The sequence below is a fragment of the Aquimarina macrocephali JAMB N27 genome (assembly GCF_000520995.1).
Taxonomy (GTDB): Bacteria; Bacteroidota; Bacteroidia; order Flavobacteriales; family Flavobacteriaceae; genus Aquimarina; species Aquimarina macrocephali.
This window is the reverse complement of the sequence record NZ_JACA01000007.1, coordinates 57,672-171,062: the sequence shown is the minus strand read 5'-3', so window position 1 is coordinate 171,062 and position 113,391 is coordinate 57,672. Positions and strand designations below refer to the sequence as shown.

At 31.8% G+C, this 113,391-nt stretch carries 113 protein-coding genes and 2 pseudogenes (1 of these 115 cut by a window edge); 79 read left to right on the top strand and 36 right to left on the bottom strand.

The window, feature by feature from the left end:
• Positions 1-1,721 (bottom strand): tetratricopeptide repeat protein (locus Z054_RS0107905; RefSeq protein ID WP_161635255.1); only part of this gene is annotated, 1,721 nt, incomplete at its 3' end.
• 278 nt (positions 1,722-1,999) lie between these two features.
• Here Z054_RS0107905 and bcp point away from each other — a divergent pair.
• Positions 2,000-2,449, top strand: coding sequence for a thioredoxin-dependent thiol peroxidase (gene bcp / locus Z054_RS0107900; protein ID WP_024769541.1), 450 nt, complete (start codon positions 2,000-2,002; stop codon positions 2,447-2,449).
• A 78-nt stretch (positions 2,450-2,527) separates the two neighbouring features.
• Here bcp and Z054_RS0107895 read toward each other — a convergent pair whose 3' ends face one another.
• The gene (locus Z054_RS0107895; protein ID WP_024769540.1) at positions 2,528-3,976 is read right to left on the bottom strand and encodes a TonB-dependent receptor; all 1,449 of its coding nucleotides are present in this window, start codon (positions 3,974-3,976) and stop codon (positions 2,528-2,530) included.
• Between the two features lie 167 nt (positions 3,977-4,143).
• Here Z054_RS0107895 and Z054_RS0107890 point away from each other — a divergent pair, with 167 nt between their 5' ends.
• Entirely contained in the window at positions 4,144-4,905 is a 762-nt protein-coding gene (locus tag Z054_RS0107890) for an MBL fold metallo-hydrolase (RefSeq protein ID WP_024769539.1), read from the top strand.
• Between the two features lie 3 nt (positions 4,906-4,908).
• A complete protein-coding gene (locus Z054_RS0107885; RefSeq protein ID WP_024769538.1) occupies positions 4,909-5,406 on the top strand; it encodes a hypothetical protein in 498 nt (165 codons plus the stop codon).
• Between the two features lie 60 nt (positions 5,407-5,466).
• On the opposite strand, the gene Z054_RS0107880 is transcribed toward Z054_RS0107885, so the two are convergent.
• The 3 genes from Z054_RS0107880 to Z054_RS28085 form a co-directional block, all read right to left on the bottom strand.
• Positions 5,467-6,309, bottom strand: coding sequence for a DUF4249 family protein (locus Z054_RS0107880; RefSeq protein ID WP_024769537.1), 843 nt, complete (start codon positions 6,307-6,309; stop codon positions 5,467-5,469).
• A 14-nt stretch (positions 6,310-6,323) separates the two neighbouring features.
• Positions 6,324-8,684 (bottom strand): TonB-dependent receptor, encoded by a 2,361-nt coding sequence (locus Z054_RS0107875; RefSeq protein WP_035091000.1) that lies wholly within the window; start codon positions 8,682-8,684, stop codon positions 6,324-6,326.
• Between the two features lie 320 nt (positions 8,685-9,004).
• Complete coding sequence (locus Z054_RS28085) at positions 9,005-11,809, bottom strand: esterase-like activity of phytase family protein (RefSeq protein WP_024769535.1); 2,805 nt, start codon at positions 11,807-11,809, stop codon at positions 9,005-9,007.
• A gap of 464 nt (positions 11,810-12,273) precedes the next feature.
• Here Z054_RS28085 and Z054_RS0107865 point away from each other — a divergent pair, with 464 nt between their 5' ends.
• From Z054_RS0107865 to Z054_RS0107680, 39 genes and pseudogenes are all read left to right on the top strand, one after another.
• Positions 12,274-14,691: a glycoside hydrolase family 31 protein gene (locus tag Z054_RS0107865; protein WP_024769534.1), complete on the top strand. Its 2,418-nt coding sequence runs from the start codon at positions 12,274-12,276 to the stop codon at positions 14,689-14,691.
• A 134-nt stretch (positions 14,692-14,825) separates the two neighbouring features.
• Positions 14,826-15,221: a hypothetical protein gene (locus Z054_RS0107860; RefSeq protein WP_152538496.1), complete on the top strand. Its 396-nt coding sequence runs from the start codon at positions 14,826-14,828 to the stop codon at positions 15,219-15,221.
• 24 nt (positions 15,222-15,245) lie between these two features.
• A complete protein-coding gene (locus Z054_RS0107855) occupies positions 15,246-15,791 on the top strand; it encodes an MOSC domain-containing protein (protein WP_024769532.1) in 546 nt (181 codons plus the stop codon).
• 265 nt (positions 15,792-16,056) lie between these two features.
• Positions 16,057-16,647, top strand: coding sequence for a YdeI/OmpD-associated family protein (locus Z054_RS0107850; protein ID WP_024769531.1), 591 nt, complete (start codon positions 16,057-16,059; stop codon positions 16,645-16,647).
• Positions 16,648-16,718: 71 nt separating this feature from the next.
• Positions 16,719-16,976 (top strand): hypothetical protein, encoded by a 258-nt coding sequence (locus tag Z054_RS32110; RefSeq protein ID WP_051473701.1) that lies wholly within the window; start codon positions 16,719-16,721, stop codon positions 16,974-16,976.
• Positions 16,973-17,833 carry an SH3 domain-containing protein gene (locus Z054_RS30005; protein WP_024769529.1) on the top strand — a complete coding sequence of 287 codons (861 nt, stop codon included), beginning with the start codon at positions 16,973-16,975 and terminating at the stop codon, positions 17,831-17,833. Before Z054_RS32110 ends, Z054_RS30005 begins: the two co-directional genes overlap by 4 nt.
• 91 nt (positions 17,834-17,924) lie before the next feature.
• Positions 17,925-19,115 carry a TlpA family protein disulfide reductase gene (locus Z054_RS0107835; RefSeq protein WP_161635254.1) on the top strand — a complete coding sequence of 397 codons (1,191 nt, stop codon included), beginning with the start codon at positions 17,925-17,927 and terminating at the stop codon, positions 19,113-19,115.
• Positions 19,116-19,202: 87 nt separating this feature from the next.
• Positions 19,203-19,736 carry a hypothetical protein gene (locus tag Z054_RS0107830; protein ID WP_024769527.1) on the top strand — a complete coding sequence of 178 codons (534 nt, stop codon included), beginning with the start codon at positions 19,203-19,205 and terminating at the stop codon, positions 19,734-19,736.
• Between the two features lie 202 nt (positions 19,737-19,938).
• A complete protein-coding gene (locus tag Z054_RS0107825; protein ID WP_024769526.1) occupies positions 19,939-20,178 on the top strand; it encodes a hypothetical protein in 240 nt (79 codons plus the stop codon).
• Complete coding sequence (locus tag Z054_RS0107820; RefSeq protein WP_024769525.1) at positions 20,168-20,752, top strand: hypothetical protein; 585 nt, start codon at positions 20,168-20,170, stop codon at positions 20,750-20,752. The genes Z054_RS0107825 and Z054_RS0107820 overlap by 11 nt, the downstream gene beginning before the upstream one ends.
• Positions 20,753-20,912: 160 nt before the next feature.
• Positions 20,913-21,710, top strand: coding sequence for a hypothetical protein (locus Z054_RS30000; protein ID WP_024769524.1), 798 nt, complete (start codon positions 20,913-20,915; stop codon positions 21,708-21,710).
• 245 nt (positions 21,711-21,955) lie between these two features.
• Positions 21,956-23,170, top strand: coding sequence for a serine hydrolase domain-containing protein (locus Z054_RS0107810; RefSeq protein WP_024769523.1), 1,215 nt, complete (start codon positions 21,956-21,958; stop codon positions 23,168-23,170).
• Positions 23,171-23,426: 256 nt separating this feature from the next.
• Positions 23,427-24,404 (top strand): hypothetical protein, encoded by a 978-nt coding sequence (locus Z054_RS0107805; RefSeq protein ID WP_024769522.1) that lies wholly within the window; start codon positions 23,427-23,429, stop codon positions 24,402-24,404.
• Positions 24,405-24,567: 163 nt separating this feature from the next.
• Entirely contained in the window at positions 24,568-25,134 is a 567-nt protein-coding gene (locus Z054_RS0107800; protein WP_024769521.1) for a Crp/Fnr family transcriptional regulator, read from the top strand.
• Between the two features lie 87 nt (positions 25,135-25,221).
• Positions 25,222-25,572, top strand: coding sequence for a DoxX family protein (locus tag Z054_RS0107795; RefSeq protein WP_024769520.1), 351 nt, complete (start codon positions 25,222-25,224; stop codon positions 25,570-25,572).
• A 145-nt stretch (positions 25,573-25,717) separates the two neighbouring features.
• On the top strand, positions 25,718-25,975 hold the full coding sequence (locus Z054_RS32675; RefSeq protein ID WP_084050175.1) for a nuclear transport factor 2 family protein: 258 nt from the start codon (positions 25,718-25,720) through the stop codon (positions 25,973-25,975).
• The gene (locus tag Z054_RS32105) at positions 25,906-26,154 is read left to right on the top strand and encodes a nuclear transport factor 2 family protein (RefSeq protein WP_024769519.1); all 249 of its coding nucleotides are present in this window, start codon (positions 25,906-25,908) and stop codon (positions 26,152-26,154) included. Before Z054_RS32675 ends, Z054_RS32105 begins: the two co-directional genes overlap by 70 nt.
• 101 nt (positions 26,155-26,255) lie before the next feature.
• On the top strand, positions 26,256-26,987 hold the full coding sequence (locus Z054_RS0107785; protein ID WP_024769518.1) for a DUF3108 domain-containing protein: 732 nt from the start codon (positions 26,256-26,258) through the stop codon (positions 26,985-26,987).
• A gap of 612 nt (positions 26,988-27,599) precedes the next feature.
• Positions 27,600-27,830 (top strand): hypothetical protein, encoded by a 231-nt coding sequence (locus Z054_RS29995; RefSeq protein ID WP_051473699.1) that lies wholly within the window; start codon positions 27,600-27,602, stop codon positions 27,828-27,830.
• Positions 27,831-28,619 (top strand): annotated as a pseudogene (locus Z054_RS29990) (FAD:protein FMN transferase).
• Between the two features lie 169 nt (positions 28,620-28,788).
• The gene (locus tag Z054_RS0107770; RefSeq protein WP_024769516.1) at positions 28,789-30,042 is read left to right on the top strand and encodes a glycosyltransferase; all 1,254 of its coding nucleotides are present in this window, start codon (positions 28,789-28,791) and stop codon (positions 30,040-30,042) included.
• Positions 30,043-30,199: 157 nt separating this feature from the next.
• Positions 30,200-30,691: a flavodoxin family protein gene (locus Z054_RS0107765; protein ID WP_024769515.1), complete on the top strand. Its 492-nt coding sequence runs from the start codon at positions 30,200-30,202 to the stop codon at positions 30,689-30,691.
• A 341-nt stretch (positions 30,692-31,032) separates the two neighbouring features.
• Positions 31,033-31,284, top strand: a complete 252-nt coding sequence (locus Z054_RS30900) for a hypothetical protein (RefSeq protein ID WP_084050170.1) — start codon at positions 31,033-31,035, stop codon at positions 31,282-31,284.
• Between the two features lie 232 nt (positions 31,285-31,516).
• Positions 31,517-31,969: a carboxymuconolactone decarboxylase family protein gene (locus tag Z054_RS0107755; protein WP_035090995.1), complete on the top strand. Its 453-nt coding sequence runs from the start codon at positions 31,517-31,519 to the stop codon at positions 31,967-31,969.
• Positions 31,970-32,112: 143 nt separating this feature from the next.
• On the top strand, positions 32,113-32,574 hold the full coding sequence (locus tag Z054_RS0107750) for a hypothetical protein (protein ID WP_024769512.1): 462 nt from the start codon (positions 32,113-32,115) through the stop codon (positions 32,572-32,574).
• 141 nt (positions 32,575-32,715) lie between these two features.
• Positions 32,716-33,207 (top strand): hypothetical protein, encoded by a 492-nt coding sequence (locus Z054_RS0107745; RefSeq protein WP_051473697.1) that lies wholly within the window; start codon positions 32,716-32,718, stop codon positions 33,205-33,207.
• A 181-nt stretch (positions 33,208-33,388) separates the two neighbouring features.
• Complete coding sequence (locus Z054_RS0107740) at positions 33,389-33,973, top strand: Crp/Fnr family transcriptional regulator (RefSeq protein WP_024769510.1); 585 nt, start codon at positions 33,389-33,391, stop codon at positions 33,971-33,973.
• A gap of 75 nt (positions 33,974-34,048) precedes the next feature.
• Positions 34,049-34,849 carry a type 1 glutamine amidotransferase domain-containing protein gene (locus tag Z054_RS0107735; RefSeq protein WP_084050167.1) on the top strand — a complete coding sequence of 267 codons (801 nt, stop codon included), beginning with the start codon at positions 34,049-34,051 and terminating at the stop codon, positions 34,847-34,849.
• Between the two features lie 178 nt (positions 34,850-35,027).
• Positions 35,028-35,930 (top strand): class A beta-lactamase, subclass A2, encoded by a 903-nt coding sequence (gene bla / locus Z054_RS0107730; protein ID WP_024769508.1) that lies wholly within the window; start codon positions 35,028-35,030, stop codon positions 35,928-35,930.
• A gap of 221 nt (positions 35,931-36,151) precedes the next feature.
• Positions 36,152-36,913, top strand: coding sequence for a DUF4241 domain-containing protein (locus Z054_RS0107725; protein ID WP_024769507.1), 762 nt, complete (start codon positions 36,152-36,154; stop codon positions 36,911-36,913).
• 304 nt (positions 36,914-37,217) lie between these two features.
• Positions 37,218-38,132: a C1 family peptidase gene (locus tag Z054_RS0107720; RefSeq protein ID WP_024769506.1), complete on the top strand. Its 915-nt coding sequence runs from the start codon at positions 37,218-37,220 to the stop codon at positions 38,130-38,132.
• A gap of 163 nt (positions 38,133-38,295) precedes the next feature.
• Complete coding sequence (locus Z054_RS0107715) at positions 38,296-38,889, top strand: hypothetical protein (protein ID WP_024769505.1); 594 nt, start codon at positions 38,296-38,298, stop codon at positions 38,887-38,889.
• A gap of 102 nt (positions 38,890-38,991) precedes the next feature.
• Positions 38,992-39,306 carry a hypothetical protein gene (locus tag Z054_RS0107710; RefSeq protein WP_024769504.1) on the top strand — a complete coding sequence of 105 codons (315 nt, stop codon included), beginning with the start codon at positions 38,992-38,994 and terminating at the stop codon, positions 39,304-39,306.
• A 157-nt stretch (positions 39,307-39,463) separates the two neighbouring features.
• A complete protein-coding gene (locus Z054_RS0107705) occupies positions 39,464-39,976 on the top strand; it encodes a DUF4348 domain-containing protein (protein ID WP_024769503.1) in 513 nt (170 codons plus the stop codon).
• 239 nt (positions 39,977-40,215) lie between these two features.
• Positions 40,216-40,584, top strand: a complete 369-nt coding sequence (locus Z054_RS0107700; protein ID WP_035091036.1) for a hypothetical protein — start codon at positions 40,216-40,218, stop codon at positions 40,582-40,584.
• Positions 40,585-40,693: 109 nt separating this feature from the next.
• On the top strand, positions 40,694-41,500 hold the full coding sequence (locus tag Z054_RS0107695; RefSeq protein ID WP_024769501.1) for a class I SAM-dependent methyltransferase: 807 nt from the start codon (positions 40,694-40,696) through the stop codon (positions 41,498-41,500).
• Between the two features lie 211 nt (positions 41,501-41,711).
• Positions 41,712-42,203: a hypothetical protein gene (locus Z054_RS0107690; RefSeq protein WP_024769500.1), complete on the top strand. Its 492-nt coding sequence runs from the start codon at positions 41,712-41,714 to the stop codon at positions 42,201-42,203.
• A gap of 88 nt (positions 42,204-42,291) precedes the next feature.
• The gene (locus Z054_RS0107685) at positions 42,292-43,026 is read left to right on the top strand and encodes a LytTR family DNA-binding domain-containing protein (RefSeq protein WP_024769499.1); all 735 of its coding nucleotides are present in this window, start codon (positions 42,292-42,294) and stop codon (positions 43,024-43,026) included.
• 123 nt (positions 43,027-43,149) lie between these two features.
• On the top strand, positions 43,150-44,361 hold the full coding sequence (locus Z054_RS0107680) for an alpha/beta hydrolase-fold protein (protein ID WP_024769498.1): 1,212 nt from the start codon (positions 43,150-43,152) through the stop codon (positions 44,359-44,361).
• A 70-nt stretch (positions 44,362-44,431) separates the two neighbouring features.
• On the opposite strand, the gene Z054_RS0107675 is transcribed toward Z054_RS0107680, so the two are convergent.
• On the bottom strand, positions 44,432-45,022 hold the full coding sequence (locus Z054_RS0107675; protein ID WP_024769497.1) for a hypothetical protein: 591 nt from the start codon (positions 45,020-45,022) through the stop codon (positions 44,432-44,434).
• Entirely contained in the window at positions 45,019-45,525 is a 507-nt protein-coding gene (locus Z054_RS0107670) for an RNA polymerase sigma factor (protein ID WP_024769496.1), read from the bottom strand. The genes Z054_RS0107675 and Z054_RS0107670 overlap by 4 nt, the downstream gene beginning before the upstream one ends.
• A 543-nt stretch (positions 45,526-46,068) precedes the next feature.
• Here Z054_RS0107670 and Z054_RS0107660 point away from each other — a divergent pair.
• From Z054_RS0107660 to Z054_RS28050, 14 genes and pseudogenes are all read left to right on the top strand, one after another.
• Positions 46,069-47,547 (top strand): nitrilase-related carbon-nitrogen hydrolase, encoded by a 1,479-nt coding sequence (locus Z054_RS0107660; RefSeq protein WP_152538492.1) that lies wholly within the window; start codon positions 46,069-46,071, stop codon positions 47,545-47,547.
• A 284-nt stretch (positions 47,548-47,831) separates the two neighbouring features.
• Positions 47,832-48,227, top strand: a complete 396-nt coding sequence (locus Z054_RS0107655; RefSeq protein WP_024769493.1) for a lysozyme inhibitor LprI family protein — start codon at positions 47,832-47,834, stop codon at positions 48,225-48,227.
• 156 nt (positions 48,228-48,383) lie between these two features.
• Positions 48,384-49,205, top strand: a complete 822-nt coding sequence (locus Z054_RS0107650; protein WP_024769492.1) for a LytR/AlgR family response regulator transcription factor — start codon at positions 48,384-48,386, stop codon at positions 49,203-49,205.
• A gap of 95 nt (positions 49,206-49,300) precedes the next feature.
• Positions 49,301-49,960 (top strand): dioxygenase family protein, encoded by a 660-nt coding sequence (locus tag Z054_RS28060; RefSeq protein WP_024769491.1) that lies wholly within the window; start codon positions 49,301-49,303, stop codon positions 49,958-49,960.
• 3 nt (positions 49,961-49,963) lie between these two features.
• A complete protein-coding gene (locus Z054_RS0107640) occupies positions 49,964-50,431 on the top strand; it encodes a DoxX family protein (RefSeq protein ID WP_035090990.1) in 468 nt (155 codons plus the stop codon).
• 130 nt (positions 50,432-50,561) lie between these two features.
• On the top strand, positions 50,562-50,762 hold the full coding sequence (locus tag Z054_RS31295; RefSeq protein ID WP_152538491.1) for a hypothetical protein: 201 nt from the start codon (positions 50,562-50,564) through the stop codon (positions 50,760-50,762).
• 234 nt (positions 50,763-50,996) lie between these two features.
• Positions 50,997-51,524 carry a GNAT family N-acetyltransferase gene (locus tag Z054_RS0107635; protein ID WP_024769489.1) on the top strand — a complete coding sequence of 176 codons (528 nt, stop codon included), beginning with the start codon at positions 50,997-50,999 and terminating at the stop codon, positions 51,522-51,524.
• Between the two features lie 43 nt (positions 51,525-51,567).
• Positions 51,568-52,326 (top strand): helix-turn-helix domain-containing protein, encoded by a 759-nt coding sequence (locus Z054_RS0107630; protein WP_024769488.1) that lies wholly within the window; start codon positions 51,568-51,570, stop codon positions 52,324-52,326.
• A 22-nt stretch (positions 52,327-52,348) separates the two neighbouring features.
• Positions 52,349-53,107 carry a hypothetical protein gene (locus tag Z054_RS0107625; RefSeq protein WP_024769487.1) on the top strand — a complete coding sequence of 253 codons (759 nt, stop codon included), beginning with the start codon at positions 52,349-52,351 and terminating at the stop codon, positions 53,105-53,107.
• An 18-nt stretch (positions 53,108-53,125) separates the two neighbouring features.
• Complete coding sequence (locus Z054_RS0107620) at positions 53,126-54,427, top strand: ferredoxin reductase family protein (RefSeq protein ID WP_161635252.1); 1,302 nt, start codon at positions 53,126-53,128, stop codon at positions 54,425-54,427.
• 21 nt (positions 54,428-54,448) lie between these two features.
• Positions 54,449-54,895: a DUF1772 domain-containing protein gene (locus Z054_RS0107615; protein ID WP_024769485.1), complete on the top strand. Its 447-nt coding sequence runs from the start codon at positions 54,449-54,451 to the stop codon at positions 54,893-54,895.
• 25 nt (positions 54,896-54,920) lie between these two features.
• A pseudogene (locus Z054_RS28055) lies at positions 54,921-55,242 on the top strand (DUF2200 domain-containing protein).
• A gap of 99 nt (positions 55,243-55,341) precedes the next feature.
• Positions 55,342-55,845, top strand: a complete 504-nt coding sequence (locus tag Z054_RS0107605; protein WP_024769484.1) for a hypothetical protein — start codon at positions 55,342-55,344, stop codon at positions 55,843-55,845.
• Between the two features lie 126 nt (positions 55,846-55,971).
• Positions 55,972-56,841, top strand: a complete 870-nt coding sequence (locus Z054_RS28050) for a hypothetical protein (protein ID WP_206538792.1) — start codon at positions 55,972-55,974, stop codon at positions 56,839-56,841.
• Between the two features lie 190 nt (positions 56,842-57,031).
• Here the strand turns inward: Z054_RS28050 and Z054_RS0107595 are convergent, their stop codons facing one another.
• From Z054_RS0107595 to Z054_RS0107580, 4 genes are all read right to left on the bottom strand, one after another.
• Positions 57,032-57,712 carry an HAD family hydrolase gene (locus Z054_RS0107595; protein ID WP_024769483.1) on the bottom strand — a complete coding sequence of 227 codons (681 nt, stop codon included), beginning with the start codon at positions 57,710-57,712 and terminating at the stop codon, positions 57,032-57,034.
• A 77-nt stretch (positions 57,713-57,789) separates the two neighbouring features.
• The gene (locus Z054_RS0107590) at positions 57,790-59,574 is read right to left on the bottom strand and encodes an NAD(P)/FAD-dependent oxidoreductase (protein WP_024769482.1); all 1,785 of its coding nucleotides are present in this window, start codon (positions 59,572-59,574) and stop codon (positions 57,790-57,792) included.
• Positions 59,575-59,595: 21 nt separating this feature from the next.
• On the bottom strand, positions 59,596-60,411 hold the full coding sequence (locus Z054_RS0107585) for a TauD/TfdA family dioxygenase (protein WP_024769481.1): 816 nt from the start codon (positions 60,409-60,411) through the stop codon (positions 59,596-59,598).
• Positions 60,412-60,446: 35 nt separating this feature from the next.
• Entirely contained in the window at positions 60,447-61,421 is a 975-nt protein-coding gene (locus tag Z054_RS0107580) for an isocyanide synthase family protein (RefSeq protein ID WP_024769480.1), read from the bottom strand.
• Positions 61,422-62,163: 742 nt separating this feature from the next.
• On the opposite strand from Z054_RS0107580, the gene Z054_RS31600 reads away from it, so the two are divergent.
• Positions 62,164-62,313 (top strand): sensor histidine kinase, encoded by a 150-nt coding sequence (locus tag Z054_RS31600; protein WP_161635251.1) that lies wholly within the window; start codon positions 62,164-62,166, stop codon positions 62,311-62,313.
• 166 nt (positions 62,314-62,479) lie between these two features.
• On the opposite strand, the gene Z054_RS0107570 is transcribed toward Z054_RS31600, so the two are convergent.
• The 5 genes from Z054_RS0107570 to Z054_RS0107550 all read right to left on the bottom strand — a co-directional run bounded on the left by Z054_RS0107570 (position 62,480) and on the right by Z054_RS0107550 (position 67,551).
• Entirely contained in the window at positions 62,480-63,139 is a 660-nt protein-coding gene (locus Z054_RS0107570) for an alpha/beta hydrolase (protein WP_024769479.1), read from the bottom strand.
• A gap of 4 nt (positions 63,140-63,143) precedes the next feature.
• On the bottom strand, positions 63,144-63,953 hold the full coding sequence (locus Z054_RS0107565) for a hypothetical protein (RefSeq protein WP_024769478.1): 810 nt from the start codon (positions 63,951-63,953) through the stop codon (positions 63,144-63,146).
• A gap of 21 nt (positions 63,954-63,974) precedes the next feature.
• On the bottom strand, positions 63,975-64,304 hold the full coding sequence (locus Z054_RS0107560; RefSeq protein WP_024769477.1) for a membrane protein: 330 nt from the start codon (positions 64,302-64,304) through the stop codon (positions 63,975-63,977).
• 68 nt (positions 64,305-64,372) lie between these two features.
• On the bottom strand, positions 64,373-65,626 hold the full coding sequence (locus Z054_RS0107555) for a dihydroorotase (RefSeq protein WP_024769476.1): 1,254 nt from the start codon (positions 65,624-65,626) through the stop codon (positions 64,373-64,375).
• On the bottom strand, positions 65,623-67,551 hold the full coding sequence (locus Z054_RS0107550; RefSeq protein WP_024769475.1) for a vWA domain-containing protein: 1,929 nt from the start codon (positions 67,549-67,551) through the stop codon (positions 65,623-65,625). The genes Z054_RS0107555 and Z054_RS0107550 overlap by 4 nt, the downstream gene beginning before the upstream one ends.
• 253 nt (positions 67,552-67,804) lie before the next feature.
• Here Z054_RS0107550 and Z054_RS0107545 point away from each other — a divergent pair, with 253 nt between their 5' ends.
• Complete coding sequence (locus tag Z054_RS0107545; RefSeq protein WP_024769474.1) at positions 67,805-69,037, top strand: DEAD/DEAH box helicase; 1,233 nt, start codon at positions 67,805-67,807, stop codon at positions 69,035-69,037.
• 82 nt (positions 69,038-69,119) lie between these two features.
• Here Z054_RS0107545 and Z054_RS0107540 read toward each other — a convergent pair whose 3' ends face one another.
• Positions 69,120-69,662, bottom strand: a complete 543-nt coding sequence (locus Z054_RS0107540) for a porin family protein (RefSeq protein ID WP_024769473.1) — start codon at positions 69,660-69,662, stop codon at positions 69,120-69,122.
• Between the two features lie 172 nt (positions 69,663-69,834).
• On the opposite strand from Z054_RS0107540, the gene Z054_RS0107535 reads away from it, so the two are divergent.
• Positions 69,835-71,400: an NAD(P)/FAD-dependent oxidoreductase gene (locus tag Z054_RS0107535; protein WP_024769472.1), complete on the top strand. Its 1,566-nt coding sequence runs from the start codon at positions 69,835-69,837 to the stop codon at positions 71,398-71,400.
• On the opposite strand, the gene Z054_RS0107530 is transcribed toward Z054_RS0107535, so the two are convergent.
• From Z054_RS0107530 to Z054_RS0107515, 4 genes are all read right to left on the bottom strand, one after another.
• Entirely contained in the window at positions 71,397-72,605 is a 1,209-nt protein-coding gene (locus tag Z054_RS0107530) for a sensor histidine kinase (RefSeq protein ID WP_024769471.1), read from the bottom strand. The genes Z054_RS0107535 and Z054_RS0107530 overlap by 4 nt on opposite strands.
• A 186-nt stretch (positions 72,606-72,791) precedes the next feature.
• Positions 72,792-74,585: a cytochrome-c peroxidase gene (locus tag Z054_RS0107525; RefSeq protein ID WP_024769470.1), complete on the bottom strand. Its 1,794-nt coding sequence runs from the start codon at positions 74,583-74,585 to the stop codon at positions 72,792-72,794.
• 4 nt (positions 74,586-74,589) lie between these two features.
• Positions 74,590-76,059, bottom strand: a complete 1,470-nt coding sequence (locus tag Z054_RS0107520) for a PhoX family protein (protein WP_024769469.1) — start codon at positions 76,057-76,059, stop codon at positions 74,590-74,592.
• Positions 76,060-76,203: 144 nt separating this feature from the next.
• Complete coding sequence (locus tag Z054_RS0107515; RefSeq protein WP_024769468.1) at positions 76,204-76,977, bottom strand: TIGR02757 family protein; 774 nt, start codon at positions 76,975-76,977, stop codon at positions 76,204-76,206.
• 256 nt (positions 76,978-77,233) lie between these two features.
• Between Z054_RS0107515 and Z054_RS0107510 the strand changes: the two genes are divergently transcribed.
• From Z054_RS0107510 to Z054_RS0107500, 3 genes are all read left to right on the top strand, one after another.
• Complete coding sequence (locus Z054_RS0107510) at positions 77,234-78,292, top strand: helix-turn-helix domain-containing protein (RefSeq protein WP_024769467.1); 1,059 nt, start codon at positions 77,234-77,236, stop codon at positions 78,290-78,292.
• A gap of 554 nt (positions 78,293-78,846) precedes the next feature.
• The gene (locus Z054_RS0107505; protein WP_024769466.1) at positions 78,847-79,689 is read left to right on the top strand and encodes a M57 family metalloprotease; all 843 of its coding nucleotides are present in this window, start codon (positions 78,847-78,849) and stop codon (positions 79,687-79,689) included.
• Between the two features lie 690 nt (positions 79,690-80,379).
• Positions 80,380-81,216 (top strand): M57 family metalloprotease, encoded by an 837-nt coding sequence (locus Z054_RS0107500; protein WP_024769465.1) that lies wholly within the window; start codon positions 80,380-80,382, stop codon positions 81,214-81,216.
• Between the two features lie 130 nt (positions 81,217-81,346).
• Here the strand turns inward: Z054_RS0107500 and Z054_RS0107495 are convergent, their stop codons facing one another.
• Both Z054_RS0107495 and Z054_RS0107490 read right to left on the bottom strand, forming a co-directional pair.
• Positions 81,347-82,213 (bottom strand): ABC transporter ATP-binding protein, encoded by an 867-nt coding sequence (locus tag Z054_RS0107495; protein ID WP_024769464.1) that lies wholly within the window; start codon positions 82,211-82,213, stop codon positions 81,347-81,349.
• A 55-nt stretch (positions 82,214-82,268) separates the two neighbouring features.
• Complete coding sequence (locus Z054_RS0107490) at positions 82,269-84,704, bottom strand: DUF5916 domain-containing protein (RefSeq protein ID WP_024769463.1); 2,436 nt, start codon at positions 84,702-84,704, stop codon at positions 82,269-82,271.
• A 142-nt stretch (positions 84,705-84,846) separates the two neighbouring features.
• On the opposite strand from Z054_RS0107490, the gene msrA reads away from it, so the two are divergent.
• The 3 genes from msrA (at position 84,847) to Z054_RS0107475 (ending at position 86,369) form a co-directional block, all read left to right on the top strand.
• Entirely contained in the window at positions 84,847-85,404 is a 558-nt protein-coding gene (gene msrA / locus Z054_RS0107485) for a peptide-methionine (S)-S-oxide reductase MsrA (RefSeq protein WP_024769462.1), read from the top strand.
• 5 nt (positions 85,405-85,409) lie between these two features.
• On the top strand, positions 85,410-86,006 hold the full coding sequence (gene folE, locus Z054_RS0107480) for a GTP cyclohydrolase I FolE (protein ID WP_024769461.1): 597 nt from the start codon (positions 85,410-85,412) through the stop codon (positions 86,004-86,006).
• A gap of 63 nt (positions 86,007-86,069) precedes the next feature.
• Complete coding sequence (locus tag Z054_RS0107475; protein WP_024769460.1) at positions 86,070-86,369, top strand: hypothetical protein; 300 nt, start codon at positions 86,070-86,072, stop codon at positions 86,367-86,369.
• On the opposite strand, the gene Z054_RS0107470 is transcribed toward Z054_RS0107475, so the two are convergent.
• From Z054_RS0107470 to Z054_RS0107435, 8 genes are all read right to left on the bottom strand, one after another.
• Positions 86,366-86,887: a DUF6787 family protein gene (locus tag Z054_RS0107470; RefSeq protein WP_024769459.1), complete on the bottom strand. Its 522-nt coding sequence runs from the start codon at positions 86,885-86,887 to the stop codon at positions 86,366-86,368. The genes Z054_RS0107475 and Z054_RS0107470 overlap by 4 nt on opposite strands.
• Before the next feature lie 34 nt (positions 86,888-86,921).
• Entirely contained in the window at positions 86,922-87,350 is a 429-nt protein-coding gene (locus Z054_RS0107465) for a DUF6146 family protein (RefSeq protein WP_024769458.1), read from the bottom strand.
• A 47-nt stretch (positions 87,351-87,397) separates the two neighbouring features.
• Positions 87,398-88,210 carry an arabinofuranosidase catalytic domain-containing protein gene (locus Z054_RS0107460; protein ID WP_024769457.1) on the bottom strand — a complete coding sequence of 271 codons (813 nt, stop codon included), beginning with the start codon at positions 88,208-88,210 and terminating at the stop codon, positions 87,398-87,400.
• An 88-nt stretch (positions 88,211-88,298) separates the two neighbouring features.
• A complete protein-coding gene (locus Z054_RS0107455; protein ID WP_024769456.1) occupies positions 88,299-88,811 on the bottom strand; it encodes a hypothetical protein in 513 nt (170 codons plus the stop codon).
• Positions 88,812-88,928: 117 nt separating this feature from the next.
• On the bottom strand, positions 88,929-89,561 hold the full coding sequence (locus tag Z054_RS0107450; protein ID WP_024769455.1) for a DUF937 domain-containing protein: 633 nt from the start codon (positions 89,559-89,561) through the stop codon (positions 88,929-88,931).
• A gap of 177 nt (positions 89,562-89,738) precedes the next feature.
• Positions 89,739-90,689, bottom strand: coding sequence for a D-2-hydroxyacid dehydrogenase (locus Z054_RS0107445; protein ID WP_024769454.1), 951 nt, complete (start codon positions 90,687-90,689; stop codon positions 89,739-89,741).
• A gap of 68 nt (positions 90,690-90,757) precedes the next feature.
• The gene (gene serC, locus Z054_RS0107440; RefSeq protein ID WP_024769453.1) at positions 90,758-91,822 is read right to left on the bottom strand and encodes a 3-phosphoserine/phosphohydroxythreonine transaminase; all 1,065 of its coding nucleotides are present in this window, start codon (positions 91,820-91,822) and stop codon (positions 90,758-90,760) included.
• Positions 91,823-92,054: 232 nt separating this feature from the next.
• The gene (locus Z054_RS0107435) at positions 92,055-93,116 is read right to left on the bottom strand and encodes an acyl-CoA reductase (RefSeq protein ID WP_024769452.1); all 1,062 of its coding nucleotides are present in this window, start codon (positions 93,114-93,116) and stop codon (positions 92,055-92,057) included.
• Between the two features lie 66 nt (positions 93,117-93,182).
• Between Z054_RS0107435 and Z054_RS0107430 the strand changes: the two genes are divergently transcribed.
• The 4 genes from Z054_RS0107430 to Z054_RS0107415 all read left to right on the top strand — a co-directional run bounded on the left by Z054_RS0107430 (position 93,183) and on the right by Z054_RS0107415 (position 96,007).
• The gene (locus Z054_RS0107430) at positions 93,183-93,530 is read left to right on the top strand and encodes a 4Fe-4S dicluster domain-containing protein (protein ID WP_024769451.1); all 348 of its coding nucleotides are present in this window, start codon (positions 93,183-93,185) and stop codon (positions 93,528-93,530) included.
• 118 nt (positions 93,531-93,648) lie between these two features.
• A complete protein-coding gene (locus Z054_RS0107425; protein ID WP_024769450.1) occupies positions 93,649-94,239 on the top strand; it encodes a porin family protein in 591 nt (196 codons plus the stop codon).
• Between the two features lie 102 nt (positions 94,240-94,341).
• Positions 94,342-95,217 carry an alpha/beta hydrolase gene (locus Z054_RS0107420; protein ID WP_024769449.1) on the top strand — a complete coding sequence of 292 codons (876 nt, stop codon included), beginning with the start codon at positions 94,342-94,344 and terminating at the stop codon, positions 95,215-95,217.
• Positions 95,204-96,007, top strand: a complete 804-nt coding sequence (locus Z054_RS0107415) for an alpha/beta hydrolase (RefSeq protein WP_024769448.1) — start codon at positions 95,204-95,206, stop codon at positions 96,005-96,007. Before Z054_RS0107420 ends, Z054_RS0107415 begins: the two co-directional genes overlap by 14 nt.
• A 108-nt stretch (positions 96,008-96,115) precedes the next feature.
• Here the strand turns inward: Z054_RS0107415 and Z054_RS0107410 are convergent, their stop codons facing one another.
• The 3 genes from Z054_RS0107410 to Z054_RS0107405 form a co-directional block, all read right to left on the bottom strand.
• Positions 96,116-96,481, bottom strand: coding sequence for a hypothetical protein (locus Z054_RS0107410; RefSeq protein WP_024769447.1), 366 nt, complete (start codon positions 96,479-96,481; stop codon positions 96,116-96,118).
• A 123-nt stretch (positions 96,482-96,604) separates the two neighbouring features.
• Positions 96,605-96,745, bottom strand: a complete 141-nt coding sequence (locus tag Z054_RS31595) for a hypothetical protein (RefSeq protein WP_161635250.1) — start codon at positions 96,743-96,745, stop codon at positions 96,605-96,607.
• A 298-nt stretch (positions 96,746-97,043) separates the two neighbouring features.
• Complete coding sequence (locus tag Z054_RS0107405) at positions 97,044-98,750, bottom strand: alpha-amylase family glycosyl hydrolase (RefSeq protein WP_035090981.1); 1,707 nt, start codon at positions 98,748-98,750, stop codon at positions 97,044-97,046.
• 196 nt (positions 98,751-98,946) lie between these two features.
• Here Z054_RS0107405 and menA point away from each other — a divergent pair, with 196 nt between their 5' ends.
• From menA to Z054_RS0107370, 7 genes are all read left to right on the top strand, one after another.
• Positions 98,947-99,846 (top strand): 1,4-dihydroxy-2-naphthoate octaprenyltransferase, encoded by a 900-nt coding sequence (gene menA / locus Z054_RS0107400; RefSeq protein ID WP_024769445.1) that lies wholly within the window; start codon positions 98,947-98,949, stop codon positions 99,844-99,846.
• Positions 99,847-99,950: 104 nt separating this feature from the next.
• On the top strand, positions 99,951-100,631 hold the full coding sequence (locus Z054_RS0107395; RefSeq protein WP_024769444.1) for a metal-dependent hydrolase: 681 nt from the start codon (positions 99,951-99,953) through the stop codon (positions 100,629-100,631).
• Positions 100,631-101,671, top strand: coding sequence for an o-succinylbenzoate synthase (locus Z054_RS0107390; RefSeq protein WP_024769443.1), 1,041 nt, complete (start codon positions 100,631-100,633; stop codon positions 101,669-101,671). The genes Z054_RS0107395 and Z054_RS0107390 overlap by 1 nt, the downstream gene beginning before the upstream one ends.
• Before the next feature lie 6 nt (positions 101,672-101,677).
• The gene (locus Z054_RS0107385) at positions 101,678-102,616 is read left to right on the top strand and encodes a CPBP family intramembrane glutamic endopeptidase (RefSeq protein ID WP_024769442.1); all 939 of its coding nucleotides are present in this window, start codon (positions 101,678-101,680) and stop codon (positions 102,614-102,616) included.
• 70 nt (positions 102,617-102,686) lie between these two features.
• Positions 102,687-103,802 (top strand): AMP-binding protein, encoded by a 1,116-nt coding sequence (locus Z054_RS0107380; RefSeq protein ID WP_024769441.1) that lies wholly within the window; start codon positions 102,687-102,689, stop codon positions 103,800-103,802.
• 191 nt (positions 103,803-103,993) lie between these two features.
• The gene (locus Z054_RS0107375; protein ID WP_024769440.1) at positions 103,994-106,078 is read left to right on the top strand and encodes a vWA domain-containing protein; all 2,085 of its coding nucleotides are present in this window, start codon (positions 103,994-103,996) and stop codon (positions 106,076-106,078) included.
• A gap of 118 nt (positions 106,079-106,196) precedes the next feature.
• Positions 106,197-107,519 (top strand): M24 family metallopeptidase, encoded by a 1,323-nt coding sequence (locus Z054_RS0107370; RefSeq protein ID WP_024769439.1) that lies wholly within the window; start codon positions 106,197-106,199, stop codon positions 107,517-107,519.
• A 25-nt stretch (positions 107,520-107,544) separates the two neighbouring features.
• Here Z054_RS0107370 and Z054_RS0107365 read toward each other — a convergent pair whose 3' ends face one another.
• Both Z054_RS0107365 and Z054_RS0107360 read right to left on the bottom strand, forming a co-directional pair.
• Entirely contained in the window at positions 107,545-108,780 is a 1,236-nt protein-coding gene (locus Z054_RS0107365; protein WP_024769438.1) for a M14 family metallopeptidase, read from the bottom strand.
• A 145-nt stretch (positions 108,781-108,925) separates the two neighbouring features.
• Positions 108,926-110,554 carry an acyl-CoA carboxylase subunit beta gene (locus Z054_RS0107360; RefSeq protein WP_024769437.1) on the bottom strand — a complete coding sequence of 543 codons (1,629 nt, stop codon included), beginning with the start codon at positions 110,552-110,554 and terminating at the stop codon, positions 108,926-108,928.
• Between the two features lie 505 nt (positions 110,555-111,059).
• Here Z054_RS0107360 and Z054_RS28045 point away from each other — a divergent pair.
• The 3 genes in view from Z054_RS28045 to Z054_RS0107345 are tightly spaced (at most 40 nt apart) and all read left to right on the top strand, a layout consistent with a single transcriptional unit that may run on beyond the window.
• Positions 111,060-111,242: a CAL67264 family membrane protein gene (locus Z054_RS28045; protein ID WP_034238511.1), complete on the top strand. Its 183-nt coding sequence runs from the start codon at positions 111,060-111,062 to the stop codon at positions 111,240-111,242.
• A gap of 40 nt (positions 111,243-111,282) precedes the next feature.
• Positions 111,283-112,974 (top strand): energy-dependent translational throttle protein EttA, encoded by a 1,692-nt coding sequence (gene ettA / locus Z054_RS0107350; RefSeq protein ID WP_024769436.1) that lies wholly within the window; start codon positions 111,283-111,285, stop codon positions 112,972-112,974.
• A 1-nt stretch (position 112,975) separates the two neighbouring features.
• A protein-coding gene (locus Z054_RS0107345) for an HAD family hydrolase (RefSeq protein ID WP_024769435.1) crosses the window boundary here: on the top strand, positions 112,976-113,391 show its 5' portion. The gene runs 277 nt beyond the window's last position; only the first 416 of its 693 coding nucleotides appear in the window; it begins with the start codon at positions 112,976-112,978; its stop codon lies off the right edge, out of view.

The window sequence follows — 113,391 nt, the reverse complement described above, 5'->3', positions numbered from 1 at the left end:
TGATCCAGGCTAATAAACTCACTTCTTGAGTTATCTAACACTTGTCTGATCAGTTTTGAGAACTTTACCAGATATAAACTTGCTTTTTTTGCATCTCCCTGATTCATATAATCCTGTATAGAAGTCATGGCATTAAAAATAAAGTGCGGATTCATTTGTACACGCAGTAGGTTTTGTTCTATGTCCTGTGCTCTTTGTTTTAGTGCTAATCTTTTTTGTCGGTTTACTAAATAGAGCACCAATCCGACAAGTAGCAAAATAACACTAATAACCCCAAAAATAGTTTTATTAAAATTAGCTTGTTTTAATTCTAAAGACTGGATAGAGGCTTGTTGAGCCAAACTCTTGATTTCCTGCTCTTTTTTCTCAGTTTCATACTGTACTTGTAATTGTGATAATTGTTTTGATTTCTCTTTTCCTAAGATTGAGTCATAAATGGCATGATATCGTTCATAAGATTCGAGAGCAGCTTTATGATTACCCAATGCTTTCTCTACTTTTACTAAGCCATATAAAGCACTTTTTACAGAGGTAGAAAAACCAATCTCCTGACCAATAGTAATACTTTTGATAAGGTATTCTTTGGCCTGCTGATAATTTTTTAATTCGAATTCAATTTCACCTATGGTATTCATTACGATAGTAGATGAAGATTGCTCTCCAATTTCTTGACTTAATGACAATCCATTTTTTAAGTACTTCAGCGCTTCTTTATATTTTTTTTGATTGAGATATATTTCACCTATTAAGCAATAATTAGATATCATGATGCCTTTAATATTTAGATTTTTGGAAATTTTCAAGGATTTAAAAGAATATGCTATAGCTTTGGTATTGTCTCCTTGTTCAAAATAAATATTTCCAATATTTAAATAATCTACAGGTATACTTGATTGATTTTTAGTGCTTTCGCTAATTTTCAAGGATTTAAAATAATATTCTAACGCTAAGTCGTAATCTCCTAAAGTTTCATAAATAAACCCAATATTGCTAAGAGAAACAATAGTTTTTCTTTTACTGCCTATTTCATCATTGATTTTAGAAGCTTTTATAAAATATTCTAATGCAGAGGAATAATTACTTTGATACACATTGATTATTCCCATATTGTTGTATCCGGTAAAGAGCCCATTCTTGTTATTTAGTTCTTTAAATAACTCTAATGCTTTAAAATTATAATCTAATGCTTTGGTGTAATTTCCCAATCTGGCATGTGCTTGTCCAATATTGCTATAACAGAAAGCTATGTCTTTTTTATTCCCTAGAGAATCTTCTATTTTTAATACTTTTGTAAAGTGCTCTATTGCCATAGCATACTCACCTTTCTTTTTATATGTAAGTGCTAGATCATTATACGCTTTGGCTCTGCCATTTGCATATTTTGTTTTTTGATATATATTAAATTCTTTATCCGAGTGTTCTAATTTTATAATAGCCTGATTTATATTATAATGCGCATCAGAAATTCCTTCAATATAATTTAATTGTTTAGAAAGATTAATCGCTTGATTTGCATAGCTAAAGGTTTTAGTAGAATCTGTAGAAGAATATTGAAAAGCTATACTATTGTAGATATCTACTTTTTCTTTATCTGTGATTTCGGTTTTAAGTAGTTGTAATAAAGAATCTATTTTGACCTGGCTTTGCGCAAGAGTACTAAATATATTTATATAGATAAAAACAGCGAATAGAAGTATTTTTTTATGAATATTTAGAAACACAAACGGCGACATATATCAAATAACATTTATTTATATGCAAGAATACATAAATATCTGAACGCAACAAAAAGGTTGTGCCAGGTAATAGAAGTAAAGATTTAGATATCAAATTTATTTCTGAAGTATTAAGGTAAATCTAATTCTATTTTTTTGAAATTTTATAACTTGCCCTACTATACAAAAATAAGTAATAGATAAGTTGAATCTTATTGTTTATTACATACAAACTAGGATATTTAGTTACACAGATATTATAAACTACATTCAAATCATATACAATGACAACATTAAAAGCAGGGGATAAGGCCCCTAACTTTTCGGCACTAGATCAGGATGGAAATACAATTACTTTAGGCGACTATCAAGGAAAAAAACTTGTTGTTTTTTTCTACCCTAAAGCTAGTACTCCTGGATGCACAACAGAAGCCTGTAATCTAAGAGATAATTACCAGACTTTTCTGGCACAGGGTTATGAAATTATTGGAGTAAGTGCTGATAGCGCCAAACGACAGCAAAATTTCAAAAATAAATACGAACTGCCTTACCCGTTATTAGCAGATGAGGATAAAGCAGTAATTGAAGCATTTGGAGTGTGGGGCCCAAAGAAATTTATGGGTAGAGAATATGATGGAATTCATCGTACTACTTTTGTCATTGATGAAAAAGGAATAATTTCTGAAGTTATTGCAAAAGTGAAAACCAAAGATCACGCTGCACAAATTTTGTAGACGTAGGAATACTATGTATTAAAAAAGCAGTATAGTAAATAACTATACTGCTTTTTTAATACATTTTGTACCTGTAATTTACTTTACAGTTTCTATTGTTTTATATCCAAAAAAGTTATTGGCTTTTATCATTTCGGGAATAAGGTCCGGCAATTGATCTTCCCATCCAGATTCTCCCTCTTGAATTTTTTGTAATACTTCTCTTGAGAAAATATTCATAATAGAAGGATCATAATCCGTAATATCCTGTAGCTTTCCATTATACTTAAAGAACTTATAAAGCTCTTTCATTCTTGGGTGTACTTTAAGAGTATCACTAGTGGTTATCTCTCCTGTTTTATGATTTTTTAATGGGTATAAGTATACTTTTAAATCTTTAAAGAATAGTTTACCAAAAGCTTCCAGAATACCTCCACTAAGATGTCTGTAGTATTTTTCATCAAAAATATCTACCAAATTATTAACCCCCATAGAAAGTGCCATACGTTCTTTGGTGTAATTAGAGAAATACTCAACTACTTTGTAATATTCTTTAAAATTAGAAATCATTACCGTTTGCCCTAGAGAACAAAGTAACCTGGCTCTAGCCATAAAATCTTCTTCGTCGATTTCACCTTCTGCCCTTAAGTTCGATAGTGTTACCTCAAAGATGACTACGGTTTTGTCTTTATTTACTTTATTTTCACTCAAGAACATATTGAGTGATTTTTTATAGATATCCATATTAACCTTAGTCACGGGTCTAAAACTCCCACGCAGTGCCAATATGTTTTTCTTATATAATATTGCGGCAGGTAAAATATTATGTCCGTCGGGTCCAAACATTACCGCTTCGGTCATTCCATTCTTAACCAATTGTAGACTCATCAATCGATTATCTACTTTTGTAAATCGTGGTCCAGAAAAGTTAATAGTGTCAATCTCTATTTGATCTTTATCCAAATGATCATACAGATATCTCAATAATTTTTTTGGATTATCGTATTTGTAATATGCCCCATAAATAAGGTTAACGCCTAATATTCCTAATGTCATTTGCTGTAATCGGGCATCATTTTCATGAAACCGAATATGGAGCAAAATTTCATTATAATCTTCATTTGGTGTTGTTTGATATCGAATGCCTACCCAACCATGACCTTTATATTTCTTAGCAAAATCAATTGTTGCTACAGTATTTGCATAACTAAAAAACAGCTTATTAGGATGTTTCTCTCTGGTAATTCTTTCTTCTATAAGACCAACTTCATGCCTAAGCATTTTTTTTAATCTTGCTTCGGTAACATAACGTTTATCGTTTTCGATACCATAAATAGCATCACTAAAATCTTTATCATATGCACTCATTGCTTTTGCAATGGTACCAGAGGCTCCGCCTGCTCTAAAAAAATTCCGAGCAGTTTCCTGACCCGCACCTATTTCTGCAAAAGTACCATAGATGTTTTGGTTCAGGTTAATACGCAAAGCTTTACTCTTTATTGAAGGGACAGATTCAAATTCTTTATCTCCCATTATCTTAATAGGCATAGTAAAAAGGGCTTTTTTTGTTTACCGTAAAGGTAATAATACAATGAGTATTAAAAAAGGTTTGAATGTAAATTTCTATATTCCCTAATATTTTAAGTATTATTTATGGTGAATATGTGATTTTTGACCAAAAAAATATAAGTACATTTGCTCTAGTTTATTAAAGTATGGAAGTAACTTTTCTTGGTACAGGTACATCACAGGGGATTCCGATTATAGGAAGCACTCACCCTGTTTGTTTAAGTGACGATCCAAGAGATAAGCGACTTCGTGTTTCTATACTTGTATCTTGGGATGATTACCAGTACGTTGTGGATTGTGGACCAGATTTTAGACAGCAAATGCTCTCGAATCAGGTATCCCGAATTGATGGAGTAGTCTTTACTCATGAACACGCAGATCATACTATGGGATTAGATGATATACGGCCATTTTTTTTCAGGCAGGGCGATATTCCTATCTATGCGCATAAAAGAGTTTTACAAGCACTAAGAACGAGGTTTGAGTATATTTTTTCTTCAGAAAATAAATATCCCGGAGCGCCAAGTGTTATTGAAAATGAACTTACTAATCAACCTTTTCAATTGGGTAATCTGGATATTATTCCTATAAATACGTTTCATAACCGTTTGCAGGTTTTTGGATTTCGATTTAAAGATTTTGCATATCTAACAGATGTGAAAACGGTGGAAGAAGAGGAAAGATTAAAATTAAAAGGAGTTAAAGTTTTAGTGATTAATGCACTAAGAATAGAACCCCATCACTCGCACTTTAATTTGGAAGAAGCTCTCGAATTTATTGAAGAAATACAACCAGAAAAGGCATATCTTACTCATATAAGCCATATGTTAGGGTTTCATGCCGAAGTAGAGAGATCATTACCTAAAAATGTATATATAGCTTACGATAATTTAAAAATAACTATCTAGAATATGAAAAATAAGATCTTTTTATATCTATTCATTTTTGCAGCATTATTTATTCTTTTTCAGTTTATGAATGCCAAAAAAGCAAAAGAATCCTATGATACAAAAATAGAGAACTTAAAAACCAAAATTACAACAAAAGAAGCAACCATTGATTCACTGATTAGTGCTAATATGGATATTACCTATTTTACTTTAGAAAGTAATGAGGATGCAGTAAGTTACTTTGAAGAAATGGGGTATGATGCCAATAAATTAGCTTTAACGATAAGTGACCAGATTATTGGGCAAAATAAGGCAGGAAAGGATAATCCATTAATCCCATTTGTAGGGATGGAAGGTAATATGAGTATTAATAAAGTAAGATTACTAAATCACAAATGGATTATAGCTGATTTTACTGATGGTGTGTATTGGGGAGAGCTTTTTATTATTTATGAAGTGAAAGAAGGTGGTGTGATAGATTTTGAAGTTGAAAAATCATTTTTGTATCCAAAAGACTAGAAGAATATTTAATTTAATAAAGGCCAGGAGTATATCACCTGGCCTTTATTAAGTTTATCATTAATTAAAAGTATACGTTCTTCGTGATACTTGTGTTACTCTAAAATAACCATTGGCATAATTGCTGGCATTATCCAGATTAATACAATTTCCTTTTAAAGCAACTGGAGTTGCGCTAAAAAGACCGACACCTTCAGATTGCTCGATGAGTATTCTTATATAGTTATAATATCCCTCAGAAATACCGTATAAATCAATGTTTACAACATCTCCAGGTTTAAATTCTTCAGTTTTGGTTTCGGTATCTTCTTCTTTTTCATAATACCAGCTAATTTCATTACCATTTGCAAATTCATCGTCAAAATCTTCAAATTCTGCTAGGAGATCACCCACTTCTTTAAATCTGAAAAGGTAATAGTTATCTTCATCTTTTGGATCATCGAATTTAAGGTTAACCTCCAGAACTTCATCATCAAAACCATCTTCAGTTGATTGATTAACTTCTTTAATATCAACAACAGGCATTAATGTTTCTTTGGCAGAATAATTTTCTCCGTTATAGATCACCTCTAGCGTATAGGATTGATTAAGTACAGGTACAAATTCTGTAGTTGTATATTCTCCATTATTTTGATCAGTAAAAATAAACTCTACCCCGCTAGAGTCATTAGTTACTTTAACTGAAGCACCAGTAACACCTGTATTAGAGGTTGTATTAAAGTATGGAGTAGATGTACTTAATTTTATAGTTTGATTATTTCCCGTAGTACCTTTCTCCCAATCTAATGAGGCTTCAATAGTTAATCGGGCAGGAGCTGTTTGTAGATCCACATCTATTACATCTTCACAAGAGGTAAAGACGATAGTAAAAAGGAATATTATTATTTTAAAATAAGCTTTCATATGTTTATATTTTTTTAAAATTTGAAGTTATAGATTACCGATGGTACTATACCAAAAATTGCTGTTCTCGTGGCTTCATTTGCTCCTGTTTCTACATTTTGACCAAAGGATATTGAAGCTGCATTTTTCTGATTATATACATTGTATATTCCAAAGATCCATTCTCCTTTCCATCTCCTGTTTGGTTTTCTATTGGGTCTGTATGTTGCAGAGATATCAAGTCTGTGATAAGAGGGTAATCTATCAGAATTTCTATCAGAAAAGCTGGCTATAGACAATCCTTCATATTCGTATTGACCATTAGGATAGGTTACAGGTCTTCCGGTTTGAAAAACCAGATTAGCTCCAAAACTCCATTTATCAGTTAGTTTATAAGAACCTGTTACCGAAATATCATGTGTTCTGTCATATGCCGTATTATACCAATCTCCATTATTGATTCCTGGCCCTCCTGCATTACCGCCAAGACTTCTTTGTTCTGATTTTGATAAGGTATAAGAAACCCATCCTGTTAATTTACCTTCATTTTTACGTGCCAAAAATTCCAATCCGTAAGCTCTGGATTCTCCATTCAATATTTCGGTTTCAATAGTGTTGTTTCCTATTAAATCAGACCCATCAATATAATCTATTCGATTATCAGTGGTTTTATAATAAACTTCTGCTTCCAAAGAGTACATCTTATCTTTAAAGTTTCTGAAATACCCTAATGCATATTGATCTGATAGTTGTGGTTTTATATATTTTCCACTTGGTGTCCAAACATCTAATGGTGTAACAGAAGTAGTATTGGATAATAAATGGATATATTGCGCTGCTCTTGAGTATCCCATTTTAATAGAAGAGACATCATTTAATTGATATGCTAAGGATGCTCTGGGTTCAAAGTTTCCAAAACTTTTGATTGTTTCACTTTTCTTATAATCGGTTTCTCCTATTTCGACACCTCGTTCATAAAAACCTAAAGTACTATTATAAACAACAGGTTGGTCATTAGCATAATTTTTCAAAGCTTGCCCACCTAAACGACTAAAAGCACTATATCTAACACCATATTGTACTGTTAGCTTATCGGTAAGTTTATGCTCTGCATTTACATATACACCACTTTCCAAAGCTTTTTTTCGATCCAGAGATAAAGGGTTTATCGAAGAAGATTCTGATGTTGGCTGCACTTGCCCTGGGTCAAAATCATAATAGATACCGCTAATCCCAAAGTCTAATTTAAATTTATCACTCGCATAATATTTAAGATCATATTTGGCATTGTAGTTATTGATTGACGAAATCCATTCGAATTGCTCGATAGCAATATCTAAATCATAATCGTATTTACTATAGATAAGAGATAAGTTCGAAAATAATTTATCATTAAAGATATGGTTCCATCTTAAATTTCCTGATAGGTTTCCGTAGCTGGTTTTGAAATTATTTCCAAATTTAAAGGTATCTCTACCATAATATCCAGATAAGTATAATTTATTATTTTCGTTTAATTTATAATTGGTTTTAAGGTTTACATCATAAAACCCAACGGTATTTTTCTCTCCAGCTGCTTTTAAGATAAGATCGACATATGAACCTCTACCTGCAACCAAAAAAGAACCTTTATCACTAAATAAAGGACCTTCGGCGGCTAATCGGCTAGAAATTACACCAATTCCCCCGGTAAGACTAAATCTCTTATTGTTTCCATCCTTTTGACGAACATCCAGGACAGAAGAAGTTCTACCACCAAAACGAGCAGGAATCCCTCCTTTATATAATTTAATATCTTTAATAGCATCTGCATTAAAAACAGAAAAGAAGCCTAATAAATGAGAGGTATTATAAATTATAGCTTCATCGAGTAATACTAAATTTTGATCCGCGGCTCCTCCTCTTACATGAAACCCACTAGAGCCTTCACCATTATTGGTTACACCTGGCAGCATTTGAATAGATTTTATAATATCTACTTCTCCTAATACTACGGGCATTTGCTTTACAGTCTTGATGTTTAGCTTAGAGACACTCATTTCGGGTTTTCTAAGACTTACACGCTCTGTCTCTTCACTTTTAATAATTACTTCATCTAATTCTGTAGAAGATTCAATAATATCAAAATCTATCTTTTGATTTTTATCAAGTATTACTTCTTTATTAATATCTGCATACCCTACATAGGAGGCAATAAGTGTGTAGTTTCCTTTTGGAGCGGTAATAGAATAAAAACCATACTCATTAGTGATAACACCAATAGAAGTACCCTTCAAAAAAACGGAAGCGCCAAAAAGTGTCTCCCCATTATTATTATCTTTAATCGTACCACTTATTGTATAGTTGTCTTGTGCCATCGCACTGGTACTAACAAAAAATATAGTCAAACAGCACATTATTAATTGCTGCGTCCTTTTTTTTAGATTTCTAAATTTAAAATGTCGATGCATATTGGTTTTGTTTTATAACTTTTGATTTGATTGAGTTGTTAAAAAAATAATTACGTATTAATGATTTTGTATTTCATAGACAATTCAGAAAACCAAGGGTTGCATGGATAACAAAATATTTAATTTTCGCTTTACATATAAACTATTAAAGTCTTGTTATTACTGTGGTTATTAAGCAAAAAAGCATACTATCTAAAAAAACCACCGGTGTAGGTGGTTTTTCTGTTTAGTTAATTTATTAAGTGATGTGAAGTTAGTATGCGATATTATTTTTTTAAGAGTTTCTTTTTGATAAACTCTCCATCGATCTCGATTACAGCGATATAGATTCCTTTAGAAACTTCAAAACCATTTTTTGATGTACCATTCCAGGTATATGTAAAGCCTTCATCATTTTGCTGTTGATCTACTAATTCTCTAATAAGGTTGCCATGTATGTCATAAATATCAATAGATACAGTATTTTCTTTTTTTATGGTATTGAAAAAAGTAACCTCATTTCTAAATGTATTTGGATATACTTTAATAGTATTGGCGGTTGTATTGTTTTTGTTAGACTTTATTTCGTCCCATTGTCTTCCTAATGGTTGATCTAACCATAAAAGTATAAACTCATTATCATCAGGTAGTCCCATACCTATATGGCGACCTACACTAAAAGGGTAGTTATTATCATTGAGTACACCAATTAAAAAAGGATTAAATACAACTACGCTTTCTATTGTAACAAATGGAAATGCAAAATCTTTTCCTATTCCTATATCACCTTCTAATCCTGGTTCAGAAATTCTACGAATATCATTGATTTTAAGAAGATCAACATTTAGTCGTTTTTCTATCAATGTTTTGTCTTTATCTAATTCAACCTCATAAATTGCTTTATAACCATTTATATCTCCTTGAGAGCCATCACGCTCTATGATTAGTCCTCTTTTTGAGTTAAACATGATAAAATCTCCTATTGCACTAGCTTTCTTATCAAGAGGATATTCAAACCTTTTACCTGTATATGATTTACTTTCTAAATCGAATTCATGAATCAGCAAATTATTAGTATCAGAACCTTTAAGAGGTTTTTCTAATAAGGGCAATAGCGTTTTTTTATCGGTGCTTAATGCCATTCCTTCAAAGCCTCCACTTCCTTTTACCCGAAAAGGAGTGTCTAATTTTGTATTTCTATATGGCCAATATAGTCCCGCTAGCCATGGAGTATTTTTCCCATTTTGATCTTGTAAATTGGTTCCATCTCCTGCATTACCTACTTTTGGAAAATCACCAAATAAACATATTGTTCGTATCTCTGGGTATTTTTTATGAGCAATAAGAAGTGTCCTGAAATCAAAACTTTGAATATCTGCCCGATCCGTAAGATTATTTGCAACGATTACATCGGCCACAGCTGTTGTAAAAGTTTTAGGATCTACTGTTCTATTTGCAAAAACATCCCCACGATCATCGATATCCGTCCTAGGATTAATTTTGGTTTCAATATTAAAACGAACCTTGGATGCATTCTTCCAACGTTTCACTGCCTCGGGATCTGAAGCCCCAGGTCCGTTTTGGTAGTATGATGTATAAAAATTCACAAAATCGAATAGCTGTTGTAAAGAAGGCATAATATAAGGATCTATAAACCTATTCTGTTTTGCAAAAGCTACAGCAACCGGTGATAAAGAGAGATCATTAGTTTGAGAAGGCCTTCCATTTAAGATTTTATCAGCAATAAATATATTTTGAATTTGATCTAAGGAGAGATCTTTAACAAGAACTTCATCTTTAAACTCATAGGGTGTACCATCTGCTTTACGTGCTTTTGAAGCTTCGATATGCGGATCATGATCCAAAACAGGAATTCTATCCAGAGTAATGCCGCAATCAGTTTCTATAGTTGGCATCAGAAAATCCAATGCTGCCTCTATAGCGGGTAATGTATTCTCTGGGCGTAAGTTTCTGGCACCTCTATGACCTTGTGCATCAAATAAATTGATATTGATCAACCCTTCAGAAGTCATAAAATCGGGTTGACCATCTTTATTTTTATCAAAGTTTTGAAGAGCTTCTAATAATACATCAGGACGATCAGAGATAATTCCCTGTACACCAAGATCCAAAAGCAGGTTTATGTTTTCAAGATCATTTACCGTATATACAACTACTTGGTGACCTGCACGATTTAAAGAAGAGACATTAAATAATTCGCTCGATGCAGCGGCTAGGGTAGAAGGAGGGTTTTTTCTGCTTTCTACTACCGTATTGGTATTTTGATCATCAAGCATCACATACCATGGAGACATTACCGGAGATTTGCTTCCATATGCTTTTGCATGTGACCGCATAGCATTCATTATCCGTAGGGCACTATACTCCTCGCTATATGGATTCTGTGGTGCACGAAGTTCTATCCCAGGGGTTTCAAAATCAGGTAGTGGGACCGGAGAATCCATTAAAACACCATTCTTATCAAAATGTAATAAGAAAGGTCCAAATTCATCACCAATCCAATAATCACCGTTAGCAGTTCTTTGTATAGATTCTATATCAAAATCCGCTCCGGTAAGAACTCTCGAATCACTAAAATGATTTGTAATGGCAAAAGGAATCAAACCATTAGGATCTCGCAATTCGATATAATTTAATATATCAATAGATCCATTACCCCAACCAATAATGCTTTTGAAATTTGGCTTAATTCTATACAGGCGAAGATTATAATCTGATGAGTTTTCGATACTCCCAAAACCATTATCAGATAATACGGTGAAGGTTCCGTCGTAGTTGTTTAAAATTGAAGAAAACCCTTGTATTGGCTGTTTATTATAAAAAGGAACTGGTTGTTGATTGATTAATCCTTGGTTGATGTATTGTCCTGAGGTGGGTCCATTGGAGAAGCTGGCAGCTGTTAGAACTGCTCTGGATATCAATATATCTCCAAAGTTTATGAAGGACTTACCAGTTCCTTTTAGGTATGTTTTTCTATTAAAATGGTTATCGGTAGGAAGATCGAATTTAGATTTCTCTATAGATTCATCTTTTGAAGTCAATTTTTGAGCTTGTAATGTAAATAGCCCCATACATAGTATACTTATAAGTATACAGTGTTTTATTTTAGAAATGATTAAGTAATGACGTTTCATGGCGTGTTGTACATTTAAGATTTGCTTGGTTAATGACACCCTAAATTTACATCGCGTATATTACCTGATTGTTTATCATTCTTAAATAAATGATTATGTCTGTTATCTATTTTTATTTTTCTGAATTTACCGTAATGAAATGCTTTTTTTACTTGTAATATCGGCTTCAGCAAAGTTTTGTTACCCAATATGCAGCACTTTATGATGAACTTATTTAGAAGCCTGATTTGTACTAGAAATTTTCACGAAAACGTTGTAGTGATTTTTTGTGATTCTTATTAAGTAAATTGAGTTTTACTGAAAAATCAATAATTCTTCTCGTGCAGCTATCGTTATATCCTTATTCTATTGGGATTCCGTTATATTTGAGTACTATCTATTGATAAAAATACATGTTGAATATGAATTCTAAGTTTACCTTTTTTCTAGTATTTGTAGCACTTATACTCACGACAACTTCTTGTAAAAAGAAGTACGAAGGCCCAAATCAAGGCTTCAAAAAAAAAGACACTCATATCGAGGTGTTTAAGGATAATGGAAAATATATAATTAAACCTTATTCTGATAAAATTATAGAAACCTCATTTATACCAACAGGGGAAACATTTGATTCACAATCTCATGCTGTAATCTTAAACTCTATTGCTACAAAAATACAGGTATTAGAAAATGATAGTGTATTGACTATACATACCAATGGGATTGATGTTCATATCACCAAAGAACCTTTTCATATTTCATATACGTATAAGGGAAAGAAGCTGATTTCTGAAAAAGGGGGATATATAAAAACAGATTCTACCGAAATTTTAGATTTTAACCTGGATAAAAGTGAAGTGATTTACGGAGCTGGATCTCGAGTGGTAGGGATGAATCGTAGAGGTAAAAGACTTCAGTTATACAATAGAGCTCATTATGGGTATGAAAATTATTCTGAATTAATGAATTTTACAATGCCTTTGGTGCTTTCTTCTAAAATATATGCTGTTCATTTTGATAATGCTCCGATTGGATTTTTAGATATAGATAGTAAAAAAGATAATACACTACAATATGAAACCATTAACGGAAGAAAAACATATCAGGTAGTTGCAGGGGATGATTGGAAAGACCTAATAGATCAATATACCAACCTCACAGGAAAACAACCATTGCCTCCTCGTTGGGCATTTGGAAATTTTGCGAGTCGTTTCGGGTATCATTCTGAAAAAGAAACCAAAGAAACTATAGCTAGATTTAAAGCAGATAGTATACCACTAGATGCAGTGATTCTGGATATTTATTGGTTTGGAAAAGAGATCAAGGGACATATGGGGAATTTTGAGTTTTTGAAAGACTCATTTCCAAATCCAAAACAGATGATAAATGATTTTAAAGATCAGGGAATCAAAACAATATTGATTACAGAGCCTTTTGTATTAACGACTTCAAAAAAATGGGATGATGCCGTGAAGAGAGGTGTCTTAGGAAAAGATATGAAAGGGAATCCATTTCAATATGATTTTTATTTTGGAAATACCGGAATTATAGATATTTATAATCCTGAAGGAAAAGAATGGTTTTGGGATATTTATGCTACATATACTCGCGATTATGGAGTAGCAGGTTGGTGGGGTGATTTAGGAGAACCCGAAGTGCATCCTTCAGAATTACAGCATGCTACAGGAAGTGCAGATGAGGTTCATAATATTTATGGACATGATTGGGCGCGATTGGTACAGGAAGGGTACCAAAGAGATTTCCCTGATCAACGTCCATTTATATTAATGCGTTCGGGATATTCTGGATCTCAACGATTTGGAATGATCCCATGGTCTGGCGATGTAAGTAGAAGCTGGGGTGGTTTGCAATCCCAAACAGAAATAGCATTGCAGATGGGGATGCAGGGATTAGGGTATATGCATTCTGACCTGGGAGGATTTGCTGGCGGTGAGGTTTTTGATTCAGAATTGTATACTCGCTGGTTACAATATGGAGTGTTTCAACCAATATTCAGACCACATGCTCAGGAACAGATTGCACCAGAACCTGTTTTTCATGATATAAAGACAAAAGCTTTAGCCAAGAAAAGTATCGAACTTAGATATAGCTTACTACCTTATAATTACACCATTGCTTTTGATAATAATCAAATGGGATTACCATTAATGCGCCCTTTGTTTTTTGAAAGTACAGATAATAAAGAATTATCCGAAATAAGTTTTGCCTATATGTGGGGAGACCATTTTCTGGTATCACCCATAGTACAACCAGGTATTGCATCTATGGATATTCCGTTTCCAAATGGAACTAATTGGTACGACTTCTTTACCGGACAAAAATTTGAAGGAGGAACATTTAAAACAGTTGAAATAGTAGAAGATCACATTCCTGTATTTGTAAAAGCAGGAGCATTTATTCCTATGGTAAAACCTGTACAAACCACAGAAATGTATACGACCAAAGATATAACACTACATTATTATCATGATGATCAAGTGAAGACAAGTTATGGTAAACTGTATGATGATGATGGTAAAACGCCTAATGCTTTTGAAAATGGAAAGTATGAAATATTAAAATTTGATAGTAAAACGACTCCTGAAAAATTATCTGTAACATTATCAGCAGAAAAAGGAGCCAATTACACATCAAGTGACAGAAAAGTGACTTTGATTATTCATAATATTAAAACTGAACCAAAATCTATAACAATAAAGGGAAGTTCTACTTTGTTTGATTGGGATGAAAAAGATAAAAAGCTGAAAGTAAGCCTTAATTGGAATTCTAAAGAAACTAAAAACGTGGATATTTCTTTGCAAAAGAATCTAAAAATATAGATATTGTATGTCTTAAAACCTTTAATCGATTAAGAATTAAAAGAAAATAAATACGGGTAATTTAGTATTATAAATTGCGATTGGTATTTCTTTGGATTTGCATCAAAATTCTAAGGTTTTTAATGCAAAAAAATATGAAAATCAAGAGTATACTGTTTTTTTTTATTGCCTTAATTTTAGTTGGATGTAAAACCGATGATATAGTTTGGCTTGATGGCCAGTGGGAAGGAGTAGGGTGTCAATTAGATTTAGAAGATAATAATACCTGGTCTATTAATTTAGAGATCGATATTTACCGACAATCATTTGAGATAAAATATCCAAGTTTAGAATGTTCTGGACAATGGGAACTGGTCGAGTATTCATATAATCGTGCTACTTTTAATGAATTAATTTTAGAGAACACCAATAGCTGTATAAAAGAAGGAACCGTAATCATAACCAAAGTGGATGAAAATCATATTAGTTTTAGCTATTATATTATAGATGGAAAAGATGTCTTAGCTTTTTCTACGTTGAAAAGAAAATAAGAATATTGGCGTATTATATACTAAATGAGGAAAGGAAAGATACTAGGTGTAAGCAAGAGTCAATCTCACACTTTTACTAAATTTAGTTGCGAGCATATAACTCTTATCAAAGGATTGGGCATTAAAGGAGATGCCCATATGGGAAAAACAGTAAAACATAGATCTAGAGTATTAAAAGATCCTACCCAACCAAATTTAAGACAAGTACACCTGATTCATTCTGAACTATTTGAGGAATTGAAGCAGAAAGGGTTTTATATCAAAAATGGAGAGATGGGAGAGAATATTACTACTATCGGGGTAGATTTATTAGGCCTTCCTAAGAGTACTATTCTGAAGCTTGGTGAGAAAGTGAAAATTAGAATAACCGGTTTAAGAAATCCTTGTAATCAATTAAATTCTATAAAAGAAGGATTGATGAAAGCTGTTTTGGATACTGATGAGAATGGGGATTTAATAAGAAAAGCCGGTATTATGGGAGTGGTGGTAGAAGGTGGAGAAATATCTGTTGGAGACGAAATTGAAATTTTATTACCCGAAGAACCTTACCATAAACTAGAAAGAGTATAAGAAAAAGGATACTATATCTACTTGTTGTGCATTTAGATATTTTTTTAACTATAATCCGTCAATTCGAGTGATTCGACTTTAGGAGAAGTGTATCGAGAATAGGATTTTAGCTTTAAAAAGCTATTCTCGATACATTTTGTCTCCATTCCATTACGACAAAACACTCGAATTGACGCTTTTTTTGTAATAATCTTCCTAAATGCACAACGGGTTATATCTATAATTTAGTAGTGTTCTGAAACGTATAAATTTAATACCTGGAGTTATGCAAAAAAATAAATCAGTCGAAGAATTTATTTCAAAGAAAGAAGAATGGAAAGAAGCATTAGAAATCTTAAGATCAATAATGCTTACTACAGAAATGGAAGAGACTATAAAATGGGGGATTCCGGTTTATACTATTAATGGAAAAAATGTAATAGGAATAGGAGCATTTAAGTCCTATGTAGGGATTTGGTTTTATCAAGGGGTGTTTTTAGAAGATAAGGCAAAGAAGTTGTTAAATGCTCAAGAAGGAAAAACCAAAGGTTTACGACAATGGAGATTTAATACTACTGATGAGATAGACAAAAAATTAATACTTCAGTATGTAAAAGAGGCGATTAGAAACCAAAAAGAAGGTAAAGAAATCAAACCAGAAAGGTCAAAAACAATCGAGATTCCTTCTGAATTATTAACTGCACTGAATGCTAATGATAATTTAAAAAAATCTTTTGAACAACTAACTCCTTTCAAACAAAAAGAATACGCAGAATATATTACTACTGCAAAACGAGAAGCTACTCGTATATCGAGATTAGAAAAAATAAGCCCAATGATACTCGATGGTATTGGGTTGAATGATAAGTATCGATAAAATTAATATTATTCTTATATAAACGTTAGCATTAATACATAAATAGATTGATAAAAAAACTCATCTGCATATTGACATTAATATTTCTGACTTCTTGTTTAAGTAATAAAGAACTAAAAGAAGGTTGGTGGAAATATGGTGACGGATATCATATTGGAGATGTAATAAGTTTTGAAAGATACAATCTGGTCAATGATACTTTATATCTAAAAGATATACCAAAAGCATTATTAATTAGTCAAGAAGAAAGTGTTTTTGGCTTTACAAGTAGAAAAATCGTAATTAGGGATTTAAAATCAAACGAAACAGGTACTTATTATCAAAAATGAATAAAGTAATATTAAGCATACTATTAATTTTAACATATAATATTTCTTATGGACAAGAAATATTATATGTTAATGCGGACAATGGTTTAATAATTAGAGAAGAACCTAATAAAAAATCTAAAAGATTAGGCAAATTTAAATATGCTGAGAAAATTAAAGTTCAAGAAAAAACCAACATTAAATTTTTCATAGTTGATAATGGAGAAAAAATAAACGGTTCGTGGCTAAAAGTTCAAGGGATTGTAAATAGTAAAGTTACTAGTGGCTATGTCTTTAGTGGTTTTCTAATAGATAAGGTTCTAAAAGAACGGGTAGAAATAAAGTTTAATGATTTTATCTTAGAATTAGATAATATTGGGCTAATGGGAGATTTAACAGTATTATCAAAAGTTCAAAAGGATACGGCTAAAGTAAGTTTAGATTTATCTGGAACACCTGAAAACAAATTCCTCAAAATCATTCAGAAAAAATATAAGAAAATAGAAGTTTTTCAACGCTATGAGAATAGTATTACGATAATGGATGAAGGTCCTCATTGTGACCTCACGGAATGGAAACATTTCTACTCTGAGTGGAAAAAACTACCATATAATAAAATCAAAAATTCATTTAAAACCTTTAAATATTCAACGAAAGATTGGGAGAAGTTTATTCCTGTAAAAATCAATGAACTTAAAAGTGCAGTTGATGAATTTTGCGGAGAAAAATGGTCTAAGTTGATAAAAAACATTAAAACAGCAAATGAATACCCAAGTGGAGTTTCAATGAGCAAAATATTTTTAAAAGTTATCCTGACTAATAAAAACGATCAGATTACCGAAAAAATTATTGAGTTTGAAATTCCAATGGGATGCTAAAAAACTAATGCTAACAATTTGTATAATGCATATGCACCCTTCGGGATGCAAACGCATCATACAAGAGACGTTATATGTAATCGCAAATATTATGAAAAAAACACTGCTTGAAAAGGTTTTTATGTTGACTTCGCTTAGTTTCTTGATTTTGAGTTGTAAAAAAACGGATACAGAAATTTTAAACAAAACAATTACAAAAATAAATTCATTAGAAACTATCGAATATCAATGGACAAGAAAAATGGTTTCAACGAAACTTCCTTCTAATAACCGAGTTGATAGTGCTAATGCTTATTTTGACTTTTCAAGTAGAGATACTTTGATCGGTACAAAATATCATTTTAATGGGGTATATGGAGAAAGAGTTTTTGACGGAGTGACAGAATTTAAAACTGATCCTGAGAGAAAAACTGTCATATATAATGGGCAACCAAAAAAATATGATGTCACTAATTCATATTCAATGTCGCATTCTATTTTTGAAATTAAAAAATTATTACCTAAGTTACTTGTTGATACAACCATTATCTCTGAACACAAACCAGACACTTTAATAAATAATATCGAATGTTATAAATTTAAATTCTCTATCCCAAATAGATATATTGGTATGGAAGCAATTTTAGTTAATACTGATATAGAAAATTATGTTTTAGAATATACTATTGCAATATCAAAAAATGAATATCTCCCAATTCAAATCAAAACTACGTACCCTCAAAAAGCTGGATATACTGCGACAACATTGAAAAATATAAAAATTCCGTCAAAGAGAAATGATTCTATTTGGAACTATAAAATATTTTCAAAAGGATACCTGACTTTATCTCAAAGTGATTATAATAAAAGAAGACGTAATAAAAACTCTACCAAAATTGGTCAGTTAGCCAAGAATTGGACTTTACCAAATATTAAAGGGGATTCAATTTCCTTTTCTAAACTGGATAAAAATCTAATTCTATTGGAATTTTGGTATCCTGGTTGCCTTCCGTGTGTGAAAGCCATTCCTATTATTAATGAAATACAACATAAATATGGTGAAAAAGGTTTTGCAGCATATGGAATAGAGTTCACTCTATCAAGTGATGAAGGGTTAGGCAAATATATAAAAGAGCAGAACATTAGGTATCAGACCTTATATATGGGGAGTGAGACAGCCAAAGATTATGGAGTGTATGCTGCTCCAACATTCTTCTTAATAAAGAAAAGTGGTGAAATAATATATACAAATGTCGGTTTGAATAAAGAAGAATTGATTAAAAAAATAGAAGAAAACATATAACACAATGTATGAAATCATGATGCCCTAAAAGGTGGCATTCCGCCTCATACATAAAACGTTGTGTACAATTATGAAGTTTATTGTAAAATGAATAAAGAAATAAAAATATACATTGGAATCACAGCATTGATGTTAATTGATTTAATTCTTTATTTAACTTTAGATATTTCCTTTATTGGAAATTTAATAGATCGAATTATTCTCTGGGTTTGGTTTCTTAGTACTTTCTATATCGTTTTTAAATTTATTAGAAAAAAGTGGGCGAAAATTTATGGAGGTATTCTGATTGTTATAATTGGACTGAGTCTATTACCCATGATGATTCCTTTTTTAACAACCATTGGATTTGCAATAGTGAATGAAAATTCAGTGAAAATTGATAATGAAATTCATATTCGTGAAACTTCGAAAAGTGTAATTGCGATGCCATATATATCCATATTAAGGAATTATTGGATATTCGAACGTGAAATTGGAAAAACGGAATATGATTTTGAAATAGACGATGAGTTTTTCGGAATTGATGACGCGAAATCTATTAAAAGATTACCAAAATTAAATGACAAAAAAATAAGACTCGAATTTGAATTTGAGAACGGAAAAGTAATACGAGAAATATAAAAGAACTGTACACAACACCAAGTATGTGATCATAGCAGTTAAGTGATTACCCAAAGATTCTTTTATATTTGCTATGGCGCCAAGATTTTATGATGAGAAAATTATAAAATCAACGCAGAAAAAGTCGATGGCAAGGTAACATTTTGCTCTGCTACTACACATACTTATAACGTTCTTCGCAATTTTACCAACCAACAAACGAATGAATAAACATCATATTTTGAATACAATTAAGTTTATAGGAAAATCAATTCTTGTACTTCTGACAGGTATTTTAATATTTGCATATTCAATTGCATTAATCGAGAAAATACAACGTCCGTCTTTTAAAAACTTACCGACAAATGAATTTGTAATTATCGGAATAATTTTACTGATTTTGATTTTTGTAAATCTAAAATGGGTTTTCGGAATTTTTAAAACCAAACTAAATGAAAAGTAAGATAACTATCATCTTTCTGATTATAATATTAGTTTCTTGCAAAAATGAAACTGAACAGAAATCGGAATTTGCAAAATCTGATTTTAATATAAAAACTGAATTAACCGATTTTAAGAATAAAATGACTGAATTAGATACAATCAAAATTTGGTTTGACCATTCTGTTTGCACCTATCAAGCAGTTGAACGCATTGAAATAACAAAAAAATCTGATTCAATTAAAATACGAACTGAATTTAACGAAGAAACTTTTAACGAAAATCCCGAATGGAAATTGGTTTATGAAAATAAAATACCAAAAACCGATTCAATATGGAAAATTGAGGAATTCTTTAAACGGAATGTAGAGAGACAAAAGTCTGAAGAAAAAGATTATGGAACTCTTCAGGTTTCGCACAAAGGAATTAAAGTTCATTATTTTACTAATGGTTTAGTTGACTTAAATAGATTTATGGCTGACTATTTTAAAACTATGAAAGGTTTACATCCAGAAAACATAGATAATATTTATGGTGTCGAAATCGAAAAAATCATAGACGAAGAAATAATAGAAACGGAATTAAAATCTGAATAAAAACTGCGTAGAACACCGTGTAAAATTAATGGCTGGCTATCATCGCTTACTTACGAAAATCCTCGCGGATTTTCTATTCAGTTTATATTTTTTAAATTAGATACTTAAACACGCCACTAACCATACACAAACACGTTACCCATAATTATGAAAAAGCATCGTGACTAAAGAAAAACACCTTTACCGAATTTTATTTCTTGTCTCAATTTTTCTATTGTTGATTAATGATTTGTATCTGAAATTTGAATACCATAATTATCTGACTGGAAAACTGTCAGACTTTGCTGGATTATTTGCTTTTCCTTATTTCTTTAGTTGTTTCTTTCCAAAAAAAATAAAGCCTATTTATATATTAAGTGGAATTTTATTTGTGTTTTGGAAATCTGAATTTTCGCAACCAATGTTTGACTTTGCTCACTCGTACGGAATCGGAATTGACCGAACGGTAGATTATTGGGATTTAATTGCTTTGCCAATTTTGCTAGCTTCATTTCGTTATTGGAATTCGAGTTTGATAAGTGTAAAAGAACCTAAGAGAATATTTAAGCCAATAATTATAACTATTTGTAGTTTCAGTTTTATCGCAACAACCTTAGCTTCTCACATCGAAGAACTGAACTTAAAATCCGATTTTGAAACAATCTTGAATTACGATTTAGAAACTGTAAAAAAGGAATTAAGGATTTATCACGATAGTATTGTTCCAATTGGGTCATTTATGATTAATTTGGAGAATAAAAAAGCTGAGATATGGACAAAAATATCTTTGAGAAAAATTGACAGTACTAAAACTAAAGTTTCTCTTGATAGTATTCTTGATTTTAAAGTACAAGGAACTGGAGTTATGTTTTACAGCGGAATTGACGAAGATGATGTTGAATTTATGAAAAAGCTGACTAAAAGAGAAATAGAACAGTTATTTGAAAAGTCGATAAATAAAGAGTTCGTGGTAAAATAACTATGGGTAACAATGTATATAAAAAATAGCGCAAGTTATTGCTAACACAAAGGCTTAGGCATTTTTGGAAAGTCGCCAAATTTTTAAATTTGACGATTTCCAAGTAAAAAGATAAATAGTAAAATTTAAAAATTCGGCTTGTGTTTAATCCGAAAAGTTATCGCTTATTTTCAGAGCTACTTTTCATATACTGAGCCGTTACAGCCAATTATCCAAAACATTCTACAAATAATCAAAAACATTAAATGAGAAAAAAACTAAAAATCACATTTCTTACAGTACTGTCATTTGTTCTATTCCTTTTGATACTTCTTTCTATTCAATATACACCTACCTATGTTTATAGGCTTATAACAATGAATGTGGCTGATGTTTATGATTATAAAAACTTTAAAAATCATAGGATTCAAGGAGCAGAGCATACTAATACATTTATTTCAAAACCAAAAGAGAAGTATATAGAGTCATTATTTGAAGAACTCGTAACTAAAACTGGATTTAATAGCTTTAAAGATTGGGCAATCGAGTCTCAAACAACCGCTCTTATTGTTATAAAAAAAGATACAATCATTTATGAGAAATATTTTAATGGCTTTAGTAGAGATTCTTATTTCCATTCTCAATCTATGGCAAAGTCGTTTATATCGTTTTTAATTGGAACTGCTATTGATGATGGCTTTATAAAAAGTGTAAATGACCCAATAACAAATTATATTCCTGAACTTTTAGAACGAGATTCAAGCTTCAAAAAAATAACCATCAAACATTTACTTGAAATGCGTTCTGGGCTTGAGTACAACACAAGTCTTATACCCTTCACTAGCATTCATTCACCTTGGCACGATGAAGCTGTTGGTTATTATCACCCAAATATTCGGAAGTTGTTACTTGAAAATGTTGATATTTCATCCGAACCAGGAAAAGATTTTCAATATTCTAATTACAATACAAGCTATTTAGGATTGATTCTTGAAAGAGCCACCAGTTTAACTGCTTCCAATTATCTGGAACAAAAATTATGGTCAAAAATAATGGAGTATGATGCGCTTTTTTCTATAGATAGTGAAGAGTCTAATTTTGAATATATGCCAAGTCGTTTGATTGCTAGAGCAATTGATTATGCTCGTTTTGGTCAGCTCATGCTCAATGAAGGCCATTGGAATGGCAATCAAATTGTATCAAAGGACTGGGTATTAAAGTCTACCCAAGAAAATAAATCCATTCCTCGTGATATTTATCCAAAATGGTTTGGAAGAAGTGACAAAAGAATTTACTACAATTATCAATGGTGGGGTCACGTAAATAAAGACGGTACTTATCATTTCTATGCAAATGGTAATCTTGGACAGAACATCTACATCATTCCCGAAAAAGAAACTGTAATTGTTCACTGTGGTAATTCACTTCAATATTACAGTAGTGATTTTGATTTATGGAATGTTGCTTTACAGTTAAATTAGAATTAAGTAACAGCTAAGATTCAAAATAAAAACTGGCTGTAATACCGTATATAAAACATAGCTAATATGGGTTTTCTTAAAGGTTTGTGTGTTTTTACGAGGTCACCAAATATAAATTTGGCGTTTATAGAAGAAAAAGATAAAAACAAAATATTTATATTTAGCTAAGTAATAAACCGAAACGAAAGTGCTTATTAATTACCCTACGTTTCTTATACGAGACGTTGGCAAACATTAAAAAAAACACTCATTGAAAATGAAATTTCTAATTTTAACTTTTTTATTCCTGTCTGGATTTTCTGTTTTTGGACAGTTCAATGAAAAGAAAATAGAAACTGATTCGAGTCATATTAGAATCATTAAGAATTCCGTTTATAAAACCTATACCGAAACATATAAATTCAAGGATTTAGAGTGGTATAGTGTTCATTTTATCAAAGACACTACTCGACTAAATACTGAAGGTTGGTCGATAAAGGATGGAAAGAGAATTGGGATTTGGAAAGAATACAATTTTAACAGACAATTAATGTTCACAAGAGATTACGATAATGCAGTTTGTGAAGTAAACAAAACTTTATTTCCATTTCACGAACTTCTTGAACAAATGAAAACCAAAGCAGATAATCTAATAATAAATACATATAGTAAAGAGTTTTTCGAAAATTACGTTCGTTTTGATTTTAATTGTTATGCATATGACACAGATGGATATGTCGGAAGTTGGACTGAACCCATTGAAAGAAAACCAACAAAATTTTTATTTAGATACCAAGTAAAATTAAATACCTCAGAATGGTATGACGAAATGATTGGAATTGAACTGGACGAAAAAGGAGAATATATTCCTAACGAAGGGTTCTGGAATAATTACGGATTTGAAAACGTGAAATCCAATAATAAAACATTCCAAATTGATAAAAACAAAGCGATTGAAATTGCAAAAACAAAAGGTTTACTAGTAAATAATTTAGAAAAAGTATCGGAATTTTTAAAATGGGAAAAATTCAAAAAAGCTGAATTTTATAACGGACAGTTTAAGTATTATATAACTGAATTTACAAATGAAATAAAGGACATTAAAGATAAAGGACGTTCAAGGATTGTATATAAATATAATGTTTACTCATTCGACCCTTGGACTGGAAAATTTATTGAAAAAAAGAAAATGAAAAGAGTTAGGGAATGGGAAAAAAATAGTGGATTTACATCTGACCTATTACCTGATGAATAAAAAAAACGCACTACAACAATGGCTATAATTCATTGTGGTTTTGTGCTACACCAAAGTAAAAGTATAAATCAAATGGCTGGATTTCGGTGGAATAATCCTGCGGATGATTCCACAACGAAATCATAGCCGAGACCGTTGGCAACAATATAGGAAATCACTCAAAATGAAAGAACAAATCAAAACATATTTCAATCGATATGTTGAATTTAGTGACACCGAAATAGATAAGATTTATTCTAAATTAATACCAAAGACATTTCAAAAGAAAGATTACATTCTTTGTGAAGGGCAAATATGTAAAAGCAATTATTTCATAATAAATGGATTAGTTCGCTCTTTTTATATCGACGATAAAGGGAATGAAAAAATAACTCAATTTGCTCTTGAAAATTGGTGGGTAACTAATATGGAAAGCTATATAAAAAATATTCCTTCTTACTTATCCATTCAAGCAATTGAAAAAACTACAGTTCTAATAGTTGACAAAGTAGAATTAGAAAGGCTATTTAAATCTATTCCAAAACTTGAAAGATTTTTCAGAATGATTACAGAAAACATGTTAATTGCTATTCAACGTAGAAGTGACATTTATTTACAAATGAATAGTAAGGACAGATACACGCATTTAATTAGACACTTTCCAAGTTTTTCTCAAAGAGTTCCTCAGTATATGATTGCATCTTACCTAGAAATTACACCTGAATACTTAAGTGAATTAAGAAAAAAGTAAGTTTTATCTATTTCTTAAGATACCTTAATTTTTAAAGAAGCTGTGTTATATAGTTTTGTAGTCATAAACTTTTAAACATCAATTGTTATGAGCAGCGAAATTTCAAAAACGAAAAAAATTATTGCTTGGATACTTGCTGGGCTCTTATTAATCCTATACCTAGGTAGTGCCGGAGCAAAGTTATTTCAACCCGAGCAGATGAACCAAATGCAGTTAGCCGATTGGAGAATTGTAATTGCTATTGGCGAGATTGTAATAGCTTTTCTTTTCTTAATTCCAAAAACAAATAAATATGGTACTCTATTGCTAAGTTCATATATGGGTGGTGCAATTGTAACGCATATGATTTGGTCTATTCCAATATATATGCCTGCTATAGTCCTAATTTTAGTTTGGCTTGTTTTCTATCTAAGAAACCCAAAATTTATTGAATTATAATCATTAACAATACACATTATGGAGTGAATTACCTATCAAGACATCCCAAATGGAATGTTTGAAACGCAATACAAGCAGAAAATTTCAATGATACGAGAATGTGAAATTCAAACATTTGCTTCGTTTTAAACAATTAAAATAAAATATGATGATACAAAAAATTTCAAAACAGGTTATCGAAACTTGGATTTCAGGCTTTCATAAAGAAGATGTCGAACAACTTACTAACTTGTTTTCTAAAGATGCCACTTTCTATGATCCACGATATCCTTTATTAAAAGGTAAAAATACGATTGAATCCTATTATGTTCATTTATTATCTGAAACCACAGCTTGGGGTGCAACTATGTTGAGGGTCCTTATTTACATGGTGAAGATTGTTTTGCTATACATTCTCGTTTAAAATTTACTTGGCGAGAAAACAATATAACTGTAGATTGGCCATTCGTTGCTTTTTTTAAAGTACGTCTATCTGATGGTAAGATTATTCGTTATAATGAATACTGGGATTCTGAAGATACTTTAAAAAAAATAGGAATTAAGACTTGGGGACCTTTACCAGAATATGCAAAATCTAAATAATAAGTCCTTTTAGATTGATAAATATAAAGGTTCAAACAATGTAAATTATAGATGAATTTTATTCTTATTCCAATCGTATCTAACACAAAAAATAATAATTTATGAAAAATATTCTTTTAGTAGTCCTTTTAGTATTTATCTCTTTGAGTTCATTTGCACAAGATTCTACGATCACACCAGTAAACAATTCTTTTGATTCAAAATTAATCAAAAATGAGAATTATGAAATGACATGGTTTATGGAAATAGACACTTCAAAAATAGAAATAGGAAAAATTAAAACAGAGATAAAAAGAATTAAAAATAACGTTTTAATAATAACCTCTGTTAAAATGAATCAAGCACAAACAAAATGGGTTGACACAACTCTTGCTCATATAAATAATCTTAAACCTATTTACCATTCTTCATATAATCAACAAAGGGATATGGTACTTAATTTTGATAAAAAAGTAACTGGTTATTATTTTGACAAAAAGACAAATACTAAAAGCGAAATAGCAGAAACTACATCTGGTAGTTATTTCGATAGCAATATCTATCCGCAATTGATTAGGTGGCTGCCTTTAAATAACGAATACCACAAAACTATTTCAATTTTTGATTATAACCCGAGTGCTAAAACAGGAGTAATAAAAGCCTTTATTAAAAATGTTAAAAAAGGTAAATTGCCTGGAAATGGAGATAGAGGTGTATGGATAGTGAAAGTGACTGATGACATTTCGGACAATAAAGCCATTATGACATTTTATATTGATATTAATAATAGACAAATAATTAGACAAGAAGTAGATATGCAGGGACGAAAGATGATTATGGAGTTAATTAGTTAATACGGACAGGATATTATGTACGACAGAGTATAATTTATTTTTAAATAACACAAAAATTGAATCCAAAATCTGCAATTAAAATTATGCTCTATCTATTGGTAGCGGTAATACTTTTTCACTTATGTATTATGATAAAAATAGTTCCCTATGAAATTTCTTGGGGAGGAAGATTGAAAAATGATTCTGATATGTATGTTTTTGAAACTATTTCAATCATAATCAATCTGTTTTTATTTTCGATCCTTTTGATCAAAGGAAAGTATTTAAGAGAGTTTATATCAATGAAAATTGTGAATATTACTTTATGGATTTTCTTTGTCTTATTTGTATTGAATACTGTCGGAAATATTTTTGCTAAAACCTATTTTGAGAAATTTTTTGCTCTATTGACGTTATTTTTTTCAATTTTAACTTGGATAATTCTACGTAAAGACAAAAAACGAAAACACAACACGGTAAAAGATACATAGCACACTAAAAGCTATTTGTCTCATAAATTAACACAAACTTGAAGTATAGAATATGAGTTACTACCAACAAGTATCTAATGCCATTTTGAAAGAGTGCATCATATACATTAGTTACCACACATTTGACAAAACCTAAAACAGAATGAATATTTTAAAATTATTTTCACTTTTTATACTTACTACAATTCTTTTAGGATGTGAAACAAATAAGCAAAAATCAATTGTCCTACAAGGATTAGCCATCGGAACTTCTTACAAAATAGAATATTATAGTAGTAATGATAATCCGAAAATCAAAAAAGGGATTGACTCTGTCATTTATTCAATGAATAAATCTTTGAGCACTTATATACCTAATAGTGATATATCCTAAATCAACGAAGGAAATTCAAATATCAATACAGATATTCTTTTTCAAGAAGTATTTAAACTTTCAAAAGATTTATATACAAAATCAAAAGGATTTTTTGACCCAACTGTTGGAACATTAAGAAATGCATATGGATTTGGAGATACTTAACCTCTTAAGTTAATTACTGATTATAAATTAGATTCTATGATGAATTATGTTGGTTTCAATAAAGTTAAGCTATTAGACAATGGTAAAATTGTTAAAGAAAATCCTAAAATTTATCTTGACTTTAATTCAATTGCAAAAGGCTATACAATAGATAAAATTGTTGAATCAATTGCAAATGAAGGTATTGAGAATCTAAGAGTAGAACTTGGTGGGGAAATTAGAGTAATTGGAAAAAACTTAAATTATAATGATAATTGGACAATTGGAATTGAAAGTATTGAATCTAAAATTAATAATAGAACAGTCAGAGCTAGATTAAAACTAATAAACAAATCAATAGCTGGTTCTGGAAATTTCAGAAAATATAGAATTGATTCTATCACTAAGAAAAGATATGTTCATACAATAAATCCACTAAACGGAAAAGCAGAACAAAGTGATGTTTTAAGTTCGTATGTAATTGCAAACACTTGTGCCAAAGCTGATGGTTATGCAACTGCATTTATGGCTATGGGAATTGAGAAATCAAAAAAGTTGCTGTCTGAATTAGAGAAAATAGATGCTTATTTGGTTTATTCAGACTCTTTGGGAGAAACGAAAACATACATCACTAAAGGCTTTAAAAAATTAATAATAAAATAGAAAAAAAACGTGTAGTAACACCGTATATAATTTATTGCTAGTGCTAGCCTAGTTATGAAAATCCTTGTGGATTTTCTATTCGGTTTTTATTTGCTAAATTCCTTACTTAACTACGCAACAAACAATATACAAATACGCTGTAACTCATGCGAAAAAACAATTAGACAATATGAAAATACTTCTAATTTCTATAGGAACACGTGGTGATATAGAACCTTTTTTAGCGATTGGACAGCTACTGTATAAAAAGGGTCACGAAATAATATTTTCCTTTCCAGAACAGCATTCAAAATTAGTTTCAAATGAATTTAAATTTTTTCCGTTAAGCCCAAAATTCATAGAACTGATAGAAAGTGAAGATGGAAAAATAATGATGGGCGGAAAAATGAGACTGAATTCAAAAATCAAAGCTTTATATAATTTATACAAAAAAGGTAAATATGTCAATAAACTTCTTGTAAAGCAACAATATGAAATTATAGAAAAAGAAAAACCTTATAGAATTATCTATAATTCAAAATGTAACTATCCGTTGATTTGGAGTATTGAAAATTCAATGAAATCCGTAATGATTAGTCCAGTACCTTACGTTATACATTATGTCGAAGGTAATGCCCATATCGGTTTCAATGGAAATTACGGCAAACTAATTAACCGATTAACTTATCGGTTGGCAATTTTTGGTTTAGTAAAAATGATTAAAGATGCCTCCAATAATATTCCCGAAAAAATTTCTTTAAGCAAAAGAAAAATTAAAAAAGCATTATTTGCAGAAAATTTAATATTCACAATTTCTCCCACACTATTTTTAAATCCAAAAGATTGGCCTTCCAATGTTCAAATATTAGGTTATCACAAGCAGGACAAAAAAGTGGACTGGAAACCTGAAAAAGAACTTATTGCCTTTTTAGCAAACAATAAAAGAGTTGTTTTTTTGTCATTTGGTAGTATGGTGAATCCAAACCCTGAAAAAACCTCTCGTTTGCTATTAAAAACGCTGAATAAATTACAAATACCAACAGTTATAAATACAGCATCAGGTGGAATTATAAAATTGAGCGAGTTTGCCAATAACGAACTATTTCATTTTGTGACTTCTATTCCTTACGAGTGGATTTTTAAAAGAACTTATGGAGTTATTCATCACGGAGGATCGGGAACAACACATATGGGACTAAAAAATGGTTGTGCCACACTTATTATTCCGCATATAATTGACCAATTTGGTTGGAACTCTATGATTAAAAGTATTGGTGCAGGACCCAAAGGACCCTCAATTGGAAAACTTTCAATAAAGACAATAGAACCTTTATTAATAGATTTAGTTACTAAAGAATCATATAAATCAAAAGCAGAAAAAATATCTCACAAAATGAATAGTGAAAATCTAAAAGAAGAGTTATACGAATTTATAATGGCGTGAAGGAAGATGTATAAAAATAATAGCGGTTTAATCGCTAAAACGAAAGTAAGTAAATATAAAAAAGGTCTGTATTAAACCGAAAAGTTAGTGCATAAAAATCGGCAACTATTATTATACTAGACCGTTGCCACACATTTGAGGAAAAACGAAACGCTTAATGAAAAATATCATAATTACAGGAAGTTCAAGAAATGATGGAGATACTAAAGCTCTGACGAATGAACTGATAAAAAAATCAAACTGGGATTTGATAGACTTGAACGATTATAATATCGGATTTTACGATTATAAGCATAATTATGAAAATGATGATTACCTCATGCTAATGCGAAAAATTATTGATAAATATGATACTCTGATTTTTGCAACACCTGTTTATTGGTATTCAATGAGCGGAATTATGAAAGTATTTTTTGACAGAATAACTGATTTATTAGAAATTGAAAAAGACCTTGGGCGAAAATTACGTGGGAAAAACATGGCTGCAATTAGTTGTTCAGTAGGAAATAATTTAGGTCATATTTTTTGGCTTCCGTTTTCTGAAACCGCAGATTATTTAGGAATGAAATATCTCGGAAGTTTACACACAATCGCAGGAGAGATAAACCAACTGGAATTAGATGAATTTATCAATCAAGTTGGAAAATAAAAACGTGTGACAAAATTTATTCACCTCACAACTAGGTAAGTGACTAATAGATATTAAGGTATATTTTTACGATACGATCCATATACATAAACATTAGCACCAATTAAAAATCAACAAACTGAAAATTATGATTTTATCAATCTTAATAAACATAATATTAATTGGACTCGGATTAATTCATTTCAACTGGGTCATTGGAGGGGAATTTGGTTTTTCGGAATCGTTACCGACAAAAAAAAACGGAGAAAGTAAAATATGTTGAAAAATTTTTATCTGAAGTTTTTACCGAATGTGACGAATTTGCAGTCAAATACTTATCAAAAGTATTCTTACATTTCAAAATGGATTTTACACCTGCACCTGTAATAAATGAGATAAAATCTAATTCAATAAAAATTCCCATAACATTATTTGCTGGAAAAAATGACATACTTTTTCCTGGAAATAAAATGATTAAAAGAGCGAAAAAGATATTCCCAATTTTGAAAAGTGCAAAACTAATTGAAGATTCAAAACACGTTCAAAGCAAGAGGCAAAATGAATTGATCGAAAAAACCATACTGGAGAATAATGTATTACAACAACATATATAAAAAATAGTGTAAATAGTTCTCAAACCTAAAGGTTTAGATGTATATGCAAAATGGTCTAATTTTACCCAAAGAGTTCCTCAATATATCCATAGCCTCCTATTTAGAAATCACACCTGATTATTTAGGTGAATTGAGAAAAAACTAAATGCATTTCACTTCTTAAGACATCTTAATTTTTATAAGACAGACACACCGTAAATTTGTTTCATAAATTAATTAAAACATTATAATTATGGAACGAATTACATATCAAGACATCCCAAATGGAATGTTCGAAAATTTAAGAATTATTGAAGACTCAATTATTAATTCTTCTTTGGATAGAAAACTAATAGAAATAATCAGATTAAGGACTGCTCAAAGAAATGGCTGTGCCTATTGTGTGGATATGCATCACAAAGAGCTAAAGCATTTAGATGAATCTGATCTACGACTATCCTCTTTATGTGTTTGGGAAGAAACACCTTACTTTTCAGATAAAGAAAGGGCAACACTATATTTTACAGATGCACTTACCAAATTAGAACGCAAACCAATACCAGATGATATATATAATTCATTATTGAGTTTCTTTTCTAAAGAAGAAATATGTTTTTTAACATTGGCAATATCTCAAAGTAATACTTGGAATAGGTTGATGAAAACTTTTGGATTTACACCCGGAAATTATATAGCGAATAAATAATTACTGTTGCCAACACCGGATATGAAAAATAGCAGTTAAGAGCCAAATTTATAGTTTATTTCTTTTCTGCTATCTTTGTTTTAAACTGAAAATAGTCGCATACAAATCTGCTACTTTTCATATACAAAACCGTTGGCAACAATTTGAAAAAACCGAAAAACATACTAAACATTTTAACTCTGATTTTAATTTTAAACTATGGAGATTTTTATGGACAAGATACTATTAAATTAAAAGGACATTTAAGAGAAACTTTTCTTTTAGAGTCTTTTGAAATGTATCCTGACAAAACTTTCAAATGGACTAATGAATATGATTTAAGTTGGAGTGAATATGGAGGATATAAAATAGAAAAAAACAAACTGATTTTTGATTTTTATATTTGGATGTGGAAACCAACAAGTATGAGTATAAGAGATAGTATTGCGAAAACACCAAAAATATTGAATACTCGGATATTTGAAATAGAAGGAAAAAGGGTTTATCCAATTACGGAGAAAGGAAAACGGATAATCAAGATGAAAGATCCATATTACAGAAGGAAATGGAGTTGGTTATTCGGAAATAGATATGAATATAAAATTATGGCTGATAAAAAACTGTAGCCAACACCGTATAAAATTAATTGCTAGCAAATTACTTATTTACGAAAGTCCAAACGAACTTTCTTGGTTCGTATTTTATTTAGTAAATCAGTTTCTTAAAACACGCAACTAACCTTATACAAAAATGGTAGCTAATTGAAAATGATATCTAGAATTTTAAATTTAATATTAATATCCTGCCTTGTTATTGGTTGCGGAAAGAATAAAAAACAAACCGAAAACCTGAAAATAGAAATGGATATCTCTGAAAACGAACCCAAATCATTACTTGATAATGTTAGGCTTGCTATAAATCCTAAATTTGAAGATTGGGTATTATTTGAAAATGGGACTTACATTATTTTTGATGACACTAATAAAGTTAAAAATACCGAAGTCAAAGCAATTGAGTTAATGAAAGAATTTGGACCAGTTAACGCTGGCGGACCTGCCGGTGATTTTAATGTAATATCTCTTAATCAAACGAAAGGTTGGGTTGTTTCAGGACACGGATATGGAATGTACACTTATGTTCATCCTGACGAATTAAATACCAGCTCTCCAGACGATATTACAATCGGATTATTTGGACGTTCTAAGCGAGATAAAGATGGAAATGACCCGAAAATTATCCATATAAACAAAAATAACTAGCTACAACAACATATATGTGCTCATAGCAACTAAGTGATGAATTGAATGGTTGTTGTATTTTTGGTTAGGCGCAATGCTTGCCAAAAGTAAAAGTTAGCAACCAATGCGCAAAATAAATCGAAAAGCAAGGTAACATTTTGCCTTGCTACGACACATATATTAAACGTTGTGAGTAATTTAAATGAACATCGAAAACTCAATAATATCAGAAATTTTTAAAGACATCTCTTTTTCAAAAAAAGAAGAAAATCTTATTGAAAATAAACTTGAAAAACTCAATTTAAAAAAAGGTGCAACAATATTAAAAGCAGACGATAAAGTTATCAGTCAATATTATGTTTACAATGGATGCTTAAGGACTTACTTTATTGACAAATCTGGTAAAGAACATACTTTGCAATTCGCTATTAATGATTGGTGGATAAGTGATTATACAGCATTCTTCACAGCATCCAAAGCAATTATGCATATTGAGACTATTCAGGAAGCAACTTTGTATAGAATTTCCAAAAAAAGTATGGACGATTTATTTGTAGAGATTCCACAATTAGAAACTTTTTTTAGAAAAAAAATGGAAAGAGCTTTTGCTAGCTTTCAAAACAGAATATTAGCAGGTTTAGCTCAATCAGCTAAAGAAAGATACGTTTCTTTTATAAGCACTTACCCAAATATTGAACAGACTGTAAAAAATTACCATATAGCTTCTTATCTAGGAATTACTACAGAAAGCTTAAGTAGAATTAGAAAAGAAATATCTCATAATTGATTTTATTACCATACATCAATTTTCAATACTTAATTTGACGATAATTTTGTCCCTTTAAAATACAAACATTCTCAAATGAAAAGAATGACAACAATTGTAATCGCTTTAGCTTTATTTTCTTCTTGTGGTAATAACACAAAAGAAACTAATTCTAATGGACAAAAATTAAGTACTGACACAGAAAAAAGCAAAACAATGAAAAAAGTATTATTTGTATTAACAAGCCACGAAGATTTAGGAGACACTAGACTCAAAACCGGTTTTTGGATTGAAGAATTTGCAGCACCTTATTACTTATTAAAAGATAAAGGAATTGAAATTACTTTAGCATCTCCAAAAGGAGGACAACCTCCAATTGACCCAAAAAGTAATGAACCAGATTTCCAAACTCCAGCAACAATAAGATTTAATAAAGATACAGAAACGCAAGAAGTATTGTCTAAAACAATAAAGTTGGAAACTGTAAATCAAGTAGATTATGAAGCTGTATTTTATCCAGGAGGACACGGACCATTATGGGATTTAGCTGAAGATAAAAATTCAATTGCCTTAATAGAAGATTTTTATAAAAACAATAAACCTGTTGCAGCCGTTTGCCACGCTCCTGCTATTTTTAAACACACAAAAAATACAAATGGGACATCTTTGGTTAATGGGAAAAAAGTAACTGGATTTACAAACGGAGAAGAAGAAGCTGTTCAACTAACTTCTGTTGTTCCATTTTTAGTAGAAGACATGTTAAAAAGTAATGGTGGAATTTACTCTAAAAAAGCAGATTGGAACCCTTATGCTGTTGAAGATGGTTTATTAATAACTGGGCAAAATCCTGCATCTTCCGAATTAGTTGCTGAACTTTTATTAGAAAAATTGAAGTAAAAACTACTCGCAACAACGTGTATAAGCAATAGCGACTTGAGCTTTAATTCAAATCGCTATTCTTTTTTATTTTGTAAATTACTCTACGAAAAGTAGTGGCAAAAAATTCGATACTACTCATACACAAACACGCAAATTTCTATATACGAACACGTTACCAGCAGGCAAAATAAAAATTATGTTTAAAAAAACGCCCATTATATTCTTAATCTTTTTAATAACTTTCTCAAAAGGATATTCTCAAGAAATTGAAACATTAAGACAGAAAATTGACAGTATTATAAATACTAAAAAAGCAATTGTTGGAGTCGCAATTAATGGTATTAAGGTTAAAGATACTCTAAGTATCAATGGTCAAAGACACTTTCCAATGCAAAGCGTATTCAAATTTCCAATTGCATTGACAATTTTATCTGAAATAGATAAAGGCAACCTTTCTCTAAACCAAAAAATAGACATTAAGAAAAGTGAGTTGTTACCAGGACTATGGAGTCCAATTCGAAGAAAGTATCCAGAAGGTGGCAAACTTACTATAGCGGAAATCATAAAGTATACTGTTGCTTTAAGTGATAATGTTGGTTGTGATGTTTTGTTAAAACTTCTTGGAGAGCCACAGGTTGTTGAAAATCATTTTTCGAGTCTCGGTTTTAAGGATTTTGCTGTTAAGATAAATGAAGAAACCATGCAAAATAATTGGGATTCACAATTTCTAAATTGGACAATACCAAAAGAAGCTAACAAGATACTGGCAACATTTTATGAAAACAAAAATGGTTTACTTTCCAAAAAAAGCTATGATTTCATATGGAATATAATGAAAGGAACCAAAACAGGGAAAAACAGACTAAGGGGACAATTGCCTAAAGAGACTATAGTTGCGCATAAAACTGGCTGGTCGGGAAAACATAAAGAAACAGGTATAACTGCCGCAGTAAATAATATCGGAATTGTTTTTCTACCTAATGGAGAATACTTTACTATAAGCGTTTTTGTCACTGAATCAGTAGAAGATTTTGAAACTAACGAGAAAATAATATCTGATATTTCTAAAGCAGCTTGGGATTATTTCATAGATGAGTAACTATAGATTATCCTAATCAGATATTAAAAATGCTAGCAGCTAACAATGTGCATAAGTAATAGTGATTTAAGTGATAACACAAAATATAAACATATAACAAAGGTCAGTGCAAAACTGAAAAGTTAGTGAGCAGAAATCCATTACTACTCACAGACGAAACGTTACCAGTAATTTGAGAGACATTGAGAAAGCTATTAATATTCGGAATAATTCTAAACTTTTTGTCTTGTAATTTATCAAACGAAAAACCTGAATCGCAAAAAGAAAAAGAAATGTTTGGACTGTTTAAGAAAAAAAATGAAAAGAAAACTGAAGTACTTTCACACGCTGATTATAATCTGATTTTTGACAATAAAGAAGTTGAGGAAACCCTAATTGAATTACTTGAAATTGGAATGTTAAATGTTCCAAGCGGACAAATTGTGGTTTGCGACCCGTTAGTTTATTCCGAAACAAAACCTTTAACAAAAACAGTTAAACCAGGTAAATATCCAATCAAAATTTATGTAGCCAAAACAAAAGAATCTGGAGATAGATATGCTGTCGCAAAACTTGAATTTAGTGACAAGAAAGCCGAAAAATGGGTTATGGCTTTGCGAACAGAAGATGACATTAACGAATTGACAGACGAAGCCGACTATTTCGGATTTCCTGTTGATGCTGGATTAGGCGGATTTTATGACTTCCAATCTGGAAAAGAATATCAAAAATTTGAAACAGATTTTATTAAAGCTAATCCCAAAGGAAATATTTATGACGATTTTTTTGCTGCAGAATTTAAGAAAAATGCAAAGGACCAAAATGATCCAACTGATTATGGAGATTGGATAAACTTTCAACTTCCCAACTCGGAATTAAATATTACTATGTTTCATTCAGGATACGGAGACGGAATGTATCCATCATATTGGGGAATTGGCAAAGAAGGAGAAATTGTATCTCTTGTAATTGATTTTTTAGTGTTGTTAATACCAGAAATATAAATACACTACTGGAAACAACGTGTATAAAACATAGCTAATAAGTGCTAGATCGAGAGGTTTTTGTCTATTTGGTTTGTCATCAAAGATTTAAACTTAGTATTTTAGAAAAAATAAATATAAAACATAAACTTTGGCTAAGTGATAGTTCGAAAACCAGTGATTTTTTGCTACCGCACTACGAATAGCTAAACGTTGTGTGCAATTTTATCCTTGGTCATTTTAAACTAAAATATACCTGCTATCGAGTATTGAAACTAACGAAACTTGATACTAATATTGTTTTATCATTTTAACCTTTAAAATAATGAAACAATCTAAAAAAAATCTAGGATGGATAAAAGACTATCCAGATATTCGAGACTACGACCCAAATACTTCAACTATCCTAAGAAACCCCTTAAAACCAGATCCAACCAAATCTGTAAAAGAGCTTTTAAAGAAAACAGGGATAGCAAATAACGCAGAAGAACAATTAGAAAAAAAAGTAGACAATAGAAACTGGTGTTCACCAATCAAAAATCAAGAAAACATAGGCACTTGTACAGCGTTTGCAGCAGTAGGAATGTATGAGTATTTTCAGAAAAGAGCATTCAACAAATATATAGATGGGTCAGAATTATTTGTTTACAAAACAACTCGAAACATTTTAAATTGGAATGGAGATACTGGTGGATATTTGAGAACTGCAATGGGCTCACTAGCTCTATTTGGTGTGCCTCCATCAAGTAGTTATCCATATGAAATAGATAAGTTCGATAAAGAACCATCAGCATTTATATATTCATATGGTCAAAACTTCCAAGCACTTACATACTACAGATTAGACCCTTTAGGTTCAAGTGGTAATCAAACTCTCATTAATATTAAAAACCAATTGGCTATTGGAATTCCTTCCATGATGGGATTTACTTGCTATACTTCTCTCGACGATCCAAAGACTTCAAACAATGGAAAAATTCCTTTTCCAGGTGAAACTGAATCTGTACTAGGCGGACACGCAGTTATGGTTGTTGGGTACGATGATGATTTGGTAATAATAAACCCTATTGATAAAAAAAGAAAAAAAGGAGCATTAATAATCAGAAATTCTTGGGGAGTAGCTTGGGGTGATAATGGATATGGATATATTCCATACGAATACGTAAAACAAAAACTCGCAAGTGATTTTTGGTGTATAATATCAGCAGAATGGATTGATACTGGAAATTTTGCTAGATAAACCAAACAGCACACAACAACGTGTATAACTAATTGCTATAGCTGGCTAGGACGACGATCTTTGCGTACTTTTTATTATATTACTGCGGAAAATAAAGCGTGTACTTTTACGCAACTGACCATACACGAACACGTTGTAGCACATTATGACCAACCACATCAAAATGAATCGAATTTTAATAATTTTTCTTACATTTCTAATCGGATTTACTAGTTGTAAAAACTCTGAAAAGACAAATGACAAACTTGAAGTTGCTGAAAAATATTTTGTGGCACTTGACAAATCGAATAGTTCCGAAATGAAAGATTTATTAAGCGACAGCCTTATAACCAAAATACCGAAATACAAATATGAAGTGAGGTATTCGAAAAATGATTATATGGAGAAATGGCTAAAATGGGATTCAGTTTTTGAACCAACTTATAAAGTGCTCGAAATGAATTTGGAAAACGGAATTGTCAAAGCGAAGGTTTCAAAAATTGACAATAGAATTCTTTTTTTTATGCAAAAGCCTTTTTTGACAAATGAGATTCTGAAGTTTGAAAATGAAAAAATCACTACAATAGAAACGGAGTACCTGAATTTTGACGAAGAGACTTGGGGAAAAAATAGAAACGAACTTTTAAGCTGGATTTCGGAAAATTACCCTGAATTGAAAGGTTTTATTGATGATCAAACGGAGGCTGGAGGAAAGAAATTCTTAAAAGCACTGAACTGTATAAGAATAAAAATTAACGTGCTACAACACTATATATAGCAAATAGGGCGATTATTGTTTAATCAAATGACAAGAATTGGATTGAAAAGATAAAAGTTGGAATAGAAAACGTTCGGTAACAACCTTTAACAAACATTGAAAATGAAATACGGAATTGGATCAGTTATTCTTGCATTAATCGGAATTTGCTTTATCGTTTGGATTAATTATCAGTTCTCTCAAGTTTATATTGAGGTTGCTGCAAAATTTGAAGCTGATGGCGGTGTTGTTCCAAGTGTCGTTATGAATAAATGGATAGATAGAAGCATCGCTATTGGAATTTCATTGCTTGGCTCTATTCTAGGAATTAAGTCCTATAGAATCGGAAATAAGATTGGATTATTTGGTATTGCGCTCTCAATTTTACTTTTAATTCTGGTGTTTTTTCCTTTATGGTCATATATCGCATATTGGTAGTACTTTAGACACTAAAACAAGAATTAAGTAACGTTTGCTAACAACATGTATAATTCATTGCTAGTGTAAGCCTATTTACGAAAATTCTCATGGATTTTCTATTCGGTTTGTATTTGCTAATTTAGTTGCTTAAACACATAACTAATCTTATACAAACATGTTATCTACAATTAGATCAAATGAAAATATTATCATTACAACATACTTATTAATAGTTTTAACTATAGTTAGCTGCAAACAAGAAGTAAAATCTGAACCTGAATCTGAATCGGAACTGAAACCTGAAGTTGTTGAAAAGATTAAGGAAAAAATAGAAATCCCTAGTAATGTAGACTCTGAATTTAAAACCTTCTTTAAGTTTTTCAATAAAGATTCTACTTTTCAAATAAGTCGAATAGATTTCCCTTTAAAAATAATGGAAATGAATGGAGAGATGTCAGATGTTGAGCCTAGAATAATAGAGCTTAAGGATTATGAAAAAATGGATCTGACTTACGACAAATCTTTTGAAACTAGAGAATATGACAAATACACTCAAAAAGTCATTTTAGACGGTTCTAAAGCGAGAATCGAACTCCGTGGAATAGACAATGGAATTCATAATAATTTTGAATTCGAAAAAATTGACGGACAGTGGAAAATGATTACTTGGACGGACTCATCAACATAAAAAAGTAGACAAAACTATATATAGTAAATAGAGCAATTAGCGCTTAATCGAAAGGTTGTTGTCTATTTTTAAAACCAAATCTTTTGATTTGGTTTTAAAAATGAAAAAATAAAACAAGATAAAAAGTTTTGGCTTGTGGTTAAACTGAAAGTAATCGCTTATTTTCTGCCCAACTTGCCATATATTTAACGTTGGCAGTAATTCAACACAAACTATTAATCTATAAAAAGACAGAAAATATGGGACAACAAGAAATTTTAGATCAAACGAACGAAGCTGGAAATAACAAAAAAAGACCAACTGCAATTACAGTAATTTGTGTACTTGGTTTTATTGGAGCGGCTTTTACTATCCCAATGATTTTTTCTGACATTGCTGGACAAGTAGGTAGTTGGTACCCACCTTACTTGGGTCTATCAGCAGTAATCGGATTAGTTTGTATGCTTGGACTTTGGAAAATGAAAAAATGGGCAGCATATATGTACACTGGATTTGTTGCTTTGAATCAGATAGTTTTATTAGCAATGGGCGTTTGGAATATAATGGCTCTAATTATCCCTGGGATTGTAATAGGAATTGCACTTGCACATATAAATAAAATGGATTAGTAACAAAACGTTGTACTTAATCTAACATGATGAATAACCTTTTTTGTAGCTACTTTGATATAAAATATTTCTAACTTAGTACGTTCCATTTTCAATATATTGCTAACCTATGCTAACCAATATTTTTGCTTTCTTTCTTAAAATTTCTCCACAACTGAAGCGAACGGTCTGGAAAAAACTATATGAGTATCTGTCAAAGAAGTATCCAACAGAGGAGTGGACTTATATGAACTACGGATACGAATCTTGCAATGAACCTATTGGAATCTCACTGAAAGAGGAAGAAGAACGTGACCGGTATATGATTCAGCTATACCACCATGTGGCAACAGCTATAGACCTTGTTGATAAAGACGTATTAGAAGTTGGTAGTGGACGTGGGGGAGGTTCGTCGTACATCAAACGATATCTTAAACCAAAGACGATGATTGGAATTGATTACTCTAAAAACGCAATCAAATTCTGTAACAAACATCATTCGGTGGAAGGATTAACCTTTATTCATGGTGATGCAGAAAACTTATCGTTGGGGAATGAAAGTGTAGATGTGATTGTGAATGTCGAATCGTCACATTGCTATGGGTCCATGAAAAAGTTTGTGGAGCAAGTAAACAGAGTGCTTCGTCCTGGCGGGTATTTTTTGTTTGCAGATCTACGTCCCTCAGAAAAAATTGAAGAACTTGATAAGACTTTCAATGATGCAGGATTTGAAGTACTCAAAAAGGAATTGATCTCGAAGGAAGTGGTCAATGCAATGGATGCATTTCATGAATTCAAGTTAGAATTCTTTCAAAATATGGTAAAGGGTTGGTTAAAAAAGCCGCTGAATGATTTTGCAGGAGTAAAGGGTTCGAACATCCATAAGGAATTGAGTAATGGTAAGATGGTTTATTATCATTATGTGTTAAGAAAATGATTAGCTTCTACTCTTATTCCAACATGTTTATATAGACACAGTATTAAATTGAAAAACTAAGCACAACAGAATATATAAAAAATGCTCAATATTTGGCTATCTTTGAGTTCTTCCATACTATAAAAAAGCAATCACAGATGAAAGATTTGTGTTTTTAAAGAATCGCCATTTCATATACAATACAGTTGTGCTTAATATTAAACTAACAAATATGAACTATAGAATAATTACTAAATACTATTATCTCATTGCCTTTCTTTTACTAACTAATTCTGTTTTTAGCCAAAATGAAAAACAAGAGAAAATGGAATTATTAAACTTTATGGTTGGTGAATGGATTGGAACGTCGAAAGTTTATGAAAAAGGTATGGTTTCCAAACAAGGTTCGGCATACCAAAAAATCACCTATGACATAGACAAGAGCATTTTGGTTATTGAGTTGAACACCGAATTATTGCAGTTGCACACAATAATTTATTATGATGAAAAAGACAATAAATACTACTATTATGCTTTTTCTAAAAGAGGGGTTTCTAGATATCCTGCAGAGTATAAAAATGGACAATTAATAGTGTGGAGTAATGAAAAAAATCGATTTATTTTCAATAGAACATTAGACGGCGGTTTTCGAGAATATGGAGAACAATTAGTTGACGGAAAATGGACAAAATATTTTGAGGACACTTTTAAAAATTCTCAATAAAAAAACACTAAACACAACAATGGCTATAATTTATTGTGACAGAGAGTTAAAACAAAATTTAATTTGAAAAACCAAATACTATTAATAAATGAATAAACTTAATCCATCCATAAAACATCACCTATTTGTTGGGCTATTTATAGGTTTTTGGATTTTTTGTTTTGGTTTTTTTATTAGACCCTTTGACGATGCTATATTAGATTATGAATGGGTTCCTATAAGTATTGGGTTTGGTATGTTTAGCTTCTTATGTTATGCTATTGTAGCTGTCATACAAAATAAGTTGTATCAAAAGATTTTAAGATGGAATATAACTTTTGAGATTATAACCATAGTATGTTACTGTCTGTTTTTTACCATTGTATTGTATGCATACTCTAAAAGCGATTTTGTAAACTCTGCTTACAACTTTTCTTACTTCTCATTTTTAATGGCAAAGACCTCTATTGTCTTAATTCCTATCCTAATACTCGCTAGAATATATGTTGTAAAACTCATTCCTCCTAAAGAAACCATGCTCACTATAAAAGGTGATAATAAGTTAGACATACTCAAACTATATCCATCAGATTTAATATCTGTCTCGAGTTCGCAAAACTATGTTGAGATTTTCTTTTTAGATAATAATGCTTTGAGTTCAAAACTTATACGATCTTCTCTAAAAAAAATTCATCAAACTGTTCCTTCTTTAATACAAGTGCATCGTTCTCACTTTATAAATCCTTCTCATTTTAAATCTTGGAAAAATCAAAATACGATTTATGTTACCCAAATGGAAGTAGTTGTTTCTAAAAATTATAAAGAGGTTATTTTAACTTTATAATTTTCGTCCCTAATAGATAACTTTTCGTACCAAACCCATATTTTTTAGCGGTTTGAAGGTTTTTTGAATGTACTTTTACATTGTGATAAGCCTGTCAAATAATCATCATAAAATCACTTTTAAATGAAAAACATACTACTAGTAGTTGTCATTATAAGCATACATTTTCAGATCAATGCACAATTTTCTAAAAACGGAAAGAAAGAAATTATCATCGCCACGGTAGATTCTATTTACTCAGAAACCCTTAAAGAACATCGAGAGATATGGGTGCATCTTCCAGTTGAAGGTAAAGAAGGTGAAAAATACCCTGTATTATATATTTTAGACGCTCCAGAGCAATTTTCACCAATTGCAGGTATTGTAAGCCATCTAGAAAAATGGGATATGCCACAGACCATTGTTGTAGGGATTCCAAATACAGATAGAATTAGAGATTTTACTCCTACTGCTGTCCCAGCTTCTCCCGGAGAGCCATTTGAAAATTCAGGAGGGTATGAAAATTTTATAGACTTTATGGAGTGTGAGCTAGCTCCATATCTTAAAAATAAATATCCTGTGGATGAAATGAGTACTATCGTAGGACATTCTCTTGCGGGTCTTTTTGTAGTAAACACCTATGTATCTCATCCACGTGTTTTTGATAAGTATCTAGCTATTGATCCAGCCGTTTCCTGGGATGATCAAACATTTGTAGATACATCTGAAGAACTACTCCAAAAAAATAACTATCAAAACAAATCACTTCACGTTGCTGTCGCAAATAGCACTTCGGTAGATACCGTAAGAGTAAGAAGGATGAATGATAGACATACCGAACATTTAAGAGCCAATCTTAATTTTCACGATATCTTGGTAGAAAACAAACAACACCTTGATACTACTTGGGAGTATTATCCCGATGATGATCACAGGAGTCTGATCATTCCTTCAATGTATTCTGGCATAAAAAACTTATTTAGTTGGTATAAATTTAAAGCAAGATGGCTTTTCAATACCCCTAAAGGATATAGCGCAAAAGAACTTACAGAACCTTACTATACTCATTTTAAAACCTTGAGTACACATTTTAAACGTGATATGAAACCAGAATGGGAATTTGTAAATGAGGTAGCATTCTTTATTTTAGATGTACATAAGCTACCTGAAAAAGCAAAAGCTTATCTTGATGTAAATCTTCACTTTTATCCAGACCAATCTAGAAGCTATGTGGCGATGGGAGATTTTTACTTCAAAGAGAAAAAGAAGAAAGCCACTGTTGAGTATTACAAAAAAGCTATTGAGATAGATGGCAATACAGACGCTCTAGAAAAACTCAAAAAACTAACTAAATAAAACTGTAATCTGAAATTACAGTTTTAATATTCAAATATTATGTTTCAATGACTAGAATCATATGTTTGAATTATTCTTCTAAACTTTCAATCAATTCATCAATTCTATTAATTCTTGGTATAATTTCATTTTTTACTCTTCTTTTGCTCAAATAGTATTCATAAATTCCTACTCCGACCAAAGCCAAAAATGCTCCGACCCCTATATATCGTGCTAAAGGTTTCTCCCAAATACCAACAAAAAACAAAGGAACTATGAGGTAAATAGTCAAAATAGACCAATTCAACGAAGTTTCAAGCATTTTCTTTTGGGCTAGAAGGTAGACTTTGGTCTTTTCTAAGTATTGCAGGTAATTTTCTTCAAGATCACTTGGCTTGAGTTTTTTTACTCCGGACATTCGAATTCCCACATATATTGACCACACTATGACGAGTACCGAAGCAATTTTCATAGAAATATAAGGAGCCCAATAAACAATGAACATAAATGCCAGAATAGTTATCAACGCAGAAATAATATTTACCCGTTCTATATACTTCCACCAACGGTGTAAGCGTCCTAAACTTGATTGTAATTCTAGCATCAATTTAGATTTTTCAAATTTTAAACGTTCCTGATTGCTAGACGATTGCCAGATACTAATTAATTCATCTTCTATCATAATATTTCATTTATACAGTTCAATAATTTTGATTTTATTCGCTTAACCTTTACGGCTATGTTATTTTCGGACAGGCCTAGAATACTAGAAATTTCCCTATAGGCTAATCCTTCCAGGTAAAGCGCAACAATCGCCTTATCACCTTCACTCAATTTTTTTACACATTTTCTTAGACTAATTAATTTTTCATTCTCGCCTCCGATCCTTTCTTCCGAACTAAAATTTTCAATAGTTATACTATCTAGTCTAATAAATCTATTTTGGTTTTTAGTGTGTTTGGATTTAAAACGAAGGCAAACGTTTAAGGCTATTCTGAACATCCATGTACTAAGAGATGAATTACCTTTAAAGGTAGCCATCGACCTCCAAACATGAACCAAAACCTCTTGAAAAAGGTCTTTAGCGTCCTCATGGTCTTTTGAATAAATCGAGCAAATTCTGAATAGTTTCTCCTGATTTTCTTCTAAGGCATTAAGAAATATAGTTTCACGTTCTTTTCTCATTGTTAAAGCTTGTCTTTACTATTTTAGTTACCATAGTTTTCAAAATATGACACTTTAGAATACTATTTTTTAATCAATAACTAAAGCTTTTCATTACAACAGGTTTTCTAGCTGGTACGCGAAGACGCACTTGACTCTGACGTGACTGTTACGGTGAGCTTTACTCAATCAGATAAAAGACAGACTCAAAAAATTAATTGCTTACTCTTTACGTGTTGCTACAGAAAATAACAATATGTAAGAAAAGATAGGTTTTTGTGTTTAATCCAAAGGTCTGTGTTATTTGTAAAGTCACCTAATATTCATATTTGACTTAGTACCAACCCGAATTGTATGGCTTATCAACTGCCCTACATTTCTTACACGAAACGTTAGCAGCAAGCTAAAGAAATATCCGAACTAAGATTAAAATGAAGGTAATAAATAAAATCAAGATGTACATTTTACAATTCAACTAAGCCAAACGATACTTCAGCAAAAACAACTACTTGGTTGGAGAGATTAAATTGATATTGCACCAATATTAATTTAATAAATAGAAAAATGAAACTTACTAGAAAAATAACATTCGTATCAATCTTATTATTATTCTCTGTATTTTCTAACGGACAATATGCTGTCTTCTTTGCCATTTGGATTTTTATAGCAATGCTTCTTTTTGCTGTTCGGAAATTAAAGAGATGGCAAGGGTTTTTACTAGCCTTCTTGGTAATAACAGTAGGTTATTTTATTGGCTTTGATGTCGTCCCTTTTTTACCTCTTATTGTCTCTATTATTATTTCTACAATTTTTGGTTTGCTTGCTTCATTACCATATTTAATTGATTCATTTTTTTCAAAAAAAAGAAAATCCTTTTTAAGCACCTTAATATTTCCATGTTCAGTTGTTTTAATTGAATATGTTTATCACCTATTTAATCAATATGGCACTTGGGGTCATTTCGCATATTCACAGCAAACACAAAATGTTCTATTACAATCTATTTCTGTTTTTGGGATGGGTTATATTACATTTTTAATTACTTGGTTTGCCTCTGTTAGTAATTGGGTTTATGAGCAAAGAAATGACTGGAGAAATGTAAAAAAAGGAGCACTTATTTATAGTATAGTTTTAGGTTTAACATTCATTTATGGTGGTTATCGTGTGCAATTTCAAAAACCCAATTCTGAAACTATTAGAATAGCTTCTATTTCTGCATTAGATAGTCTTAAAGTTTTGGTTGATATTCAAGGATTAAACAACAAAGAAACTGAAAATGATGTTAAAGTAGAAACTAGAAAAAACACATCTAAATTGAATCAAAATTTATTTGATAGAAGTGTTAAAGAGGCAGAAGCTGGAGCAAAAATAGTTTTTTGGGCAGAAGGCAATAGTATAATATTAAAAGAAGATGAAAAGGAGCTTTATGAAAAAGCAAGCCAAGTAGCGTTAAAGCAAAACTTCTATTTGGGTTTAGGAGTAGCAGTAATCGACCCTTTAAATACTAAATTTCTTGAAAATAAATTTGTTTTATTCGACAACGACGGAAAAAAAGTCATTGATTATTGGAAAGGTATTTCAGTTCCTGGTGCAGAGACCTCAATTAGCAATAATAAAGCTACTGGAATCCAAAAAATAGAAACTGAGTACGGAACTATTGCAGGGGCAATATGCTTCGATATGGATTTTCCAAATTATTTAAAAGAGGCGAAGGGCTCTGACATTCTGTTAGCCCCAAGCAATGATTGGAAAGAAATTGACCCAATTCATACAGATATGTCAAAATTTAGAGCGATTGAGCAAGGTTTTAATTTTATTCGTCAAACTAGTCTTGGTCTATCAATTGGCACAGATTATACAGGAAAAGTGATTAGTGAAATGGATCATTTTACCGATAATGATAAAGTACTGATAACACAACTACCGACAAAAGGAACGAAGACAATATATTCTATGATTGGGGATAGTTTCATTCTATTTTGTTTGCTCTTGCTTATTTTGGTCATAATAGTAATTAGAAAGAAAAAGGCTGAAAAGAATTAATATTTAGCTTAAATAGACAAGTTAAATCAATAGACTAAAACCAAGCAGAACTTAAAAGCAAGTTGCCAACAATGTATAAGAAAACATAAGTTTTTTGTGCTTAATCCAAAGGTCTATGTTATTTGTAAAGTCGCCAAATATAAAATTTGACGTTTATGAGAAAAAGATAAAAGCAAAATATTTATATTTGGCTTAGTACCAATCCGAATTGTATCGCTTATCAATTGCCCTACATTTCTTACTCGAAGCATTGGCAACAAGCTAAAGAAACAAAACACTGAAAAATGAACCGATTATTTTTAATATTATTTTTGACTTTTAAATTGACTTGTTTTTCGCAGACTCAATCGGAAATGAATAAAGATGCGAATAACGAATATCAAAAAGCGGATATAGAACTTAATGAAGTTTATCAAAATATACTGACAGAATATAAATCTGACACAATTTTTATTGACCGACTTAAAAAAACACAAAGAATTTGGATTTCTTACAGAGATGCTGAATTGGAAATGAAATTCCCTGTTAAAAATAAACAAACCGAGTATGGAAGTGTTTACCCAATGTGCGTTTCTTATTTTTTGAAAGAACTGACTGAAGAGCGAATTGAAAAATTAAAAGTTTGGTTAATTGGAGTTGAGGAAGGAGATGTTTGTTCAGGTTCAGTTAAAATAAAATAAAAACCAGTTGCCAATACAGTATAAAAAATTGCAGGAGTTAGAATTAAGCAAAGGTCGTTGTACGTTTGCTACGTGTGAATTTCCGAAGGAAATTCTTCGCACACAAACACGCAACTTTCCATATACAAACACGTTGGTAGTAACTCTCAAAAAGAGGTGATAAAACAAAAACTTAATAAAACAATAAACAAACTCCTACATCCAAATTTTGGAACATTGGTTGTATTTTGTGTTGTACTTTATGGGTTAGCAATTTTTCAGGACTACGTTTTCTCCAAAATTAAACCTACTGGTTTTTATTGGACTGATACTATGCTCTATAATATTTATTGGCTTTTATTTATTCCATTTATAAAAATTGCAAATTTCTTTTACAATAAAGTTCAATTCAAATCCCTAACTAGCAAAGTACTTTACTCTTTAAGTACTGGATTTATATTTAGTGTACTACATATATTTATTTTTACTTCAATTTTTATTTTAGGAAGTAATCTTATCTATTCTGTACCTCACCGTTTTTTAACAATACTTAAAAATGTAGTCTCAAATCAATTACATATAACAATTATTGTCTATTTATTTAGTCCTTTTGTTTTTGACTATCTTAAAAGAAAAAAACAGTTAAACAAAAACTTCCAAAATCAAAAGACCAATAAGACCATTACTGTTAAAAATGGTATTCGTAGAGTAAAGATTGACATTTTTACAATCCTATTTATTGAAACAGACAGACCCTATACAATGATACATACAACTGGTCAAAAAATTTTGCATGATGAGAGTTTAAAAAAACTAGGAGACTTATTAGACCCTCAAACCTTTTTAAGAGTTCATCGTTCAGTAATTATCAATAAAAACCACATAACAGAATTAAAATCAAGAAAGAATGGTGATTATGATGGTGTTTTATCCAATGGCCAATCCATAAGGTTCAGCAGACACTATCGTCAAAATTGGAGTGAACTATTAAACCACTAAGTTCTAAAACCACTCCAGTAAGCCTATTTACAGGTGGTTGCCTTTTCAATACATTAGATTTTTTGGACTTTTGATGTTCAATAAAATTTAAAACAATGATTTATAAGAAAGGCACAATAGCGTTATGCATTGCAGGTTTATTCATTACTCTAAATGCTTGTTCACAATCCCCCAAAAAACGTGACAAGAATTTAAAAACAGAAATTTCCACAGAAAGCACCAATCAAAAAAAATGTAACTGGTGCGGAACTTTTGAAGTTCCGGAAAATGTTTCTTGGAGAACCATTATCCCTCCAAAAGGAGAATCAGGAAACAAGCTTATTATTTCGGGAACGGTATATTTCCCTGATGGTAAAACGCCTGCAAAAGATGTTATTGTTTACGTTCATCACACCAATACTAAAGGGGTCTATCCCAAAAGAGGAAATGAAAAGGGAAATGGTAAATACCATGGATACTTGAGAGGATGGATGAAAACAGATTCAAATGGCAGGTATGAACTTGAGACTATTCGGCCTGCTCCCTATCACAGTCATGACGGAGAACCAGCACACATCCATTATAATATTGAAGCCCCTGACTATCCTGAGTATTGGCTAACCGGACTATGGTTTTCTGATGACCCTAGAGTGAATGGATATAAAGATAAAATCGAGAGAAACGGAGGGTTCTCCAACATTGTAACCTTAACAAAGGATGAAAACAATATTTTAAGAGGTACAAGGAATATTATACTGGAAAAATTTGAAGATTAAGGTATGAAATCACTATCATTTTTGAACAAATCGATTTGGACTACCTCTGAAATAAGTGTCAGTTTTGGTTTACTTATGTTAAGGATTGGGATATCATTTTCTATGATTTATTTACATGGGTATCCAAGACTTATCAATTTCAGTGAAATTAGTTCCGAATTTGCTGACCCTTTGGGAGTGGGTATCGTCACAAGTTTAAGTCTTGTTGTGTTTGCCGAATTCTTTTGTTCTTTATTTTTAATAATTGGGCTGTTTACAAGGTGGAGTTGTGTTCCATTGATTATTACAATGATTGTTGCAACTTGGATAATTAATGGAGGAAAAGGTTTTATTTTTCAAGAAAAAAGTACTATTTATTTAATTGGCTACACCAGTTTATTAATAAGTGGAGGAGGTTACTTTTCTTTAGATTACTTACTATTAGGTAGAAAAATGAAAACTAAAACACAAACTACTACGAACAATGTATAACTGCAATTACGGCGGATTCGACTATGTCTGAATCCACTCAGAATTACTAAAGTCAGTGTTTAATCTGAAAATTAATTAACTTTATACCCGTAACTAGTGGTTATACGAGACCGTTGGCAATAATTGACAAATGAATCATTTAATTATCTGGAAAGAAACTTCTCTTTTCTTAGGAAGTAATAATACAGGTATTTCTGAACATCAACATCCAATGATTCAGTTAATACTATGTATCAATGATTTATTTTTATGGAAAGACACAAATAGGAATTGGATAAAAAAGAAGACCTTGTTTATTTCTCCAAACCAAACTCACCAGTGCAAGGACTAACTTAGGGAATTGTAAAATAGAAAGAATTGAATTTAGTCGAATGGATAAATAATTTTGGGTAACACCTCTTATATGTGATCATAGCTGATTGAGGCTAAACCGAAAGGTCTTTGTATATTTATGATGGCGTAGCTTGCAAAACAAAAAACATAGCAATCAATGCATAAATAATGTCAAGGCTAGGTAATATCTTACTCTGTTACGGCACATATATGAAACGTTATAAGCAATAAAATGAAAACCTTAATAGAAACAGAAAGATTATTGTTAAAGGAAATTACTTTGGATGATAAAGAGGAAATGTTTCAGTTGCATTCTAATTCTGACGTACAAAAGTATACGGGAGAACCTCTGGTTGAATCTATAGAAGAAATGGAACAGGCAATACAGACAAGAATTTACGACTATAAAAAGTATGGATATGGAAGATGGGCTACCTTTCTAAAAAATGGAATGCAGTTTGTTGGCTGGGCTGGTTTAGCATACCTGCCTGAATTTGATGAAATTGATCTTGGTTATAGATTCTCATCTAAATATTGGGGGATGGGTTTTGCAACAGAAGCATCTCACGCAATTTTGACATACGGATTTGATAAACTCGAATTAGGACGGATAATAGCAATTGCTATGAAAGAAAATAAAGCATCTATAAGAGTAATGGAAAAAGTTGGGATGGAATTTGATAAATTTGCACCTTATGAACCTGGAAGTGAAGATGTTGCTTGGTATTGGTGTGACAAAAAACTTATAACAAAAAAATAAACGACATTAAAACAGGTGCTTATTCAAATCGTTGTAACACATTATGAACGAAAAAAGTACATACAAAGAGATACTGCCAAATGAGGAATTAAAAGACTTCGTTCATTCTTTTTGGATGCACCAAAACAATTCAGATACCGTAGAGAAAACTACCATTGTTCCTGATAGTTATTTTAAAATAGTGATGCTGATTAAAAATCAAAAAATCATCTCTTATTTTATGACTGGTTTATGGTTAGATGAAAAAGAATTTTCATTCGCACCAAATGCCACATCTGTAGGTGTTAGACTAAAAATTTTAGCACCTGAATTTCTTTTAAATAGAGAAGTTGCATCAATTATACAAAACATATACCAGTTGGATTTAAATTACTTAAATGCAGATAAATTTGATTTATCTAGTTTTGAAGTAATCGTTGAGCAGTGGCAAAAGGAACTCCAGTCAATTAAACCACAAAAAACAATACCAGGAAATAAACTTAGGCTATCACAGCTACTTGATAAAATGAATGGAAGTATTCCTGCAATAGAAGTGTCTAATCAAATATATTGGACTAATAGACAGATTAATCGCTACTTAAATAAATATGTAGGTGTTTCTTTAAAGAAGTACTTAAATATTCAAAAATGTTACCAAGCTTATCTTCAAATTCGAGAAGGTGAATTTTACCCTGAAGAAGGATTTTTTGACCAACCTCACTTCATTCGAGAAATTAAAAAACATACAGGAGAAACACCTAGATCACTTCACAAACAACAAAACGACCGTTTTATACAATTAAAAAGAATATCGAAGAAATAGATTTGTAAAAAATTTATTTCTTATGAGACACACATTCTTTTATTTAGCACTAAGTCTTCTTGTTTTTGGTTGTAATAACACCAAAAAAGAAGCAAAGAAAGAAATCGAATCTGAAACAGTAGAATCAACATCTACACAAACTTCAGAAATTGGAAAAAACAACTATGCTGTAGTATGGAATTGGACAACAACAGATGAACAATTAGTTTCAGATAATGTAACGACAATATCCAATGAATTAACATCACTTTGGAAAAAAGGCATTGTTGAAAATACATATTATGATAGTGATCCAAAAGTGGGCAAACTATCATATTTTCCTAATATTTCTTTTTCTTTAAAAGCTGAATCATACGAATCTGCCGAAATCATTCTAAACAACTTAACTGTTGTGAAAAAAGGTATTGCAACATATAAATTATATCCTATTGGCACTTTATGGTTAGACAGGAAGCATAAAACTATTCATGAAAGTGGTATGACAAAATCTTTTGTTACAGTTTGGGCAACAACTGGCAAACCAACAGATGAATTAACTCAAGTACAAAACGATAAAATGTTAGAGTTATGGAAATCAGGTAAAGTAGAGAATGTATATTTTGATATTGAGGGTACTCAAAAAGCAAATAATGAAACTGATTTTGTTTTTTATGCTAATGCGAATTCTGAGGCAGATGCAAAAGCTATATGTGAATCCCTTCCATTTTTTAAAGATAATATTGCCACATACAAAATCCATGAAGTTGGTGTATTTTGGATGGGAAAATATGAGCAAAACTAATATGTAAACATGATAAATATGAAAATGCTCAAACAGGAAATATATTTTCCTATCATAATTAGCATTCACTTCATTTTTTGGGCTGTAGATTTATACTTTTATAAGGGCTCATTCATGGAAGTGTCATCAGATACCTTACTCTTTGGAGAATTAACCAACGAGTCTTGGAAAAACACACATCGCATTTTAGGAGAGGTGTTTTCATCTTGGGTAGTTACAGTTTTTGCCTTTAATTTTTTAATGGCAACTCGGGCAAAATGGGTAGAAAAATTATTTGGAGGATTAGATAAAATGTATCTCATTCATAGACGCTCTGGTGTGATAGCCGTTGTCTTATTACTGCTACATTTCATAGTAGTTCCAAGGGATTTAGTAGAATTTAATCCTGGAAAACCATTAGGCTTTTATGCTTTCATTTTAATTATACTTGGCGTTATACTTTCGGCTGTCCCTTTTTTCAAAAGAAAAATCCCTTATCATAAATGGATAAACATCCATAAACTAATGGGATCTTTCTATGTTCTTGCTGTAATTCATGGTTTAATGGTGAACAGCCTTATAAAGGAATTGCCAATTACGAGAGTTTATGTTTTTGGAATGTCATTTATAGGTATTGCTGCATGGTTTTATAGAGCTTTCCTCTTTAATCTTTTTAATAAGAAATTGAAGTATACAATTAAAACTGTTCAAAATTTAGGTCATGGAATAACAGAGATTATAATGAAAACCAAGGCTGATAAATTAGAGTATTCTGCGGGTCAATTTGCTTTTTTCAACTTTCCAAGTATTAGTAAGAAAGAGCAACATCCATTTACTATTAGTAGTCACCCTTATGACAATGAGTTAAGAATTATAATCAAAGGCCTTGGAGATTACACCAATGATATTAATGAAAAATTATCTATTGGAGAACAAGTTTTAGTAGAGGGTCCTTATGGTCATTTTTCTTCAAAATATGTCAAGGAGCAAGATCAAATATGGATTGCTGGTGGTATTGGAATTACGCCTTTCTTGTCACTTTCTAAAGATTTACATCCAAATAAAATAAAACTGTTTTGGTGTGTTTACAATGAAAAGGAGGCAGTTTACAAGGAAGAATTAGAAACTATTTCAAACGATAATCCGAATTTTGAATTTGTGATATGGAGTTCAAAAAAATCAGGCCATTTAACAGTAGAAAATTTAAATTTAAATTCTTATACAGATAAAGCATATTTAATTTGTGGTCCTAAATCTTTAAAGGATAATATGACAAATCAATTAATACAAAAAAATGTTTCGAAGAAATATATTTATGACGAAGAATTTGCATTTAGATAACAAATATAAAACACTAATATTATGATAGACTTATTAATTATACTAATCATTTTAATAATGGGAACACAATTTGGAGTAGCTCTAACCTCTTCAATTATTGTTCATCCGATATTAAAGATGATAACTCGACCAGCAGCTATAGAAGTATTTAAACCTTTTTTTGATAAAACTCACAAGATTGTTTTATCAATGTCTATTGTGGTGAGTATACTAGCTTTGGTTTTATCAATAATAACCAAAAACTGGTGGTGGTTCGGGATTTCTGTGCTAATGCATCTTAATGGACCATATACATTGAAGTATATGATGCCAACAAACAGAAGGTTAATGGAGAACGATGTAGATCCAAATTCTGACCAAACTAAAAAAGATTTACTAAACTGGGGAAATTTACACGCAGTTAGAACAATCTGGAATGGACTAATTTTTTTAGCTTTTGTACTTTTTTTAGTATATTTCGTTAAGTAGAATAACAGCTGAGCGAATAGCAAAAATGACTTTTAGTTCAATTTACCCTCTTTACTTGAATAGATTGGAGAAAAATAGAAGAACTACACCAAGTGATAGAATGGCTAACCGGTTTTGATGCAGATAAATTACAAGAGATTATTGACAACAAGGCAACATTTAGAATATTCTTTCAGGAGGCAAAGTTAAATCCAAATGCCCATCTGATAAATGGGATGATCTGCAGGTATCGAATTGAGGAAATTGATGATCCATTAATCAGAAAAAGAAGATATCTCGACAAGTTGGTAGATGAATTAGCAAAGGGTCGTAAAATGGAGAAAATCTTGCGAGAAGAAAAGAAATAAAAACTGTTGCTAACACTATATAAACGACATTAAAAACAACTGCTTATACTCAATGTTAGCGATCAGGAAGTAAAACAAGGAGTCAACCAGAATTAAAAAATGAAATTTAAAGCAAAGAAATCCTCAATTTTTGAATGTACTTTGGAAAGAGCATTTAAAACACCAATATTATGTGATGTAACAAAAGTTCATACTGGATATGGAGTTATGCCTAAGGTGATCCATACAAAAAATGATGAAAATTGGGGAAAAGTAGGGGCGAGCAAAAAAATATATGTAGCTAAATCAATGACGCAAAAAGGAGGTTTTGCTTCTGTAGATAGTATACTTGAACGAGTTGAAAATGAATATTGGAAAATACAAATAGATGAATTTCAATCTTGGATGCTTGGGTTTTACAAATTTGTTGGAAAATGGAAAGTGACAAAGTTAGAAGAAAGGAAAATTTTAGTAGAATACACCTATTTTTTACACTCTAAGAATCCTGTATTTTATCCCTTCAATTGGATATTTGCAAAAACGTTTTGGAGAATCTATATGAAAAGAGTTATGGATAATATTAGAAATATGGTGAACAATGAAGAGCCGTATCAATTTGAATAAAATAAACCCTAATCTTTAACTTGTGTAAATAATGTCCCTTAAGGAACGTTAAAAATGGACGAAGAACAAATTATATAATGGTTGCTTAATGGTGATGTTTCAATACAGTATCAGGTTCACCGTGATTTGTTAGGTTCTGACAAAAAAGATTTACAAGAGAGAATTGCAAATGAAGGGTGGGGGAAACAATTCTTAGTAAAACGAAAGCAAAATGGCAATTGGGGAGATGGGTTTTATCAACCTAAATGGATTTCGACTCATTATACTCTTCTCGACCTTCGAAATTTGAATTTGAGCCCTAATCACAAACCAGTAAAAGAACCGATCCAAGAGGTTCTAAACACATCAAAAGCCAAAGATGGAGGAATTCAACTTGGTTCATCCACCTCTCAACATAGTGATGTTTGTGTAAATGGTATGTTTTTAAATTATGCATCTTATTTCAATGTTCCAGAAAAGGAACTTGAATCTATTGTAGATAGTCTTCTCAATGAAATAATGCATGATGGCGGATTCAATTGTAGGACGACAAGAAGCGGGGCAAGTCATAGTTCTTTACATTCAACAATCTCAGTTCTTGAAGGACTGCTTGAGTTTCAAAAAGCAGGTTTCACTTACAGAAAAGATGACATTTCAAGCGCAATCAAAAGTGCAGAAGAATTCATACTGATTCATAGATTATTCCTTTCTGACCGAACAGGTAAAATTATTCACAAGGACTTTTTGAAATTATCGTATCCGAGCAGATGGAAGTATGATATTCTTAGAGCATTGGATTATTTCCAAAAAGCTGAAAGAAAGTGGGATGAAAGAATAGATGAAGCTATTACAGTAATTCAAAAAAAACGAAATAAATATGGCACTTGGAATATGCAAGCGGCTCATCCTGGCCAGTTACACTTTGTAATGGAAAAAGCTGGTAAACCCAGTAGGTGGAATACATTGAGAGCTATGCGGGTTTTGAAATATTATCAAAGAAATAAAAACTACAGCTAACAAAAGTTATAACACACTAATTAAAACGCTCGATAGCCAAACGAGATATTACTCGTATATCAAGATTAGAAAAAAATAAGACCATAGATACTCGATGGTATAGGACTTAATGATAAGTATAGGTAAAGAGTTTGTTTAAATAATGCTACTACAAAATTTAGTTACGAGAAAAAGGAGTAACATCTTTCTTTTATAAAACTACGTATTGATCTAGTAACAGTTGTTTTAAGTCATTAGAGTTTCTTACTATATAGTTTGGAGATAATGGTATCAATTTTTCTTCATTTCTAAACCCCCAGGTAATGGCAATGCTATCAATACCTGCATTTTTGGCAGTAACTAAATCTACTTCAGTGTCTCCAATTAATACCAATCGATCTAAAGATATTTTGAGAGAATGTGAAATATCTAAAATACCCTTTGGGTCTGGTTTTTTATGTATGTCTGATTGACCTATAATATGATCGAATTTGATATTTGGAAAAAAATGATTTGCACATTTACATGTTAAATCATGAAATTTATTGGATAATAAAGCTAATTTTATTCCAGTTGATTGTAATTCTTCTAAAATCTCCAAAATACCCACATATACTTCAGAATGTTGAGTATACAAATTTTCATACATTAAACGAAACTCACTTAATAAGTCTTCTGTTAATTTTTCATTTCTATCTTTTGTAGGAATTGATTGTATTATAAGATTTTTAGTTCCATTCCCAATAAACTCACGATAATTTTTTATTGTATGAGTTGGGAAATTATTTTTTTTCATAAGCTCATTCATGATATGAGTGTATATTCCTAAGGTATTTAAGAGCGTTCCATCTAAATCAAAAATGATCCCATCGTATTTCTTTTTTATTGACATACAACAATTGTTTTTTTAAGAGTTCCAGAGATAGATACTTTTATCTCTGTGAACTCTTTTTTATTTTGAATCAAAAATTATTTTATTTCTATAAGAGATTCTTTTTGCACATTTACCATACCTTCTAATATTAAATTTTTAAGTAAAGTTAATTGTGTCATACTTATTTTGTCTATTAATTCACTATATAAAACAGGCTGTTGTTTTAATAAATCAAATAGTGCTTTACCTCCTGTTCTTTGATCTACAAATCTAACTTCTTTATTTTTATCAAGTCCTGTTTTAGTAAATCTTGAACAAGGAATTAAATGTTCAATTCCTGAAGGAGCTGCATCTGCATTTTTAATTGGATCTTTCCAATATGTTGCGATGACTTTTTTTAGTTCTTCTGGAATCTCCATTGGAGGGATACTTGCTTTAAAACCAGGGACATCAATAGAAAAGCCATCTCTAATATATACATTTTTATCTAATGATACTATATCAGAGGGAGAAGGTTCAGATCGATTTAATTCTGATAATCTCTTTAAAAACCTACCATCAGTATCCAAATCTTCTTTTTTGAAAGAACCAGAAGTTAGTAATGTTAAGAGATCTTGATTTAAAGCAGTATCTACCAATGCATGAAAAGTTTCATCTTTAATCCCCAGATCAGAAGTAAGTACATTCCTTTTATTCCAAAAAATACTTTGCGGGTTAGATTTAGCTATGGCATGATACCATTGATCTATAGATAGAGCAAAAGAGTGAGCAATCTTATGCCATTCTTCATCATAATCATGCCATACATCTTTTTTCATTTCATCGGTAAGATTTTTATCATCTAGTGTCGACCTTATTAATAAAGATGCAGTTGATGCCATACCACCAGCAAAAGCAACACCTGAAGAAAAAAGAGGATCAACAAAATAAGCAGAATCTCCTACCATTATCCAGCCTTCATCAAAGTCACAAAATTTTTCCTGAATCATAGAATAGTTGGATAGCACTTTAACTTCATCATTTACAGGTTTTGCATCTTTAATAAGATCTTTTAATCTTGGAACTGTTTTTATAAAATCAAAAAATTGTTCAGGATCTTTTAAATCCTTATTTAACGTTTTTATTAATTTTGGATCAGTAATGATTCCTAATGAGTATACAATTGTTCTTTCGTTGTTTATCATTTTAGGAATAGGAATATACCAAATCCAACCATGTTCAAAAGCGAAACAAGCAACCGGAGATTGATTGTTTTTATTAAAGATGTTCCAATCCCCATCAAGAGTTTGAGCTGGTTTTCCTCCAACAAAATGATTCCAAACAGCTAAGTTTTTATACTCTGAAAGATAACTCTTTCGAGTCGTCGGGATTACCGTATTTCTTCTGCCGGATGCATCTACAAAAATTTTACAATTTACGACCTGACCAGATTCTAATGTAACAGTTCCGATATTGTTCTCATAACGATATTGTTCTATTTTGTTTTTTTCAAATACATCAACGCCAGATGATTGTGCATGATCCAATAAGATTTTATCGAATTCTGCTCTATCTGTATGTATGGCCCAACGATGAACACCATCCTCTACATAGTTTAACATGTCAAAGAAGGTAGTTTTAGGAGTTTTATTATCCCAATCAAAAATTCCTCCAAACTTTTTAATCCAGCAACCACTATCCAAAACTTTTTGAAGTACTCCACACTCCTCCAAAATAGGAATTATAGGGTGAGCAAATGACTCTCCTATTTTTTCACGGGGAAATTCATCTTCTTCGAAAATTGCTACTTTTAGATTACTTTTTTTGGTTAGTAAAGCACCCAATATGGATCCAGAGGGGCCTCCTCCCATGATTATAATATCATATTCTTTATGTGTCATGATTAGTCTATTATTTGTGGTTTATAAAATATGTATTCGTTGTAAATAGCGATCTATATTATCTTTTAAAGGGTTTCTTCCGTGTAATAGTGATAAATTATCAATTAGTAAATAATCCCCTGTTTCCCATCTATGTTGATAACATACATCCGATTCATATAATTTGGGTATGAAGCTTTTTAAAAAATCATTTTGTTCATTTGAAGAAAACCCTAAGATTTCAATATGTATAGGGTTAAGTTGTACACTTTCTTCATTTAATGGTTCTGCGAATCGTATTACATCTTTACCAAGATGCTCATCATAGTGCACAAGTTTCTGTACTACTTTACCACCGTAATGAGCATTTTTATCTGTACTATAAGTAATAGTAATACTTTTCCATAATTTTAATTCTTGTGGACTAGCTTTTTCTAATACTTTTTGAGTATCACAAAATGTACTTTCTCCACCAGGTGTATTAATATTGGCTCTTAAACATTGAAAAAATAGAAATGATGGTACTGAATTTGCAAATGCTCCATCCCAATGAAAAGGAACATTTCCTTTTGTGAATAGATAATTATTGGCATTTTCTTTAATTTCTAAATTTAAAATATGCCCAAAATTCCATTCGAGAAGATCTCCCCACTGTTTTGCATAGTTTAGCATATTATTAGACTCCATAGGTTTAAAGCCTTTTAGAAGCACAACTTTTTCTTGATGTATAATTTCTGTCAAATCTTTTATAGATAAATCAGTAAGTAGACCATTTTCATTTGCTTGTATAATTGTGCCAAAAGGAAATATTGGTTTGGTTTTTATTTGCGGTAATGCATTTAAATTATTTGTTTCCATAATGTTTTAATTTTTTTACTTAATGAATGAGATTGTTATACCATTGAATAAAATGAATACCCTTTTTGTGAAGAGATTAATTCTGCTCCCATTTCTTTTGCCTCTTTGTTTTTTACTAGTTTATAACCTTCTTCATCTAGCAAAACAACATTGTGCCAAGGAGTACCCCAATTATGATTACATTTTACTAATTGAATACCTATTTTTCCTGTGTTTAGTTTTTGTGGATGGATAGAAATTCTGATGCATTCGGGGAAAAATTTTGCTACTAGATCGCTCCAGGAATGACTTCTTTGAATTACTTGATACGCTATTTCTTTTGATTGTTTTTTTAATTGATTCTTACTTAATTCCCTATTTAGTACAGACATGTCTTCATATACAAACTTGTGTAAACCATTAAATAAATTTTTCTCTGATTCTTGATTCTTTACATTATATTTTACTTCTTCTATACTTTCACCATAATTATTACTTAATTCATATCTCATTTCATCATATGATAGTTCTGGAAAGACGTTATCTAAATTGAAGGTTTCTAAATAGTTTATATTTTCTCGTTTAATCATATCGTTTAGTGCTTCAGAATAGGTCGTAACATCATCATCGTTGACTTGAACAATATCACTAAAGACTCTTCCGTCAGAACAGATAACAACTTTTGCTCCTGGAGTATAAATCTGTTGAATCTGGGAACATATTTTATTAAGACGTTTTAATCCCAGAAATTCTCCCAAATCGGGTTTGATTCCTAAGGTTTTTTCCCGGTTAGGAGATTTTGCAGGAAAAGCAGGTAAGATTAGTCGGATTGGTTCATTTTTATGGATAAATGAATTTATTTTTTTCAAGTGATTTTGAACTGCAACATTTACATCTGGATCATCAAAAATGATTTCAATATCAAAAACTTTTAAATGACTATAATTCATTATGACATTAAAAATTTTTTTGGCTAGAGAAGATTGTTCTTTTTTTATAGAAACAACACTGCCGTTTTGTAGTAAATTCATGGTTTTGAATAGTTTAAGTTGGATTATGTTTAATATTATATGTAGTTGTTTGTTTAAGAGAAAGGCATAGAATTAGGTTTAAAAAAATGTAGCAGATTTAAAACTCCATATATTGTACTTTGGTTATCACCAGCAACAAATTTGATATTTTGTGTTTACAATATTAGCCCCAAATCCTCCAGGGATTTTTTTAGGGCTAGGAGATAGCCATATTAGATAGAAACCTTATTTAAGTCTATGGTTTTGTAATTAATAAGAATTTGATCACTATCTATTTCTGACAATGAGTCATTGATTGGTATAGATAAGGATAAGGTTTTTTTCGAACCGTAATCTTTATGATGATTTTATCTTTAATGAGATGAATGCTATAGTAGTTTTTTATAGCTTCAATAATAGATAGTTGTATAGTGGCAAGCTTAGCTATATGGTTATGAATTGCTTTTTGTAAGTGTAACATGTGTTGAGTTTGGTTTTAAGAGAAAGTATTTTTTTTACATATGCTTTATTGTTTGTAAGGAATACGATTAAAGTTTATATTTTATTTTGATGTCGAAATTAAATAATTGCTTATACTTAAAATGTAACATTTATAGGTGTTTTATTGCACTTTTATACTTATACGTTCATTGTTTGATATTATACAAAGGTGATTTCAAATAACTTGCATAAGAATTTGATAATATTATATAAATAGTGATTTTGTTACGTTTATATAACTAATGATTTAAAAGAAAACCCAGTGATAGAGATTAATGAAACAATGGCTTATGTATTGTTTAATAATTTGATTAGTAATGCCATAAAACATAATATAGAATCTGGAAAACTAGTAATGACACTTACCAATGAGTATTTTGAGATTAAAAACACAGGAGAACCGAACCATTAGAGATACCAGAAGAAGAATTGTTTGGACGTTTTAAGAAATCTGGAAACAGACCTGATTCTAGTGGTCTTGGTTTGTCATTAGTATATAGAATTGTTGATTACTACGACTTTTCTATAAGTTATAAAAATACTGATATTTGGCATAAAATTACACTTAAATTCTAATGCTAAATACGAGTACTCAACCATTCTTTAAATTGATAAAAATTCTGTGGCGCCACACCATGACCTACCGGAAATTCATTTAATGGACTTGTTATACCAAGTTCTGAAAGTAGCATAGGAGCTTTACGTGCCCAATCCACAGGAATTACTTGATCAACACTACCATGAGAACAATATAGGTTAAGCTTAGAAAAGTTATTTGTCTTGTAATTATCGGCTAAGATATCTTCATTTATATATCCACTTAGTGCAATCACATTTTTTACCTTTTGAGGGTAGGAGAGTGCAACTGCATAACTAAGGATAGTTCCCTGACTAAATCCAAGAAGAGTAACATTATCTTTATCCAAATCATAAGCATTTATAGCTTCATCAATGAAACCAGCAATTTTATCTCTGGATTCGATAGCCTGTGTATCATCACTAAATTTTCCTTGATTGTCATCAAAGTAGATTGCGTACCACGCATTACCGTATGGTTGCATAGGATATGGTGCCCGTACCGAAATAATGAATAACTCCTCTTGTAATTCTGTGGCAAAAGAAAAAAGATCATTTTCATCACTACCATACCCATGAAACATGAATAGAACAGGAGTTTTTTCTTTTTTTATTGCTGGTTCTTTGATGATATGGTGTAGTGATAATGTTTTGGCTTGCATAGTTTTATTTTAATTGTATATGTATATGATCATCATGCCGTACAGCCTGGCATCCATGAAATCGTATTTTGGCACTTTGTACCTTTAATCTATTCTTAAGATGTGGTTCTATAAAGACCTTCTCTATCTGTTTTTGTTTTACGATTGCCAAAAGTAAATCTTTTGTAGCTTTTTTTGAAAGTTTTAGCTCTTTGTTTATAGTTCCAAAAGTTATATACTTTGTAAAATCGTACTGCCAGTTTCCTTTTTGTTTACAAACTAAGGTTTGATTATATTCTTGTTTAGTAGGGGATTCAAATACCCCATAGCCACTAATTGAAGGTTTTTTATTGGTAATCTGATAATTATGATCTTGGTAAATAAATGAGATGTCGATTTTTTTTCCATCATTATGACTTAAATGTGGAAGTAATGGAAATCCATTTATAAATGGAAAATTTGCATCTAGATATATTAATATAACTCCTGGATTAGATTGCTGAACCAAAATTGAGGTTTTTTCTAATGCATTATAGAGCCTTGGGTGTACATAATTCCTATTCAAAAGTTTTGTGATGAAACTGTGGGCTTTTATTTGTGTAGTATCTTTTATTTTTTCTCTACCAAATAATGGAGCGATATATGGAACAATAAAAAATGTTATAAATATATAAGTGATAAGAAATATACCTAATTTTTTAAATCGATATTTTCGTACATTTCTTTTAACGAGTACTTCTGTAAGAATATATATAACCCCACCAATTTGAGTTAGAGCAGTTAAAAAAAGAAATAATAAGAATTTGAAAACTAGTTTTGCTATTTTTTTGAACATAAAAAGGTTCGTTATAGCCTTCTATTTAATAAAACTAAACCATTCCTGAAAGTAAGGTCCCAAAATGGGAACTGTTTTTTGTTCTTCTCGTATTGCCAAGATAAGCCCAAAAACAATCAGCACGATACAGAAGATGTAAAAAGCGAGATGAATCATTAGTGAGTCAAAAACATTAGCTAAAGCTATTAAAAGATAGAAACTGATCCACGAACCTAATGCTTGCCTGATATGAAAACTTGCAAACTGGTTTTTACTTTCCTGATTCATGAAAAAAGCTATAATTGTACCAATAACGGTTATATATGAAACAATAGCCGCTGTTTTTCCTTGTTTTGCGTAGTCAGATTGCATGATTGTTGTATTAGATTATTTAGTTTTACTACACTAGATCTTAATAAAGAATTAGTTGTGTAATAGACTTATTTCAATATCATTTTTCCCTTAGCAATAATGCCATAAGGAGTTCCTTTTATAGATTTTCCTATAAAAGCACTATTTTTTGAAGAAGAAATAACATGTTCTTCTGTAAAAGTGGTTTCATCCATAGGGCTAAATAGTGATAAATCTGCTTTATTGCCTTTTTCAATGCTCTCACTTTCTATTTTGAAAATAGATTTACCTCTGGTAAGTAGTGCTATTGTTTGTTCAATATCCAATATGTTATTAAGAGTTCCAAAAGCACTTTCTAGCCCTGTTGTACCATATTTTGCATGATCAAATTCTACCTTTTTATGTTCTACATCTATTGGTTGATGATCACTGGTAATCATATCAATTGTACCATCCTTTATACCTTTTACTAAGGCATTTACATCTTTTTGTGTTCTTAATGGAGGGAGTACCTTATAATTAGTGTCGAATGTAACCAATTCTTTATCGGTTAGAGTTAAATGATGAACGGTTGTACTACAGCTTACTTGTAATCCTTTTGCCTTAGCGTCTCGAATTAATTCTACTGATTTTGCTGTCGAAATTGTAGGGATGTGTAAGGTGCCCCCGGTATATTCTAGTAGAAATAAATCCCGTGCAATCTGTAACTCTTCTGCTAAAGCAGGAATTCCTTTCAACCCTAATAAAGTACTTTGTTCTTCTTCATTAACTATTCCTTTTCCGGCAATATCATTTTCTTGAGGAAAAGATAGAACCAATCCGCCAAAATTTTGCGCATAGAGAAGAGCAATCTTTAATAAATTAGGGTTTTGAATGGCTTTTTTATAATCACCAAAGGCGATAGCACCTGTCTGTTGCATATCATATAACTCTGCCATATCTATTCCCTTAGATTGTATTGTCAAAGCTCCGATAGGATATAGGGATACTGCACTATTTTGGGATTTTCCTTTCAGAAAACCTACAGAAGTACTATTGTCGGTTATAGGAAATGTGTTTGGATGTAGTGCTATAGCTGTGAAACCACTTTTTGCAGCTACTTGTAAACCGTGATCGATAGTTTCACGTTCTTCGTATCCTGGTTCACCAAAACTTACACTACTATCAAACCATCCTTGCGAGACGTGTAAGTTGTCTAATGTAACTTCTTCAACATGATCCGAGGCCTTGATTGTGGTATTAATATCTGTAATTATCCCGTTTTCGATCAAGATATCAACTGTTTGACGATGAAAGGGAGACTTTGGATCAATTACAGTAGCAGCCTTTAATAAGAAGTTCATTTTAGATATTTTAATAGTAGTATTTCAATTAGCAGGAATATCAATGCAAAAATAACAAACCATTTCCAAAGTTCATTAACACTAGTCTCTTCTTTTATTTGGTCAAAAAGCTCTGTTATTGATTGGCTTACTTGATAATCTCCGGTAGTATTTAGATTATAGTATTGTAAATCACTCTCTGCACTATTATAATTATAACTTACATGTTGTTGAACACTGTTATTTTTATCTTGCACTCTATAAATTCCTGCTCTCGTAGGAACCTCATCTGTAGTGATACTCACTTTTGTAGAAAAACTTTGCTGCAAGGGTATAATACTTTCCTGATCAGAAACCAGAGACAATATCCCATCTTGCCCGAGAGATATGGGAACATCATAAGAATTGATCTGACCAATAGTATATGATATATCGGTAAGTTGCAGGCTGCGTTTACCAATGTTATATAGTGTAGGAACAATTAGCGGAGAATTCTTAAAATTAGAGTTTTCCTGATTTATAGCCGATGTAAATACATATATATTATTTGTCTTATACAAGAAAGGACTATTATCTTCAAAAGATAATACAATATTAGATGCAGTTGCTTGATAATAGCTATTCACCTTTGGATATTGAAAATTGGTAATCTTTTTATCAAATACCCCCCGATACAATGGGTGTGAGAAGTTAATCGAAGTAATTTTCTTTTCCTGTGTTTTTTCTGCCAATAATCCTTGTGTCGAATATCCGCTTATAAATTGTTGATAAGAAACCAAATCCCCCTGTATAGCAGGAATAAGACAAATAGTGCCTCCTTGATCAACAAAAGGTTTTAATGCGTTAATAAGTGATACCGGAATTTGCTTAACCTCATTAATTATCACCAGGTTTGCATTACTAATATCATTATAATTAAGTCTTTCGACAGAGCTGCTTAGTACTACAAATTCATCTGGGGTAAAAATATTTTTTATAAAACTATCATCAGCTTCATTAATTGCAACAACTTTTATCTTTTCTGGAGTGTTTATAGTAAAAAACCTTGAGTTATCAAAAGTTATTGCAGGATCTTCTATAATAACGCGACCATTGATTTTTATGTTTTCATCTAAACGAAATTCAGTTTCAGCTGTACCATTTTCAGGAATTGAAACTGCCGTTTTAGCAATTAATCTATCATCATTATATAGCGCAATAGATGTGTTTTCTGCATTAGTATCGGTATTGCTTAATACTACATTAAGTGTGAGATCATTATTTGTATTGTGTTCTAAATATAAACTATCGATAGCGATATTTTGTCTGGTGACAGGTTGTAATTGAACAAGGTGCGTTTTTGTATCTGTATCTTTTTGTAAAGCAAAAGCGTTTTCTTTTTGTTGAAAATCCGAAACCATTATTACACGCTTAATAGTTTCTGGAGATGTTCCGAGTAATTGTTTCGCTTTAAGATAAGCTGCAGGGTATGAAAGTTGATTTGATGAGTATTCGATCTGTAATAAATCGTTTTGAATATCTTGTTTAGAAACATCAATAAAAGTTTCTGTATTAGTAAAAAGAGATATTGTCTCTTCCTCAGGAAGGTCGCTAAGGATTTCTTGTACAGCACGTTTTAGGAGAGGTCCCTTAGATCCTTTGGCCTGCATGCTAAATGAATTATCAAGATATAATGCTGTTTTACTTTTTTTGCCAACAATTTCTTCTAATGCCAGAAATGGTTGAGCAAAAGCAAAAATAATAGCAGCCATGGCTAATAAACGAGCAATTAGTGTTAACCATTTTTTGATTTGAGAACTCTTACGAGTTTGTATGGTAACTGCTTTTAAAAACTGAACATTTGTAAAATTAACCTTTTTAAAACGTCGTAACTGAAATAAATGAACTAGAATAGGAATTATAAGTGCAAAAAGAGCGTAAAGAAATTCTGGGTGTTTAAACTGCATTCCTCTTGTTAATTCTTGGATTGTGTAAATATACTATAAGATTTGAGAATAAGGATTTTGAAAACGTATTTTTTATATGCTATGATGTATCAGGTAAAATAGATTATTTAAAGTAGTAGTATTAGGTAGGTTATTAAACAAAAACATCATTCTAGATTGTTTTACTAAAGAAAATCATAAAAAATAGAGCTATCTTTGCAAAAATATTCAGAAATGGCATTTCGCATAAATTGTTATTTCTTAAACGATTTATATGTCATTTAACACATTAGGATTATCCGATGCACTTTTACGAGCCATCGACAAAAAAGGATATACAGTTCCTTCGCCGATTCAAGAAAAAGCTATTCCGCCGATTTTAGAAAGAAAAGATGTTTTAGCATCTGCGCAGACAGGTACAGGAAAAACAGCAGGATTTACATTACCGCTATTACAGATTTTATCTCAAGGACAGAAATTAAGAAAAAGACCTGTACGTGCTTTGGTACTAACACCTACAAGAGAATTAGCGGCTCAGGTATTAGATAATGTAAGGGCGTATAGCGAATTCCTGGATTTGCGATCAATGGTAATATTTGGAGGAGTGAATGCAAATCCACAAATACGAGCATTAAGAAATGGTGTTGATGTATTGGTTGCTACTCCTGGACGGTTATTGGATTTACATAATCAAAGAGCACTCTCTTTGGCCAATGTTGAAATTTTGGTTTTAGATGAAGCAGATCGTATGCTTGATATGGGATTTCAAAGAGATATTAATAAGATTCTAAACTTATTACCAGCAAAGAGGCAAAACTTATTATTTTCTGCTACATTTTCTAAAGAAATTAAACAATTAGCTAATGGAATTTTACATCATCCAGTCTGGGTTGAAGCTGCACCAGAAAATACTACAGCAGAGAAGATTGAACAAAAGTTATATAGAGTTGATCAAAAAAGAAAATCTGAGCTAATTATTAAATTTATATCAGAAGGAGGATGGAAACAAGTATTAGTTTTTACCAGAACAAAGCATGGAGCTAATCGACTAACAAAAAAAATGGTAGCAGAGGGTATTACTGCCGCCGCAATCCATGGAAATAAAAGCCAGGGAGCTAGAACAAAAGCCCTCGGAGGTTTTAAAAAAGGAACGATTCGGGTGTTGGTAGCAACAGATATAGCGGCTCGTGGACTAGATATTCCATTACTACCACATGTTGTAAATTTTGAATTACCCAATATTTCTGAAGATTATGTACACCGTATTGGTCGTACTGGTAGAGCAGGAGCTAGCGGAGAAGCGATCTCTTTGGTTAGTCAGGAAGAAATAAGCTATGTAAAAGGAATAGAAAAATTATTAGGAGAAAAGTTGCAAAGTGAAATTGTAGCAGGTTTTGAGCCCACAGTAAGTTTTGAAAAATCAGCATCTACTCCAAGAAACAAATCTCGTAAAAAAGCTAAACCAAAAAGTAATAATAGAAACTATAACAGGAGATCTAGAAGGTAAAAAATTAGCTTTTCATAAAATAGAAGGCAACAAAAAAGCGGAAGTTTTACTTCCGCTTTTTATATATAAATCTTTTTTTGTATTAAAAGATATAGTATCCAACAGAAACTTGAAATACAGAATTTTTTGCTTCTACATTATCAACTATATCAATAAAACCTATGTTATATCGTAATTGACCGAAAAAAGAACCAAATTCTACTCCAGCACCTACAGCAGCACTTAAGTCAAAACTTTCTGGCTCACTACCAGCAGGATAATTATCATTAACTACAAAACCAAATTGAGGTCCTGCTTCTGCACTAAAAAATTTAGCAAATTTAAATTTTACTAAAACAGGAAGATTTAAATAATCAACATCAATGTCTTGCTCTAAACCAAAGTTTCTAAATTTTGCTCCTTGTGCAGAATATATAAGTTCTGGTTGTACAGCAAACATATCTGATAAGCCTATTTGTACAACAGCACCAATATGATATCCTGTTCGTCCTTTTAAACTGTTATAATCGTTTCCACTTAATGTTGCGAAGTTTACTCCACCTTTAAAACCAAGTTTGATGTCCTGTGCATTCGAAGAAATAGAAAAACCGATTACCGCAATTGCTAATAAAAAAAGCTTTTTCATAATTGTAAATTTAAGGTTTGTTTGAGGTCAAAGATAGGAACTAATATCTTAAGAAAAGGTTAAATCTAGAAAGCTTCGACTTGTTTACTAGTACCATTTTGATGTTTTGTAAGAGTTATTTTGAAGCAAAGAATGTTGTATCTTCGCCCTAAATTCAAAACCTAAGTTAAGATTGCAATACGAATTCACAATACAAGTTTCGCCAGAAATTGCGGCACATCCCGATCAATTAAAAAGTAAGGTAGCACATAAAAATGGTATCCCTTTGGATGAAATTAGACATGTTCAAGTTTTAAAACGTTCTATTGATGCGCGACAACGGGCAATTAAGGTTAATTTGAAGCTAAAAGTATATGTACAGGAGGACTTTATAGATCAACCAATTTTAGTACCCGAATATCCGGATGTTTCTAATGCACCAGAAGTTATCATCATTGGAGCTGGGCCGGCTGGTTTGTTTGCAGCACTACGTTGTATTGAATTAGGTTGTAAACCCATTGTTTTAGAACGAGGAAAAGATGTACAGGCACGTCGCAGAGATCTTAAAGCTATTAATAGAGATCATATTGTTAATGAAGATTCAAATTATTGTTTTGGAGAAGGAGGAGCAGGTACATACAGTGATGGTAAGTTATATACCCGATCTAAGAAAAGAGGAGATGTACATCGTATTTTAGAGCTTCTGGTTGGATTTGGAGCTACCGATCAGATTTTGGTCGAGGCACACCCGCATATTGGGACAAATAAATTACCCGGTATTATAACTGCAATACGAGAGAAAATTGTTGAAAGAGGAGGAGAGGTACATTTTGATACCCGTGTAATTGATTTTAAAATTAAAAACTCTGAAATTAATGGTGTAACTCTACTTGATGGCAGTACTATTGATACTAACAAGGTTATCTTGGCTACAGGACATTCTGCAAGAGATATATTTAAACTGTTGCATGATAAAAAAATAGAGATCGAAGTAAAACCTTTTGCTTTGGGAGTACGAGTAGAACATCCACAAAAACTTATAGATCAGATCCAGTATTCATGTGAGGTTCGTGGCCCTTATTTACCTCCTTCACCATATAGTATTGTAAAACAGGTAAAAGGCAGAGGAATGTATTCTTTCTGTATGTGCCCGGGAGGGGTGATTGCTCCATGTGCTACCAGCCCTGGAGAAGTGGTTACAAACGGGTGGTCTCCTTCTAAAAGAGATCAACCTACCGCCAATAGTGGTATTGTTATAGAATTACGGTTGGAAGATTTTAAGGAGTTTTCTAAGTATGGCCCTTTATCTGGAATGTATTTTCAGAAAAGTATAGAGCAGCAAGCATGGCAGGTAGGTGGGGAGACTCAGAGAGTTCCTGCACAAAGATTAATAGATATGGTTGAAGGAAAAATATCAACAAACCTTCCTGAAACCTCTTATAAGCCTGGTTTAACATCTGCTGATATGGGGCTAGTATTCCCCGAATTTATTCATCAAACGCTACAAGATGGTTTTAAGGCATTTGGTAAAAGCATGAAAGGGTATCTTACTAACGAAGCTATAGTACATGCTCCCGAGTCCAGAACATCATCGCCAGTTCGTATTCCCAGGGATTGGAAAACATTAGAACATACACATATTAAAGGATTATACCCTTGTGGTGAAGGTGCGGGATATGCAGGTGGTATAATTTCTGCGGCTATTGATGGTGAAAAATGTGCTCAGGCTTGTGTAGCAACAACAACTAAAACAGTTTAATTAGATTTCTTTATAGAGAACTCAAAAGTGGTTTGAATCTTTTCTTTAGAAGATACTTTAATATAACCTCCTAGGTTTTTAACTAATTTTTCTACTGTAGAAAGCCCAATACCATTACCTTTATTACCACTTCTATCTGCAATATTTGCTGTAGTGAAAAGTTCAAAAATAGTATCCAATTTATCATTTGGAATTCCCATTCCATTATCCGTTATTCTGAAATAATAGAAATTTTCATCTTCGTTAGTTTCTATAGATATAATGATTTGCTCTTTGTCATTATATTTAATACTGTTTCCGATAAGATTAAAGAAAATTTGTTTTAATGCAAGCTTATTACACTGTATAATAGGATCTTCTTCAGGAAAATAAATAGTGAAATCCGGTTTCATAGTAAGTAAATCAACGATTTTATTCAACAGATGATTTAAATAAAATTCTTCGGGTTTATTATGCATTAAACTTTCACTCTCATAATGATCTAGTACATCACTAATATAGCTACTCATAGAGAAAGAAGAAGTTTTGATATAATCAAAATATTCTAAACTTTCATTATCGAGTTTATCTCCCAGTTTAAGCTTCAATAAATCTGTCGATGTAATAACATTGGCTAAAGGCATCTTAAGATCATGAGAAATCACTCTTGCAAACTCCCTTAAGGATTCGTTATGTTTTTTTAACTTATTTTGAATTATTTGAAGATCATTATTCTTTTTGTTCAGCTCAAAGAGAATAATCACTTGTTTTGCCAAAGCATTAAGAGATTCTAATTGCTTATTAGAAAGTTCTCTTGGAACACTATCCATCACACATAATGACCCTAAAGCAAAACCATCCTTATCTACTAATGGAATTCCGGCATAAAAAATAATAGGCTTTTCTTCAAGAATAATTGAGCTGTCATTAAAACGTTTATCTTCTCTGGTGTCTTTAATTATTAATGGAGCATGAGGTTGTAAAACAACGTGAGAGCAAAGAGAATTATTACGAGGAGTCTCGCAAGTTTCTAATCCGTGTTTAGATTTAAACCATTGTCTGTCATTATCTACCAACGAAATTAGTGCCATATCTGTTTCACAGATAAACGCAGCAAGAGCTGTAATCTCATCAAACTCCTTCTGTGATTCGGTATCCAGAATGTCTAATGATTTTAAAGCTTCTAACCTAAAGTTTTCGTTTATGGGTATTGCGTTTGATATCATCCTCTTACAAAGAATTGATTTATATAAGAATCAATTCCTAATAAAATTAACAAAAATAACCCAGATATTACAAATTAATTAGCATTACATAATAATTTTACGTGATAACCGTAATGTAATTAGAAGAGATATGCTATTATCTATATTCTATTAGTAAAGGGGTAAGAAGAGTGATCAAATTCTCTTTTAATATGCTTCAATGTCATCTTCTAGTGAATGTATAAATGAAATAATATCCTTTATTTCCTGATTAGTGAGGTCTAATGCATCAGAAGGTAGTGTTTGATATTCATTATGAATACCAATACCAATACCGCCGCCACGATTATAAAAATCCATAACATCTTCTAGAGTATTATACACTCCATTATGCATATAAGGGGCAGTTTTTCCTGCGTTTCTAACTGTAGGGGTTTTAAAAAAATGCTTCCTTTCAGGAGTTTTATATACATGATACCTTCCCAAATCAGAACTAATAATGGCATTGATAGTATCATTTTGCTCTGGAACTCCAATGAATTCAATTTCTGACTCTCTATAGTTGGGCGGTACAGTACCATTAAAAACAGGAGCAAAATGACATGTGGCACATTTGGCTTTACCATTAAAAAGGTTAAAACCATTAATTTCATTTTGCGTAAGCGTATTTTCTATAGTGTTTATGTTACGATCAAATTTAGAGTCAAACGGTGCTAAACTTCTTATATAACTGGCTATAGCATTCCTGATTTCTGCATTACCAACTTTTTGGTTTTTAAAAACTTCTGCAAAACTTTTTGTGTATATACTATCTTGTGTTACAACTTGCCTCAACGTTTCTAAATCTGTATGAAACTCATTTTTGTTTTCTATTACAGCAATAATTTGCCCCTCTAAACTACCTGCTCTTTTATCATAGAAAAATGCCTTTTGTAAACCCGAATAAAGTAGAGTAGGAGTATTGCGTGTAACTTTTGCTCCAATTTTTAATCCATCTGTAAACGCTTTATCTGCATGATGACAAGTTGCACAACTAGTTTTTTTATCCGATGACAAATTAGTGTCGTAAAATAGTTTTTTACCTAATGTTATTTTTTGCGGAGTCATTTCTCCAGAATTTCTGTCCGAAAAATAGGTGTGATTATAAGTGTCTTTAGAAAAAAGAGAAATAGCTTTATTTTTTATTGCTAACTCAAAAGGAAAACTCACATGCCAATCATTCACAATCTGATTCCATAAGTCTAATTGTTTATGAGTATGATTTTTAATGAAATCATATCGATTAAATGTATTAAAATCAGCGTTTAAATCTTTAATTGAAGCTTCTATTTCATAATTCCATTTTTTTAAAAGTGCTGGATTATTAAATTCATTTTGAAAGATCGATAAATATGTTTTCAAACTCTGATATACTATTTTGGACTCTTCTAAAGAGTTTTCTAAGACTGGAGAATCAAAACCTGTTATTCCTGTAAGTGCTATTTGAACTATTGATTTTCTAAACAGCCACAAAAAATGATATGTCTTTAAGTGATTAAAACTAGTGTTCTTTCTGATTAATTTTAATCTATTTGAAACTAGATTCAAGTGTTTGTTTACACGTACAGAATTCATGTTTTCTGTAAAGATTTCTTCTTCAAGCACTTGATATCCACTTGGCTTTTTAGTTTTTATATCAGTAAAGTCCTCTTCTTCGACTTTCAAAATATTTGGTTGATTTAAGAAGCCATAGTTTTCAATGTCCAGGGAAGCCAAAATGGGTTCGATTTTTTTGAAATACTTTCTGGATTGAAGAAAATATTTTTTGACATTGCTAGTATCAGTTTTAGCACTATCCAAATGATTAATAGCCATAGTGATATCGGATATGAATTGTTCTTTCATTTGGATATTGAATGACGTTTTTTCTTCTTTCTCTTTTGAACAAGAAGAAAAAATACCGAATATGATAAAGAGGCTTATCACAAAATAAGCCCCTTTACTGTATTTAAATAAAATCATATGTTTATCTTTCTAAACCTTTAATTATATAAAGCATACTTCCTTCTTTACGACTATTTGCTATATCAGGATTTGCTGTAGGATCGGTAAAAGGTGTTCCGTCTGCTCTTTCCCAACCATGATTTTGGGTAATCATAAGAAAAGTCTCATCTATACCAATAACGTCTGATATATCAATCATACCTGTTATTTCCCATATTCTGTCTAGACTACCATATCCGGCTGCTGCTGCTTTAGGTTGATCACATTCTAACACTACTTTTAACTCTCCGGTGTTTAAATTGTATTGATATAATCTTGAATAATGATTTGCTGCAGGTTTAAAATCTTGAATCCCATTTGGGTCTTCTTGTATGTAAGCATAATTTTTGGTTACCAAAATATTATCAGGGCTATGAAAAGCTTCCGCGGTACCGCCTACTTTATCACCATCCAATACACACGTTATTTTACCGGGACCATATGGAGTTTTATGATTTAGTTCTACTTTATAAATTCTTCCAGAACGTGTTCCTTTTCCCACTAATCCAGGTTTATCTCTTCCCGTTACTGCAAAATAGACTTCTTGATTATTACTTCTACTATGTCCTCTTCTCCAATCTATATCTTCCAATCTAGAAAATCCCATTACGCCTTTTTCTTTGGCTTCGGCATCCAATAAATCGATATTTTTTTCGGTTAATTCTACAAATTCCATTTCATAAGAAACCCCTTCTTCCATATCTACTTCGTAGGTTACTGTAGGTGAGGTTACCTTTAACCCATATAATTTACCACCCTCAAGATCTCCTTGTCTGCCTACATACATTCCTAATTGTCCAGAAGGAACTTCGTTATTACTATTATCATCACCAATAAAAACTACAGTTTTACCAGGATACGCACGTCTGCTTAGTGCTACTGCATTTTCGGTAGACCATTGTCCTAATGCAGTCAACATTCTTGGGGCAGAAGCTTCTGATACGTTTTTATAAGGATTAGTTGCGAAAACACCTTTAGAATTTCCTCCCCATTCACCACCAGAAAGGTATAAAGGACCGAAACCATGTACAGATGGAGTGATTAATGAACCAGAACACTGGGCTGTGTTTGCAGTGGCCAATGCATTAAGAATATGTTCTCCTTTAATGGGTTTAAAAGTTTCATCTAATGTGATTCTGGCAACAGAATAATCAGCTTCGATATTATTAATTAAAGTAAATGTTCCGTTTTTATTACGAAGTAATCCTGCTCCATCTGCCATAGAACCATATGTAAAATCAGGAATATAGGTATCTTCAGATGAAAGTAGGTTGTATATTTCTACATCAGAAAATTCAGAAGTCTTTTCTAATAAAACAGGAGAGATAGAATGATTTTTTAGTTCAATTTTTCCTGTTGGAGGTTTAACAGGACCTCCTGTGTAGTCGTCTAGATTGCAAGAAGCCAATAATAATGCAGCACCTAGAGAGGCAATAATAAGATGATTTTTCATGATTGTGTGGATTTTTTTGTTTCCACAAATTTAGACTAAGGTATACCTCAACAACTTTATGAAGATGTTTTATGTTTATTAAAGAAATATCATCTAAATGTTTAGAATGTAAAATTAAGATTACTCTTTAGAATTGTTCTAAGTTTAAAATTTTTCAAAAACTCCAAGTCCAAATAATGCGTAATCGTACTTGACTGGGTCTGAGGAGTCTAATTTCCTCAATTTTGTATCAAGTTCTAACAATGCTTTTCCATCATTTTGTTTGCGTGTAAGCAATCCTAATTTTCGAGCAACATTTCCCGAATGCACATCTAATGGGCATGATAATTGAGCAGGAGACAGGTTACGCCAAATACCTAAATCGACCCCGGCAGAAGCATCTCTTACCATCCACCGTAGAAACATATTAATTCGCTTAGCAGCAGAATTTTTATAAGGATCACTAACATGTTTTTCTGTTCTGAGTGGATGTGGCAACGAAAAGAATTCCTTTTTAAAATTATGAATCGCAGCCTGAAAGTTGTCATCTCCCTTATGTAATTTAAAAAAAGCTTCCATATCAACATATTTGGTATATATATACCGTAATGCAGTGATAAAATAGGAGAGATCGGTACTATTAAAGGTTCTATGAACAAAACCATTAAAATCTTGAAGATTCATTTCGGTATGATTCATTATAAAATCATACGGGCTATTACCCAAAAGAGACATTAATTTGTGAGAATTGGTTAAGATGCTTTTACGGTTTCCCCAGGAAATGGTAGCAGTAAGGAATCCCGAAATTTCAATATCTTCTTTTTGAGTATACAGATGGGGAATTTGTACTGGATCTGTTTCAATAAATTTTGGTTGTTCGTAGTAAAAAGCCTTTTCATCCAGGAAATCTTTGAGCTCGATATTGTTGAATTTTTTCAAAAGGATATATTATGATTTTTAGTATTCTATCATCAACAAAGATGATAATTTTAATGAATACTCTTTAATATTTAAGAAAAAGGTTAAATAAAATACAGATTTGAGTTTTGTGTACAATAAATTGATGTGTTAAAAAGTTTATCTATTTTAGTACTATTAAAAAGATAGTTTTTACTATGTTACTAAACATATAGGCATTTCTATTGATCTATATTAATAACAGTCAGTGATTTTTTGTTATTTAAAGATTCTTGAGATGAAAATTATAGATTATTTATTTTTAATAAGTGGCTTACAAACGTTAGTTATTACTGTTATTCTTCTTTTTTACCGATCTAAAAAAGTATATATTAATAGATATCTGGGGTTGTTTTTTGTTACTCTATGTGTAGAGATGGCAATGTATTTTGCTTATAAGTATGTAGAACATCCGGCTGTTTATTATCACCCATTTCGATTTAATTTGTTGAGTATGAATTTTTTGTTTTTCTACGCAGTGGAAACAGCAGGGATTTATATAAAACGTAAAATCTATTATTATATTCCGGCAATTTTTGAGTTTTTGTTTTTATCAGTATTTTTTCTTTTAGTACTGCAAGACCCAGAAATGCATACCACTTTTCGAGAAATGTATTTTGGTAGAATATTGAACATTGTTGGTGCGATTTATATCATAACGATGTCTGTTATGATTATTAAAGTTAATAATAAACATAAGAAACAACTGCCATATTTTTATGAAATTACTAAATACAAGTCATTAAATTGGTTAACTGTTTTTTGTGTTATTTGTATCTTATTTAATCTTGTTGGGAACTTATTGAACCTGTTTGTTAGTGAAAAGCATTATACATACACGGTGAATACTATTCTTTTACTGTCGCTTTATTATATTACTATTGCGAGTTTAGTACAGATTAATATCATTAACATGATTTCACCCAGGGTGGAAGAAAAAGAAACGAAAGCAGAATTAGAGAATATTGTAAGGATTATTGAAGAATACATGTTAGAGACCAAAGCATATTTAAATCCATCAATTACTCTAAAAACATTTGCCAAGGAGGTTAGGTTGCCAGAAAGGCTAATTTCTAAAGCGATTAATAAGATTGAGCATAAGAATTTCAATAATTATATCAATTATTATAGAATAGAGGAGTTTAAACAACTTTTGTCTATGGACAGACATAAAAAGTTTAGCATTTCTGCAATAGCTAACGAGGTTGGTTTTAACTCCAGAGCATCTTTTTACAAAAACTTCAAAGACATTGTTGGAGTCTCTCCTTCATCATATGCAAAAAATTCAGATGACTGATTATCTTATCTTTATAATGTTTCTTATTATGATTTAAGACATCCTAAATCATGTTAAGGGACACCTATTTGTTGACTTGAGTGTTCTTTTTGTTGAATTTAGCACCAACTAATTTTACACAAACAATCGACTTATGAAAACATTATTCAGCACTATTCCAATTCTTGTTTTTAGATATAATCAAAAAAATATCAAGATAACTCGTAGGTTATACTATTGATTTCTACAAAGCTATAAACCGGAATTTTTTTAAATATAATTTTAGGATTCTTAGGGACCATTTTGAAAGCCTGAAAGTTGAGATTTAAAATTTCTTATTGAGTGAGTGACAATCAAAATGCTTTTCAAATTTTGATTCATATGAGGCCTTTTTAGCCTTGATCCGGTTTATGCTTTGTTTTGGCTATAGCTTAGACAGTCTTTTTTAGAACAATACAGATTACATATTCTTAATTGTATTAAGGTTTCAAAGTTCTTAATATATAATTTTTTAATCGAGATGATAGAAAACCTTTTGGTTTTTGTTAACTCACACAAATTAACAAACTTAAAATATGAAAACTATCAAATTATTAGCGCTTAGCGCTATCGTTGCAGGATGCATTACTTCTTGCCAAAAAGAAGAAGTTGCTGCAGAAGTAAATGAAATAAATAATGCACCCACAAAAGAACAGCTTCTTAAGTTAGAAAGCATGGGGGTTAATACAGAAGATGTGTCTGTAAAAACGATAACAGATCTTGACGGAAGTACAGCGGACTATTTTGTTAATGGTACAGATCTTGGTATTCCAGTAGCCGGGCTTGTAGATCAGCCAAGCTTAGGGGTTATGGATAATGGAATGAAGCAGTATAGAACAAGAAACATCGTTTCTAGTAGCAACCGTACAATTAATGTACTGGGTTACACTGGTGGCGGCGGTAATGGGCTTTCTAATACAGGAAGACAGGCTTTACAAAGAGCTGTTAATACATATAATGGAATAAATTCTACTCTTAATATGAGACTTACCTTTGGTACTAACTATCAAGCTGCTGATATAGTAGTATATGTACGAAGTGACCTAGGATCAGGTGGATTAGCAGGATTTCCTTCTGGTGGAAGAGCTTACAAGTGGGCAAGAATCGGGCCTAGTGTAAAAAACAGAGGAGTTACTTACACTCAACATGTAATTACTCATGAAATGGGTCATTGTATTGGTTTGCGTCATACAGATTGGCAGAGAAGAGTGTGTAATGGTCAAAATGAAGGACAAGGCCAAGATGGAGCTATCCATATCCCAGGGACACCAACAGGTACGGATATTACATCATTAATGATTTCTTGCCCTACACAAGGAAACCCGCAAAATGGGAGTCTAAATAGAAATGATGTTACTGCATTGGAGTACATGTATTAATATAAAGTATTAAGAACTTTGATTTTTTTTAGAAGAGGCTGCCTGAAAAGGCAGTCTTTTCGTGCTTTATTTTTTTTCATATAAATAAATGTTTAGGGATGACCTGAATCCCGTAAACACCTATTTTTACTATAGTTAATGGTCTTTTTGTAAATGTCCTTAATCATGATTTAGGACATCTTAAATCGTGATTAAAGACATCTAATTATTGATTTGAGCGCTTTTTTTATGGAATTTAGCACCAACTAATTTTACACAAACTCTTGACTTATGAAAACACTATTCAACACAATTCCAATTTTGTTTTTAGTAAATAGGTAATAGTCTATAGAATAACTATAGATTATATTCTTGGTTGCACAAAGTTATAAACCGGAATATTTTTTAAATATAATTTTAGGATTCTAGGGACCATTTTGAAAACCTAAAAATTGAAGTTTAAAAATTCTTATTGAGGAACAATCAAAAAATACTTTCCAAATTTTGATTCATATGAGGTCTTTTTGGCCTCTATCCGGTTTATGCTTTGTTGTTTAGCGATATGCTTAAACAGCTTCATTTAGAACAATACAGATTACATACTCTTAATTGTATTAAGATTTCAAAGTTCTTAATATCTAAATTTTTTAATCGAGATGATAGAAAACCTTTTGGTTTTTGTTAACTCACACAAATTAACAAACTTAAAATATGAAAACTATCAAATTATTAGCGCTTAGCGCTATCGTGGCGGGATGCATTACTTCTTGCCAAAAAGAGGAAATTACTGCTGAAGTAAATGAAATAGATAATGCTCCTACAAAAGAACAGCTTCTTAAATTAGAAAGCATGGGAGTTAATACAAATAATGTGTCTGTTAAAACGGTTACAGATTTGGATGGAAGTACTGCAGACTATTTTGTTAATGGTACAGATCTAGGTGTGCCAGTAGCTGGACTTGTTGATCAGCCAAGTTTAGAATCTTTGGATAATGGAAACAAGCAGTATAGAACAAGAAACCTTATTTCTAGCCGTAATCGTACTATTGATGTATTAGGTTACACAGGAGGTGGAGGTAATGGGCTTTCTAATACAGGAAGACAAGCCTTACAAAGAGCTGTTGCTAATTTTAATAATTTAAATACTTCTCTTAATATGAGACTTACCTTTGGTACTAACTATCAAGCTGCTGACTTAGTAGTATATGTTAGAAGTGACTTAGGTGGTGGTGGATTAGCCGGATTCCCTTCTGGTGGAAGAGCTTACAAATGGGCACGAATCGGACCTAGAGTAGCTAGCAACGGTGTTACTTATGCTACTCATGTAATTACTCATGAAATGGGACACTGTATTGGCTTACGTCATACCGACTGGTTTGCAAGATCATGTGATGGTAGCAACGAAGGTCAAGGTTCTGATGGAGCTATTCATATTCCAGGAACACCAACAGGTATCGACAGAACTTCTATAATGATTTCTTGTGCAACAGGAAACGAAAATGGAGTTTTTAATAGAAACGATGCAACTGCAATACAGTACTTGTATTAATTAGATATTGCTAAGAACTTTGAAATTTATTAAGAAAAGGCTGCATACTCATGCAGCCTTTTCTATAGAATTTTTATAATAATACAGTATATGTATACTACTGGTATAATTTGTTATTTACAATGAAGAGTTACCCTACAATTTTGCCATCTACCATAACCAACTTTCTATCGGCCATATCTGCCAATTCCTGATTATGAGTTACAATCACAAAAGTTTGACCAAATTCATCTCTAAGCTTAAAAAATAATTGATGTAAATTCTCTGCAGCTTCGCTGTCTAAATTTCCAGAAGGTTCATCAGCAAATATCACTTTTGGGTTATTGATTAGTGCTCTGGCAACGGCAACACGTTGTTGTTCTCCTCCAGATAATTCATTAGGCTTATGATCATATCGATGAGAAAGCCCTAAAAAATCTAATAGTTCTTTGGCTCTTTTCTCTACTTCAATTCGTGATGTTTTTTTAATAAAAGAAGGAATGCAAACATTTTCTAGAGCAGTAAATTCGGGTAATAATTGATGAAATTGAAAAATAAAACCTAATTGTTCATTCCTAAAAGAAGAAAGTCCCTTATCCTTTTTATTTTTTTTTATAAAATTTATGATACCAAAAATCAGTAAAGGAATAATGAGTACGACCCTAATTACTGTTCTAATATATATATCAAAAATATCGGGTGAGATAACCCATGAGAGAATAACGAAGATAGCATATGCTATAAGAAAGAACTGAAATAGATTTGAAAACTTTTTTGATTTTTGATTTTTTAATTCTTTGTCTTGAAGCTTAAAAATATCAGTTTCATTAATAGTTAGAGAAGAATCATCTTTTTGACCGGGCTTATCTAATGTACCCAAAATTTGCAGTAATGTAGTTTTTCCTGCACCAGAAGCACCAACAATAGAAACAATTTCTCCTTGTTTGATATGAAGATCTACTCCTTTAAGAACATGAAGGTCTCCATAGTTTTTATGAATATTATTAGCTTTGATCATCCGTTTTCTATACTTGAAGGAGTGAAAGTAATCAATATCATTAGAATCCCCAAGATTATCCTTTAGAAGAACGTTTTAAATTATTCACATCAAGAAAATAGACTACTCTTAACGATAAAGTATGCTTGATAGGTTTGTTAAACAAATTGTCTAAACTTTGTGTATAATTTAGTGTAGATAGCTCATCATCATTAAAAATTTGATTGCGATAGAGTAGGGTAGCTTCGCTACCAGGAGCAAATCTCCAGTTAAAACTCAAATCCAGATTCCAAATATTAAAATTGGTATTTGGATTATCTTCTGAGATATCATAATCAATTTGGGATCTAGAACCATTTTCGTTTAGAATATAAAATACATTATCAGAATAATCAGCGGTACTCCAGAAGTTTCGGAAACGCAAATTTACAGCTTTGTATGGGTCAAAATTATAACTTGCACTTAACGAATTTTCTAGTGAAATAATATCTCGTTGTCCAAGGAATACATCTGTACCATCGTCATCGATATATCCAAAATTGTTTGGACGATTATAATACTCTGATCTCCATATCACTAATAATTTATCAGAAAACCGATATCGGGGAGAAACCTCTATTCTATATATTTTTTGTCCGTCATCAAACCACTGTCTGGTTCCCGCGCTAATATCATACGCGAATTTTTTTCTATAATCAGAAGAAACAAACATTCTTCCTCCCAGACTTCGACTAAAAGTAACAAATCTTCCATCTATACGAGGCTCAAAATAGTCTTGGTTTTTAGAATTATAAGCTCCTCTACCACCAAAACCAAATCGTTTTTTGGTCACAAAAAACCAATTGGCACCTATAGAATTTTGTGTTTGAATGCTAGGGTCATACAATCGCCTATGTCTTGCAAAAACATTAATCCGATAAGTGTTAAATAACCCTTTAGGTTCAAAGATTTGGTAGGACGCACTTACTCTAAAATTATTGAAGTTATTTCTAAAATTAACTCCCAAATCATTGATGTTATACGTGGTATTTGCCAAATCGTGACCAAAACCATACCTGATTTTACCTTTGATACGGTCAAAATCAAGCTCAGATGCAAAACCACCAATATTATCTCCAGGAGAATTTATGTGACTAACCAAAGATCTTCCGGTTAGGCGATACGAGTTTGACTTATTTGCTAGGTTCCAAACCAACCCAGTTACATTTGCATTTCTAAACTCACTACCACTACGAGTTACATTAGTATTTATTAAGGAAACAGAAGAATTTTTATTAAACTGTTGATCCAATACAAAAATATTATAATTCGATATAGGTTCGACTACTTCTTTACGCACAGCTCCAGTAATAGTATCGGTAATTCGTATTTCTGTTTTTTCTGTAATAGCATTAAAAAAACCGATACCGAGATTTCCTTTTGTCCTTCCCGAGATTTTTAATGCATTAAGCAAATTTACTTTAGAAGGGGCGTCCTCAGCAACTTCATTTACGTTAAGATCATCATCAGATATAGATGTAGATGGTTTGCCACCAACTCTCCTGGAAAAGAAAATATTTCCCTTGTTAAATAATTCTGTGCCTTCAGTAAAGAATTGCCTGTTTTCGCCGAAAGTTTGTTCGAACGGACCTAAATTAAGGCGAACTTCATCAAAGGCTGCTTGCCCAAAATCCGGAATTAGAGTAGCATCTAATGTAAAGCTATCACTTAGCCCGTATTTCACATCCATTCCAGCACTAAAATCAGTCTCGGTGTCTCCATCAGAATGTGATACCAGACCTTGCACAAACGGAAAAAAAGTAAGCCTCACAGGAGGGTTAACATTCTCTACACCTTTAACCAAACCGTTATATTGTGTGCGTTGACCAATTTTATTATCAATAAAGTTCCAGGTATGAGTTTGATTTCTACTCAGAGATCTTCTATAAAAATTGATGCTCCAATCTTGTATATTCACTTCGGGAAAGCGTAATGCATTATACGGTATCTTAAATTCTGCATACCATCCTTGGGCATCAAAAGAAACTTTGGCATCAAAAACTACATTATAACTAAAATCTTCATTGAATTGATCTGCTCTTGCATCACCAATAGTACCTGCACTGGTTATAAAGAAACGAGTTTCATTCGTTCCATCGTTGTAGGTATTTATTGCAATACTAAAATGATCTGCCTGAACAAATATATCATCTCGTTGACTAAATTGACGCAATACTGTATCGGGTTGATCATCATATAAGTAGACTCCAAAATAAACGGCTTTATTGTCATATGCCATTTTTACTTCGGATCTTATTTCTTTTGGTATTTTTCCCTCATTTCCGGGTTGCCACATTTGAAAATCACCATGAGCCGGAAGAGTTTTCCATATTTCATCATCAAGAACACCATCAACTTTTGGAGGGTTATTTATTCTTTCTGCTATAATTTCCTTTCTTTCTTGAGCAAAAGATTGTAATGTAACGAAAAGTAAAAATACTGCATAAGCTTTTGAGTGTAGTTGTATATTCATAAAATTGTAATAAAAACCTTACTTTTTTGATATTTGCAAAACTAGGCTTGTAATAGGAGATGTGGTACTAACGAAAAGTTAAAAAGCAAAAATTGGATATGCATATATGTATTTTTGTTAAAAAAATTACGACTATTTAGTTATGAAAGAAAATAATATAGAAACCGCAGTATTTGCTGGAGGGTGTTTTTGGTGTACAGAGGCAGTTTTTCAGCGCTTAGAAGGGGTGCATAAGGTAATATCGGGATATACAGGAGGAACTATAAAAAACCCTGCATACCGTGAGATTACAACAGGAAGAACAGGCCATGCTGAAGCGATTAAAATCGAATATGATCCTAACCTCATTAGCTATAAAGAACTATTAGAAATATTTTTTGCTACACATGATCCTACAACATTAAATAGTCAAGGAGCAGATCGTGGTACACAATATCGAAGTGCTATATTTTATGTTGATGAACAACAACAACAGATAGCAGAACAAATAATTGCAACCCTTAAGAATGACTTCGTTTTTGATGATCCTATAGTTACAGAAATAACCAAACTGGGACCATTTTATAATGCAGAAGGATACCATCAGGATTACTATAATCAAAATAGTAGTCAGGGATATTGTCAATTTGTGATAAACCCAAAACTTAATAAATTAAATACTACCTTTAAAAATAAATTGAAAAAAGAAATACAGAATTAATTGCTATGCCGTATAAACATTTTGAAGAATACAATATAAAAGTAACAGAAGAAGTAAAAGAAAAATTTGAATCTATTATTGAAGATCTTGGAGAAGATATAAAAAGAGAAGGTATTGTTAAAACTCCTGAGCGAGCAGCAAAAGCAATGCAGTTTCTTACTCAGGGATACCATCAGGATCCAGCCGAAATTCTTAAAAGTGCTATGTTTAAGGAAGGCTATGATGATATGGTTATAGTTAAGGATATCGAACTATATTCGTTGTGTGAACATCATATGTTACCCTTTTTTGGTAAAGCACATATTGCATATATACCTGATGGATATATAGTAGGATTAAGCAAATTACCTAGAATTGTTGATGTATTTGCAAGGCGATTACAAGTACAGGAACGGCTTACACATGATATTTTAGAGTGTATTAATAATACATTGAAACCGAAAGGTGTTGCTGTAGTGATTGAAGCTTCTCATATGTGTATGATGATGCGTGGAGTACAAAAGCAGAATTCGGTAACAACCACTTCTGGTTTTAGAGGGCAATTTGAAAAAATAGAAACTCGATCAGAGTTTTTGAGATTAATTACGGCTGATTTGGGGTAACAAATTTTTGGAATACTCTTTGCTTTATTTGTTGTATATTAAACTATAAATTATGTATTAAATATGGCAAAAGACAAATACAAAAAACTTGGATTAAGTTTACTTTTTGATGGCTTAGGAATGGTTAGCTATGCTATTCCGGGAATTGGTGAATTTGCAGATGTAATATGGGCTCCTTTAGCGGGTTGGTTGATGACCAGAATGTATAAAGGTAATATTGGTAAGGCAGCCGGAGTATTTACATTTGTAGAAGAAGCACTACCGGGTATGGATATTGTACCAACATTTACAATAATGTGGGTATATACGTATGTGATTAAAAAAGAAAAAGTAAAAGAGATTATTGATGTTGATATTTCTTAATCTTTAAAGAAACGAGCAAATCCCATTCTGCTTAACATCTTTTTTTCAAAACCCCAGAAAAATTTAAATTGCCCAAAGAGCCATCCTACGATGACAAGTAATATTTGGTATATTGGAAATATAAATAATATTCTGATAGGCCAATACAACCATCCATTTGTTGTATCTCTATGTAGTCCTATAAAAGTAAGTATAGGATCAGAAATACGAGCTGCAGTAGATCCTGTAACTGCAAAAGCAATAAAGATTGCTATGAGTTCCCATCGATACGAAACATTCCACTTTGTCTCCAGAATATTAAAAAGCTTCAGAGTAATGAAAAGGAATATCGAAAATAGAAAAAGTATTATGGCCGATAGTGTACCAATATAGATGCTATCGGTCTGATCTATTGGTAATAATTCCAGAATATACTTACCAATCAGATAAGAAGAGAATACTAAACCGAGTAATCCTAATACGGGAAATACTAATTGCCAACTACGTTCTATTTCCCAGCGTTCCTTAAATTTTTGCATAGCGCAAAAGTACAATAATTAAAAAGAATTTAAATCAAAATCGTCGCCCTCTTGTAGCAATAAATCGTTGCCTATAGCGCTGTTCAAAATATATAAAATAATTATATAAAAGGTAGTTTACCTCATAACCATAATGCGTTGCATATTGATAATTGATTTGCTGAAGATATAAATTAGGATCAAATCGTTGTGGTTGCATTACCCGTTGATTATATTCTGTGACATATATGCGATTCCTAGTTTCTAAAAATGTCTCAGAATAAAAACCTCTTGGCCTTTGCGTTACCAGCCATGAATTAAATCCAGGTTCGATGATAATAATTTCATATTCCAGACTATCATTTGCTATTCTTACGGTATCTGAAGCGGTATCGGTAGAGGCTACATCCATTTTTCTATTTTTGGTTGTAGAACAACTATAAATGAATATTCCTAAGATTAATATATAAATACAATTTTTCATAACCTTATAAATATATCTAAAAAAAGAATACTAAAGTGTTGTAGAAATTATAAATTCCAGAAATCAATTTGATCTTGTTCAATTTCTTGAGTATCAGTAAGATTAATATCCATACGATACATGATCAACTCAGTAAATCGGTTGGTTGCAAATTGTGAATTATTTCCATTAGAATATAGGATTCCGGCACCATTTGTAGCTGTGCATCGACCTAAAGTATAATTTCCGGTTCTAAGAATGGTTCCTGATCGTCGAATAGTTTGTACAACATTAGCACGGATAAATGAGAGTTGTTGCCATTGATTATTGGTGTTTGAAGCCCATCGTACAGGCTCACTACAGCAAATACCTGAGTCAAAATAAACTCTATTGTTTGACCAGTTTACATGAATAGACCATCGATTTCTATTAGCACCTGGCTGTCTTGTACCAAATGAAAACTGGTTATTAGAAGTAGAGTATAGCACTGTAAATACAGAACCATTAACTCCTGCATTAGTAAGAATTTGGATACTTGTGTTGATATCCAATCGGTCATTATTACCATCTCCAAAAAAATAGGGCCTCGTGGGATCAGTTATAAAACGAGGCTGAAAAGCATTGGTATTCTGAATTGCATTTCTACCTAAACCACTTTGATCATACCATGTGACTACAAATACATTTGCAGCACCTCTCCATGTATCTATTGCTGCTACATCTACAATATCATTATCAGCCCATCCAAAATCCTGTTGGGTATTATCACTATCTCTTCTTAAACGTATAATAGGACCGTTATAATCAGATTCTAATACACGAAGCGAGAAGGCAAAACTAATATTGGTGAGTTTTTCATCCAGAATATGAGATGGCCTCATCGTCGGAAAGTTATTGTGTTGACCAATTTGACAATAACCGAAGCTTGAAAAAAATAAACATATGTAAAGTAATAATCTTCTCATGTTATTAATTTCTTTTTAAATCCCCAGTGATATGAAATGTATTCGTTGCTGTACATACAATACCAGCTCCGGCATCTAATCCTGCTGTTTTAAATCGTAATAATCTATTTTTTATAGTTACTCCTGCAGCTCCTGAAACAGTTACTTTTCCTGCTCCTGTTTGATAGATACTAACATTGTATCCTATAGGGAGCCCTACAGGAACTGTTAGTGTAACATCTGTAGCACTATTAAAAGTTAGTATATTATGATTGTCTGTATCTACGAGAGTGTAATTTCCGGTTTTAGCAAATACAGATGGAGATTCAAGTAATTCTTTCCATTCTGTTCCGTTAAATTGAAATACCTTTTTTTTTACTGTATCAAATACTAAAGATCCTTCTTGTATCGTAATTGTACTAATGTTATTTATATCGGTTGTGGTAGCTCCTGGTAATCCTAGTAGTGCATTAGCATCGATTTGGGCAATAGTGTTTGTGCCATATAGAAATAATACTAAAATTAGTAATTTTTTCATATTGAAGATAGTTGGTTAAAAATAAAAGCTTATTAAAGTCGTACAACTCTAATAAGCCCTTTCTTTTGATATATTCAAAATAATAAAATTATATTATTTGACTATAGGGTAGGAGTATTATTTTCCGAAAAGACCGCCTAATAATCCTCCAAGACCTCCTTTTTTCTTTCCACCACCACTTAGTAACATTCCGGCAACATCATCAAGAATACTCCCATCGCCATCTGCATCTAAGAAAGATTCTATCAATGATTGTTGCTTAGAACCACCACCAGACATACCACCTAGTAAACCTGATAACCCATTAGCATCACTTACATTACTTTGTTTAGCTTGTTTTCCTAATACTCCTAAAAGAATTGGAGCAGCAACTTTTAGTATTTGAGCCACAGAACCGGCATCGATTCCCGATTTTTGACTTAAAGCATTTTCTACTGCAGGTTGTTTATTTCCAAGAATATGACCTAGAATACCAGCTCCATCATTAGTAACACTTTGATCAACACCACCGTCAAATAAACCTCCTAAATTATCCAAAATCCCACCAGTATGCTTACCTGTTAGTGCTCCTAATAGTCCCGAAGCTCCTTCAGGAGTAGATGCATTTCGTTGCATTGCTCCCATAAGTACAGGCATAGCCATACTTAATAAATCTCCGGTTTTACCTTCGGATTGTCCCGTTTGTGAGCTTACACCGTTGATAATTTGCTTGCCCATAGGGCTATTTAATAGATCTAAAATTCCTGACATTGTAAATATTTTTTAATGAATCTAAATTTACATTATTAATACTAGAATTAGAGTTAAGAGTTGATTTTATTTTGATAAAAAAAAGATGAAAAACCATTTTATAGGATGAAGAGCAAAAAAAGAGCCGTTTCAATCATTGAAACGGCTCTTTACCAATATGAAATTTATATTTCGTGTCTAGTTCAAAATCTTAATAATTTGCTCGGCTAATTCTTGGCCAATACGATCTTGAGCTTCTCCTGTCGCTGCACCAATATGTGGTGTTAGCGATATTTTACTATTCATCAATATTTTGATAGCCGGACTAGGTTCATTTTCGAATACATCAAGTCCTGCAAAACCTAACTTTCCTTTCTCTAAAGCTTCTACCAATGCTACTTCATCGATTACTCCCCCTCTTGCAGCATTAATGATTCCTGCGCCATCTTTCATTTGTTCGATTTCAGGATTCCCGATCACATATTCTTTTTGTGCAGGAACGTGTAGTGTGAAAAAATCAGAATTTTTAAGAACTTCTTCTTTGGATACAGTCTTGATCTTAAAATTTAATGATTGTCCATCAAAGAACTCTAATGGTATTTCTACTTCTTCAATAAAAGGATCATAGGCAATAACATTCATTCCAACTCCAATTGCAATTTTTGCAGTTGCCTGTCCTATTCGTCCGATACCGATTACTCCAAGAGTTTTTCCTCTTAATTCGATACCGCTACCATATGCTTTTTTTAGGTTTTTGAATTTACTATCACCCTCTAGAGGCATATTACGGTTAGAATCATGTAAAAAACGTACACTACCATATAAGTGTGCAAAAACCAACTCTGCAACGGATCCAGAAGAAGCTGCTGGAGTATTAATTACATGTAGTCCTTTTTCTCGGGCATAAGCTACATCAATGTTGTCCATTCCTACACCACCACGACCAATAATCTTAAGAGAAGGACAATTATCAATAATATCTGTTCTTACTTTAGTAGCACTTCGTACAAGTAGTACTGAAATTTCATTTTCATTAATATAATTAACCAATTGATCTTGAGCTACCGTAGTTGTTAAAACCTCGAAGCCTTTTTTTTCTAAAGCTTTAATTCCGCTTTGAGATACTCCGTCGTTTGCTAATACTTTCATTTTCAAGTTTTAAATTTTGAATATTAAGTCTTATAAGTTGACTTGTCTTAATGATTATTGTTGTTAGTTTACGCTTTACGTTCCAGGTCACCCATTATATCAACAAGAGCAGCAACACTTTCAAGGCTTAATGCATTGTACATACTAGCTCTGTAACCTCCGATACTTCTGTGGCCATTGATTCCGTTGATTCCTGCTTCTTTCCACATGGCATCAAAAGTTTCTTTAAGGTCTTCATTTACCAACGTAAAAGTTGCATTCATATAAGAACGATCTTCTTTGGCAGCAAATCCTTTAAATAGAGGGTTTACATCAATTTCAGAGTAAATAAGGTTAGCCTTTTTTTCGTTTAATTCTTCTATTGCAGATATTCCGCCAAGTTGTTTTAGCCAACGGAGTGTAAGCATAGAAACATAAACAGGATAAACTGGTGGTGTGTTAAACATACTTGCTTTGCTAATATGAACCTGATAGTCTAACATAGAAGGAATATCCCTTTCTATTTTACCAAGAATATCTTCTTTTATAACTACAAGTGTTGTTCCTGCAGGTCCCATATTTTTTTGCGCCCCAGCATAAATCAAACTAAATTTAGAAAAATCTAATTGTCTGGAGAAGATATCGCTACTCATATCACATACCAATGGGATATCTGTAGTAGGGAAATCCTTTAATTGTGTCCCATAAATAGTATTATTACTGGTAAGGTGTAAATAATCTAAATCTGTAGGAATATTTAATTTTTTGGGAATAAAGTTGAAATTGGCATCTTTTGATGAAGCAACTTCTATAACTTCACCAAACTTTTTTGCCTCCTTTACGGCTTTATCACTCCAAGCTCCCGTGTTTAAGTATCCTGCTTTTGATTGTAGTAGGTTATAGGCAGTCATTAGAAATTGAGTACTTGCCCCACCTTGAAGAAATAAGGCTTTATATCCTTTACCTTCAAGACCTAATAATTCTAAAGCCAGACTGCGGGCTTCTTCCATAACATCAACAAAATCTTTACTACGATGCGATATTTCCAGAATGGAAAGACCAGAATTGTTAAAATCTAACACTGCTTGTGATGCTTCTTTAAATACTTCTTGTGGTAAAATACAGGGTCCAGCGCTAAAATTATGTTTTTTCATGTGCTAATGTTTGTTGTTTTTAATGGCCACATGGAATCTTTAACAATTATAAATACCTTAAACTTTTATGTTTTTGATTATTTTTAATTGTATCCGTTTCATTTGTAGTTTTTAATTGTTGTTAAATAGATAGTTTTTTGATCTTTTCTTTTACTCAAAAAAGAGAGTTAGAAAAAACACCACAAAGGTGCTAATAATATGATACAAAAGCATTGTCAAAATGATAAATTATTCAATTAATTTTTGTCAAAAATTCAATAATATCTATACCATCTGCATAATCTGAAAGTTGAGGATTTTGAGTTTCTCCAAATTCAATACATTCTGGAGAAAAATCAGAACCTACAATACATTGAATTTTTTCACTGTCATTTTGTATTTTTTTACTTAACTGGTCTTTAGAGTCATAGGTTTCATAAAATAATGTTGCAATTGGAGAAGCATAACTTTCATCCTCTTTGAGCATTAAAAAACCATTTTCAAACAATTTGTAATTACTCATAAGATAAACTGCTTTATTGTAATCATAATTGTTAGCATACTTTGCACTATTGATGATATCATGATATGGATATATGGCTTTAAAAAAAGAATCAAAATCATACCCTTTTGGGACCATTAGTTTTGATACACTCCTGCATCCTAATCCATAGTATCTAAAAATATCATTGCCGAGTACTTCGAGTTGTTCTTTAGTCTCATTTCCTGTTAAAATTGCAACAGAATTTCTGTTTTTACGTATAATATTGGGAACTTTACCAAAATAATATTCAAAATATCGAGAAGTATTGTTACTTCCTGTTGCAATTACTGCATCAAAACCTTTAAATTTTTCTGAAGTAAATTTGATAGATGCTTCAAACCGAGGCTCTATTGCTATTAGGTATGAAGCTAAAAAAGGTAATAGCTGATTATCATTAGAGGATTGTTTTACCAAAACATGATGTCCTGTAATTAGTACAGAAAGAAAATCATGAAACCCTACTAATGGTATATTTCCTGCCATAATAATACCAACAGTTTTTGGCTCTATTTTTTCTAATGAGTAATGAGATAACCAATCTTTTAAATTGTTCTCGGTAAGAGCATTACTCCATTGCTGTAGAGAAAAAAGTACATTTTCTTCTGTAAACCATCCATTATGATGTACTGCAGTAGTAGTTTTATGAATCATTTCATCAAAAAATTCATCATTGCGATGAAGGGTATTAACTTTCTCATAACCAGTAGATTTGAATTGGTTAAGAAACTTTCCTAATTGAGAAAAAGCTTTGATACGGTCATTTAATAACATCTCTTATTTGTTTATCACTAGTTTACGAGCTATTTTTGTGCTGCAAATTTAGAATAAAAAAGAGCTATGGCAATTATAATAACAGATGAATGTATAAACTGTGGTGCTTGTGAGCCAGAATGCCCAAATACTGCAATTTATGAAGGAGCTGATGATTGGAGATATTCTGACGGTACAGATTTAGAAGGAGATGTAGTTCTTCCTGGAGGTAAAAATGTAAATGCTGATGAAGCACAAGAGCCTGTAAGTGACGAGGTATATTATATAGTTCCCGATAAATGTACAGAATGTAAAGGGTTTCATGAAGAACCACAATGTGCGGCTGTATGCCCTGTAGATTGCTGTATTCCTGATGAAGATATAGTAGAAACTGAAGAATTTTTATTGCAAAAACAAGGTTTTATGCATAAATAGAAGGTATTATCTCAATATAGACCATAAAAAAACCTGTCATATGGCAGGTTTTTTTATGGTCATTTTTTAATTTTTAGTATTTTCGCTCTACTACAACCTCAAATCTAAAAACGAAATCATGAAAAAAACAATCTTTTTTATTCTTTTTACAACGCTTTCTGTTGTTTCTTATGGACAATATCGCTGGGAAGTTTCTGCCGGAGCTACTTTTTCTAAACTAAACCTTGATAACACCGAAACTACAGGTGGAACTGGTTTTTTTGTTAATGCCGGATATGGTTATGTAATGGGAGTTAGAGCGAGAACAAGTATTGTTTTTTCTTTAGACCTTTTGCAACGTACCAGCGAAATAGAAGGAACAGGTGATGCAGAAACACTACAGGTTGGGTTTAACCCAAAATTTAGATACTTAACTGGTGATGGTAAAGATCGTTTTCGTGGCTTTATTAATGTTGGACCTTCTTTTAGAGTAAATACAAAATTTGAAATAAACGGTGTAGAATTAGAAGATGATGCCTATGAGAGTTTGATTATAGGTGGCGTGTACGGAGCTGGTTTTTCTCAAATGATAGGAGAGATGTTCGATGTTATGGCAGAAGTAGGAGTAATGAACGATTTTGTAGATAATCTTACAGATACTAATAGTAAATTCTTTGATATTTATGCGCGAGTAGGGGTCCGATTCAGAATTTATGACGCACGACGATAAACTTTAACAAATAATATATATGAAATCCTGCTTTGGCAGGATTTTTTTATATTTCAATTTAATTTTTTGTAAATTACATACTTACAAAAAAAGAATAATTGGATGTCATATTGGGGATATATAGCAATTGGTGTTCTTGCAGTGTATATTGTTGTAAGTATAACCTTGTATTATTTGCAGGAGTACTTTATTTTTAAACCAGAGAAGTTAGATAAGGATTTTGAATTTCATTATAACAATCAGGTTGTAGAAGAGTATAATCTGGAAACAAGAGATGGAGCTATACTTAATGGTCTTCATTTTAAAGTAGAGAACCCAAAGGGCGTTGTTCTATATCTTAAAGGAAACTCTAAAAGTATAAAAGGTTGGGGGAAATTTGCTGTGGACTTCACAAGACATGGATATGACGTATTTATGTTGGATTATAGAGGGTTTGGTAAAAGTACGGGCAGACGTTCTTTTAAAGCAATAAAAAGAGATCTTCAGTTTGTCTACAATAAGATTAAAGATAAAGTAAAGGAAGAGTATATTATTCTATATGGCCGTTCAATGGGATCTGGATTTGCTACAAAACTTGCCTCTATTAATAATCCAAAAATGTTGATATTGGATGCTCCATATTATAGTCTAAATAAGGTTGCTGCAAAGTTTATACCTTTTATGCCGATTTCTTTAATAATGAGGTATCCTATACCAACCTATAAATGGCTTAAGTATGTAAATTGCCCTATTCATATTATACACGGCACTCACGATAAATTAATTCCTTTTAAATCAAGTATTAAATTATCAAAAATTCGACCAAAGCTTACTCGATTGTATACTGTGATAGGAGGAGGGCATAAAAATTTAAATAATTTCGAATCTTATCATAAGATGCTTGAAGAAATTATCAATTCTAAAATGAGAAAGATAAACCTTTCTAATACAAGTATTGGTGTTGTGCACTCTTCAAAAAAAGCAAATGCGCAGGCTTAAAAAAATACTATTGTGGAGTATATCACTCTATAGTATTGCTATGATGTTACTTTACTTTTTTCAAGAAAAAATTATTTTTCAACCAGAAAAGCTTTCTGATGATTTTGTTTTTCAATTTAAGCATCCCTTTGAAGAGTTTTTTATAAAAACTAATGATAACAGTCGTCTTAATGCTATTCGCTTTGTTAATGAAGATCCTAAAGGGGTGATTTTGTATTTTCATGGTAATAAAGGAAGTTTGAAACGTTGGGGAGAAATAGCAATGTTCTTTGCCAAAAAAAAATATGATATCATCGTAATGGATTATCGAGGATATGGAAAAAGTACAGGAAAAATCAGTGAACAAAAATTATATGAGGACGCTCAGTTGTTTTATAACTATGTTTTAGAATTGTACCCCAAAGATCAAATAACTATTTATGGAAGATCCATTGGTACCGGAATTGCAGTAAAAGTCGCTTCAGACAATCAACCTGGTCATTTAATATTAGAAACACCTTATTACAATATGAATGATATAGCAGAAAACTGGTTGCCCTATTTTCCAACAAACAAGTTATTACGATATAAAATTCCGTCTAATAAGTTTATACAAAATGTAGTTTGTGATATCACTATTTATCATGGAACCGACGATAGAGTAGTTCCTTATGCATCAGGGAAGCTATTATTTAATAGTATTTCAGCTTCAAATAAAAGAATGATTACAATACCAAAGGGATCGCATAACGACTTAATAAAATTTGAAGAGTACCTTACTACGATTGATAACGTCCTTAAAAATGACTAATTATATTAAAAAGAGAAGCGCTATCCTTACATAAAAGATATAGCGCTTCTATAAAAATCTATGATTTTTTAAAAGGATAAAGAAAATGGTTCATTTAGAATTTACCATTTAATACTCCATAAGAGCATCTCTATACTCTTTTAAATCTGATATATTTGTTCTGTTTTTAAGACTTTTTGTAAGTGATACCAAATATTTAAGACTCTCTACTGGGTCTTTGGTTCCTTCATTATTTGTTATTTCGGTATCCTCATCTATAGGTTCATCATCCGGAATTGGTATGAGAAAAGAATTATTCTCTTCTATATGTTCATAAGTAAACCTAAGAACTTTTACTACTAGTGGTATTTGCTCTTCTAAAGCATAAGTCCTTAATTCTTTAAGGTCTCCAATTAGTGCATCTGTGTTGATACCTGTTTTTTCCAGGTCTACCAGAATTTTATCGATTAACTTGATTGCTTTTTTATTTTCCAAATGGGTAATATTATAAAGATGATTAACTACTAATGATTGCAAATTTAGATTTTTCTTGAATTATTAGAAATCAATTTGGGGTATTTATTTACGTATATATTTGTTTTTTTTATTTAGTATAATTTAACACACAAGGTTGTTTTGTGTTAAATGCCTGTTTTTCAAATAGTTAAATGCTTTATCTTCAATCCATACTACTATTCCGGCTAAAGTTTGAGGTAAAACCGTAACCGTATATGCACTAAACCTCTTTATCTTTGACATGTATTCCAATTACAATTTTTCCCTTACTTTTTTTGTTTTCCCCAACACTTACCTCCTTATCCTAAGGAGGTAAGTTCTTCAAGGGGTATTACGTACTTCAATAAATTACTAAATTATTACCTGATATAGGGTCTAGTTTTTACTTTAAATTTCTATGAAAACATAAGGTATATGTATATATCGCTATATACAGCTTGGTATTGAGATGTATTATTTTTGAATGTTAGAAAAAAAATAAAACAAGATTCATAGTCATATGATGACAATCTATGATTAAAAAGAATTTTTTATTATTAATTTACTTTTTAATAGCCAATAGAACAATTTCATATTCAGAATCGACTGCTACCGAATCATTAGAGATTGTAATTTCTTTACCCGAGTACTTATCAACCAAAATGGTTCCCTCTGGGAAAACCGAATTAATTTTAATTACTTTTTCTCCCATAGGAAGACCTAATCCTATTACTACCTTGTCTGATATTCCATTTTTATGATACTTTCTTGAAAACACATAGGGTTTTTGAGATATCATTTTGTGTTTACCTGCTCCTACAGCAGGATGATCTTTTCTAAAAACCCCTAGTTTTTGCCAATGTCTTAATAATGCTTTGGTATCCTCATTGTTGATTGCATCCCAATTCATGTTAGATCTAAGAGTAGCATCTCCTTTAGTTTCATCGATGATAAGGGGTCTTGCTATTTCATCTCCATAATATATTTGTGATATCCCGGGAGTTAGTAGCAGTTTGGTGGCAGATTCATAGGTTTTATTTCTTTTACTGTCAAAAGGTTTACCATCATCATGAGAACTTATATAATTGGTTATCCCTTTACCAATTAAATTTGTATATAAGGTTTTACTGTATTTACTGAACAATTTTTCATAATCAAGCTGATTAGCATCATGTTTAAATTGAAAATTGATCATGTTATCAAACCCATGAGCAAAATAATCTACTTTTCGGTCTCCAAAATCATAATATCGCTTACCATCGATTCCATAACCATATAATTCACCTAATATAAAGAACTCATTATTATCCAGCAGTTTATCTGGGTTTTTTGATTTCCATTCTAAGAAGGCTAATTTAGCTTGCTCGGCCAGGGTACTCCAAGCATCTTCTCTAATATGTTTTACAGTATCTACTCGATATCCATCTATCCCTAATTCTCTAACATAATCGGTTAACCATTTGATAATGTAATTTTTAGGAGATCTTTTTAATCTTGTTTTAGTAAAGAAAATATCTATTTCTGCAAGTTCTATTTCTAATCGCCCCTCTGCCTTCCATTTATTTATTAATGCTTCGGGTAATTCTACATTTTCATTATTCTCTGTTTTTATATCAGGAAGATTTTTTACCAGAGTGCAATTTATAGTGCTTTCATAATTTTTATAAGTGCATTGTGGAGAGGTTCGTACCCAGCTATCTGGCCAAACAGGGTCTTGCTCGGTAACAGGGCCAGTATGGTTCATTACAACATCCATTAGAATTCGGATATCATTTTTATGGGCAGTTTCTACTAATTGTTTCAGTTCTTTATAAGTCCCAAAATTAGGATCAATTTTTGTCCAATCCTTTGTCCAATATCCATGAAACGCATATGTATTTCCAGTACCTTCATCTACACTTCCGTGTATCTGTTCAACAACAGGACTGAACCAAATCACATTAATCCCAAGATCTCTAAAATATCCATCTTCTATTTTTTGAGTAATCCCTTTAATATCGCCACCTTCAAAACCTCTAAGTTTCCCAGTTTTTTTGGTTCGTTCTAAAGCTTTATCATTTGTAGTATTTCCATTTTTAAACCTGTCGGTTAACAAAAAATATATATTGGACCCTTCCCAAACAAAGGAAGGCTTTTCATTTTTTTTTACTTTATTAATATTGGGTTTGATGATTTTTGATTGATCAATACCATCTTTTTTTGACTCATTTTTACATCCGATCATTAGGCATAAGAGTAAAAAAACAATGGTTTTTATAAATTTGAACATAGTATTTTGGGATTTTAAAATGCTAAGCTATAAAAAGTCTCATAAAAATTAGAGGAAGATGAATTACTAAATTCATAAAAATAAGAGATATTATAATTTGTTATGCATTTTTGCAAATCCATAAGGTAGAGAATTGATGTAATTAATTTTTATTTTTCTATAAAAATAATGTTCCTTTGGAGTCAAAATTATAAAAATGACCAAATTCAAAGCATGGATCTCTGCAGCTAGATTAAGAACTTTACCACTATCGGTTTCAGGAATAGTTGTTGGATCGGCTTTAGGTTATATAAATTTTTTAGAAACAAACATCTTTTGGCTGGCTATTGCTACTACATTAGGACTACAAATTTTGTCCAATTTTGCTAATGATTATGGTGATGGGGTAAAAGGTACTGATAATGAGGATAGAGTAGGGCCACAAAGAGCTTTGCAAAGTGGAGCCATTTCTAAAAAAGAAATGTATAGAGGAATAGTATTTACAGCATTAATCACGTTAGGAGTTGCCATTGCTTTAATTTATGTTTCTTTCGGAAAAGAAAACTTTTTATATTCTGTATTCTTTTTCATACTAGGACTTACTGCTATAGCTGCCGCTATTAAATATACTATGGGCAGTTCTGCATATGGCTATAGAGGCTTAGGAGATCTTTTTGTATTTATCTTTTTTGGATTAGTTAGTGTCGTTGGATGCTACTTTTTGTTCGCAAAAAAACTTAATATACTTGTTTTTTTACCCGCTATCACTATTGGATTATTAAGTGCCACAGTATTAAATCTTAATAATATGAGAGATTACTATAGTGATAAAAAAGCAGGTAAAAATACACTTGTTGTAAAACTAGGAATTAATCGAGCGAGAACATATCATTTTACTTTGCTAATTATTGCTATGCTATCAATGTTAGTGTATCTATATGCTACGTATAAAACTCCCATAAACTTTTTGTTTCTGATTGCTTATATACCTTTACTCATTCATATACTAAAGGTAGCCAAAACCAGTGATTCAGAACTACTGGATCCCGAACTTAAAAAAATAGCTTTAACAACATTTTTACTGTCTATTTTATTTAGTCTGGGGCAGATTTTATAATTTAGTCGAACTCTGTAATTACAGATGATTTATAGTAGTTCCTTGTGATATTCTATTGTATCTCAGGATCTATTTATAGTATAATAAGTTTAAATTTTTCACACATGAAAATCACCTTTTACGGCCATAATACTTTATTAATTGAAATCAATGAAACGAATATTCTTATAGATCCATTTATTTCGGGTAATCCATTATCTAAGGATAAAATTGATATGAGTACAATTAAAGCAGATTATATACTGCTTACTCATGCGCATCAAGATCATGTTCTTGATGCAGAAGCTATAGCTAAAAGAAATACTGCTACGATTGTCTCGAATTATGAAATTGCTACATATTACCAGAATCTGGGTATAGAAGTGCACCCTATGAATCATGGAGGGGCCTGGAGTTTTGAATTTGGAAAAGTAAAATATGTAAATGCAATTCATACCAGTAGCTTTGCCGATGGAACTTATGGAGGGCAACCAGGAGGATTTATTATTGAAGGAGAACATAAAACTATTTACATTGCTGGAGATACAGCATTAACAATGGACATGAAATTAATTCCATTAAGAAATACTTTAGATCTTGCTATTTTACCTATAGGAGATAATTTTACAATGGGAGTGGATGATGCTATTATCGCAAGTGATTTTGTTGAATGTAATAAAATATTAGGTGTACATTATGATACTTTTGGGTATATTGAAATTGATCATGATGAAGCCAAGCAAAAGTTTTTTGAAAAAAACAAAGACCTTATGCTTTTAGGTATAGGGGAAAGCATCGTATTATAATGGACGCCAGTTATTATAAGTATACCCTTCAGTTTAAAAGGCCAAGCGGTACTTCGAGAGGGGTTCTAAAAACCAAAGAAACCTGGTTTATCGTGATTTCTGATGGAACAAAGAAAGGGATAGGTGAATGCGGAATTCTAAGAACATTAAGTATAGATGACCGACCAGATTATGAGGATAAATTAAGGTGGACCTGTGAGAATATTCATTTAGGAGTAGATAAACTTTGGGAAGAACTTATAGAGTTTCCAAGTATTCAGTTTGGAGTAGAGATAGCTTTTAGATCTTTAGAAAGCGATTCTCCCTTTTTATTATTTCCTTCGGCATTTACTAATGGAGAGGAACGAATTTCTATCAATGGACTCATATGGATGGGAGATAAAGAATATATGAGGCAACAAATTACCTCAAAATTAGATGATGGGTTCGATTGTATAAAAATGAAAATTGGTGCTATTGATTTTGAAACAGAACTAAATTTGTTGTCCTATATACGATCTCATTTTTCTTCAGATAGCATTGAATTAAGAGTAGATGCTAATGGAGCTTTTAAACCAGAAGAAGCCTTAGATAAATTAAAACGCCTTTCTGTTTATAATTTGCATAGTATAGAACAACCTATACGACAGGGACAGCATATAGAAATGGCAAGGTTATGTAAAGAAACTCAATTACCTATAGCGCTAGATGAAGAATTAATAGGTGTTTTTGATGTAACGGAAAAGAAAAAATTGCTACAAACTATACAACCACAATATATTATTCTTAAACCAAGCTTGGTAGGAGGTTTTAAGGGAACCAAAGAATGGATTGATATTGCAGAATCTTACGGGATAGGGTGGTGGATTACCAGCGCACTAGAGAGCAACATAGGGTTAAACGCTATTGCACAGTATACATATACCTTAAATAGCAAAATGCCCCAAGGTTTGGGAACAGGAGGATTGTATACGAATAACTTTGATTCACCATTAGTGGTTAGTCAAGGAACTTTGAAATATTATAATAACATAAACTGGAACGTAAATTATTTAAATTAAGATTATATGTATATAGCACAAGCACTTAAAATAAAACATGATTGGTGGAGATATTTAATCGGATTAGTAATCATTTTTATTTTTTGGCAATTTATTGGTATTATCCCTTTATTCATAGGGGCATTTATAAATACTGGTGATTTACAAACGTTGATGGTTGCTGCAGAATCTAACTTTACCTCGTTAGATATGAATTCTAATCTATTTCTAACCTTAGTGATTATAAGTTTTATATCTGGATTATTGGGGTTATTTATAGCTGCTAAGTTTCTTCACAAACAAAAAATTAGAGAATTGACTACAACAAGAAAAAAGATTGATTGGAAACGTATTTGGTTTACATTCTTTCTTGTTTCATCTATAAATCTTGTGTTTTTTGCAATTAGCTATTATACAGAACCAGAAATTTATAAGCTTAATTTTGAAATGATTCCGTTTTTAATCCTGGCTTTAATTTCTTTACTCTTGTTGCCGTTACAAACCAGTTTTGAAGAGTATTTGTTTAGAGGATATTTAATGCAAGGTATAGGTGTTTTAGCTAAGAATAAATGGTTACCACTTATCATAACTTCTGTAACGTTTGGATTACTTCATGGTTTAAATCCAGAAGTCGAGAAACTAGGCTATGTTATGATGGTATTTTATATAGGGACTGGTCTTTTATTAGGTATTATGACCCTAATGGACGATGGTATGGAATTGGCCCTAGGCTTTCATGCAGCAAATAATATAATGGCTGCAATGTTAGTTACAACAGACTGGAGTGCTTTTCAGACTAATGCAATATTTTTAGATATATCAGAACCTTCAGCTGGTATTGATATTGTACTTCCAGTTATTATATTATATCCTATTTATCTGTTCATATTAGCTAAAAAATATAAATGGACGGGGTGGAAAGATAAACTATTTGGAAACATAGCATCTGATAGAATTTTAGAATAACTAACAAAAAGATAACACACTCTTTACATATTGATAACTTATGAGTATGTTAGAAAATTGAAATTTGAATATGCAAACTAAGAGTACATTTTCTATACCCGAAATACATCAAAGCTTCTCAATAAATAAAAGTTCTTTTGATAAGGAAAGACTAAAGTCTTTGGCGTATAGTTTTATTAAAGAAGGTGAGGTTTATGAACAGGAAGCAGGAAGTTTTTTGTTGGATTGGTTAAATGAAAAAGATCATATTGTTGTGCAAACTTCTGGTTCTACGGGAAAACCAAAAAAAATAAAAGTTTATAAACAGCACATGATCAATAGTGCAATAGCAACCGGAAAATTTTTTAAATCTGAAGAAGGAACTACCGCACTGCTATGCCTTCCTGCAAATTATATTGCTGGAAAAATGATGCTTGTAAGAGCTATGGTATTGGGGTGGAAGATAGATTTGATACCTCCAAGAACAAACCCTTTGGATACGGTATATAAGCAATATGACTTTTGTGCAATGGTACCCTTGCAATTAGATAACTCTCTTAATAGACTCCATTTAATTAAAAAACTAATAGTCGGTGGTGGTCCTGTTTCAGAAAATTTAAAAGAATTGGTTCAGGGTTTTAAAACTAAAATATTTGAAACCTATGGTATGACAGAAACAGTTTCTCATATTGCTGCAAGAAGAATAAATCCAAAGAAAAAAGATAAAAAAGATGCTCGCTATTTTAAAGCGTTACCTAATATCACATTAAGTACTGATACAAGAAATTGTTTGATTATTAAGGCTCCACAGCTAAATGAAGAAACAATTATTACCAATGACGTAGTAGAACTGAAAACATATAAAAAGTTTTTGTGGAAAGGGCGTCATGATAATGTAATTAATAGTGGCGGGGTGAAGCTGTATCCAGAAGAGATAGAAATAAAATTACAACTATTGATCGGACATCGTTTTTTTGTTACCAGCATTCCTGATGATACACTAGGTGATAAAGTAATCTTACTCATAGAACATGAGTATGATAAGATTGCATATCTAACACTGCAGGAAGGGATACAAAATCTAAATACCTTAAACAAATACGAAATCCCGAAAGAGATTTATTTTCTACCTCAATTTATAGGAACAGAAAATGGAAAAGTACAAAGAAAACAGACCGTAGAGATGGCCATGAATTTTAAAATGTAATTCTTTTCTAATTAAAACATGAATTGTATCTACCAATAAATTCAAATCATAAACTCTTCATTGTTGCATTTTATGGAAACATAAAAACCAATATTTCCTTTTTACTCAATAAAAAGACTACTTCACTCATTTTTGATTGTTATCGCTTATAAGAACACATAGTTTTAGTTCATAATTAAAAACTATCAACTATGAGACTATTATATAATATTTTGTTTGTTTTTCTTACCATAGGAATTACGAATGCGCAACAGATAAAAATTACAGGAAAAGTAACCGATGACCAAAGTCTACCATTACCAGGGGTTAATATCTTAGTAAAAGGTGATGCTAACGGTACGCAAACAGATTTTGACGGTAATTACTCTATTATGGCGAATATTGGAGATACACTACTGTTTTCTTATGTGGGATTCGAAACCGCAGAAGAAAAAGTAACTGCTACCTCTGCTTTTATGCATATTAAATTGATTCCTTCTTCGGCAGAATTAGAAGAAGTTATAGTCACCGCATATGGGTCAAATAGAGTAAGAAAATCGATGAGTTATGCTGTATCTAGTAATAGACCAAGAAGGAGAGGAAGAAAACATAAGCAAAGACGTATGAACAAATCGTCGGGAGTACAAGTTTTTAGTACCGGTAATGCATTAAAAGTTCGAGGAGTAAGTTCGGTTTCAGGTACAAAGCAACCGTTGTATGTGGTAGATGGAGTTCCTATTGATAATAAAGATATAGCCGTGGTAAAAGCAATAGATCCTTCAAAAATTGCAAAGATAGAAGTGCTTAAAAATAAAAAAGGAGCTTCGGTTTATGGAGCTAAGGCTAAACATGGGTGTATTGTAATTACAACACATTCTGGTAATTATAAAGTACAAAATGATGAGTCATATAGAGAAATTGTTGAGAATGATTTTAAAAGAGTTCAGATGTCTCCTCTTTCTACCTTCTCTATTGATGTAGATAAAGCATCTTATAGTAATATTCGAAGAATGATTAATACAGGAGTTAAAGTTCCTGCCGATGCTGTTAAAATAGAAGAAATGATCAATTATTTTAATTATCAATACGAACAACCCAAAGACGAACATCCTTTTGCAATTCATACCGAATATGCCTCAACTCCTTGGAATACAAAGACACAATTGGTTAAGATTGGATTAAAAGGAAAAGAGATTCCTCAGCATGAAATTCCTGCGTCGAATCTTGTGTTCCTAATTGATGTATCAGGATCAATGAGTAACAGTAACAAGTTACCGCTACTTAAGAAAGCTTTTAAACTTTTGGTGAATCAATTACGGGAAAAAGACAAAGTTTCTATTGTAGTATATGCTGGAGCAGCAGGAATGGTGCTTAAACCAACATCTGGCGCTAATAAGCATGAAATTAACCAAGCGCTGCAAAACCTTGAGGCGGGAGGATCAACAGCAGGAGGAGAAGGAATAAGACTGGCATATAAAATAGCCAAAGACAATTTTATAAAAAATGGCAATAATAGGGTTATTCTAGCTACAGATGGTGATTTTAATGTAGGGATTAGTAGTGATAAAGACATGAAAAAAATGATTGAAGAAAAACGAAAATCCGATGTATTTTTAACATGTTTAGGATTTGGGATGGGGAACTATAAAGATAGTAAGTTAGAAACATTGGCAGATACTGGTAATGGTAACCATGCATATATTGATACCATGCAAGAAGCACAAAGAGTATTGGGAAAAGAATTCGGCGGTACTTTATATACAATAGCTAAAGATGTGAAGATTCAGGTTGAGTTTAACCCTAGTAAAGTACAGGCATATCGATTGATAGGGTATGAAAATAGACTTTTGGCAGATGAAGATTTTATAGATGATACCAAAGATGCAGGAGAGCTGGGGAGTGGGCATACAGTGACTGCATTGTATGAGGTAATTCCTGTAGGAGTAAAAAGCAAGTATATCAAAGAAATTGCTGATCTAAAATATACCAGTTCAACAATTAATAAAGAATATGGAGATGAGTTATTAACCGTTAAGTTTAGATATAAAAAACCACAAGAGAAAAAGAGTATAGAAATGGTTCATGTTTTATATACAGATTCCAAAACTTCCGCTTCACAAGATTTTAATTTTGCAGCTTCAGTCGCTTGGTTTGGAATGATATTAAGAGATTCAAAATATATTAAAAACCAAAATATTAAAGACATAATATCTTTAGCCGAAACAAATAAAGAGAATGACAATCAGGGATATAAAGCAGAGTTTATAAGACTCATGAACAGCTACCAGGGATTGTAAGGTAATCAAAAGGTATTGTTAAAGTTAGAAAGAGACATCTGTATTGTTTTGCAGGTGTCTTTTTTTGTGATATTTTTATTTCAATTATATAATTAATTGCCTCACACTAATCATAACAATGAAAAACTTTTTTATTATAATTTCACTTTTCCTAAGTACTACAATTCAATCTCAAATCCTTAAAGAAAGAGAAAGAGCCGCTGCAATTGATATGGTTTTAAAAGATCGATTCGATAATCTTTTGCCTCAATTAATGGATCGTACAGAGTTTGATATGTGGATATTGATTTCAAGAGAATACAATGAAGATCCGGTACTTAAAACAATGCTACCTTCAACCTGGTTAAACGCCAGAAGAAGAACTATCTTGGTTTTTTATAGAGATAAAGCCAAGAATACAATAGAAAAACTGGCTGTAGCCCGATACAATGTGGGAAAAAATATTGATTCTGAATGGGATAAAGATAAACAACCAGATCAATGGAAAGCACTAGTGGATATCATTTCAAAAAGAGATCCTAAAAAAATTGGGATTAATTATTCTAAGGATTTTGGAATTTTGGATGGTGTCGTAAAAACAGATTATGATGAGTTTATGAAGGTGCTGCCAGAAGAATATAAACCAAGGGTTTCCTCGGCCGAGAAATTATCAATAGCGTGGATAGAAACACGTACCAAACAGGAAATGGAAATATATAAAGAGTTGGTAAAGATCACTCATGCTATTATAGAAGAAGCATTTAGTACATCGGTTATACAACCAGGAACTACTACTACAGATGATGTAGTATGGTGGCTAAGACAAAAGGTAACCGATATGGGATTAAAAACCTGGTTTCATCCTACAGTAGATATTCAACGTTCGGGAGAAGCATTACAAAACCATATTGTTTCCTTTTCTGATCGACCAAAAGATAAAACGATTCGACCGGGAGATTTAATTCATTGTGATTTTGGGATTACGTATTTACGGCTAAATACAGATTGCCAGCAACATGCTTATATTCTAAAAAATGAAGAAACATCACCGCCAGAGTTTTTAACAAAGGCTTTTGCAGACGGAAATAAAGTACAGGATATTTTTACATCTAATTTTAAGACCGGTAAGACCGGAAATGAGATTTTATTGAAATCCCTGGAACAGGGAAAAGCCGAAGGACTTAAGCCATCAATATACACACATCCATTAGGGTTGTATGGGCATTCTGCAGGTCCAACAATAGGAATGTGGGATGCACAAGGTGGAGTACCGGGAACAGGAGATTATCTCTTGTATGAAAATACGGTTTATGCTATTGAATTGAATACTACAGTAACACTCCCAGAATGGAAAAAAGATATCCGTATTATGCTCGAAGAAGCAGGATTTTGGGGAACTTCTGGTTTTAAATATGTTAACGACAGACAGACAGAATTGATAACTATACCAAAAAGAAAATAGATAGTTGAAAAGTTTAGTTGTAGAATCATTTACCTACCAAAATCCTCATCATTTGTTCGGCAGTAACCGTACCGATCACTTTTATTTTATCTCTTGGAGTATCATCACCTATTTCATAAGTTACACCTGTAGCATTATGCCCATATAGAAACCACCCTTTAGAAACAGGTTTCTTGCTGTTTCCTGGTTTTTCGTTTACAACATAGTCAGGGATATTATTTTCTAATGCAGTAAACCAATTTTCTACAAAATGGGGGAGAGTAGTGCCTTTTCGTATTTGATTTGTATAAAATATATCATACCAGGTAGAATGAAAATCTAAGCCCAGAATTAATTTAGAATTATGGTTTTTTAGTGTTTCGGTAATAAATTGTACAGTTTGTCTAATTTCGGGCTGTCGGTATGCAGACCAATCTCGATTAGTATCAACACCACCAGCATTATGTCTCCAGTGCCCCAGATCTACACCATCAGGATTCATAATTGGAAAAGCCAATACCCGGTATCTATTTAAAAACTTATCAGAAAGCTCAGAATCATCTAATATGGTTTGTACAAAGTGCTGAAAGGCAAAATAACCGGTAACTTCAGGAGGATGCTGACGGGTTAGTAAAACGATAAGATCTCTGTTTTCAGGCTTACCTTTATAGATATCTAAAACAGGTAAGTTTCTGCCTAATTTTGAAGCTCCAAAAATACTAAGATTTACATAACTCTCTTTTCCTTTGATTAATGTTGTATACCAGTTTTTAACATCATTAGATGATTGTATTTCTTGTGAAGCTATTACTAGAGGAGTCTTTTCTAATTTTACTTTAATCGTAGTACTTTCTCCAATTTCATATACATTAGTTGAATCTATACTTCTCCACCGACCATTTACTTTTAGCCGAGGAAAATACCTGTGTTTATGCCCTTCTGTATATTGAAATTTAAAATAAAAATATTTGGATGTATTTGCCCATGTTTTAAAAGCATAATAAGCACTTTTGTTGATAGGAGTATTTTCTGGGCTTATAATTACAGCAGCGGTACTGTCGTTTATTTGTCTAAACCCATTAAGGCGAGCTCCATCAAATTCATTACTGGCATATACACCTGTATCTTTTAATTCATAGGTTTGCTTAGTTTGAAAATTAATTTTTTTAGTAGTAGTGTCTACTGGGGTTTCAAAAGAAACTTTTTTAACAGTTTGGCAACTTGATAGAAAAATAAAACTCAGTATCAATATTGGATATAAGGTGTTGACATATACTTTCATAATGAATGAGTTTTATTGTCTGTAAATAGATGAATAAAGATACTGAATACAAATTTCATTAATAAGTAAACCCTAATTACTTAATAATTAGGGTTTACTTATTAATCTATAAAATGATTATTAGATGCGAGATGATATTTTAATTTTATACCTGAATTATTCCTAAATTAAATTTCTTTTCGATTGGAGAATGATCTGCAGCTTCTATACCCATAGAAACCCATTTTCTGGTATCTAGTGGATCGATAATGGCATCTGTCCAGATACGTGCAGCAGCATAATATGGAGAAGTCTGTCTGTCATATCTCGCTTTTATTTTATTAAACAAAGCTTTCTCATCTTCTTCAGATAATTGTTCCCCTTTCTTTTTTAAAGAAGCAGTTTCTATTTGTAATAATACTTTTGCTGCCTGCGAACCTCCCATTACTGCTAATTCGGCACTTGGCCACGCAGCAATTAATCTTGGATCATATGCTTTACCGCACATTGCATAATTACCAGCACCATAAGAATTACCAATTACGATTGTGAATTTTGGCACTACACTGTTACTTACGGCATTTACCATTTTTGCACCATCTTTAATGATACCACCATGTTCACTTTTGCTACCCACCATAAATCCAGTTACATCCTGTAGAAATACCAATGGTATTTTCTTTTGATTACAATTGGCAATAAACCGTGTTGCTTTATCTGCCGAGTCAGAATAGATGACTCCTCCAAATTGCATTTCTCCTTTCTTAGTCTTTACAATTTTACGTTGATTTGCTACAATACCTACAGCCCAGCCATCGATACGCGCATACCCAGTTAGAATAGTTTGTCCATATCCGGCTTTGTATTCTTCAAAATCAGAATCATCTACTAGTCGATTGATGATTTCCATCATGTCATATTGTTCATTTCTGGCTTTTGGTAAGATACCATAGATATCATCCTGATTTTCTTTTGGAGAAACAGGTTTGCTACGATTAAAACCAGCTTTTTCAAAATCCCCAATTTTTGACATTATATTTTTAATGGTATTTAGAGCATCTGCATCATCTTTAGATTTATAATCAGTTACTCCAGAAATTTCACAATGAGTGGTAGCACCACCCAGAGTTTCATTATCAATACTTTCTCCGATAGCTGCCTTTACCAAATAACTTCCGGCAAGAAATATACTACCTGTTTTATCTACAATCAATGCTTCATCACTCATGATAGGTAGATATGCACCTCCAGCAACGCAACTTCCCATAACAGCAGAAATTTGAACGATTCCCATACTACTCATTACCGCATTATTACGAAATATTCTCCCGAAATGTTCTTTATCAGGAAAGATTTCATCTTGCATTGGTAAATATACTCCCGCGCTATCTACAAGATAGATGATTGGTAATTTGTTTTCAATAGATAATTCCTGAGCTCTTAAATTTTTCTTTCCTGTAATAGGAAACCAGGCACCAGCTTTTACTGTTGCATCATTTGCAACAACAATACATTGTTTTCCACTTACATACCCAATCTTAACAACTACACCACCACTAGGACATCCTCCATGATCTTGATACATATCCTCTCCTGCAAAAGCGCCAATTTCTATAGATTTAGAATCTTTGTCCAATAAATAATCGATTCTTTCTCTTGCGGTCATTTTGCCTTTGGCATGCAGTTTTTCGATACGTTTTTCGCCTCCTCCTAATTTTACTTTAGCCAGTCGCTGTCGTAATTCTGATACTAAAAGTTTATTGTGATCTTCGTTTTTGTTGAAGTTTATATCCATTGCGTGTATTGTGTGTATTGTTTGCACGAAAATACAAAAAACGTAGATTTTATGAATGATAGAAAGTCAATTTAAACTGTGCTATTATTTCGTTTTTAAAATAATGTTTTTTAAATTGTTTAATCTGTTGTTTTTTAATGGTTTAATGGGGGTGTTGCTAAATCTATAATTAGAGATTCCATTGTTTCATGATTGAATTGGGTGGCAGTCAAATAATTTGGTAACAACGTTTGTTTGTATCAATGTAGTATCATCATTTAGAATCAGAAAATGATGATATGTGTTATTGATAATACTATGAATCATGTTTTATAGTTGATACTCAACCCTTGAAGATCTGTTTTTGAACAAAAGTAAATTCTTAATTTGCTGTAGCACAATAGGTAAACTGTTTTTTTGTCTTAACAACTCTATAAAAACCTGTGTTTTGACGATAAAATACCGATATTTGCACTTGCTTATATATAAAAACATGAGTAACCGTACTAAACTAAAAAAATAATTTATGGGAATGAATAAAAATACAGTGTTGGCTTGGGCAACTTTTATAATGATAATAGTTGGTTTAGCACTTATTGCATTAGGAGCTTTTAGATATAGAGATGTATCGGGATATGGTTTTGCGGCTGTTGGAGTGGGCTTTTTTGCAATTGCCTGGGTTTTTAATGCATTAAAAGGAAGAGTTTAACTCTTATAACTATACAATCAAAAATAACAATTAAGGGCTTATGTCAGACGATAAAAAAGTAATCTTTTCGATGTCCGGAGTGAGTAAAACGTACAAAAGTGCAAATACTCCGGTTCTCAAAAACATATATCTCAGCTTTTTTTATGGAGCTAAAATAGGTATCCTGGGACTTAATGGTTCTGGAAAATCTACTTTACTTAAGATTATAGCAGGAATAGATAAAAACTATCAGGGCGATGTTGTATTTGCTCCTGGATATACAGTTGGTTTGTTAGAACAAGAACCAAAACTGGATCCTGAAAAAACTGTATTAGAAGTAGTAAAGGAAGGAGTGGCAGAAACTGTTGCCATTTTAGACGAGTATAATAAGATCAATGATATGTTTGGTTTACCAGAGGTCTATGAGAATCCTGATAAAATGCAGGAACTTATGGATAAACAAGCTAACCTGCAGGATCAGATTGATGCCAGTAATGCATGGGAGCTGGATACCAAGCTAGAAATAGCTATGGATGCACTTCGTACTCCAGAATCTGATAAGAAAATTGGAGTACTGTCTGGTGGTGAACGTAGAAGGGTAGCTCTTTGTCGTCTCTTATTACAAGAACCAGATGTTTTATTATTAGATGAACCTACTAACCACTTAGATGCAGAGTCAGTTCATTGGTTAGAGCACCACCTACAACAATATAAAGGTACTGTGATTGCTGTAACTCACGACAGGTACTTTTTGGATAATGCTGCAGGATGGATATTAGAACTTGATAGAGGAGAGGGTATCCCCTGGAAAGGAAATTATTCTTCATGGTTAGATCAAAAATCGAAACGACTAGCACAAGAACAAAAACAAGCTTCTAAACGTCAAAAGACTTTAGAACGAGAGTTAGAATGGGTTCGTATGGCTCCAAAAGGCCGTCAGGCAAAACAAAAAGCACGTTTAAGTAACTATGATAAATTGCTTAGTCAGGATCAAAAACAAGTGGATGAAAAGCTTGAAATTTATATCCCGAATGGTCCTAGATTAGGAACTAATGTAATCGAAGCTACAGGAGTAAGTAAGGCTTTTGATGATAAGTTGTTGTATGAAGATTTAAATTTTAATCTTCCTCAGGCAGGTATTGTTGGTATTATTGGTCCAAACGGAGCTGGTAAGACCACTATATTTAAAATGATAATGGGAGAAGAGCAACCAGATAAAGGTAGCTTTGCTGTTGGGGACACTGCTAAGATCGCTTATGTAGATCAAAGTCATAGTAATATCGATCCCGATAAGACGATTTGGCAAAACTTTAGTGATGAACAAGAGCTAGTCACAATGGGAGGAAGGCAAGTGAATTCCAGAGCATATCTGAGTCGTTTTAATTTTAGCGGAAGCGAACAAAACAAAATGGTATCTGCTCTTTCTGGAGGTGAACGTAACCGATTGCACCTGGCAATGACCTTAAAAGAAGAGGGTAATGTATTACTTCTAGATGAGCCCACTAATGATCTTGATGTAAACACGTTACGAGCTCTAGAGGAAGGGTTGGAAAACTTTGCCGGATGTGCCGTTGTAATTTCTCACGACCGTTGGTTCCTAGATAGAGTTTGTACTCATATTTTAGCTTTTGAAGGAGATTCGCAGGTATATTTCTTCGAAGGAAGTTTCTCTGATTACGAAGAAAATAAAAAGAAACGTTTAGGTGGTGATTTAATGCCAAAACGTATTAAGTATAAAAAACTGGTAAGATAGTATGCCTTTAAAAAAGATTAAAGTAATTGCTTTTGATGCAGACGATACGCTCTGGGTAAATGAGACTTTTTTTAGAAAAGCAGAGGATGAGTTTTGTACTTTGTTAGAAGAGTACTTATCCAAAGAAGAAGCAAATAAATTACTTTTTGATGTTGAAATGCAAAACCTACCATTATATGGTTATGGGATCAAACCTTTTACACTTTCGTTAATAGAAGCAGCTATAAAAATTTCTAATGGAAATATGACGATTGATTTGGTGCAAAAGCTGATAGAAAAAGGAAAAGAAATGCTTCGGGAACCCATAGAACTGATTGATGGAATTGATAAAACATTAGATCAGTTATCTAAGAAGTATCGCCTTGTAATGGCAACTAAAGGAGATTTGTTAGACCAGGAACGAAAACTCATAAAATC

Excerpts from the sequence above, each read along its gene's own strand:
- Z054_RS0107630 (WP_024769488.1), top strand. The coding sequence starts at position 51,568 with ATGAACGAAAAAAGTACATACAAAGAGATACTGCCAAATGAGGAATTA.
- Z054_RS0107460 (WP_024769457.1), bottom strand. The coding sequence starts at position 88,210 with ATGAGGCCATCTCATATTCTGGATGAAAAACTCACCAATATTAGTTTT.
- Z054_RS0107435 (WP_024769452.1), bottom strand. The coding sequence starts at position 93,116 with ATGTTATTAAATGACCGTATCAAAGCTTTTTCTCAATTAGGAAAGTTT.
- Z054_RS0107620 (WP_161635252.1), top strand. The coding sequence starts at position 53,126 with ATGAAAATGCTCAAACAGGAAATATATTTTCCTATCATAATTAGCATT.
- Z054_RS0107740 (WP_024769510.1), top strand. The coding sequence starts at position 33,389 with ATGAACATCGAAAACTCAATAATATCAGAAATTTTTAAAGACATCTCT.
- folE (WP_024769461.1), top strand. The coding sequence starts at position 85,410 with ATGCCGTATAAACATTTTGAAGAATACAATATAAAAGTAACAGAAGAA.
- menA (WP_024769445.1), top strand. The coding sequence starts at position 98,947 with ATGACCAAATTCAAAGCATGGATCTCTGCAGCTAGATTAAGAACTTTA.
- Z054_RS0107635 (WP_024769489.1), top strand. The coding sequence starts at position 50,997 with ATGAAAACCTTAATAGAAACAGAAAGATTATTGTTAAAGGAAATTACT.
- Z054_RS0107375 (WP_024769440.1), top strand. The coding sequence starts at position 103,994 with ATGAGACTATTATATAATATTTTGTTTGTTTTTCTTACCATAGGAATT.
- Z054_RS0107670 (WP_024769496.1), bottom strand. The coding sequence starts at position 45,525 with ATGAGAAAAGAACGTGAAACTATATTTCTTAATGCCTTAGAAGAAAAT.
- Z054_RS0107405 (WP_035090981.1), bottom strand. The coding sequence starts at position 98,750 with ATGTTCAAATTTATAAAAACCATTGTTTTTTTACTCTTATGCCTAATG.
- Z054_RS0107675 (WP_024769497.1), bottom strand. The coding sequence starts at position 45,022 with ATGATAGAAGATGAATTAATTAGTATCTGGCAATCGTCTAGCAATCAG.
- Z054_RS0107855 (WP_024769532.1), top strand. The coding sequence starts at position 15,246 with ATGAGGAAAGGAAAGATACTAGGTGTAAGCAAGAGTCAATCTCACACT.
- Z054_RS0107655 (WP_024769493.1), top strand. The coding sequence starts at position 47,832 with ATGAACCGATTATTTTTAATATTATTTTTGACTTTTAAATTGACTTGT.
- Z054_RS0107560 (WP_024769477.1), bottom strand. The coding sequence starts at position 64,304 with ATGCAATCTGACTACGCAAAACAAGGAAAAACAGCGGCTATTGTTTCA.
- Z054_RS0107615 (WP_024769485.1), top strand. The coding sequence starts at position 54,449 with ATGATAGACTTATTAATTATACTAATCATTTTAATAATGGGAACACAA.
- Z054_RS0107415 (WP_024769448.1), top strand. The coding sequence starts at position 95,204 with ATGCGCAGGCTTAAAAAAATACTATTGTGGAGTATATCACTCTATAGT.
- Z054_RS0107570 (WP_024769479.1), bottom strand. The coding sequence starts at position 63,139 with ATGCAAGCCAAAACATTATCACTACACCATATCATCAAAGAACCAGCA.
- Z054_RS0107700 (WP_035091036.1), top strand. The coding sequence starts at position 40,216 with ATGGGACAACAAGAAATTTTAGATCAAACGAACGAAGCTGGAAATAAC.
- Z054_RS0107565 (WP_024769478.1), bottom strand. The coding sequence starts at position 63,953 with ATGTTCAAAAAAATAGCAAAACTAGTTTTCAAATTCTTATTATTTCTT.
- Z054_RS0107430 (WP_024769451.1), top strand. The coding sequence starts at position 93,183 with ATGGCAATTATAATAACAGATGAATGTATAAACTGTGGTGCTTGTGAG.
- Z054_RS0107465 (WP_024769458.1), bottom strand. The coding sequence starts at position 87,350 with ATGAAAAATTGTATTTATATATTAATCTTAGGAATATTCATTTATAGT.
- Z054_RS0107705 (WP_024769503.1), top strand. The coding sequence starts at position 39,464 with ATGTTATCTACAATTAGATCAAATGAAAATATTATCATTACAACATAC.
- Z054_RS0107805 (WP_024769522.1), top strand. The coding sequence starts at position 23,427 with ATGAAATTTCTAATTTTAACTTTTTTATTCCTGTCTGGATTTTCTGTT.
- Z054_RS0107445 (WP_024769454.1), bottom strand. The coding sequence starts at position 90,689 with ATGAAAGTATTAGCAAACGACGGAGTATCTCAAAGCGGAATTAAAGCT.
- Z054_RS0107835 (WP_161635254.1), top strand. The coding sequence starts at position 17,925 with ATGAAAAAAACACTGCTTGAAAAGGTTTTTATGTTGACTTCGCTTAGT.
- Z054_RS0107385 (WP_024769442.1), top strand. The coding sequence starts at position 101,678 with ATGTATATAGCACAAGCACTTAAAATAAAACATGATTGGTGGAGATAT.
- Z054_RS0107365 (WP_024769438.1), bottom strand. The coding sequence starts at position 108,780 with ATGAAAGTATATGTCAACACCTTATATCCAATATTGATACTGAGTTTT.
- Z054_RS0107660 (WP_152538492.1), top strand. The coding sequence starts at position 46,069 with ATGAAACTTACTAGAAAAATAACATTCGTATCAATCTTATTATTATTC.
- Z054_RS0107470 (WP_024769459.1), bottom strand. The coding sequence starts at position 86,887 with ATGCAAAAATTTAAGGAACGCTGGGAAATAGAACGTAGTTGGCAATTA.
- Z054_RS0107880 (WP_024769537.1), bottom strand. The coding sequence starts at position 6,309 with ATGAAAGCTTATTTTAAAATAATAATATTCCTTTTTACTATCGTCTTT.
- Z054_RS0107710 (WP_024769504.1), top strand. The coding sequence starts at position 38,992 with ATGAAATACGGAATTGGATCAGTTATTCTTGCATTAATCGGAATTTGC.
- Z054_RS0107865 (WP_024769534.1), top strand. The coding sequence starts at position 12,274 with ATGAATTCTAAGTTTACCTTTTTTCTAGTATTTGTAGCACTTATACTC.
- Z054_RS0107550 (WP_024769475.1), bottom strand. The coding sequence starts at position 67,551 with ATGCAGTTTAAACACCCAGAATTTCTTTACGCTCTTTTTGCACTTATA.
- bla (WP_024769508.1), top strand. The coding sequence starts at position 35,028 with ATGTTTAAAAAAACGCCCATTATATTCTTAATCTTTTTAATAACTTTC.
- Z054_RS0107825 (WP_024769526.1), top strand. The coding sequence starts at position 19,939 with ATGAATAAACATCATATTTTGAATACAATTAAGTTTATAGGAAAATCA.
- msrA (WP_024769462.1), top strand. The coding sequence starts at position 84,847 with ATGAAAGAAAATAATATAGAAACCGCAGTATTTGCTGGAGGGTGTTTT.
- Z054_RS0107475 (WP_024769460.1), top strand. The coding sequence starts at position 86,070 with ATGGCAAAAGACAAATACAAAAAACTTGGATTAAGTTTACTTTTTGAT.
- Z054_RS0107640 (WP_035090990.1), top strand. The coding sequence starts at position 49,964 with ATGAAATCACTATCATTTTTGAACAAATCGATTTGGACTACCTCTGAA.
- Z054_RS0107820 (WP_024769525.1), top strand. The coding sequence starts at position 20,168 with ATGAAAAGTAAGATAACTATCATCTTTCTGATTATAATATTAGTTTCT.
- serC (WP_024769453.1), bottom strand. The coding sequence starts at position 91,822 with ATGAAAAAACATAATTTTAGCGCTGGACCCTGTATTTTACCACAAGAA.
- Z054_RS0107580 (WP_024769480.1), bottom strand. The coding sequence starts at position 61,421 with ATGAATTTACTACAAAACGGCAGTGTTGTTTCTATAAAAAAAGAACAA.
- Z054_RS0107595 (WP_024769483.1), bottom strand. The coding sequence starts at position 57,712 with ATGTCAATAAAAAAGAAATACGATGGGATCATTTTTGATTTAGATGGA.
- Z054_RS0107895 (WP_024769540.1), bottom strand. The coding sequence starts at position 3,976 with ATGCCTATTAAGATAATGGGAGATAAAGAATTTGAATCTGTCCCTTCA.
- Z054_RS31595 (WP_161635250.1), bottom strand. The coding sequence starts at position 96,745 with ATGTCAAAGATAAAGAGGTTTAGTGCATATACGGTTACGGTTTTACCT.
- Z054_RS29995 (WP_051473699.1), top strand. The coding sequence starts at position 27,600 with ATGAATATTTTAAAATTATTTTCACTTTTTATACTTACTACAATTCTT.
- Z054_RS0107715 (WP_024769505.1), top strand. The coding sequence starts at position 38,296 with ATGAATCGAATTTTAATAATTTTTCTTACATTTCTAATCGGATTTACT.
- Z054_RS0107810 (WP_024769523.1), top strand. The coding sequence starts at position 21,956 with ATGAGAAAAAAACTAAAAATCACATTTCTTACAGTACTGTCATTTGTT.
- Z054_RS28060 (WP_024769491.1), top strand. The coding sequence starts at position 49,301 with ATGATTTATAAGAAAGGCACAATAGCGTTATGCATTGCAGGTTTATTC.
- Z054_RS0107500 (WP_024769465.1), top strand. The coding sequence starts at position 80,380 with ATGAAAACTATCAAATTATTAGCGCTTAGCGCTATCGTGGCGGGATGC.
- Z054_RS0107860 (WP_152538496.1), top strand. The coding sequence starts at position 14,826 with ATGAAAATCAAGAGTATACTGTTTTTTTTTATTGCCTTAATTTTAGTT.
- Z054_RS0107585 (WP_024769481.1), bottom strand. The coding sequence starts at position 60,411 with ATGGAAACAAATAATTTAAATGCATTACCGCAAATAAAAACCAAACCA.
- Z054_RS28045 (WP_034238511.1), top strand. The coding sequence starts at position 111,060 with ATGGGAATGAATAAAAATACAGTGTTGGCTTGGGCAACTTTTATAATG.
- Z054_RS0107520 (WP_024769469.1), bottom strand. The coding sequence starts at position 76,059 with ATGAAAAATCATCTTATTATTGCCTCTCTAGGTGCTGCATTATTATTG.
- Z054_RS0107785 (WP_024769518.1), top strand. The coding sequence starts at position 26,256 with ATGAAAAATATTCTTTTAGTAGTCCTTTTAGTATTTATCTCTTTGAGT.
- Z054_RS0107800 (WP_024769521.1), top strand. The coding sequence starts at position 24,568 with ATGAAAGAACAAATCAAAACATATTTCAATCGATATGTTGAATTTAGT.
- Z054_RS0107490 (WP_024769463.1), bottom strand. The coding sequence starts at position 84,704 with ATGAATATACAACTACACTCAAAAGCTTATGCAGTATTTTTACTTTTC.
- Z054_RS0107530 (WP_024769471.1), bottom strand. The coding sequence starts at position 72,605 with ATGATATCAAACGCAATACCCATAAACGAAAACTTTAGGTTAGAAGCT.
- Z054_RS0107425 (WP_024769450.1), top strand. The coding sequence starts at position 93,649 with ATGAAAAAAACAATCTTTTTTATTCTTTTTACAACGCTTTCTGTTGTT.
- Z054_RS0107420 (WP_024769449.1), top strand. The coding sequence starts at position 94,342 with ATGTCATATTGGGGATATATAGCAATTGGTGTTCTTGCAGTGTATATT.
- Z054_RS0107390 (WP_024769443.1), top strand. The coding sequence starts at position 100,631 with ATGGACGCCAGTTATTATAAGTATACCCTTCAGTTTAAAAGGCCAAGC.
- Z054_RS30005 (WP_024769529.1), top strand. The coding sequence starts at position 16,973 with ATGAATAAAGTAATATTAAGCATACTATTAATTTTAACATATAATATT.
- Z054_RS0107765 (WP_024769515.1), top strand. The coding sequence starts at position 30,200 with ATGAAAAATATCATAATTACAGGAAGTTCAAGAAATGATGGAGATACT.
- Z054_RS0107850 (WP_024769531.1), top strand. The coding sequence starts at position 16,057 with ATGCAAAAAAATAAATCAGTCGAAGAATTTATTTCAAAGAAAGAAGAA.
- Z054_RS0107770 (WP_024769516.1), top strand. The coding sequence starts at position 28,789 with ATGAAAATACTTCTAATTTCTATAGGAACACGTGGTGATATAGAACCT.
- Z054_RS0107360 (WP_024769437.1), bottom strand. The coding sequence starts at position 110,554 with ATGGATATAAACTTCAACAAAAACGAAGATCACAATAAACTTTTAGTA.
- Z054_RS0107395 (WP_024769444.1), top strand. The coding sequence starts at position 99,951 with ATGAAAATCACCTTTTACGGCCATAATACTTTATTAATTGAAATCAAT.
- Z054_RS31295 (WP_152538491.1), top strand. The coding sequence starts at position 50,562 with ATGAATCATTTAATTATCTGGAAAGAAACTTCTCTTTTCTTAGGAAGT.
- Z054_RS0107735 (WP_084050167.1), top strand. The coding sequence starts at position 34,049 with ATGAAAAGAATGACAACAATTGTAATCGCTTTAGCTTTATTTTCTTCT.
- Z054_RS0107795 (WP_024769520.1), top strand. The coding sequence starts at position 25,222 with ATGAGCAGCGAAATTTCAAAAACGAAAAAAATTATTGCTTGGATACTT.
- Z054_RS0107545 (WP_024769474.1), top strand. The coding sequence starts at position 67,805 with ATGTCATTTAACACATTAGGATTATCCGATGCACTTTTACGAGCCATC.
- Z054_RS0107605 (WP_024769484.1), top strand. The coding sequence starts at position 55,342 with ATGAAATTTAAAGCAAAGAAATCCTCAATTTTTGAATGTACTTTGGAA.
- Z054_RS0107510 (WP_024769467.1), top strand. The coding sequence starts at position 77,234 with ATGAAAATTATAGATTATTTATTTTTAATAAGTGGCTTACAAACGTTA.
- Z054_RS0107830 (WP_024769527.1), top strand. The coding sequence starts at position 19,203 with ATGAATAAAGAAATAAAAATATACATTGGAATCACAGCATTGATGTTA.
- Z054_RS0107695 (WP_024769501.1), top strand. The coding sequence starts at position 40,694 with ATGCTAACCAATATTTTTGCTTTCTTTCTTAAAATTTCTCCACAACTG.
- ettA (WP_024769436.1), top strand. The coding sequence starts at position 111,283 with ATGTCAGACGATAAAAAAGTAATCTTTTCGATGTCCGGAGTGAGTAAA.
- Z054_RS0107625 (WP_024769487.1), top strand. The coding sequence starts at position 52,349 with ATGAGACACACATTCTTTTATTTAGCACTAAGTCTTCTTGTTTTTGGT.
- Z054_RS32675 (WP_084050175.1), top strand. The coding sequence starts at position 25,718 with ATGATGATACAAAAAATTTCAAAACAGGTTATCGAAACTTGGATTTCA.
- Z054_RS30900 (WP_084050170.1), top strand. The coding sequence starts at position 31,033 with ATGGATTTTACACCTGCACCTGTAATAAATGAGATAAAATCTAATTCA.
- Z054_RS0107525 (WP_024769470.1), bottom strand. The coding sequence starts at position 74,585 with ATGATTTTATTTAAATACAGTAAAGGGGCTTATTTTGTGATAAGCCTC.
- Z054_RS0107890 (WP_024769539.1), top strand. The coding sequence starts at position 4,144 with ATGGAAGTAACTTTTCTTGGTACAGGTACATCACAGGGGATTCCGATT.
- bcp (WP_024769541.1), top strand. The coding sequence starts at position 2,000 with ATGACAACATTAAAAGCAGGGGATAAGGCCCCTAACTTTTCGGCACTA.
- Z054_RS0107745 (WP_051473697.1), top strand. The coding sequence starts at position 32,716 with ATGATATCTAGAATTTTAAATTTAATATTAATATCCTGCCTTGTTATT.
- Z054_RS0107885 (WP_024769538.1), top strand. The coding sequence starts at position 4,909 with ATGAAAAATAAGATCTTTTTATATCTATTCATTTTTGCAGCATTATTT.
- Z054_RS28085 (WP_024769535.1), bottom strand. The coding sequence starts at position 11,809 with ATGGGGCTATTTACATTACAAGCTCAAAAATTGACTTCAAAAGATGAA.
- Z054_RS0107685 (WP_024769499.1), top strand. The coding sequence starts at position 42,292 with ATGAATAAACTTAATCCATCCATAAAACATCACCTATTTGTTGGGCTA.
- Z054_RS0107370 (WP_024769439.1), top strand. The coding sequence starts at position 106,197 with ATGAAAAACTTTTTTATTATAATTTCACTTTTCCTAAGTACTACAATT.
- Z054_RS0107450 (WP_024769455.1), bottom strand. The coding sequence starts at position 89,561 with ATGTCAGGAATTTTAGATCTATTAAATAGCCCTATGGGCAAGCAAATT.
- Z054_RS0107690 (WP_024769500.1), top strand. The coding sequence starts at position 41,712 with ATGAACTATAGAATAATTACTAAATACTATTATCTCATTGCCTTTCTT.
- Z054_RS0107680 (WP_024769498.1), top strand. The coding sequence starts at position 43,150 with ATGAAAAACATACTACTAGTAGTTGTCATTATAAGCATACATTTTCAG.
- Z054_RS0107555 (WP_024769476.1), bottom strand. The coding sequence starts at position 65,626 with ATGAACTTCTTATTAAAGGCTGCTACTGTAATTGATCCAAAGTCTCCC.
- Z054_RS0107455 (WP_024769456.1), bottom strand. The coding sequence starts at position 88,811 with ATGAAAAAATTACTAATTTTAGTATTATTTCTATATGGCACAAACACT.
- Z054_RS0107755 (WP_035090995.1), top strand. The coding sequence starts at position 31,517 with ATGGAACGAATTACATATCAAGACATCCCAAATGGAATGTTCGAAAAT.
- Z054_RS0107720 (WP_024769506.1), top strand. The coding sequence starts at position 37,218 with ATGAAACAATCTAAAAAAAATCTAGGATGGATAAAAGACTATCCAGAT.
- Z054_RS0107540 (WP_024769473.1), bottom strand. The coding sequence starts at position 69,662 with ATGAAAAAGCTTTTTTTATTAGCAATTGCGGTAATCGGTTTTTCTATT.
- Z054_RS0107875 (WP_035091000.1), bottom strand. The coding sequence starts at position 8,684 with ATGTGCTGTTTGACTATATTTTTTGTTAGTACCAGTGCGATGGCACAA.
- Z054_RS0107505 (WP_024769466.1), top strand. The coding sequence starts at position 78,847 with ATGAAAACTATCAAATTATTAGCGCTTAGCGCTATCGTTGCAGGATGC.
- Z054_RS0107495 (WP_024769464.1), bottom strand. The coding sequence starts at position 82,213 with ATGATCAAAGCTAATAATATTCATAAAAACTATGGAGACCTTCATGTT.
- Z054_RS0107590 (WP_024769482.1), bottom strand. The coding sequence starts at position 59,574 with ATGACACATAAAGAATATGATATTATAATCATGGGAGGAGGCCCCTCT.
- Z054_RS0107380 (WP_024769441.1), top strand. The coding sequence starts at position 102,687 with ATGCAAACTAAGAGTACATTTTCTATACCCGAAATACATCAAAGCTTC.